The organism is Pseudomonas sp. B19(2017) (assembly GCF_002113165.1).
GTDB lineage: Bacteria > Pseudomonadota > Gammaproteobacteria > Pseudomonadales > Pseudomonadaceae > Aquipseudomonas.
Genome location: NZ_NEJR01000001.1, coordinates 281,207 through 392,465, shown reverse-complemented (window position 1 = coordinate 392,465; position 111,259 = coordinate 281,207). Strand labels below are relative to the sequence as shown.

General features: G+C 63.5%; 103 protein-coding genes and 1 other RNA gene (2 of these 104 cut by a window edge). 31 read left to right on the top strand and 73 right to left on the bottom strand.

What is annotated here, in order from left to right; translation table 11 throughout:
- Both mutM and CAF70_RS01890 read right to left on the bottom strand, forming a co-directional pair.
- A protein-coding gene (mutM, locus tag CAF70_RS01895) for a bifunctional DNA-formamidopyrimidine glycosylase/DNA-(apurinic or apyrimidinic site) lyase (RefSeq protein ID WP_085621652.1) crosses the window boundary here: on the bottom strand, positions 1–230 show its beginning. 583 nt of this gene lie to the left of the window's left edge; only the first 230 of its 813 coding nucleotides appear in the window; it begins with the start codon at positions 228–230; its stop codon lies off the left edge, out of view.
- Between the two features lie 3 nt (positions 231–233).
- Complete coding sequence (locus tag CAF70_RS01890) at positions 234–1,046, bottom strand: HDOD domain-containing protein (RefSeq protein ID WP_178076339.1); 813 nt, start codon at positions 1,044–1,046, stop codon at positions 234–236.
- Positions 1,047–1,226: 180 nt separating this feature from the next.
- Between CAF70_RS01890 and CAF70_RS01885 the strand changes: the two genes are divergently transcribed.
- On the top strand, positions 1,227–2,423 hold the full coding sequence (locus CAF70_RS01885) for a class I SAM-dependent rRNA methyltransferase (protein WP_085621650.1): 1,197 nt from the start codon (positions 1,227–1,229) through the stop codon (positions 2,421–2,423).
- Between the two features lie 140 nt (positions 2,424–2,563).
- Here the strand turns inward: CAF70_RS01885 and CAF70_RS01880 are convergent, their stop codons facing one another.
- Positions 2,564–3,220: a magnesium transporter gene (locus tag CAF70_RS01880; RefSeq protein WP_085621649.1), complete on the bottom strand. Its 657-nt coding sequence runs from the start codon at positions 3,218–3,220 to the stop codon at positions 2,564–2,566.
- 477 nt (positions 3,221–3,697) lie between these two features.
- On the opposite strand from CAF70_RS01880, the gene ilvD reads away from it, so the two are divergent.
- Positions 3,698–5,539 (top strand): dihydroxy-acid dehydratase, encoded by a 1,842-nt coding sequence (gene ilvD, locus CAF70_RS01875; protein ID WP_063912093.1) that lies wholly within the window; start codon positions 3,698–3,700, stop codon positions 5,537–5,539.
- Between the two features lie 157 nt (positions 5,540–5,696).
- Here ilvD and CAF70_RS01870 read toward each other — a convergent pair whose 3' ends face one another.
- Positions 5,697–6,752, bottom strand: a complete 1,056-nt coding sequence (locus CAF70_RS01870; RefSeq protein WP_085621648.1) for a phosphorylcholine phosphatase — start codon at positions 6,750–6,752, stop codon at positions 5,697–5,699.
- A gap of 244 nt (positions 6,753–6,996) precedes the next feature.
- Here CAF70_RS01870 and CAF70_RS01865 point away from each other — a divergent pair, with 244 nt between their 5' ends.
- On the top strand, positions 6,997–8,388 hold the full coding sequence (locus CAF70_RS01865; protein ID WP_085621647.1) for an L-cystine transporter: 1,392 nt from the start codon (positions 6,997–6,999) through the stop codon (positions 8,386–8,388).
- A 147-nt stretch (positions 8,389–8,535) separates the two neighbouring features.
- On the top strand, positions 8,536–8,742 hold the full coding sequence (locus CAF70_RS01860; RefSeq protein ID WP_085621818.1) for a hypothetical protein: 207 nt from the start codon (positions 8,536–8,538) through the stop codon (positions 8,740–8,742).
- Positions 8,743–8,786: 44 nt separating this feature from the next.
- On the opposite strand, the gene CAF70_RS01855 is transcribed toward CAF70_RS01860, so the two are convergent.
- Positions 8,787–9,302, bottom strand: a complete 516-nt coding sequence (locus CAF70_RS01855) for a dihydrofolate reductase (RefSeq protein ID WP_085621646.1) — start codon at positions 9,300–9,302, stop codon at positions 8,787–8,789.
- A gap of 54 nt (positions 9,303–9,356) precedes the next feature.
- Here CAF70_RS01855 and CAF70_RS01850 point away from each other — a divergent pair, with 54 nt between their 5' ends.
- Together CAF70_RS01850 and CAF70_RS01845 are read left to right on the top strand one after the other, a co-directional pair.
- A complete protein-coding gene (locus CAF70_RS01850; RefSeq protein ID WP_085621645.1) occupies positions 9,357–10,748 on the top strand; it encodes a DUF2868 domain-containing protein in 1,392 nt (463 codons plus the stop codon).
- The gene (locus CAF70_RS01845) at positions 10,741–12,105 is read left to right on the top strand and encodes a GTPase/DUF3482 domain-containing protein (protein ID WP_085621644.1); all 1,365 of its coding nucleotides are present in this window, start codon (positions 10,741–10,743) and stop codon (positions 12,103–12,105) included. The genes CAF70_RS01850 and CAF70_RS01845 overlap by 8 nt, the downstream gene beginning before the upstream one ends.
- Before the next feature lie 125 nt (positions 12,106–12,230).
- Here the strand turns inward: CAF70_RS01845 and CAF70_RS01835 are convergent, their stop codons facing one another.
- From CAF70_RS01835 to CAF70_RS01805, 6 genes are all read right to left on the bottom strand, one after another.
- Complete coding sequence (locus CAF70_RS01835) at positions 12,231–12,779, bottom strand: phosphonate degradation HD-domain oxygenase (protein WP_085621817.1); 549 nt, start codon at positions 12,777–12,779, stop codon at positions 12,231–12,233.
- 114 nt (positions 12,780–12,893) lie between these two features.
- The gene (locus CAF70_RS01830) at positions 12,894–13,919 is read right to left on the bottom strand and encodes a putative 2-aminoethylphosphonate ABC transporter substrate-binding protein (protein ID WP_085621643.1); all 1,026 of its coding nucleotides are present in this window, start codon (positions 13,917–13,919) and stop codon (positions 12,894–12,896) included.
- Positions 13,920–13,937: 18 nt separating this feature from the next.
- Positions 13,938–15,662, bottom strand: a complete 1,725-nt coding sequence (locus CAF70_RS01825; RefSeq protein ID WP_085621642.1) for a putative 2-aminoethylphosphonate ABC transporter permease subunit — start codon at positions 15,660–15,662, stop codon at positions 13,938–13,940.
- A 1-nt stretch (position 15,663) separates the two neighbouring features.
- Complete coding sequence (locus CAF70_RS01820) at positions 15,664–16,722, bottom strand: putative 2-aminoethylphosphonate ABC transporter ATP-binding protein (protein WP_085621641.1); 1,059 nt, start codon at positions 16,720–16,722, stop codon at positions 15,664–15,666.
- Positions 16,723–16,941: 219 nt separating this feature from the next.
- Positions 16,942–17,811 (bottom strand): LysR family transcriptional regulator, encoded by an 870-nt coding sequence (locus tag CAF70_RS01810; RefSeq protein WP_085621639.1) that lies wholly within the window; start codon positions 17,809–17,811, stop codon positions 16,942–16,944.
- A 9-nt stretch (positions 17,812–17,820) separates the two neighbouring features.
- Positions 17,821–20,034 (bottom strand): heavy metal translocating P-type ATPase, encoded by a 2,214-nt coding sequence (locus tag CAF70_RS01805; RefSeq protein WP_085621638.1) that lies wholly within the window; start codon positions 20,032–20,034, stop codon positions 17,821–17,823.
- An 84-nt stretch (positions 20,035–20,118) separates the two neighbouring features.
- Between CAF70_RS01805 and cadR the strand changes: the two genes are divergently transcribed.
- Positions 20,119–20,562, top strand: coding sequence for a cadmium resistance transcriptional regulator CadR (cadR, locus tag CAF70_RS01800; RefSeq protein ID WP_016712550.1), 444 nt, complete (start codon positions 20,119–20,121; stop codon positions 20,560–20,562).
- A 120-nt stretch (positions 20,563–20,682) separates the two neighbouring features.
- On the opposite strand, the gene CAF70_RS01795 is transcribed toward cadR, so the two are convergent.
- The 3 genes from CAF70_RS01795 to CAF70_RS01785 are packed head-to-tail and all read right to left on the bottom strand — an operon-like array spanning position 20,683 to position 23,311.
- Positions 20,683–21,654 (bottom strand): thymidylate synthase, encoded by a 972-nt coding sequence (locus tag CAF70_RS01795; protein ID WP_085621637.1) that lies wholly within the window; start codon positions 21,652–21,654, stop codon positions 20,683–20,685.
- A gap of 51 nt (positions 21,655–21,705) precedes the next feature.
- On the bottom strand, positions 21,706–22,512 hold the full coding sequence (gene lgt / locus CAF70_RS01790) for a prolipoprotein diacylglyceryl transferase (RefSeq protein ID WP_085621636.1): 807 nt from the start codon (positions 22,510–22,512) through the stop codon (positions 21,706–21,708).
- A gap of 16 nt (positions 22,513–22,528) precedes the next feature.
- Positions 22,529–23,311 carry a sulfite exporter TauE/SafE family protein gene (locus CAF70_RS01785; RefSeq protein ID WP_063912109.1) on the bottom strand — a complete coding sequence of 261 codons (783 nt, stop codon included), beginning with the start codon at positions 23,309–23,311 and terminating at the stop codon, positions 22,529–22,531.
- A gap of 129 nt (positions 23,312–23,440) precedes the next feature.
- Here CAF70_RS01785 and CAF70_RS01780 point away from each other — a divergent pair, with 129 nt between their 5' ends.
- Positions 23,441–24,187 carry an NRDE family protein gene (locus CAF70_RS01780; RefSeq protein ID WP_085621816.1) on the top strand — a complete coding sequence of 249 codons (747 nt, stop codon included), beginning with the start codon at positions 23,441–23,443 and terminating at the stop codon, positions 24,185–24,187.
- A 116-nt stretch (positions 24,188–24,303) separates the two neighbouring features.
- On the opposite strand, the gene ptsP is transcribed toward CAF70_RS01780, so the two are convergent.
- The gene (gene ptsP / locus CAF70_RS01775; protein WP_085621635.1) at positions 24,304–26,583 is read right to left on the bottom strand and encodes a phosphoenolpyruvate--protein phosphotransferase; all 2,280 of its coding nucleotides are present in this window, start codon (positions 26,581–26,583) and stop codon (positions 24,304–24,306) included.
- A gap of 22 nt (positions 26,584–26,605) precedes the next feature.
- Positions 26,606–27,085: an RNA pyrophosphohydrolase gene (locus tag CAF70_RS01770; RefSeq protein ID WP_003249017.1), complete on the bottom strand. Its 480-nt coding sequence runs from the start codon at positions 27,083–27,085 to the stop codon at positions 26,606–26,608.
- 141 nt (positions 27,086–27,226) lie between these two features.
- On the opposite strand from CAF70_RS01770, the gene CAF70_RS01765 reads away from it, so the two are divergent.
- A complete protein-coding gene (locus tag CAF70_RS01765) occupies positions 27,227–27,883 on the top strand; it encodes an HAD family phosphatase (RefSeq protein ID WP_085621634.1) in 657 nt (218 codons plus the stop codon).
- A gap of 121 nt (positions 27,884–28,004) precedes the next feature.
- On the opposite strand, the gene CAF70_RS01760 is transcribed toward CAF70_RS01765, so the two are convergent.
- Together CAF70_RS01760 and ilvA are read right to left on the bottom strand one after the other, a co-directional pair.
- Positions 28,005–28,430 (bottom strand): DUF2269 domain-containing protein, encoded by a 426-nt coding sequence (locus CAF70_RS01760; protein WP_085621633.1) that lies wholly within the window; start codon positions 28,428–28,430, stop codon positions 28,005–28,007.
- Between the two features lie 148 nt (positions 28,431–28,578).
- Entirely contained in the window at positions 28,579–30,093 is a 1,515-nt protein-coding gene (gene ilvA / locus CAF70_RS01755) for a threonine ammonia-lyase, biosynthetic (protein WP_085621632.1), read from the bottom strand.
- Between the two features lie 133 nt (positions 30,094–30,226).
- On the opposite strand from ilvA, the gene rpiA reads away from it, so the two are divergent.
- Positions 30,227–30,901: a ribose-5-phosphate isomerase RpiA gene (gene rpiA, locus CAF70_RS01750; RefSeq protein ID WP_013974672.1), complete on the top strand. Its 675-nt coding sequence runs from the start codon at positions 30,227–30,229 to the stop codon at positions 30,899–30,901.
- A gap of 104 nt (positions 30,902–31,005) precedes the next feature.
- Here the strand turns inward: rpiA and CAF70_RS01745 are convergent, their stop codons facing one another.
- The 4 genes from CAF70_RS01745 to CAF70_RS01730 form a co-directional block, all read right to left on the bottom strand.
- Positions 31,006–31,908, bottom strand: a complete 903-nt coding sequence (locus CAF70_RS01745) for an SdiA-regulated domain-containing protein (protein ID WP_085621631.1) — start codon at positions 31,906–31,908, stop codon at positions 31,006–31,008.
- Between the two features lie 90 nt (positions 31,909–31,998).
- Positions 31,999–32,916: an SdiA-regulated domain-containing protein gene (locus CAF70_RS01740; protein ID WP_085621630.1), complete on the bottom strand. Its 918-nt coding sequence runs from the start codon at positions 32,914–32,916 to the stop codon at positions 31,999–32,001.
- 183 nt (positions 32,917–33,099) lie between these two features.
- On the bottom strand, positions 33,100–33,765 hold the full coding sequence (locus tag CAF70_RS01735; RefSeq protein ID WP_085621629.1) for a fumarylacetoacetate hydrolase family protein: 666 nt from the start codon (positions 33,763–33,765) through the stop codon (positions 33,100–33,102).
- A gap of 25 nt (positions 33,766–33,790) precedes the next feature.
- Positions 33,791–35,188, bottom strand: a complete 1,398-nt coding sequence (locus CAF70_RS01730; protein WP_085621628.1) for an FAD-binding oxidoreductase — start codon at positions 35,186–35,188, stop codon at positions 33,791–33,793.
- Positions 35,189–35,358: 170 nt separating this feature from the next.
- Here CAF70_RS01730 and serA point away from each other — a divergent pair, with 170 nt between their 5' ends.
- Positions 35,359–36,588 (top strand): phosphoglycerate dehydrogenase, encoded by a 1,230-nt coding sequence (serA, locus tag CAF70_RS01725; RefSeq protein ID WP_085621627.1) that lies wholly within the window; start codon positions 35,359–35,361, stop codon positions 36,586–36,588.
- Between the two features lie 165 nt (positions 36,589–36,753).
- Here the strand turns inward: serA and CAF70_RS01720 are convergent, their stop codons facing one another.
- Positions 36,754–37,230 carry a DUF4399 domain-containing protein gene (locus CAF70_RS01720; protein ID WP_085621626.1) on the bottom strand — a complete coding sequence of 159 codons (477 nt, stop codon included), beginning with the start codon at positions 37,228–37,230 and terminating at the stop codon, positions 36,754–36,756.
- Between the two features lie 226 nt (positions 37,231–37,456).
- Between CAF70_RS01720 and CAF70_RS01715 the strand changes: the two genes are divergently transcribed.
- Positions 37,457–37,945 (top strand): ABC transporter substrate-binding protein, encoded by a 489-nt coding sequence (locus CAF70_RS01715; protein WP_085621625.1) that lies wholly within the window; start codon positions 37,457–37,459, stop codon positions 37,943–37,945.
- Between the two features lie 103 nt (positions 37,946–38,048).
- Here the strand turns inward: CAF70_RS01715 and CAF70_RS01710 are convergent, their stop codons facing one another.
- Together CAF70_RS01710 and CAF70_RS01705 are read right to left on the bottom strand one after the other, a co-directional pair.
- The gene (locus tag CAF70_RS01710; RefSeq protein WP_085621624.1) at positions 38,049–38,552 is read right to left on the bottom strand and encodes a DUF523 domain-containing protein; all 504 of its coding nucleotides are present in this window, start codon (positions 38,550–38,552) and stop codon (positions 38,049–38,051) included.
- Complete coding sequence (locus CAF70_RS01705; RefSeq protein WP_085621815.1) at positions 38,539–39,171, bottom strand: 2OG-Fe(II) oxygenase; 633 nt, start codon at positions 39,169–39,171, stop codon at positions 38,539–38,541. Before CAF70_RS01705 ends, CAF70_RS01710 begins: the two co-directional genes overlap by 14 nt.
- Before the next feature lie 113 nt (positions 39,172–39,284).
- Here CAF70_RS01705 and CAF70_RS01700 point away from each other — a divergent pair, with 113 nt between their 5' ends.
- Positions 39,285–40,037 carry a DUF2059 domain-containing protein gene (locus CAF70_RS01700; protein ID WP_085621623.1) on the top strand — a complete coding sequence of 251 codons (753 nt, stop codon included), beginning with the start codon at positions 39,285–39,287 and terminating at the stop codon, positions 40,035–40,037.
- Here CAF70_RS01700 and CAF70_RS01695 read toward each other — a convergent pair whose 3' ends face one another.
- Complete coding sequence (locus CAF70_RS01695; RefSeq protein ID WP_085621622.1) at positions 40,038–40,964, bottom strand: alpha/beta hydrolase; 927 nt, start codon at positions 40,962–40,964, stop codon at positions 40,038–40,040.
- Between the two features lie 233 nt (positions 40,965–41,197).
- Here CAF70_RS01695 and CAF70_RS01690 point away from each other — a divergent pair, with 233 nt between their 5' ends.
- Complete coding sequence (locus CAF70_RS01690) at positions 41,198–41,767, top strand: DUF6436 domain-containing protein (RefSeq protein ID WP_085621621.1); 570 nt, start codon at positions 41,198–41,200, stop codon at positions 41,765–41,767.
- Here the strand turns inward: CAF70_RS01690 and CAF70_RS01685 are convergent.
- Entirely contained in the window at positions 41,746–42,312 is a 567-nt protein-coding gene (locus tag CAF70_RS01685) for a sugar O-acetyltransferase (protein ID WP_085621620.1), read from the bottom strand. The genes CAF70_RS01690 and CAF70_RS01685 overlap by 22 nt on opposite strands.
- Positions 42,313–42,398: 86 nt before the next feature.
- On the opposite strand from CAF70_RS01685, the gene CAF70_RS01680 reads away from it, so the two are divergent.
- Complete coding sequence (locus CAF70_RS01680; RefSeq protein WP_085621619.1) at positions 42,399–44,762, top strand: penicillin acylase family protein; 2,364 nt, start codon at positions 42,399–42,401, stop codon at positions 44,760–44,762.
- Positions 44,763–44,895: 133 nt separating this feature from the next.
- On the opposite strand, the gene CAF70_RS01675 is transcribed toward CAF70_RS01680, so the two are convergent.
- From CAF70_RS01675 to CAF70_RS01590, 18 genes are all read right to left on the bottom strand, one after another.
- Entirely contained in the window at positions 44,896–45,768 is an 873-nt protein-coding gene (locus CAF70_RS01675; RefSeq protein WP_085621618.1) for a transporter substrate-binding domain-containing protein, read from the bottom strand.
- Entirely contained in the window at positions 45,765–46,538 is a 774-nt protein-coding gene (locus CAF70_RS01670; RefSeq protein ID WP_085621617.1) for an amino acid ABC transporter ATP-binding protein, read from the bottom strand. The genes CAF70_RS01675 and CAF70_RS01670 overlap by 4 nt, the downstream gene beginning before the upstream one ends.
- Positions 46,535–47,194, bottom strand: coding sequence for an amino acid ABC transporter permease (locus tag CAF70_RS01665; RefSeq protein WP_085621616.1), 660 nt, complete (start codon positions 47,192–47,194; stop codon positions 46,535–46,537). Before CAF70_RS01665 ends, CAF70_RS01670 begins: the two co-directional genes overlap by 4 nt.
- Positions 47,175–47,840, bottom strand: coding sequence for an amino acid ABC transporter permease (locus CAF70_RS01660; protein ID WP_085621615.1), 666 nt, complete (start codon positions 47,838–47,840; stop codon positions 47,175–47,177). The genes CAF70_RS01665 and CAF70_RS01660 overlap by 20 nt, the downstream gene beginning before the upstream one ends.
- A gap of 278 nt (positions 47,841–48,118) precedes the next feature.
- The gene (locus tag CAF70_RS01655) at positions 48,119–48,904 is read right to left on the bottom strand and encodes a MetQ/NlpA family ABC transporter substrate-binding protein (RefSeq protein WP_085621614.1); all 786 of its coding nucleotides are present in this window, start codon (positions 48,902–48,904) and stop codon (positions 48,119–48,121) included.
- Between the two features lie 175 nt (positions 48,905–49,079).
- Positions 49,080–49,910, bottom strand: a complete 831-nt coding sequence (locus tag CAF70_RS01650) for a sigma 54-interacting transcriptional regulator (protein WP_085621613.1) — start codon at positions 49,908–49,910, stop codon at positions 49,080–49,082.
- 64 nt (positions 49,911–49,974) lie between these two features.
- Positions 49,975–50,556 (bottom strand): alpha/beta hydrolase, encoded by a 582-nt coding sequence (locus CAF70_RS01645; protein ID WP_085621612.1) that lies wholly within the window; start codon positions 50,554–50,556, stop codon positions 49,975–49,977.
- 271 nt (positions 50,557–50,827) lie between these two features.
- On the bottom strand, positions 50,828–51,229 hold the full coding sequence (locus tag CAF70_RS01640; protein ID WP_025341024.1) for a biopolymer transporter ExbD: 402 nt from the start codon (positions 51,227–51,229) through the stop codon (positions 50,828–50,830).
- Between the two features lies 1 nt (position 51,230).
- Positions 51,231–51,950, bottom strand: a complete 720-nt coding sequence (locus CAF70_RS01635) for a MotA/TolQ/ExbB proton channel family protein (RefSeq protein ID WP_085621611.1) — start codon at positions 51,948–51,950, stop codon at positions 51,231–51,233.
- Between the two features lie 30 nt (positions 51,951–51,980).
- A complete protein-coding gene (locus CAF70_RS01630) occupies positions 51,981–52,772 on the bottom strand; it encodes an energy transducer TonB (RefSeq protein WP_085621610.1) in 792 nt (263 codons plus the stop codon).
- Between the two features lie 402 nt (positions 52,773–53,174).
- Positions 53,175–54,164 carry a sulfate/molybdate ABC transporter ATP-binding protein gene (locus tag CAF70_RS01625; RefSeq protein ID WP_085621609.1) on the bottom strand — a complete coding sequence of 330 codons (990 nt, stop codon included), beginning with the start codon at positions 54,162–54,164 and terminating at the stop codon, positions 53,175–53,177.
- 3 nt (positions 54,165–54,167) lie between these two features.
- Positions 54,168–55,040, bottom strand: a complete 873-nt coding sequence (cysW, locus tag CAF70_RS01620) for a sulfate ABC transporter permease subunit CysW (protein ID WP_004575843.1) — start codon at positions 55,038–55,040, stop codon at positions 54,168–54,170.
- Between the two features lie 11 nt (positions 55,041–55,051).
- Positions 55,052–55,870, bottom strand: a complete 819-nt coding sequence (gene cysT, locus CAF70_RS01615; RefSeq protein ID WP_085621608.1) for a sulfate ABC transporter permease subunit CysT — start codon at positions 55,868–55,870, stop codon at positions 55,052–55,054.
- Between the two features lie 184 nt (positions 55,871–56,054).
- The gene (locus CAF70_RS01610; protein ID WP_085621607.1) at positions 56,055–57,062 is read right to left on the bottom strand and encodes a sulfate ABC transporter substrate-binding protein; all 1,008 of its coding nucleotides are present in this window, start codon (positions 57,060–57,062) and stop codon (positions 56,055–56,057) included.
- A 48-nt stretch (positions 57,063–57,110) separates the two neighbouring features.
- Positions 57,111–57,293 carry a sulfur starvation response protein OscA gene (gene oscA / locus CAF70_RS01605; protein ID WP_003258557.1) on the bottom strand — a complete coding sequence of 61 codons (183 nt, stop codon included), beginning with the start codon at positions 57,291–57,293 and terminating at the stop codon, positions 57,111–57,113.
- Positions 57,294–57,542: 249 nt separating this feature from the next.
- The gene (locus CAF70_RS01600; protein ID WP_085621606.1) at positions 57,543–60,596 is read right to left on the bottom strand and encodes an efflux RND transporter permease subunit; all 3,054 of its coding nucleotides are present in this window, start codon (positions 60,594–60,596) and stop codon (positions 57,543–57,545) included.
- Complete coding sequence (locus tag CAF70_RS01595; protein WP_085621605.1) at positions 60,593–61,660, bottom strand: efflux RND transporter periplasmic adaptor subunit; 1,068 nt, start codon at positions 61,658–61,660, stop codon at positions 60,593–60,595. Before CAF70_RS01595 ends, CAF70_RS01600 begins: the two co-directional genes overlap by 4 nt.
- Entirely contained in the window at positions 61,657–62,745 is a 1,089-nt protein-coding gene (locus CAF70_RS01590; protein WP_085621604.1) for an efflux RND transporter periplasmic adaptor subunit, read from the bottom strand. The genes CAF70_RS01595 and CAF70_RS01590 overlap by 4 nt, the downstream gene beginning before the upstream one ends.
- A 307-nt stretch (positions 62,746–63,052) precedes the next feature.
- Between CAF70_RS01590 and CAF70_RS01585 the strand changes: the two genes are divergently transcribed.
- The gene (locus CAF70_RS01585) at positions 63,053–63,508 is read left to right on the top strand and encodes a transposase (protein WP_085621603.1); all 456 of its coding nucleotides are present in this window, start codon (positions 63,053–63,055) and stop codon (positions 63,506–63,508) included.
- Positions 63,509–63,614: 106 nt separating this feature from the next.
- Here CAF70_RS01585 and CAF70_RS01580 read toward each other — a convergent pair whose 3' ends face one another.
- From CAF70_RS01580 to CAF70_RS01550, 7 genes are all read right to left on the bottom strand, one after another.
- Positions 63,615–64,508, bottom strand: coding sequence for an ABC transporter permease subunit (locus CAF70_RS01580; protein ID WP_085621602.1), 894 nt, complete (start codon positions 64,506–64,508; stop codon positions 63,615–63,617).
- Complete coding sequence (locus CAF70_RS01575; protein ID WP_085621601.1) at positions 64,505–65,425, bottom strand: ABC transporter permease subunit; 921 nt, start codon at positions 65,423–65,425, stop codon at positions 64,505–64,507. Before CAF70_RS01575 ends, CAF70_RS01580 begins: the two co-directional genes overlap by 4 nt.
- The gene (locus CAF70_RS01570; protein ID WP_085621600.1) at positions 65,422–66,564 is read right to left on the bottom strand and encodes an ABC transporter ATP-binding protein; all 1,143 of its coding nucleotides are present in this window, start codon (positions 66,562–66,564) and stop codon (positions 65,422–65,424) included. Before CAF70_RS01570 ends, CAF70_RS01575 begins: the two co-directional genes overlap by 4 nt.
- A 71-nt stretch (positions 66,565–66,635) precedes the next feature.
- Positions 66,636–67,730: a polyamine ABC transporter substrate-binding protein gene (locus CAF70_RS01565; protein ID WP_085621814.1), complete on the bottom strand. Its 1,095-nt coding sequence runs from the start codon at positions 67,728–67,730 to the stop codon at positions 66,636–66,638.
- A gap of 158 nt (positions 67,731–67,888) precedes the next feature.
- Positions 67,889–68,986: a polyamine ABC transporter substrate-binding protein gene (locus CAF70_RS01560; RefSeq protein ID WP_085621599.1), complete on the bottom strand. Its 1,098-nt coding sequence runs from the start codon at positions 68,984–68,986 to the stop codon at positions 67,889–67,891.
- Between the two features lie 170 nt (positions 68,987–69,156).
- Entirely contained in the window at positions 69,157–70,518 is a 1,362-nt protein-coding gene (locus tag CAF70_RS01555) for an aspartate aminotransferase family protein (RefSeq protein ID WP_085621598.1), read from the bottom strand.
- 46 nt (positions 70,519–70,564) lie between these two features.
- Complete coding sequence (locus CAF70_RS01550; RefSeq protein WP_013974708.1) at positions 70,565–71,923, bottom strand: glutamine synthetase family protein; 1,359 nt, start codon at positions 71,921–71,923, stop codon at positions 70,565–70,567.
- Between the two features lie 574 nt (positions 71,924–72,497).
- Here CAF70_RS01550 and CAF70_RS01540 point away from each other — a divergent pair.
- Complete coding sequence (locus CAF70_RS01540; RefSeq protein ID WP_085621596.1) at positions 72,498–73,874, top strand: glutamine synthetase family protein; 1,377 nt, start codon at positions 72,498–72,500, stop codon at positions 73,872–73,874.
- Positions 73,875–74,024: 150 nt separating this feature from the next.
- Here the strand turns inward: CAF70_RS01540 and argA are convergent, their stop codons facing one another.
- Entirely contained in the window at positions 74,025–75,323 is a 1,299-nt protein-coding gene (gene argA, locus CAF70_RS01535; RefSeq protein WP_013974710.1) for an amino-acid N-acetyltransferase, read from the bottom strand.
- A 124-nt stretch (positions 75,324–75,447) separates the two neighbouring features.
- On the bottom strand, positions 75,448–76,590 hold the full coding sequence (argE, locus tag CAF70_RS01530; protein ID WP_085621595.1) for an acetylornithine deacetylase: 1,143 nt from the start codon (positions 76,588–76,590) through the stop codon (positions 75,448–75,450).
- 231 nt (positions 76,591–76,821) lie between these two features.
- Between argE and CAF70_RS01525 the strand changes: the two genes are divergently transcribed.
- The gene (locus CAF70_RS01525) at positions 76,822–78,189 is read left to right on the top strand and encodes a CYTH domain-containing protein (RefSeq protein ID WP_085621594.1); all 1,368 of its coding nucleotides are present in this window, start codon (positions 76,822–76,824) and stop codon (positions 78,187–78,189) included.
- A 116-nt stretch (positions 78,190–78,305) separates the two neighbouring features.
- Here CAF70_RS01525 and CAF70_RS01520 read toward each other — a convergent pair whose 3' ends face one another.
- A complete protein-coding gene (locus tag CAF70_RS01520; protein ID WP_085621593.1) occupies positions 78,306–78,776 on the bottom strand; it encodes an Lrp/AsnC family transcriptional regulator in 471 nt (156 codons plus the stop codon).
- Between the two features lie 126 nt (positions 78,777–78,902).
- On the opposite strand from CAF70_RS01520, the gene CAF70_RS01515 reads away from it, so the two are divergent.
- The 3 genes from CAF70_RS01515 to CAF70_RS01505 all read left to right on the top strand — a co-directional run bounded on the left by CAF70_RS01515 (position 78,903) and on the right by CAF70_RS01505 (position 81,487).
- The gene (locus CAF70_RS01515) at positions 78,903–79,208 is read left to right on the top strand and encodes a hypothetical protein (protein WP_085621592.1); all 306 of its coding nucleotides are present in this window, start codon (positions 78,903–78,905) and stop codon (positions 79,206–79,208) included.
- A 189-nt stretch (positions 79,209–79,397) separates the two neighbouring features.
- Positions 79,398–81,083 (top strand): GspE/PulE family protein, encoded by a 1,686-nt coding sequence (locus tag CAF70_RS01510; protein ID WP_085621591.1) that lies wholly within the window; start codon positions 79,398–79,400, stop codon positions 81,081–81,083.
- Between the two features lie 89 nt (positions 81,084–81,172).
- On the top strand, positions 81,173–81,487 hold the full coding sequence (locus CAF70_RS01505) for a DUF2388 domain-containing protein (RefSeq protein WP_085621590.1): 315 nt from the start codon (positions 81,173–81,175) through the stop codon (positions 81,485–81,487).
- Between the two features lie 126 nt (positions 81,488–81,613).
- Here CAF70_RS01505 and gcvP read toward each other — a convergent pair whose 3' ends face one another.
- From gcvP to CAF70_RS01455, 10 genes are all read right to left on the bottom strand, one after another.
- Positions 81,614–84,487 carry an aminomethyl-transferring glycine dehydrogenase gene (gene gcvP / locus CAF70_RS01500; RefSeq protein WP_085621589.1) on the bottom strand — a complete coding sequence of 958 codons (2,874 nt, stop codon included), beginning with the start codon at positions 84,485–84,487 and terminating at the stop codon, positions 81,614–81,616.
- Positions 84,488–84,664: 177 nt separating this feature from the next.
- A complete protein-coding gene (gene gcvH / locus CAF70_RS01495; protein WP_085621588.1) occupies positions 84,665–85,048 on the bottom strand; it encodes a glycine cleavage system protein GcvH in 384 nt (127 codons plus the stop codon).
- A gap of 51 nt (positions 85,049–85,099) precedes the next feature.
- Positions 85,100–86,182: a glycine cleavage system aminomethyltransferase GcvT gene (gene gcvT, locus CAF70_RS01490; protein ID WP_085621587.1), complete on the bottom strand. Its 1,083-nt coding sequence runs from the start codon at positions 86,180–86,182 to the stop codon at positions 85,100–85,102.
- A 125-nt stretch (positions 86,183–86,307) separates the two neighbouring features.
- Positions 86,308–87,930: an iron ABC transporter permease gene (locus CAF70_RS01485; RefSeq protein WP_085621586.1), complete on the bottom strand. Its 1,623-nt coding sequence runs from the start codon at positions 87,928–87,930 to the stop codon at positions 86,308–86,310.
- Positions 87,931–88,092: 162 nt separating this feature from the next.
- Positions 88,093–89,094: an extracellular solute-binding protein gene (locus CAF70_RS01480; RefSeq protein ID WP_015272231.1), complete on the bottom strand. Its 1,002-nt coding sequence runs from the start codon at positions 89,092–89,094 to the stop codon at positions 88,093–88,095.
- A gap of 211 nt (positions 89,095–89,305) precedes the next feature.
- Complete coding sequence (locus CAF70_RS01475; protein ID WP_178076336.1) at positions 89,306–90,523, bottom strand: 2-octaprenyl-3-methyl-6-methoxy-1,4-benzoquinol hydroxylase; 1,218 nt, start codon at positions 90,521–90,523, stop codon at positions 89,306–89,308.
- A 9-nt stretch (positions 90,524–90,532) separates the two neighbouring features.
- Positions 90,533–91,015, bottom strand: coding sequence for a DUF4442 domain-containing protein (locus CAF70_RS01470; RefSeq protein WP_085621584.1), 483 nt, complete (start codon positions 91,013–91,015; stop codon positions 90,533–90,535).
- Entirely contained in the window at positions 91,012–92,211 is a 1,200-nt protein-coding gene (ubiH, locus tag CAF70_RS01465; protein WP_085621583.1) for a 2-octaprenyl-6-methoxyphenyl hydroxylase, read from the bottom strand. The genes CAF70_RS01470 and ubiH overlap by 4 nt, the downstream gene beginning before the upstream one ends.
- A complete protein-coding gene (pepP, locus tag CAF70_RS01460; RefSeq protein WP_025341052.1) occupies positions 92,208–93,542 on the bottom strand; it encodes a Xaa-Pro aminopeptidase in 1,335 nt (444 codons plus the stop codon). Before pepP ends, ubiH begins: the two co-directional genes overlap by 4 nt.
- 21 nt (positions 93,543–93,563) lie before the next feature.
- The gene (locus tag CAF70_RS01455; protein ID WP_085621582.1) at positions 93,564–94,118 is read right to left on the bottom strand and encodes a YecA family protein; all 555 of its coding nucleotides are present in this window, start codon (positions 94,116–94,118) and stop codon (positions 93,564–93,566) included.
- 181 nt (positions 94,119–94,299) lie between these two features.
- Between CAF70_RS01455 and CAF70_RS01450 the strand changes: the two genes are divergently transcribed.
- From CAF70_RS01450 to CAF70_RS01435, 4 genes are all read left to right on the top strand, one after another.
- Positions 94,300–94,482 carry a TIGR02449 family protein gene (locus tag CAF70_RS01450; protein WP_029886233.1) on the top strand — a complete coding sequence of 61 codons (183 nt, stop codon included), beginning with the start codon at positions 94,300–94,302 and terminating at the stop codon, positions 94,480–94,482.
- Positions 94,479–94,799, top strand: coding sequence for a cell division protein ZapA (locus CAF70_RS01445; RefSeq protein WP_003259368.1), 321 nt, complete (start codon positions 94,479–94,481; stop codon positions 94,797–94,799). Before CAF70_RS01450 ends, CAF70_RS01445 begins: the two co-directional genes overlap by 4 nt.
- Before the next feature lie 17 nt (positions 94,800–94,816).
- Positions 94,817–94,996, top strand: a non-coding RNA gene (gene ssrS / locus CAF70_RS01440) — 6S RNA.
- Positions 94,997–95,080: 84 nt separating this feature from the next.
- Positions 95,081–95,689 carry a 5-formyltetrahydrofolate cyclo-ligase gene (locus CAF70_RS01435; protein WP_085621581.1) on the top strand — a complete coding sequence of 203 codons (609 nt, stop codon included), beginning with the start codon at positions 95,081–95,083 and terminating at the stop codon, positions 95,687–95,689.
- 19 nt (positions 95,690–95,708) lie between these two features.
- On the opposite strand, the gene CAF70_RS27615 is transcribed toward CAF70_RS01435, so the two are convergent.
- Positions 95,709–95,861 (bottom strand): hypothetical protein, encoded by a 153-nt coding sequence (locus CAF70_RS27615; RefSeq protein ID WP_170033651.1) that lies wholly within the window; start codon positions 95,859–95,861, stop codon positions 95,709–95,711.
- A gap of 179 nt (positions 95,862–96,040) precedes the next feature.
- On the opposite strand from CAF70_RS27615, the gene CAF70_RS01430 reads away from it, so the two are divergent.
- From CAF70_RS01430 to CAF70_RS01415, 4 genes are all read left to right on the top strand, one after another.
- The gene (locus CAF70_RS01430) at positions 96,041–96,490 is read left to right on the top strand and encodes an EVE domain-containing protein (protein WP_085621580.1); all 450 of its coding nucleotides are present in this window, start codon (positions 96,041–96,043) and stop codon (positions 96,488–96,490) included.
- A gap of 227 nt (positions 96,491–96,717) precedes the next feature.
- Positions 96,718–97,677: an HlyD family secretion protein gene (locus tag CAF70_RS01425; protein ID WP_085621579.1), complete on the top strand. Its 960-nt coding sequence runs from the start codon at positions 96,718–96,720 to the stop codon at positions 97,675–97,677.
- Entirely contained in the window at positions 97,674–100,394 is a 2,721-nt protein-coding gene (gene rbbA / locus CAF70_RS01420) for a ribosome-associated ATPase/putative transporter RbbA (protein ID WP_085621578.1), read from the top strand. The genes CAF70_RS01425 and rbbA overlap by 4 nt, the downstream gene beginning before the upstream one ends.
- 1 nt (position 100,395) lies before the next feature.
- A complete protein-coding gene (locus CAF70_RS01415; protein ID WP_085621577.1) occupies positions 100,396–101,508 on the top strand; it encodes an ABC transporter permease in 1,113 nt (370 codons plus the stop codon).
- 198 nt (positions 101,509–101,706) lie between these two features.
- Here the strand turns inward: CAF70_RS01415 and CAF70_RS01405 are convergent, their stop codons facing one another.
- Positions 101,707–102,111 (bottom strand): flagellar basal body-associated protein FliL, encoded by a 405-nt coding sequence (locus tag CAF70_RS01405; RefSeq protein ID WP_025341058.1) that lies wholly within the window; start codon positions 102,109–102,111, stop codon positions 101,707–101,709.
- Positions 102,112–102,280: 169 nt separating this feature from the next.
- Between CAF70_RS01405 and CAF70_RS01400 the strand changes: the two genes are divergently transcribed.
- Positions 102,281–103,258, top strand: coding sequence for an NADPH:quinone oxidoreductase family protein (locus CAF70_RS01400; RefSeq protein WP_085621576.1), 978 nt, complete (start codon positions 102,281–102,283; stop codon positions 103,256–103,258).
- Between the two features lie 120 nt (positions 103,259–103,378).
- On the opposite strand, the gene CAF70_RS01395 is transcribed toward CAF70_RS01400, so the two are convergent.
- The 5 genes from CAF70_RS01395 to trxA all read right to left on the bottom strand — a co-directional run bounded on the left by CAF70_RS01395 (position 103,379) and on the right by trxA (position 108,873).
- The gene (locus CAF70_RS01395) at positions 103,379–104,029 is read right to left on the bottom strand and encodes a gamma-glutamylcyclotransferase (protein ID WP_085621575.1); all 651 of its coding nucleotides are present in this window, start codon (positions 104,027–104,029) and stop codon (positions 103,379–103,381) included.
- A 246-nt stretch (positions 104,030–104,275) separates the two neighbouring features.
- Positions 104,276–105,244 carry a CDP-6-deoxy-delta-3,4-glucoseen reductase gene (locus CAF70_RS01390; protein ID WP_085621574.1) on the bottom strand — a complete coding sequence of 323 codons (969 nt, stop codon included), beginning with the start codon at positions 105,242–105,244 and terminating at the stop codon, positions 104,276–104,278.
- Positions 105,244–106,710 (bottom strand): 4-hydroxy-3-polyprenylbenzoate decarboxylase, encoded by a 1,467-nt coding sequence (gene ubiD / locus CAF70_RS01385; protein ID WP_085621573.1) that lies wholly within the window; start codon positions 106,708–106,710, stop codon positions 105,244–105,246. The genes CAF70_RS01390 and ubiD overlap by 1 nt, the downstream gene beginning before the upstream one ends.
- Before the next feature lie 203 nt (positions 106,711–106,913).
- Positions 106,914–108,173, bottom strand: coding sequence for a transcription termination factor Rho (gene rho, locus CAF70_RS01380; protein WP_003253661.1), 1,260 nt, complete (start codon positions 108,171–108,173; stop codon positions 106,914–106,916).
- A gap of 373 nt (positions 108,174–108,546) precedes the next feature.
- Entirely contained in the window at positions 108,547–108,873 is a 327-nt protein-coding gene (gene trxA / locus CAF70_RS01375; RefSeq protein ID WP_012274768.1) for a thioredoxin TrxA, read from the bottom strand.
- A gap of 255 nt (positions 108,874–109,128) precedes the next feature.
- Here trxA and ppx point away from each other — a divergent pair, with 255 nt between their 5' ends.
- Complete coding sequence (ppx, locus tag CAF70_RS01370) at positions 109,129–110,631, top strand: exopolyphosphatase (RefSeq protein WP_085621572.1); 1,503 nt, start codon at positions 109,129–109,131, stop codon at positions 110,629–110,631.
- On the opposite strand, the gene ppk1 is transcribed toward ppx, so the two are convergent.
- Positions 110,618–111,259 carry the final stretch of a polyphosphate kinase 1 gene (gene ppk1, locus CAF70_RS01365; protein ID WP_085621571.1) on the bottom strand. Its footprint extends 1,602 nt past the window's final position, so only the last 642 of its 2,244 coding nucleotides appear in the window; its start codon lies off the right edge, out of view; it ends in the stop codon at positions 110,618–110,620. The two genes, ppx and ppk1, sit on opposite strands and share 14 nt — an antisense overlap.

The following is a 111,259-nucleotide window of genomic DNA, read 5'->3' as shown; positions in this document are numbered from 1 at the left end:
CCCGACATGCCCAGGTGACTGATCAGGGTACCGACCTCGGCGTTGATCAACAGGTACTTGGCACGCCGCTCGACACTGACGATGCGCTGCCCTGACAGGCGCACATCCAGGTCTTCCGGAACCGGCCAGCGCAGGCGCCGGTCACGCACCACCACCCGGCTGACACGCTGGCCTTCCAGATGAGGCGCAATACCGCGCCGGGTGGTTTCTACTTCTGGCAATTCCGGCATGTATCAGTGCCCGCCCAACTCGCGAATGTTCTGCTTGAGGTTTTCGAAATCGTATTCCGACAAACCAATGTAATCGAGCACCAGCGGGCCGACCACATTCCATTCGTGGTCCACGGCCTGGTTGCCCAGTACCCGGTAGGAGGCGCAGATGTGCTCGGCCATTTTCAGTACCGCCAGCAGGTTTTTCAGCTGGGTATTGCGCGAGCTCTCGTCGCGGAACACCGCCAGGGCATTGTGGTGGTTGGCGATGGCCGCGCTCAGGTGCTCCGGCAAGCGCCAGGACTTGGCGGTGAAATAGCCGACTACCGAATGGTTGGTGTTGAACGCGTGGTTTTCGGTGTCGACCACGCGGGTCTCCTCGTCGGCCTTGGCATAGGCCTCCTCCAGCACCTCCATGTAATCGGGGAAGCGCTTGAGCATCAGCGGCACGCCACAGTCATGGAACAGGCCCAGGGTATAGGCTTCGTCCGCCGGCTGGATGCCGGTGCGCTTGGCCAGGGTCAGGCAGGTCATAGCCACGTCCTGGGCAGTGTCCCAGAAGCGGTTGAGGGTAACGATGGTTTCGTCGGTCATCTCGCCCTTGATCGACTGGGCGTTGATCAGGTTGATGATCGAACGGCTGCCCAGCAGGTTCACCGCGCGCTGGATCGAGCCGATCTTGTTGGAAAGGCCGAAATGCGGGGAGTTGACCAGCTTGAGCAAGGCGCCCGAGAGGCCCGGGTCCTGCGAAATCAGCTTGGCGATGGTTTCCAGGTCCGGGTCTGGCATGTACTGCTCGAACTGCAGATCGACCATGATCTGCGGTTGCGGCGGAATGGTGATGCCTTGCAAGGCTTGCTGGATCTGTTCGGCGCTGAGTTCTTGGGACATACGTACACACTCGTTTGGGACCGGCGATTCTAACCCTCCAGGTGCTCGCCGTCACAGGCCTGCACCTCTAAAGGCGAAAGCACAGCAGACACGTTATAATCCCGCTCTTTTTCCCGGAGCGACGTCATGTCCCTGCCAAGCCTTCGCCTCAAAGCCAATGCCGACCGCCGCCTGCGCGCCGGCCACCTGTGGGTCTACAGCAACGAAGTCGACGTCACCGCGACCCCGCTGCAAGGCTTCCAGGCCGGCCAGCAGGCCGTTCTCGAGGCGGCCAACGGCAAGCCACTGGGTATCGTTGCACTGAGCCCGAACAACCTGATCTGCGCCCGCCTGCTCTCGCGCGACGCCAAGCTGCCGCTGGACAAGTCGCTGCTGGTGCACCGCCTGAACGTTGCCCTGTCGCTGCGTCAGCGCCTGTTCGACCAACCGTGCTACCGCCTGGTCTATGGCGACTCCGACCTGCTGCCAGGCCTGGTGGTCGATCGTTTCTTCGACATCCTCGTGGTGCAATTGGCCTCGGCCACCATGGAAGCACACAAGGACGACGTGATTGCAGCCCTGGTACAGGTGCTCAAGCCAAGCGGCATTCTGTTCAAGAACGACTCCTCTGCACGTGATGCCGAAGGCCTGCAGCGCTATGTCGAGACCGTGTACGGCGAAGTGCCGGACTGGGTGCCGCTGGAAGAGAACGGCGTCAGGTTCGAAGCCCCGGTACGCGAAGGCCAGAAGACCGGCTGGTTCTACGACCACCGCATGAACCGTGCACGCCTGGCACCGTACGTGAAAGGCAAGCGCGTGCTCGACCTGTTCAGCTATATCGGTGGCTGGGGTGTGCAGGCCGGTGCCTTCGGCGCCAGCGAAGTGTTCTGCGTCGACGCCTCGGGCTTTGCCCTGGACGGCGTGGAGCGTAATGCGGCCCTGAACGGCATCAGCGAGAAGCTGACCTGCATCGAAGGCGATGTGTTCGAGGCCCTGCGCGAACTCAAGGCCGCCGAAGAGCGCTTCGACGTGATCATTGCCGACCCACCCGCCTTCATCAAGCGCAAGAAAGACCTGAAAAACGGCGAAGCGGCCTACCGCCGCCTGAACGAGCAGGCCATGCGCATGCTGACCAAGGACGGCATCCTGGTCAGTGCCTCGTGCTCCATGCACCTGCCCGAGGACGACCTGCACAACATCCTGCTCACCAGCGCCCGCCATCTGGACCGCAACCTGCAGTTGCTCGAACGCGGCGGCCAAGGCCCGGACCACCCGGTGCACCCGGCCATCGCCGAAACCCGCTACATCAAGAGCATCACCTGCCGGTTGCTGCCAAACAGCTGACCGATATCCAGACGGCCTGCACCGGCCCCATCGCCGGCAAGCCAGCTCCCACAGGATCACCACAGCCCTCGAGACCTGTGCAGTACCTGTGGGAGCTGGCTTGCCGGCGATGAGGCCAGTGAAACCGGCACGAGACAGCGTCAGATCCCCAACACCTGCGTCGCAATACCAAAATACACGAGCACCCCAGCCGCATCGGCTATCGATGTGATCAGCGGCCCGCTTGCCGTGGCCGGGTCAAGCTTGAAACGGCTAAGCAGGAACGGCAGGCTCATGCCGATCAGGCTGCCCACCAGCACGATCACCACCATGCTGCTGGCTACGATCACGGCAATTTGCGGCCCGCCCCGCAGCACACCCAAAGATGCCACTGCAACGGCCATGGTTGCGCCCAACGCCAGCGCCACGCCACATTCACGCCCCAGCATGCGCCACCAATCGCGCATGACCACCTCGCCTGTGGCCAACCCTCGAACCATCAGCGTTGCCGACTGGGCACCGGCGTTACCGCCGCTGTCCACCAGCAACGGCAGGAAAAACACCAGCGCAATGTGTGCGGCGATGGTTTCTTCGAAGGCTGCAATACCCGCTCCGGAAAACAGGTTGCCAAACACCAGTAACACCAGCCACAACACGCGTTTGCGGTAAAGCAGCCCCAGGGTTGCATCGCGCAGGTTGCCAACGTGACTGGTGATCGAAGCGCCTCTGTGGAAGTCCTCGGTGGCCTCGCGCCGTTGCGCCTCGAGGGCTGCATGGGCGTCTGGCTGAAGGACGCTTTTATCAGTTTGATGTTGCATGAAGTTCTCCAGGCGCCGGACCGGGCGCCCACAGACCTCAGCCTCGCGGACTCAAGCCTTCGGCAGCCCTGGCGGCGGCGCGCTCAGTGCCAGATAGCAGGTTCGTGTGGAACCGGTAACTGGGAAGGTCCATTGAGGGATATCTCGTGAAACCGCACATGCGGCGGCGGGATAATAGAGGCTCTCTATGTGCCGGTCAGCCCCTTCACTGGCGATTCAGAAGCGTCCTACAAGCAACCGGTCATAAAGCCAAAACCACCGCCCAGACACATCGCCATTCCCTCGCAGCGCCAGCGGTGTAGAATCGGCCTATTCATCGCCAGTCATCCCCGGCGGGTTTATGAGCTCTGCCCAAGCACGCGGCGATCCCGCGCGGTCTTCGGCCCCATCCGTGCCAGTGGCAACCGGCCTGCGGTACAAAGGACAAGAAAGCTCACTCCCCTTTTTGTGACCTGATTAAGCCGCCAGGAGTGTTTCATGCCTGATTATCGTTCCAAGACTTCCACCCAAGGCCGCAACATGGCCGGTGCCCGTGCCCTGTGGCGTGCCACCGGGATGAAGGACGAGGACTTCAAGAAACCGATCATCGCCATCGCCAACTCGTTCACCCAGTTCGTCCCGGGCCACGTGCACCTGAAGGACCTGGGCCAGCTGGTCGCCCGCGAAATCGAACGCGCCGGTGGCGTGGCCAAGGAATTCAACACCATCGCGGTCGATGACGGCATCGCCATGGGCCACGACGGCATGCTGTACTCGCTGCCAAGCCGCGAGATCATCGCCGACGCCGTGGAGTACATGGTCAACGCCCACTGCGCCGACGCCATCGTGTGCATCTCCAACTGCGACAAGATCACCCCTGGCATGCTGATGGCCGCCCTGCGCCTGAACATCCCGGTAATCTTCGTGTCCGGCGGCCCGATGGAAGCCGGCAAGACCAAGCTGGCCAGCCACGGCCTGGACCTGGTCGACGCCATGGTCATTGCCGCCGACTCCTCGGCGTCCGACGAAAAAGTCGCCGAATACGAGCGCAGCGCCTGCCCGACCTGCGGTTCGTGCTCCGGCATGTTCACCGCCAACTCGATGAACTGCCTGACCGAAGCACTGGGCCTGGCCCTGCCGGGCAACGGTTCGACCCTGGCCACCCACGCCGACCGCGAGCAGTTGTTCCTTACCGCTGGCCGCACCATCGTCGAGCTGTGCAAGCGCTACTACGGCGAAAACGACGAGTCGGTATTGCCGCGCAACATCGCCAATTTCAAGGCGTTCGAGAACGCCATGATGCTAGACATCGCCATGGGCGGCTCGACCAACACCATCCTGCACCTGCTGGCCGCCGCCCAGGAAGCCGAGGTGGCATTCGACCTGCGCGACATCGACCGCCTGTCGCGCAAGGTGCCGCAGCTGTGCAAGGTTGCGCCGAACATCCAGAAGTATCATATGGAAGACGTGCACCGTGCCGGCGGCATCTTCAGCATCCTCGGTTCGCTGGCCCGTGGCGGCCTGCTGCACACCGACCTGCCGACCGTACACAGCCGCAGCATGGAAGAAGCCATCGCCAAGTGGGACATCACCCAGACCGATGACGAAGCCGTACATACCTTCTTCAAGGCCGGCCCTGCCGGCATCCCGACCCAGACCGCGTTCAGCCAGTCTACCCGCTGGCCGAGCCTGGACCTGGACCGCGCCGAAGGCTGCATCCGCAGTGTCGAGCACGCCTACTCGCAAGAAGGCGGCCTGGCCGTGCTGTACGGCAACATCGCACTGGATGGCTGCGTGGTGAAAACCGCCGGTGTCGACGAGTCGATCCTGGTGTTCGAAGGCACCGCGAAGATCTTCGAGAGCCAGGACAGCGCCGTACGCGGCATCCTCGCCGACGAAGTGAAGGCCGGCGACATCGTGATCATCCGCTACGAAGGCCCGAAAGGTGGCCCGGGCATGCAGGAAATGCTCTACCCGACCTCGTACCTGAAGTCCAAGGGCCTGGGCAAGGCCTGCGCCCTGCTCACCGACGGTCGCTTCTCGGGCGGTACCTCGGGCCTGTCCATCGGCCACGCCTCGCCGGAAGCCGCTGCTGGCGGCGCCATCGGCCTGGTGCGCGACGGCGACAAGGTGCTGATCGACATTCCGAATCGTTCGATCAACCTGCAGGTCAGCGACGCAGAGCTGGCCGAGCGCCGTGTCGAGCAGGACAAGAAGGGCTGGAAGCCAGCTGAAGTACGCCCACGCAAGGTGACCACCGCGCTGAAGGCCTATGCCCTGCTGGCGACCAGTGCCGACAAGGGCGCCGTGCGTAACAAGGCGATGCTGGAAGGGCTGTGAGGCTCTTGTAGTGTGAAAGAAGAACCGGCGCCTTGAGCGCCGGTTTTTTTATGCCTGTATCGGCCTCTTCGCGGGCGCGCCCGCTCCCACAGGTACGGCGCGAATCCCTGTGGGAGCGGGCGTACCCGCGAAGAGGCCAGCACAGGCGCCACAAGGCTTACTGGATTTGCTCCGGCGTCACGATCACCCAGTTCTTGTCCGCCGTCACCGGCAACCCTTCCTTGGCCTGCGCCGCCGCGTTTTTGGCAATCATCCCGTTCAGCTGGTCCATGTATTTGGCCTTGCGGTTTATCCACAGGTGGATGCCGCCCTTGCCCACATCCACGCCATGGAACTGCATGTAGCCATCGCTGGTCGGCGTATCGCCCCCTACCAATACCGGCTTCTTCCACTCATCGATATAGGTCAGGATCGCCGCCTGCTTGCCCGCCATCCAGGTGGCCGGGGTCCACAGGTAAGGGGTCAGCTCCAGCCCCAGGTTGGCCTTGGCATCATAGTGCCCGGCGCTGATCTGCTTGCGCGCGGTGGTCAGCTGGCCGCTGGCGCGGTCCTTCAGCAACAGGCTCACGCCAATCACGTTCTGCGGCTTCACGTTGTAACCGTACTTGGGGTCCGAGGCGACCATGCGCACCAGTTCCTCGGATGCGGCAGAAATCACGTAGACCTCGATGCCGTTCTCCATCAGCTTGTTGTACAGCTCCGTCTGGCCCTTGAAGACCTTCGGCGGCTGCACCTCGATGGCCTTGACCTGGTCACCTTCGTAGTAAGTGCTGGGGATCGGCTTGCCCGAAGCCATCATCTCATCCACCTGCACCTTCAGCTCTTGCAGCGTGAAGCCCGAAAATACCTGGGCTACCCATGGGTAGCAGACCATGTCGTCGACTTCACACAGCCGGTAGTAGTAGCTGAACAGGCTTTCCTTGTGCTCGGCGGTATCCTTGAACGGCATCAGCTTCAGCGACGGGTCGAGCTTGTCGCGGCTCAGCAGGCCCTTGTTTTCCATGAACGGCAGCAAGGCCTCTTCAAGGTCGTAACGGTAGCTGGTGTTGTCCATGTCGAACACCGCGTAGTTGCCCTTGTTGGCATTGGCGGCAATCAGGGTGTCGAGTTGCTTGGCGGCCTCGGCCGGCCAGTGCTTGAGCTCGGTGGCGAAGGTTTCGATACTGAACAGCAGGGACAGGGCGACAGCGACAGCTTTCGGAGCAGATTTCATGTACGAATCTCCTGAAATGACCGGGAAACGCTAGTGCAACGAGCGTTGCCGACGGCCTTTCATAACGACCCTCATGCAGCAGTAAACGTCGCGTTCATTGCAATCCGCGACATGTCGTTATTCCATAAGCGACTATGCACATTCCATTTGGGTATAAATTCGTTTGTTTTCAGCCTGTTAGCATTTCCGTTCGCAATCGCTCACAGAGGCGATGCCTCTTCTGCTTTTTTCTGCTGGAGCTTCAATGAACCTGCCGCTGTCCCTTAACCTGCTGGCGTTCCTGGCCCTGTTGCTGGGCCTGGCACAAACCCGCCGCACCGACTGGAGCCTGGCCAAGAAGGTGTTGCTGGGCCTGGTGCTGGGCGTTGTCTTCGGCCTGGTCCTGCACACGATCTATGGCGCTGGCCACCCCGTGCTCAAGGCCACCATCGCCTGGCTCGACCTGGTCGGCAACGGTTACGTCGGCCTGTTGCAGATGATCGTCATGCCGCTGATCTTCGCCTCGATCCTCAGTGCCGTGGCACGCCTGCACAATGCCTCGTCGCTGGGCCGCATCAGCGTGCTGAGCATCGGCACCCTGCTGCTGACCACCGCCATTGCCGCGTTGATCGGCATCGTCCTGACCAACCTGTTCGGCCTCAGCGCCGAAGGCCTGGTGGCTGGCGCCCAGGAAAGCGCACGCATGCAGGTTATCCACAGCGACTACGCCGGCAAGGTCGCCGACCTCAACATCCCGCAGCTGCTGCTGTCGTTCATCCCCAGCAACCCGGTGGGTGACCTGGCACGGGCCAAGCCGACCTCGATCATCAGCGTGGTGATCTTTGCCGTGTTCCTTGGCCTGGCCGCGCTGCAGCTGATCAAGGACGATGCCGAGAAAGGCGAGCGCGCGCTGTCGGCCATCGACACCCTGCAAGCCTGGGTGATGCGCCTGGTGCGGGTGGTGATGAAGCTGACCCCGTATGGCGTGCTGGCGCTGATGACCAAGGTAGTGGCCAGCTCGAACATGGAAGATATCCTCAAGCTGGGCAGCTTCGTGGTGGTGTCGTACCTGGGCCTGGCGCTGATGTTCGTGGTGCACGGCGTGATCCTTGCCGCTACCGGCGTGAGCCCGCTGCGTTTCTTCCGCAAGGTGTGGCCGGTGCTGACCTTCGCCTTCACCAGCCGCTCCAGCGCCGCCAGCATTCCGCTGAACATCGAAGCGCAAACCCGCCGCCTGGGGGTACCGCAGTCGATTGCCAGCTTCAGCGCATCGTTCGGTACCACCATCGGCCAGAACGGATGCGCCGGCCTTTATCCAGCCATGTTGGCGGTGATGGTGGCGCCGGCGGTGGGCATCGATACCTTCGACCCGCTGTGGATCGCCACCCTGGTGGCCATCGTCACCCTGAGTTCGGCAGGGGTTGCCGGGGTCGGCGGCGGTGCCACCTTCGCCGCGCTGATCGTGCTGCCGGCCATGGGCTTGCCGGTGGAGCTGGTGGCGTTGCTGATTTCGGTGGAGCCGCTGATCGACATGGGCCGTACGGCGCTGAACGTGAACGGCTCGATGACGGCGGGGGTGGTGACCAGCCAGCTGCTGAAAGAGACCGACAAACAAGTGCTGGCTGGCGATGAACATGCCGAGCTGAGCCATACCTGATCGGAAAGGGGGGCGCTATGCGGCCCCCCAATATCCAGTAACGCAATGGCATGGGAAGCAAGCAATAGCTGGCTATTGGCGTTGCTATACTGCTAGCCGGGCTAGCGAATACGCCGATGGAAAGGAATCACCATGCAGCAGTACGACATGACCCAGGCAGAAGCCGAAAAGATCCGAGTCGAGGTTGCCAAGATCCGCGTCGAAGTGGATAAGTTGATGGCCGAGACACGCAAGCTGAATGCTGAAGCCGGCAAAATGACCCGCGAAACCTTCTGGTACCCGGTGGCCATCGCCGTCGGTTTCGTCACCACGGTGGCTACTGTCACCGCATTGATCATCAAGCTGCTCACCTGAGCGCCGGACCGGTCGGAAAGGGCTGCAAGGCAGCCCCGGCAATCTCAAGCCCTGTCCCAGACCTCGAAGTGATACCCAGGCTTGCCTTCCTCAGCCTGTGCCTCGCTCGACACCAGCTTCCACTGCCCCCGATCGAACTCCGGGAACCACGCATCCCCCTCCGGCGACAACTCGACCCGCGTCAGGTACATGCGGCTGACCAGCCCTTTCTCCAGCGCCTGCCCATACAGCTGCGCCCCGCCGATCAGCATCAGCTCATCGACGCCGTGCTCACGCGCCCACTGCTCGGCCCGCACCAGCGCCTCTTCCAGCGAGCCAAACACCTCGGCCCCCGCCAGTTCCAGCCCTGCCTGCCGGCTGACCACGATATTCAACCGCCCAGGCAGCGGCCTGCCCAGCGAGTCCCAGGTCTTGCGCCCCATGATGATCGGCTTGCCCAGGGTAGTGGCCTTGAAGTACTTGAAGTCCCCCGGCAGATGCCAGGGCATGGAATTGTCGATGCCGATCACGCGGTTCTCGGCGTGAGCCGCGATCAGGCTGAGGGGGAGTGTTGTATTCATGCCAGCGAGGATAGCATCGGGCGTGTGGGTTATGCTTCTGCCCTGACCTGTGCAATGGAAGACCTTGTGACCGCACCGACTTCACTGGACAAGCGCTGGCTCACCGAAGCGGTACGCCTGCGCGAGGAACATGCCGGCCCCCTGGAGGATCAGGAAGCCAACCGCCGCGCTCGCAAGGCAGGCGGTGACCTGGCGGCCCGCATCGAAACCCGTGCCCTGTTCCTGGCCGAACGCGACGGTATCAGCACAGCCCTGCGCCACTGGAAGCAGGGCGCACGCCTGGCGCTGCTGGCCTTGCTGCTGCTGGCCGTGCTCAGCGGTGCCGGGCTGGCACTGGCCGCCTTGGGCGACGGACAACGCCCGGTGAATGTGTTTTGGGCCCTGGGCAGCCTGCTCGGGCTGAACCTGCTGATGCTGCTGGGCTGGGCCATCGGCTTTGCCCTGAGCGGCGAGCATGGCGCGGGGCTGGGCCGCCTGTGGTTGTGGCTGAGCGAACGCTTTGCCCGTGATGCCAAGGCCGCGCACCTGGCGCCGGCGCTGCTGGTGCTGCTGCAACGCCAGCGCCTCAACCGCTGGTTGCTCGGCCTGCTGGTGCATGGCCTGTGGCTGCTGGCGATGATCACCGCGCTGGGCATGCTACTGGCCTTGCTGGCGACCCGGCGCTATGGCTTTGTCTGGGAAACCACCCTGCTCGCCGCCGACCCGTTCATCCACCTGACCCGGGCCTTGGGCGCGCTGCCCTCGCTACTGGGCTTCACGGTACCCGACGAGGCCATGATCCGCGCCAGCGGCGTCAGCCAGCCGGCCCTGGACCTGGCACGCCAGGCCTGGGCCAGCTGGCTGCTTGGCGTGGTGCTGGTGTACGGCCTGCTGCCGCGCCTGCTGTTGGCCGGGCTGTGCTTGTGGCGCTGGCGCCAGGGCCACCAACGCCTGGCGCTGGACCTCAGCCTGCCCGGCTATGCGCAACTGCGCGAAGCGCTGATGCCGCGCAGCGAACGCATCGGCGTGCAGGATGCCGCGCCCGAAGCCTTGCCACAGTTTGCCGCTGGCCAGCTGGAAAGCGGCAGCAGCGGTGCCCTGCTGGTCGGCCTGGAGCTGGACGACCAGCATCCCTGGCCACCCGCCCTGCCGAAAAGCGTGACCAGTGCCGGCGTGCTCGACAGCCGCGAATCGCGCAACCGCCTGCTCGAACAGCTCAGCCGCTTCCCCCCCGCACGCCTGGCCATCGCCTGCGACCCGCGCCGCTCGCCCGACCGCGGCAGCCTGGCGCTGCTCGCCGAACTGGCACGCAACGCCGGTGCGACCCGCATCTGGCTGCTGCAGGCCGCACCAGGCGAGGCCCTGGACGCCCAACGCCTGGGCGACTGGCACGAAGCCCTCGACCGCCTTGGCCTGGTGCATGCCGATACCTCGCCGCTGACCTGGCTGGAGCATGGCCATGACTGAGCCACTGAAACTGGCCGTGGTCGGCCACACCAACGTCGGCAAGACTTCGCTGCTGCGCACCTTGACCCGCGACGTAGGCTTTGGCGAAGTTTCCCACCGCCCCAGCACCACCCGTCATGTGGAAGGTGCGCGGCTGTCGGTGGACGGTGAACCCTTGCTCGAGCTGTACGACACTCCGGGCCTGGAAGACGCCATCGCCCTGCTCGACTACCTCGAACGCCTGGAACGCCCGGGCGAGCGCCTGGACGGCCCGGCCCGCCTCGAGCGCTTTCTGCAAGGCAGCGAGGCACGCCAGCGTTTCGAGCAGGAGGCCAAAGTGCTGCGCCAGTTGCTGGCCAGCAATGCCGGCTTGTATGTGATCGACGCCCGCGAACCGGTGCTGGCCAAATACCGCGACGAACTGGAAGTGCTGGCCAGCTGCGGCAAGCCGCTGCTGCCGGTGCTCAATTTCGTCGCCAGCCATCAGCACCGCGAACCGCAATGGCGTGAAGCCCTTGCCAGGCTTGGGCTTCACGCGTTGGTGCGGTTCGACAGCGTGGCCCCACCAGAGGATGGCGAGCGCCGTTTGTACGAAAGCCTGGCCCTGCTGCTGGAAGACGCCCGCCCGGCCCTGCAGCGGCTGATCGATGACCAGCAGGCACAGCGCCTGGCACGTCGGCATAGCGGCAAACGCCTGATTGCCGAGCTGCTGCTGGACTGCGCCGCCTGCCGGCGTAGCGTCGAGGCCGACCCGGCTGCCGAAGCCCGGGCCATCGAGGCCTTGCGCCAGGAGGTGCGCCAGCGCGAACAGCGCTGCGTCGAGGCACTGCTCAAGCTGTATGCCTTCCGCCGCGAGGACGCCCATGCCAGCGACCTGCCGCTGCTGGATGGCCGTTGGGGCGATGACCTGTTCAATCCCGAAACCCTGAAGCTGCTGGGCGTGCGCTTGGGCAGTGGTGTGGCCGCCGGTGCCGCGGCGGGTGCCGGGGTGGACCTGCTGGTCGGTGGCCTGACACTGGGGGCTGCCGCCCTGGCCGGGGCGATTGCCGGCGGCGCGCTGCAGACGGCGCGCAACTATGGTTCACGCTTGATGGGCAAGCTCAAGGGCAAGCGTGAGCTGACGGTGGACGATACGGTGTTGCGCTTGTTGGCCTTGCGTCAGCAGCAGTTGATGATGGCGCTGGAAAACCGCGGGCATGCGGCGCAGGACAGCATTCGGCTGGGGGAACTGGATGAGAAGGCCTGGCGGGAGGGCAAGTTGCCGGAGGCGCTGGTGAAGGCGCGGGCGCATCCGCAGTGGTCCACGTTGAACCCTGGGGCGAAGCTTAACCAGGCTGAGCGGCAGGAGCAGCTGGAGGCGCTGGTTTCACAGTTTTGAGTGGGCAGGCCTGGCCTCTTCGCGGGCTTGCCCGCTCCCACAGGTATCTCACATTCCTTGAGATATGCACTATTCCTGTGGGAGCGGGTTTACCCGCGAAGAGGCCGGCACAGGCAGCCCATCTCTCAAAGCAGTGCCAAAGCCCTCTGCTTCAACCCACCCAGATCAACCATCGGCACCCCAATCTCCTTGGCCATTTCATCCCACTCCCTCATCCGCAAGCTCACCTCGAACAGCGGATCCCGCTCGAACACATCCGCCTCGTCCTTGCTCATCACGCCCCCCTGATACTCCAAGGTCCGCCGGCTCGCTTCACTCAACCGCTGGTAATACCCAGGCTGGCGCAAAGTCAGGTAACGCTTGGCCTCCACGTGATACTGCACCAACCGCGCCATGCGTTCGCCGAAGCCACAGCGGCGTAAGTACTCGGCGCCGATGCGCTCATGGCTGACCACGCCATAGCCGCCCATGCTGGCGTCACCGCCGCACAGATGGCCGATGTCGTGGAAGAACGCCGCCAGCACCACTTCGTCGTCGAAGCCTTCAGCCATGGCCAGTTGCGCGGCCTGGGACATGTGTTCAAGCTGGGTGATGGCTTCGCCGATGTAGTCATCACTGCCGTGGCGTTCGTACAGCGCGAAGGTGCTGTCAATGATCTGGGCTGGGGTGGGCATCATCGTCTTCTCCTGGCTTGTTTTGGTGGTGGCTTCTTCGCAGTACAAGGCTGCTCCTACAGGTTGTCGCCACCCCGTAGGAGCAGCCTTGTGCTGCGAAGAGGCCGGTGCAGGTTACTGCTGGACCAACTTCTCCGACTTGCCGTCATAGCGCTTGCGCCATTCGGCCAGGATCTGGTCACGGTTCTTCGAGGCCCAGGCAAAGTCGTTCTTGATCAGGCGCTGTTCATAATCCGCCGGCAGTTCGGTCTGTGGCTTGGCAATGCCCGGCGCGGCCAGCACGGCGAAGTTCTCCTTGTACAGCTCCATGGCCGCCGGGCTTGCCGAGAAATCAGCCAGGCGCCTGGCCGCATCCGCATTGGGCGAACCCTTGATCACCGCCGTCGCCTCGATCTCCCAGCCCAGGCCTTCCTTCGGCAGCACGATGTCCAGCGGCGCGCCCTGGCGCTTGAGCTGCACGGCCGGGTACTCGAACGAAATACCGATCGGGAATTCACCCGCCGCGGCAAGCTTGCACGGCTTGGAACCGGAGTGAACGTACTGGCCGATATTCTGGTGCAGCGCATCCATGTACGCCCAACCCTGCGGCTCGCCAAACGTCTGCAACCAGGCACTGACATCCAGGAAGCCGGTGCCGGAGGAGGCCGGGTTCGGCATGACAATCTTGCCCTTGTACTCAGGCTTGGTCAGGTCTTGCCAGCTCACCGGCTTGCTCAGGCCCTGCTTCTCGGCCTCGATGGTATTGAAGCAAAGGGTCGCGGCCCACACGTCCATACCGACCCAGGCTGGCGGGTTGGCAGCGTCGCGGTAGTTGGCGGCAATCTTGCCCAGGTCCTTCGGTGCGTAGGCTTCGAGCATGCCGTTCTGGTCGAGGATGGCCAGGCTGGAAGCGGCCAGGCCCCACACCGCGTCGGCTTGCGGGCGGTCTTTCTCGGCCAGCAGCTTGGCGGTGATGATGCCGGTTGAGTCACGGACCCACTTGATCTCGATGTCCGGGTTGGCCTTCTCGAAGGCCTGCTTGTAGCTCTTCAGCTGCTCGGCTTCCAGGGCGGTGTAAACCGTCAGCTGGGTCCCGGCGGCCGAAGCCTGCAGGCTGAACACGGCGGAAACGGCAGCGGCAAGTGCAAGGTGCTTGTACATGGGTAGGTTCCTTACAGGTCAGACGGTCGCGGCGCGTTGGCGCCAGGCTTGGGAGCGGCGCAACAGGCCGCGTGAGGCTGCGGCCAGCAGCAGTGAAGCGCCGGCACTGGTCAGCAGGATCAAAGTGGACATCGCGGCGGCACCACCGACGTTGCCGGCATCGTCCATGTTCAGCACGGCAACGGCAGCCAGGATGGTGTCGGGGCTGTACAGGAATATCGCCGCCGACACGGTGGTCATCGCCGAGACGAACAGGTAGCGAATGATGTCCAGTAGCGCCGGCAGGCAGATCGGCACGGTCACCCGCAGAAAGTGCCTGTACAAAGGCGCCTTCAGCGACAGCGCTGCGGCCTCGAATTCGCCGTCAAGCTGGCGCAGGGCGGTGCTCGCGGTCATCTGCGCGGTGGTCAGGTAGTGGGCGATGGTGCACACCACCAGTAGCCCCATGCCGCCGTAGAACACATGCAGCGGGTTGCCGTTCAGGTTGAAGAAGAATACGTAGCCCAGGCCCAGCACCAGGCCTGGCACGGCCATGGGAATGAAGCTGAGCAGGCGCAGCGCCTGGTTGAGCAGGCGTTGGCCCTGGGTCTTCTCCATCAGGTAGGCGCCGGTGAAGATCACCATGCTGCCGATCAGCGCGGTGCCGATGGCCATGGTCACGCTGTTGCGGTAGGCCAGCCAGCCGCCACCAGCGGTGTCTTCGAACATGTAGTGACGCAGCGACAACGACAGGTTGTACGGCCAGAACGTGACCAGCGACGAGTACACCGCCATGCCGATCACCAGCAGCAACACAGCACACACCAGCAACACGATCATCAGGAAGCAGGCATCACGGCCCCGCGACGGCTTGGGCTCGAACACCTGGGCACGGCCGCTCATGGCCTCGCCCTGGCGCCGGCGCAGCCAGGCATCGACGGTAAAGCTGAGCAGCGCCGGCACCAGCAACACCATGCCGATCAACGCACCACGGCCGAACTGTTGCTGACCGACCACCGCCTTGTAGGCTTCCAGCGCCAGCACCTGATAGTCGCCGCCGACCACGACCGGCACTCCGAAATCGGTGATGGTCAGGGTGAAGACCAGGCAGAACGCCGCGAACACTGCCTGTCGCGTAGCCGGCCAGGTAATGCTGGTGAACGCCCGCCAAGGGCCGGCACCCATGCTGGACGCTGCGTCGAACAGGCGTGCATCGGCCAGCGACAGCGCCGACAGCAGGATCATCAGGGCATGCGGGAAGGTGTAGATGGCCTCGCCCAGCACAATCCCCCAGAAGCCATAGATGTTGTCGCTGAGCAACCCGCGCAGCAGCCCCTGGTTACCGAACAGGTAGACCAGGGCGATGGCCGGCAACATCGACGGCGCCAGCAGCGGCAGCAGCGAAATGCCCCGCCACAGGCCCTTGGCCGGAATCAGCGTGCGTTGCAGGGCGTAGGCGAACAGGTAGGCCAGCGGTACCACGATGGCCGCCACCGTGAAGGCCACCGACAGGCTGTTGCCCAGTAGCCAGTGGAAGTTTTCGCTGGCGAACAGCTCGCGGGCCGCCAGCAGGCCACCACCCTGGCCTGCTTCGGCACTGAAGCCGCGCCAGAAGATCGCCAGCAGCGGCATCAGCACCGCCAGCATCAGAAGGATCAGCAGCAGGCTCTTGCCGCCGACGACGAACAACCGGTCACCCAGGGCGACGCCCGCACGCGGCGCAACTTTGGGCGGGTTCAGCGGCAGGGACATTGGCGCGGCCATCTCAGGCAAACACCTGCAGGCTCTGCGGCGGCAGTGCCACCCAGATGTCCTGCGAACCCAGGCGCGGCATGGCCTCGGGGGCCAGCTCCGCCAGCAGTGCATGGCCCGGCAGGGCCTTGAGCTCGAAGCTCATGCGGCAGCGGTTACCGAGGAAGGTGATTTCGCGGACCATGGCCGGGAACAGGTTTTCTTCGTGCACCGCCGGGTTGACCGTGATCGCCTCCGGGCGGCAGAACAGCCGGCCGCTGCTGGCCCGGGCGGAACCTGGAGCCAGGCGCATATTCATACCACCGACCTGGGCATGGCTGTCACTGCTGCGCTGGAACGGCAACCAGTTGCCCTGGCCGACGAACTCGGCAACGAACGGCGTGGCCGGCTGGTCGTAGATCTGCTGCGGGGTCGCATATTGCTCCACCTGGCCGTTGTTCATCACCGCGATGCGGTCGGCCATGAGCATGGCTTCGTCCTGGTTGTGGGTGACCATCAGCGTGGTGATACCCAGCTGGCGTTGCAGCTGGCGCAGTTCGGTGCACAGGTGCTCGCGCACCCGGGCGTCCAGTGCCGACATCGGCTCGTCCAGCAGCAGCAAAGAGGGCGACGGTGCCAGTGCGCGGGCCAGGGCCACGCGTTGTTGCTGGCCACCGGAAAGCTGGCCTGGGTACTTTTTCTCGCTACCAGAAAGGCCTACCAGTTCGAGCATGTCGGCCACCCGCTGGCGGGCCTGCTCGCGGCCACTGCCGGTCAGGCCGTAGGCGATGTTGGCTTCGACGGTGAGATTGGGGAACAGTGCGTAGGACTGGAACAGGATGCCGTAGTCACGGGCCTGAGGTGGTAGCTTGGAGATATCGCGCTCGCCGATGTACAACGTACCGCGGTCCTGGCGCTCCAGGCCGGCGATGCAACGCAGCAGAGTGGTCTTGCCGCAGCCGGACGGGCCGAGCAGACACACCAGTTCGCCGGCGGCGATGTCCAGCGAGACATCGTTGAGCGCAGTGAAGGCGCCGAAGCGCTTATGGATGTTGCGCACTGTCATCTGTGCGCCGGGGGTGGTGTTGTTCATGGCAGGGCCTCATCGAAGAGATGGGGGCCATGCTAGGAAGGCTGTGCGAAGGTTGTGTGGCTTCAGGGCAAAAGTGGGTGATAGTGGTATAGGCAGATTTTGTAGTTGCCTGACAGGACCTCTTCGCGGGCATGCCCGCTCCCACAGGATCTCCACAAGATTCAAAACCTGCGCGGTACCTGTGGGAGCGGGCAAGCCCGCGAAGAAGCCAACACAAATCTATAAGTGTGAGCCGGCCACTTCCTGCGCCACCCCAAGGAACGCCGCCGGCAACCGGGCCTGACGCCTTTCCTTCAGGCAATACAGGTACTCATGCATCACCGGCGCGTTCTCCAGCGCCAGCACCCGCAACTCAGGGTTGTGCGGTACCTCGTGCCGGGCAATCACGCTGATGCCGATATTGCGCAGCACTGCCTCGCGGATCGACTCGCGGCTGCCAATCTCCAGCAATGTCCCGGCCTTCACCCCTGCCTCCTGCATCATCTGCTCGGTCAGCGTACGTGTGGTCGAGCCTCTTTCGCGCATCAGCAGGCAATGCCCGGCCACCACATCAATGGACACCGCCTGGCGGTGTGCCAACGGGTGGTTGCGATGCACCGCCACCACCAACGGGTCAGTCCCCAGCACCCGCCGCACCAGCCGCGCGTCTTCCAGCAGTTGCGACGAAGCAGCGATATCCACACGGTAGTCGTCGAGCATCTCCAGCACCTGCTGCGAGTTGCCGATTTCCACCGCGACTTCCACCTGCGGCAGCCGTTCGCGGTAGATCTTCACCAGGTCGAGAATGTAGTAAGGCGCCGTGGCCGCGATGCGCAGGCTGCCCTGCGCCTGGCTGCTGTTGCGCAGTTTGAACTCGATGTCCGCTTCCTGCTGCAACAGCGCCTTTACCATCGGCAGCAGGCGCACGCCCTCCTCGCTCAGCACCAGGCGCCGCCCGCCACGGTAGAACAACTCCACCGCGTACTGGCCTTCCAGGTTGCGGATCTGCGTGGTTACCGTGGGCTGGCTGAGCCCGAGCTTCTTCGCCGCCAGGGTGATGCTGCCCAGGCGGGCCACCATGTAAAAGGCTTTCAGCTCCGAACTCAGCATGCACGTCCTCTATTTGCGCAACAGGCGCAAGCCGTTGAACACCACCAGCAGGCTCACGCCCATGTCGGCGAACACCGCCATCCACATGGTGGCCATGCCGGCAAAGGTGATCGCCAGAAATATCGCCTTGATGCCCAACGCCAGAACGATGTTCTGCATGAGGATCGCCGCACTTTGGCGCGACAGCCTGACGAAGGCCGGGATTTTCCGCAAGTCATCGTCCATCAGCGCCACATCGGCGGTCTCTATGGCCGTGTCGGTGCCGGCTGCCGCCATGGCGAAACCGATCTCGGCGCGAGCCAGTGCCGGGGCGTCGTTGATACCGTCACCGACCATGCCCACCCGATGGCCTTGGGCGTACAGGGCTTCGATGCTCTTGAGCTTGTCGGCAGGGAGCAGGTTGCCTTCGGCGCGGTCGATACCCACCACCTTGGCGATGGCCTGGGCGGTATGCGGATTATCGCCGGTCAGCATGACCGTCTTGATGCCCAACTCGTGCAGCTCGGCGATGGCCTGGCGGCTGCTTTCCTTGACCGTGTCGGCCACGGCGAACAGCGCCAACGGGCCGGAGCGGTCGAGCAGCAGCACCACGGTCTTGCCCTGGCGCTCCAGCGCATCCAGCTGGGCCTCAAGCGCGGGCGAGCACAGCCCCAGCTCCTCGACCAGACGGTGGTTACCCAAGTGGTAAACCTCACCCGCGATGGTGCCGCGCACGCCGCGCCCGGCCAGGGCGACGAAGTCATCGACCTCGCTCAAGGTCAGGCCTTGCTCCTTGCCGAACTGGGCAATGGCGCGAGATACCGGGTGGTCCGAACGCTCGCCCAGGCTGGCGGCCAGCGCTTGCGCGCGGCCTTCGAACAGCGTCTCCAGTACCTTGGCGTCGGTTTGCACCGGCTTGCCGTGGGTAATGGTGCCGGTCTTGTCCAGGGCCAGGAAGTCCAGGTGGCGCCCACCCTCCAGGTAAACACCGCCCTTGATCAGGATGCCTTTGCGCGCCGCCGCGGCCAGGCCACTGACGATGGTCACCGGGGTCGAAATCACCAGGGCGCATGGGCAAGCCACCACCAACAGCACCAGGGCGCGATAGACCCAGTCGAACCAGGCACCAGCCATGAACAGCGGCGGTATCACTGCAACAGCCAAGGCAATGGCAAACACCACCGGGGTGTAGATGCGCGAAAACCGGTCGACGAAGCGCTGGGTCGGCGCCCGTGCGCCTTGCGCCTCCTCCACGGCCTTGATGATACGCGCCAGGGTCGATTGCCCGGCAGCGGCGGTAACGCGGAACTCCAGCGCCCCGGCCTGGTTGATGGTGCCGGCGAACAGCTTGTCACCCACAGACTTCTCTACAGGCAGGCTTTCGCCGGTGATCGGTGCCTGATCGACGCTGGATTGCCCGCTGGCCACTTCACCGTCCAGGCCAATGCGTTCGCCGGGGCGTACCCGCACCAGGGCACCAATGGCCACCTCCCGCACCTCCATTTCCCGCCATTGGCCATCGGCCTGGCGCACGGTGGCCATGTCGGGGGTGAGCTGCATCAGGCCCCCGATGGCATTCCGCGCGCGGTCCAGCGAGCGGGCTTCGATCAGTTCGGCAACGGTGAACAGCACCATCACCATGGCCGCTTCCGGCCACTGGCCGATCAGCACCGCGCCCGTCACGGCGATGCTCATCAGCGCGTTGATGTTGAGGTTGCGGTTTTTCAGGGCGATCCAGCCCTTCTTGTAGGTACCCAGGCCACAGCCGAGGATCGCTGCCAGCGCCAGCGCCGCCACCACCCACTCCGGTGCTAGCGCGGCAAAATGCACGATTTCGGCGGCGATCGCGGCAATACCTGACAGCGCCAGCGGCCACCAACGGGTCTTGACCACTTGTGCTGCGCTGGTGGCTCCGTCGTCTTCGACGCCAAGCGGCTCGGCTTTCATGCCCAGGCTGTCGATTGCCTGCTCGATTTCCGTTGTGCCCCCCAAGGTGTGACGCACGCCAAGCACACGGTTGATCAGGTTGAATTCCAGCTGCTCGATACCAGGCAGCCTGCCCAGCTTGTCCTGGATCAGGGTCTGCTCGGTAGGGCAGTCCATAGCCTCAATGCGGAAACGGCTGAACTGGGCGTGGCTGCTGGCCTTTTCGCTCAATTGCACCTTGGCAGGTGCAGCGGCGGCGCTACAGCAGCTGTGGGCGTGGTGATCGTGTTTGTGTTCGTGGCTGACAGGCTGGTTCATGGGGGCATCCTTAATTTGAGCCTGTTGCCAAGTGAACACCCTGTAGCCACTATAGGGTCAAGCTATCTGCTGGAGAATTTCGTGATGAAAATCGGAGAACTGGCCAAGGCCACCGATTGCGCGGTGGAAACCATCCGCTACTACGAGCGTGAACAGTTGCTGCCAGAGCCGGCGCGTAGCGACGGTAACTACCGGCTGTACACCCAGGCCCATGTCGAACGGCTGACCTTCATCCGCAACTGCCGCACCCTGGACATGACCCTGGATGAAATCCGCAGCCTGCTACGCCTGCGCGACAGCCCCGACGATTCGTGCGGCAGCGTCAATGCGCTGATCGACGAGCATATCGAGCATGTGCAGGCACGCATCGATGGGTTGGTGGCGCTGCAGGAACAGCTTGTGGAGCTACGGCGGCGCTGCAATGCACAGGGGGCTGAGTGCGCGATCTTGCAGCAACTGGAAACGAACGGGGCGGTATCGGTGCCAGATACCGAGCATTCGCATGTGGGGCGTAGTCACGGACATTGAGCCCCAAAAGATTCGCGGGCACGCCCGCTCCCACAGGGACCGCGCCGCACCTGAAGGCTGCGCTGTGCCTGTGGGAGCGGGCGTGCCCGCGAATAGGCCAGTTCAGGCAATAGCGATCAGTCAGACCGCCATCGGCGCTGTCATCGGCGCATGATGCTCATACCCTTCCAGCCAGAAATCACTCGGTTCGATCTTCTCCAGCCACTCCGGCTCGTACTTGCCGGTCTCGGCAAATGCCGGCACACGGTCGCTGATCACCAGCTTCGGCGCTGCCAGCGGCTCACGCTTGAGCTGCTCGTTGAGCATGTCCAGGTGGTTTTCATACACATGGGCATCGCCGATGAAGTAGGTGAACCAGCGCGGGGTGTAACCGGTCAGGCGGCCGAACAGCGACAGCAGCGCCGCACCTTCGGTGAGGTTGAACGGCGTACCCAGGCCCAGATCGTTGGAGCGGATGTACAGGGTCAGGGAAATTTCCTTCGTCTCTACATTCGGGTGGAACTGGTACAGCAGGTGGCACGGCGGCAGGGCCATTTCGTCCAACTGCGCACAGTTCCAGCCGTGGAACAGGATACGACGGCTGCCCGGATCATTGGCGATGGTGTCCAGGCACTGGCGCACCTGGTCGATGGCCTTGTACAGGATGACGAACGCCACGCCGTCCTCCTCGTCCTGGGCGATGCGGCGGAAGCCCGCCTTTTCGGCCATTTCGATGGCCGCCGGATTGCTCAGCGGGATGCGCTTGTAGCCTGGCCACTGGCGCCATTGCACGCCGTAGATCTCGCCCAGGTCGTCATGCCCCTGGCGGAACGGGTTGGCCAGCCACTGGGCGTTCTCGTTGGCGTTCTGGTCCCACACCTTGCAGCCCAGTTCGCGGAACTCACCGGCGTTCTTCACGCCACGCAGGAAACCGACCATTTCACCGATCGCCGACTTGAACGCCAGCTTGCGCGTAGTGATGGCCGGAAAGCCCTTCTGCAAGTCGAAACGCAGCATGGCGCCCGGCAGGCTGATGGTACGGATGCCGGTGCGGTTGCCCTGCAGCGTGCCGTTTTCGATGACGTCGCGGACCAGGTCCAGATACTGTTTCATGGCTTACCTGTAGCAAGAACGGCAGGAGGATCGCCCCTGCCGTGGGATTAATCAGGCGGGTTTCGCCGTGGGCTTGCGATTATAAGCCCACCAGATCAGGCCAAGGCCAGCCAGGATCATCGGGACGCACAGAATCTGACCCATGGTCAGCCAGCCCCAGGCCAGGTAGCCAAGCTGGGCATCCGGTACACGGACGAATTCGACGATGAAGCGGAAGATGCCGTAGAACAGCGCGAACATACCGGAAACCGCCATGGTCGGCCGCGGCTTGCGCGAGAACGCCCAGAGGATCAGGAACAGCGCCACACCTTCGAGTGCGAACTGGTACAGCTGCGACGGGTGACGCGGCAGTTGCGCCGGGTCGCTGAACGGCGGGAAGACCATCGCCCATGGCACGTCGGTGGCCTTGCCCCACAGCTCGGCGTTGATGAAGTTGCCGATGCGCCCGGCGCCCAGGCCGATCGGCACCAGCGGGGCGACGAAGTCCATCAGCTCGAAGAACGACTTGTTGTTGCGCTTGCCGAACCACAAGGCCGCCAGCATCACGCCGATGAAACCGCCATGGAACGACATGCCCCCCTTCCACACCTCGAAGATCAGCGTCGGATTGGCCAGGTAAGCGTGCAGGTCGTAGAACAGCACGTAGCCCAGGCGACCACCGACAATCACACCCATCGACAGCCAGAACACCAGGTCGGAGAGTTTTTCGCGTGTCCAGGTGGGATCGAAGCGGTTCAGCCGGCGCGAGGCGAGCAGCCAGGCACCGCCGATGCCGACCAGGTACATCAGGCCGTACCAATGGATTTTCAGCGGCCCGAGGGCCACCGCCACGGGGTCTATCTGCGGGTAAGGCAGCATGGAACTTCCTCTCGATTCAAATCAAAAAGCTGAGGCCGACACAGAACAGCAGGGCTGCGAACAGGCGTTTCAACAGACGTGGCGACAGCTTGTGCGCCAGGCGCGCGCCGAAGCGGGCGAAAAACATGCTGGTCACGGCAATGCCCACCAGCGCCGGCAGGTACACGTAACCCAGGCTGTGGGCCGGCAGGTGCTCTTCATGCCAGCCCAACAGCATGAAACTCAGGGCACTGGCCACGGCAATCGGCAAACCACAGGCCGAGGAGGTGGCCACTGCCTGCTGCATGGGCAGGCTGCGCCAGGTCAGGAACGGCACGGTCAGCGAGCCGCCGCCGATGCCGAAAATGGCAGAAGCCCAGCCGATCACTCCACCGGCACCGATCAGCGCTGGCTTGCCGGGGATACCACGGCTGGCCTTGGGCTTGAGGTCCAGGGCCATCTGCGCGGCGATGACCAAGGCGAACACACCGATGATCTTTTGCAGCAACGGCCCCTGTATCAGCGAGGCGGTCTTGGCGCCGACACCGGCCCCAAGGAGGATACCAAGGGTCATCCAGGCGAAGATCGGCCATTGCACCGCGCCCTTGCGCTGGTGCTCGAGCACGGCGTTTATCGAGGTGAAGACGATTGTGGCCAGCGACGTACCGACCGCCAGGTGAGTCAGCACCGAGGCATCGAAACCCTGCAAGGTAAAGCTGAACACCAGCACCGGCACGATGATGATACCGCCGCCCACGCCGAACAGCCCGGCCAGCACTCCGGCACAGGCGCCTAACAGCAGATAGAGCACGAATTCCATTCGCCATCCCCGAGAAATCAATCCGGCATGGTAACGGAAGCCGGGTTCGAGGCTCTAGTGAAGTCTGTGTCAGGATGGAACCGCCCCACAGCTATGGGTACAGTGGCGGAAAACACAGAGGCCCAACCGATGTGCCTGATCGTATTCGCCTGGCGGCCGGGGCATGCCCTGCCGCTGATCGTGGCGGCCAACCGCGACGAGTTCTATGCCCGCCCTACCCAGGCCCTGGCAGCTTGGGAAGATGCACCGGGGGTTTATGCCGGGCGCGACCTGGAAGCGCGCGGCACCTGGCTTGGCGTGGGCCCGCAGGGGCGGTTCGCGGCATTGACCAATATTCGTGACCCGGGGCAGGCACTCGGCCCGCGTTCGCGAGGCGAACTGGTGGCGGCGTACCTGCAGGGCGAGCAGGGGGTCGAGGCTTACCTGGACCAGGTGGCCAGCCGCAGCGGGCAGTATTCGGGGTTCAACCTGCTGGTGGGCGATGGGCGGCAGCTGGGTTACCTGCACGCCCGGGACGCAGCGCCGCGCTTGCTGGCAGCTGGGGTTTACGGGCTTTCCAATGCCGGGCTGGATACGCCGTGGCCGAAGCTGGTGAAGGCGCGTAGCGGGTTGGAAGGGTTACTGGAAACGCCGGAGCCTCAGCGCTTGCTGGCATTGCTGGCAGATGCCGAGCCGGCGCCGGAGGGCGAATTGCCGGAGACGGGGGTGGGGTTGGCGACCGAGAAACTGCTGTCGAGTGTGTTCATTGCCAGCCAGAACTACGGAACCCGGGCGAGTACGGTACTGATTATGGATGATCAGGGCAGAAGGCGGCTTATTGAGCGCAGTTTCGGGCCCTTTGGTGGACATCTTGGGGAGATAGAGCTTTCAGTCTGATCTTTTGATGTTGCCTGTGCTGGCCTCTTCGCGGGCTTGCCCGCTCCCACAAGTACAGCGCTGTACCTGTGGGAGCGGGCAAGCCCGCGAAGAGGCCAGTACAGGCACCCTTACCCTCACAGGGTTTTATTGGCCCCAGGCCCGATCATCCGCGCCAATCCGAGGTTCTTCAGGGCCAGTTGCAGCGAGCTGTGGATAACCTGCGGGTTGTCATGGCTCAAGGCCTCGGTCAGCAATTCCTTGGCCTTGCCCAAGTTGATCTGGCGCAGCATCCACTTCACCTTCGGCAGGTTGGTGGCGTTCATCGACAGGCTGTCGAAGCCCATGGCCATCAACAGTATCGCCGCTGCCGGATCTCCGGCCATCTCGCCGCAGATACTCACCGGCTTGCCTTCGCCATGGGCATCGCGCACTACCGTGTTCAGCGCCTGCAGCACCGCCGGGTGCAGGTAGTCGTACAGGTCGGCGACCCGCGGGTTGTTGCGGTCCACCGCCAGCAGGTACTGGGTCAGGTCGTTGGAGCCGACCGACAGGAAGTCCACCTGCCGTGCCAGCTCCTTGGTCTGGTACACCGCCGCAGGAATTTCCACCATCACGCCAACCGGTGGCATCGGCACATCGGTACCTTCGTCACGCACCTCGCCCCAGGCACGGTGGATCAGGTGCAGTGCCTCTTCCAGCTCATGGATGCCGGAAATCATCGGCAGCAGAATACGCAGGTTGTTAAGCCCCTCGCTGGCCTTGAGCATGGCGCGAGTCTGCACCAGGAAGATTTCCGGGTGGTCGAGGGTGACGCGGATGCCGCGCCAGCCCAGGAACGGGTTTTCTTCCTTGATCGGGAAGTACGACAGCGACTTGTCACCGCCGATGTCGAGGGTCCGCATGGTCACCGGCAGCGGGTGGAAGGCCGCCAGCTGCTCACGGTAGATGGCCAGCTGCTCTTTCTCGCTGGGGAAGCGCTGGTTGATCATGAACGGCACTTCGGTGCGGTACAGCCCTACCCCTTCGGCGCCGCGCTGCTGGGCACGGGCCACGTCGGCGAGCAGGCCGGTGTTGACCCACAGCGGCATACGGTGGCCGTCCGGGGTAACGCACGGCAGCTCGCGCAGGGCATCCAGGCCCTGGGCCAGCTGGCGCTCCTCCTCGACAACGTCGCTGTACTGCTTGCGCAGCACTTCGCTGGGGTTGGTGAACACCTCGCCCTTGTAGCCGTCGACGATCATCTCGATGCCGTCGACCTTGGAATATGGCAAATCGACCAGGCCCATCACCGTGGGGATGCCCATGGCGCGGGCCAGGATAGCGACATGGGAGTTGCCCGAGCCCAGTACCGAGACCAGGCCGACCAGCTTGCCTTCCGGCACTTCGCCGAGCATCGCCGGGGTCAGCTCTTCACTGACCAGAATCGTGTTGTCGGCATACACCAGCGACTGCGCGCGGGCTTCCTGCAGGTATGCCAGCAGGCGTCGGCCAAGGTCCTTGACGTCGGAGGCACGCTCGCGAAGGTAGTCATCGTCCATCAGTTCGAAGCGGTTGACGTGCTCGCCCACCACCTGGCGCAGAGCCCCTTGGGCCCATTGGCCGGTCTTGATGACTTCGGTCACCTCACCGCCCAGGGCGGCGTCTTCGAGCATCATCAGGTACACATCGAACAGTGCACGCTCTTCCGGGCGCAACTGGGTGGCCAGCTTGGCCGACAGCTTGCGCATGTCGTCGCGCACGCCTTCGAGGGCGTTCTGGAACAGCTTCAGTTCGGCATCAATGTCATCGACGATCTTGTCCGGTACCACTTCCAGGTCAGCCGGCGGCAGCATCACCACGGCGCGCCCCACGGCGGCGCCAGGCGAGCCCGGCACGCCGACGAAGCGCGCTTCCTGGATGCCCTTGCCCTGGCGGCCCAGGCCGCGGATCGAGCCGGTCGCCTCGGCGTGGGCGATAACCCCTGCGAGCTGGGCGCTCATGGTGACCAGGAAGGCTTCTTCGCCCTCGTCGAACTGGCGGCGCTCCTTTTGCTGGATGACCAATACCCCGACCACGCGGCGGTGGTGGATGATCGGTGCACCAAGGAACGACGCAAATTTTTCTTCGCCGGTTTCGGCAAAGTAGCGGTAACGCGGGTGGTCGGCAGCGTTTTCCAGGTTGAGCGGCTCTTCCCGGGTACCGACCAGGCCGACCAGGCCTTCGTTGGGGGCCATGCTGACCTTGCCGATGGAGCGCTTGTTCAGGCCTTCGGTGGCCATCAGCACGAAGCGGTTGGTTTCCGGGTCGAGCAGGTAGACCGAGCAGACCTGGCTGCCCATGGCCTCCTTGACACGCAAGACAATGATCCCCAACGCCGACTTGAGATCTTTGGCGGAGTTTACTTCCTGGACGATCTTGCGCAGCGTATTGAGCATGGCTCGGGGTCGAACTCCGTCGTCAGTCGCGCGTCAGCAGACGCGGTGCTAGCTCTTTCAGGGCGCGTCGGTAGACCTCGCGCTTGAATGTCACAACCTGGCCCAGCGGGTACCAATAGCTGACCCAGCGCCAGCCGTCGAATTCCGGCTTGCCGGTCAGATCCATCCGTACTCGTTGTTCGTTGCTGACCAGGCGCAGCAGGAACCATTTCTGCTTCTGGCCGATGCACAGCGGCTGGCTATGCGTACGCACCAGCCGTTGGGGTAAACGATAACGCAACCAGCCACGTGTGCAGGCAAGAATTTCCACATCATCGCGTTCAAGGCCAACTTCTTCGTTCAGCTCGCGGTACAGGGCATCTTCCGGCGTCTCGTCAGGGTTTATGCCACCCTGGGGAAACTGCCAGGCATCCTGGTTGATCCGTCGAGCCCATAGCACCTGCCCGGCATCATTCGTGAGAATGATCCCGACGTTGGGGCGAAAACCATCCGGGTCGATCACGGCAGCAACCTCGCAAACGCATGTCACCGCATTGTTCCACAAAGCCTGCGAGCGCAGCAACGCGCCCGCCAAGCTTATGTGCAGCGGCGTGAAAACTCCGTATTCTGCGGGCCTACCCTGTGGCTGATGCGAGTGACCGCGATGCGCCTGGCTTTATTCGACCTGGACAATACCCTCCTCGGTGGTGACAGCGACCATGCCTGGGGTGACTACCTTTGCCAGCGCGGCATCCTTGACCCGGTTGCCTACAAGCAACGCAACGATGGCTTCTACCAGGACTACCTGAACGGCACCCTGGACCTGCAGGCCTACCTGGCCTTTTCCATGGAAATCCTTGCGGCCACACCGGTAGCCCAGCTCGACGAATGGCACCGCGATTTCATGCGCGACTGCATCGAGCCGATCATCCTGCCCAAGGCGCTGAGCTTGCTGCAGCAGCACCGCGAGGCCGGCGACCAGTTGGTGATCATCACCGCCACCAACCGCTTCGTCACCGCACCGATTGTCCGGCGCCTGGGCGTTCGCGTGTTGCTGGCGACCGAATGCGAGAAGCGTGATGGCTGCTATACCGGGCGTAGTATCGATATACCGTGTTTCCGTGAAGGCAAGGTGACGCGGCTGGAGCGCTGGATGCTGGAGAACGGCTTCGATCTTGAGGACAGCTACTTCTATAGCGACTCGATGAATGACCTGCCGTTGCTTGAGCGGGTGACGCATGCGGTGGCGGTGGACCCCGACCCGAAGCTGCGGGCCGAGGCCGAGAGGCGTGGCTGGCCGGTGGTTTCGCTGAGGGCTTGAGGTTTTCCTGTGCTGGCCTCTTCGCGGGCTTGCCCGCTCCCACAGGGCTCACCACAAGCCTTAAGGGCTACGCTGTACCTGTGGGAGCGGGCAAGCCCGCGAAGAAACCAGCACAAAGCTGTCAGACTGGCTTGGCCCCCATCAACCCAGCAATCGACAGGAAGCAAACCCCGCTGAACACCGCCAGTGCCAAGGTAAACCGCAACCCCACCACCTCGGCCTTGCGCAGCCGGTTCAACCGCACCAGCAGCCACCACACGGCAAACGCGCCCAGCGTATAGATGACACTGGAAGCCAGCACCCAGGTCTGCCCCAGCGGCCAGCCCACCAGGTGTACCAGCCACCAGCCGCTGAACGGCATGCTCACCAGGCACAGGCCCATCACCAACCAGACGAACACCAGCGGTCGACGCAACAGCTTGGCGTAGGCCTCGGTATCGCCCTGGCGGCGGGCGCGTACGGTCCAGATCGCCAGGCCCAGGGCGCCCAGCAGCAGGAGGGCGGTGGCAGCGATGTGCAGGGTCTTGAGGGTGGTCAGGTGATCCATGTCTCGGTTGTCCTTGAACAGGCCATTTCGTACAGGCTTCTTCGCGGGCTTGCCCGCTCCCACAGGGATATCACAGGCGCTGAAGCCTGCGCAGTACCTGTGGGAGCGGGCGAGCCCGCGAAAGGGCCATCAGCCCCAGCTTAGCTGCTCAGCCCAGGAACAGCTTGTAAGCCGGGTTGTCAGTCTCGTCCCAGTACGGGTAGCCGATCTTCGCCAGTGCCGCCGGCACTAGGTGGCGCTCGTCCTCCGGCACCTGCAGCCCCGCCACCACGCGCCCGTCAGCGGCGCCATGGTTGCGGTAATGGAACATCGAGATGTTCCAGCGTCCGCCCAGCTTGTTGAGGAAGTTGAACAGCGCACCCGGCCGCTCGGGGAACTCGAAGCGCAGCACCATCTCGTCACTGGCACCGGCCGAATGGCCACCGACCATGTGGCGAATATGCAGCTTGGCCAGCTCGTTGTCGGTCAGGTCGGTAACCGGGAAGCCCTGCTCGCCCAGTTGCTGCACCAGCGCCGCCCGCGGGTCGTTTTCCGGGTGGGTCTGCACGCCGACGAAGATATGCGCCTCGTCGGAGGTGTGCTTGCGGTAGTTGAACTCGGTGATCTGGCGCTTGCCGATGGCCTCGCAGAATGCCTTGAAGCTGCCCGGGCGTTCGGGGATGGTCACGGCGATGATCGCCTCGCGCTTTTCACCCAGCTCGGCACGCTCGGCCACATGGCGCAGGCGGTCGAAGTTGACGTTGGCACCCGAGTCGATGGCAACCAGCGTCTGCCCGGTCACGCCGTACAACTCGACGTACTTCTTGATGCCCGCCACGCCCAAGGCACCGGCAGGTTCGGTGATCGAGCGGGTATCGTCGTAGATATCCTTGATTGCCGCGCAAATTTCGTCGGTACTGACGGTGACCACTTCATCCACATGATGGCGGCAGATATCGAAGGTGTGCTGACCGATCTGCGCCACCGCCACACCGTCGGCGAACAGCCCGACCTGCGGCAAGACCACGCGCTCGCCAGCCGCCATGGCCGCCTGCAGGCAGTTGGAGTCGTCCGGCTCGACGCCAATCACCTTGATTTCCGGGCGCAGGTACTTCACATAGGCAGCAATGCCAGCGATCAGGCCACCGCCACCCACCGGCACGAAGATCGCGTCCAGCTGGCCAGGGTGCTGGCGCAGGATTTCCATGGCCACGGTGCCCTGCCCGGCGATGGTGTGCGGATCGTCGTAGGGGTGGACGTAGACGAAACCCTTTTCATCGACCAGTTTCAGCGAATAGGCCAGCGCCTCGGGGAACGAGTCGCCATGCAGCACCACCTTGCCGCCCCGCGAACGCACGCCTTCGACCTTGATCTCCGGGGTGGTCTTGGGCATCACGATCGTGGCCTTGATACCCATTTCGCGTGCAGCCAGGGCCAGGCCCTGGGCATGGTTGCCGGCCGAGGCGGTGACCACGCCACGGGCCAGTTCTTCCGGGCTCAGCTGGGCCAGCTTGTTGTAGGCCCCGCGTATCTTGAACGAGAACACCGGCTGCAGGTCTTCACGCTTGAGCAGAATCTGGTTGCCCAGGCGTTTGCTCAGCTGCCCGGCGCTCTGCAGCGGGGTTTCGACCGCAACGTCGTAGACGCGCGAGGTGAGGATCTTCTTGACGTACTGTTCGAGCATCGGGAAAGCATCACTGGGCCGCGGACAAGGGCTTGGAGTCTACCCCAGCGCTACGTCGGGCTACCACAGCAAAGCCGCCCGAGCCGTTATACTAGGCTCTTTTCAAAACCGCCCTGCCCCTCTCGGAGCCCGCATGACCCAGGACCAACTCAAACAGGCCGTCGCCCAGGCCGCTGTCGACTTCATTCTGCCCAAGCTGGATGAAAAGAGCGTCGTCGGCGTCGGTACCGGTTCGACCGCCAACTTCTTCATCGACGCCCTGGCTCAGCACAAGACTGCCTTCGACGGCGCGGTCGCCAGCTCCGAAGCCACCGCCCAGCGTCTGAAGGGCCATGGCATCCCGGTCTACGAGCTGAACAGCGTCAGCGAACTGGAGTTCTACGTGGACGGCGCCGACGAGAGCGACGCGCACCTGAACCTGATCAAGGGCGGCGGCGCAGCCCTGACCCGCGAGAAGATCGTCGCCGCCGTGGCCAAGACCTTCATCTGCATCGCCGACGCCAGCAAGCTGGTACCGGTGCTGGGCGCCTTCCCGCTGCCGGTCGAAGTGATCCCGATGGCCCGTAGCCACGTGGCGCGTCAGCTGGTCAAGCTGGGCGGCGACCCGGTGTACCGTGAGGGCGTGGTGACCGACAACGGCAACGTGATCCTCGATGTGCACAACCTGCAGATCACCAACCCGGTGGAGCTGGAAGCACAGATCAACGCCATCGTTGGCGTGGTGACCAACGGCCTGTTCGCGGCGCGGCCGGCGGATTTGCTGCTGCTGGGTACCTCTGAGGGCGTGAAAAGCCTGAAGGCTGAGTAACCTTCTTCGCGGGCGCGCCCGCTCCCACAGCTACTGCACAGGGTCCGAAAACTGTGGCGTACCTGTGGGAGCGGGCATGCCCGCGAATTGGCCCTCGCAGGCACTCACTCCGCTGGCTGTTTAAACACATAGAACAGGTTCGGCTCGCTGACCAGGTAGATGGTCCCCGCCTCGTCCATCGCAATCCCCTCCGCCTGCGGCACCGTCGCCTGCAACCCCTGGAACCCCTTGCGCAATGACAAGGTGCTCAGCGGTCTGCCCTCCACATCCAGCTCCAGCACCAGCCGCGACTCGTCCGACAGCGCCAGCAGATGCCCGCTACGCTCATCGAACTGCAAGCTCGACAGGTCCCGCACGAACAGCCGCGAATCGCGCTTGCGGTCCTGCACCACATGCACCGCATAGGGCTGCTCCGGTTTGTCGTGCGGGAAACCATGCACCTCGTAGATCAGCATCGGGTCACGCTCCTTGGCCACGAACAGGCGCTTGCCCGCCGAATCGTAGGCCAGCCCCTCGAAGCCCTTGTTGCCGTTCAGGCCAATGCCCAAGGTCAGCTGCTCGGCATCGCCGGCATCGAGGAACATCGTGTCGTCTTCCAGGCGCACGCGAATCAGCCGCTGCTGACGCTCGTCGGTGATCACATAGCTGTTGGGCCCGACGTACTCCACGGCTTCCGGGTCGCCGAAGCCGGTCAGCGGTACCCGGCGCAGGATGCGGCCATCCAGCGAGAGCTCGATCAGCTCCGAGCGGGCATTGGTGACGGTAAACAGGGTTTTGCGATCTGGGTCATAGGTCAGCGCCGATAGGTCGTCATCCAGCCCTTCGACCGGCTGCGCCTCCACCACTACCTGGTAACGGTCCAGGCCGATGCTCTGTTCGGCGGGTTGCCACCAGGCCTTGAGGTTGAACCAGCCACGCTCGAACAGGCGGAACTCCTGCCCGGCCAGGCCGAGCAGAAGCAGGCCGATGGCGGCCAGGACAAGGAGCAGGCGAACAGAATGACGCATGAGGGCAGACTCGACATAGGGATGGCGAATCTAACCATGAGCAACTGAAATAAAGCTTAATGCCAGCATCCGAAAAGCCGGATATTGGGCTCAGTTCTTTCTGAAGCGATAGAACAGGGCCGGCTCGCTGACCATGTACAGGTTGCCCTTGTCGTCCATGGCAACCCCTTCGGCCCGCGGTATGGTGCCCTGCAAGCCGTTGAAACCGCCCAGCAAGGTCATGAAACTGACTTGCTGGCCCTGCTCGTCCAGCTCCAGCAGCATGTTGGAATCGGCCGAAAGTACCAGCAGGTGGCCGGTACGCGGGTCGACGCTCAGCGCCGAGAGGTTGCGCAAGTCCAGTTCATCGCTGGGCAATGGCTGCTTTTCGCCCGTGAGCGGGCTGTGGCCATCGGTGTTCCAGGTGTACAGCCTGGGCGGGCGCTCCTCGCCAATGACCAGGCGCTGACGCAGTGGATCCCAGGCTACCGCCTCGAAGCCCTTGTTGCTCTTCACCGACTGGCCCAGGTCGTGGCTCTGGAAATCATCATGGTTCAACGCGGTGGTCTGCGCATCCACCTTGACCAGGGTCAGGTCGTGCAGGCGCTCGTCGGTGATTGCCAGGTAGCCGTCTTCCAGCACGGCGACGCCTTCGGGGTTGTTCCAGCCATTGAGCGGGATCTTGCGCAGTACATCGCCATCCAGGCTCAGTTCGACCAGGATCGGGTTCTTGCCCATGACCGCGAACAGGGTGCGGGTACGCGGGTTGAAAGCCACGTCCGAGGCTTCATCGTCGTCCATGCCCGGCAACGGCTTGGCATCGATATCCACCTGGTAGTCCGGCAGCCATACACTTTCGCTGCGCTCGGCGGTGCTTTCGAAGCTTTCCTTGACCCACAGCGCACCGCGGTCATCCCAGTGCATGGCCATGGCCACGCCATAGCCGATTACCGCTGCCACGGCCAGGCCGAAGGGCCAGCGCAGGAAGAAACGACGCTTGGGGGTTGCCGGGGCGCTGGGTGATGGCATGCGGGGGTCCTGAGGAGAATGGGCATAGGTTCGCGCATTATCCTGATCGGGTGTGAAAAATCGGTAAACAGGACCGGCCTCTTCGCGGGCACGCCCGCTCCCACAGGGATATCACAAGCTTCAGCCCTGTGAATAACCCTGTGGGAGCGGGCGTGCCCGCGAAGAAGGCAACCCGGTCTTGAATCAGAGCACCCGGCTTTCGAAGCGGCTCACACCCGGCAGCTCAAGCACCACTTCGTCACCGACATTGAACGGCCCTACCCCCGCCGGGGTGCCGGTGAGGATCACATCCCCCGCCTGCAGCGAGAAATGCGCGGCCATGTACTGGATCATCGGCACAATAGGGTTGAGCATCATCGCGCTGTTACCGTCCTGGCGCACTTCGCCGTTGACAGTCAGGCGCACCGGGATGTCGGTCAAGGTCTCGAAGCTGGCGGCCGACACGAACGGCGGCAGTACGCAGGCGCCATCGAAGCACTTTGCCAGTTCCCAGGGCAGGCCCTTTTCCTTCAGCTTGGCCTGCACGTCGCGCAGGGTAAGGTCCAGCGCCGGGGCATAGCCGGAAATGGCGTCCAGCACCTCTTCCTCGGTCGGATGAGTTGACAGCGGCTTGCCCAGCAACACGGCAATTTCAGCCTCATAGTGCACCGAACCGCGCTCGGTCGGGATCTTGAAGCCACCTTCGGCCGGCACCACGCAACTGCCCGGCTTGATGAACAGCAGCGGTTCGGCGGGGATCGGGTTGTCCAGTTCCTTGGCATGCTCGGCATAGTTGCGGCCGATGCACACCACCTTGCCCAGCGGGAAGTGAATGCGCGTGCCGTCTACGTACTGGTGCTGGTAACTCATGGCCGACTCCTCTGGATACTGCTTTCTATTCAGGTGCGAAGATCTTACCCGGATTCATGATGCCGTTAGGGTCGAACACGGCCTTTATTGCTTTCATGCAGGCGATTTCTTCCGGCGAGCGGCTATAGCCCAGGTAGTCGCGCTTGGTCATGCCCACACCATGCTCGGCGGAAATCGAGCCGTTGTAGCGCTCGACAATCTCGAACACCCACTTGTTGACCTTGGTGCACGAGGCGAAGAAGTCGTCCTTGCTCATGTGCTCGGGCTTGAGAATGTTCAGGTGCAGGTTGCCGTCACCGATGTGGCCGTACCACACCACTTCGTAATCCGGGTAATGCTCGGCAACGACGGCATCTATATCGCGCAGGAACGCTGGCACTTTCGATACGGTGACCGAAATGTCGTTCTTGTACGGGGTCCAGTGCGAGATGGTTTCCGACAGGTACTCGCGCAGTTTCCACAGGTTTTTCAGCTGGGTCTCGCTCTGGCTCATCACCCCGTCCAGCACCCAGCCCTGCTCGACGCAGTGTTCGAAGGTGGCCAAGGCTTCGTTTGCCACCTCTTCGGTGCTGGCCTCGAACTCCAGCAGCGCGTAGAACGGGCAGTCGCTCTCGAACGGCGCCGGCACATCGCCACGCGCCAGGATTTTGGCCAGGCCCTTGTCAGAGAAGAACTCGAACGCGGTCAGGTCCAGCTTGCCCTGGAAGGCATGCAGCACCGGCATGATCGAGTCGAAATCCGGGGTGCCTAGCACCATCGCGGTGAGGTTGCGCGGCGTACGGTCCAGACGCATGGTGGCCTCGACCACGAAGCCCAGGGTACCTTCGGCACCGATGAACAGCTGGCGCAGGTCGTAGCCGGTGGCGTTCTTGATCAGGTCTTTGTTCAGCTCCAGCAGTTCGCCCTTGCCGGTGACCACTTTCAGCCCTGCCACCCAGTTACGGGTCATGCCGTAGCGAATCACCTTGATCCCGCCGGCATTGGTGCCGATATTGCCGCCAATCTGGCTGGAACCGCTGGAGGCGAAGTCCACCGGGTAATACAGGCCCTGCTCTTCGGCATAGGCTTGCAACTGACGGGTAATCACCCCTGGCTGGCAAACCACGGTGCGGTCGAAGGCATTGAAGCCGAGTATCTGGTTCATGTAGTCGAAGGCGACCACCACTTCACCATTGGCCGCCACGGCGCCGGCGGATAGCCCGGTACGCCCACCAGACGGCACCAGTGCCACCTTGTGCGTATTGGCCCAGCGCACGATCGCTTGCACCTGCTCCACCGTCCTGGGGAAAACGATGGCGCTGGGCGCCGGTGGGTAGTGCTTGGTCCAGTCCTTGCCATAGGCTTCCAGGGAAGCTGCGTCGGTCAGGACCTTGCCAGGGTCGACAAGGGTCATCAGTTCATCAATTACAGCGGGGTGGGTCATCGCTGGAACTCTCGACTTATTCATAGTCACCCTGAGCACTCTTCACCTGTCGGGATAAGCTCAGATTGTGTCGCGTATGCTAGCATAGCCCTCCCGCTGTTCATGCTAAGGCTGCCTTTGCGCCTGGCATCACCCTCGCCATTTTTTCTCCGGGATACAGGTTTACGCAGATGAGCAAGACTTCTCTCGACAAGAGCAAGATCCGGTTCCTTCTTCTTGAAGGTGTGCACCAGAACGCGGTCGATACCCTCAAGGCCGCCGGCTACACCAACATCGAATACCTCACTGGTTCGCTGCCGGAAGCCGAGCTGAAGGAAAAGATCGCCGATGCCCACTTCATCGGCATCCGTTCGCGCACCCAGCTGACCGAAGAGATCTTCGACTGCGCCAAGAAACTGGTCGCCGTTGGCTGCTTCTGCATCGGCACCAACCAGGTCGACCTGGAAGCTGCCCGCGAACGCGGTATCGCCGTGTTCAACGCGCCGTACTCCAACACCCGTTCGGTTGCCGAACTGGTACTGGCCGAAGCCATCCTGCTGCTGCGCGGCATCCCTGAGAAGAACGCTTCCTGCCACCGTGGTGGCTGGATCAAGAGCGCGGCCAACTCGTTCGAGATCCGCGGCAAGAAACTGGGCATCGTCGGTTATGGTTCGATCGGTACCCAGCTGTCGGTGCTGGCCGAAAGCCTGGGCATGCAGGTCTACTTCTTCGACCCGCTGACCAAGCTGCCACTGGGCAACGCCGTTCAGGTCACCAGCCTGCACGAGCTGCTGGGCCTGGCCGATATCGTTTCGCTGCACGTACCTGAGCTGCCATCCACCCAGTGGATGATCGGCGAGAAGGAAATTCGTGCAATGAAAAAAGGCTCGATCCTGATCAACGCCGCACGTGGCACCGTGGTCGAACTGGACCACCTGGCCGCCGCCATCAAGGACAAGCACCTGATCGGCGCCGCCATCGACGTGTTCCCGGTCGAGCCACGCTCCAACGACGAAGAGTTCGAAAGCCCGCTGCGCGGCCTGGACAACGTGATCCTTACCCCGCACATCGGTGGCTCCACCGCCGAAGCCCAGGCCAACATCGGTCTGGAAGTAGCCGAGAAGCTGGTCAAGTACAGCGACAACGGTACCTCGGTGTCCTCGGTCAACTTCCCGGAAGTAGCCCTGCCGGCGCACCCTGGCAAGCACCGCCTGCTGCACATCCACGAAAACATCCCGGGCGTGCTCAGCGAGATCAACAAGGTCTTCGCCGAGAACGGCATCAACATCTCCGGTCAGTTCCTGCAAACCAACGATAAAGTCGGTTACGTGGTGATCGACGTGGACGCCGAGTACTCGGACCTGGCGCAAGAGAAGCTGCAACAGGTCAAGGGCACCATCCGCTCCCGCGTCCTGTTCTGAGTTCGCTGGCAGCATGAAAAAGGGAGGCCCTGGTGGCCTCCCTTTTTTTGCCTGTGAAATCGACGTCGCCTGCTTCGCGGGCTTGCCCGCTCCCACCGGTTCCCCACGAGCCTCGAAGCCAGTGGAATCCTGTGGGAGCGGGCAAGCCCGCGAAGAGCCCGACACCTATTTCACGTCGACAGTAATCTTCTGCGACACGACGCTCGGCTTGAACGGCACGTGATACTGGTCACCCAGCACCAGTTGCAGGGTGTGCTTGCCCGGGGTCAGGGTAATGCTGGTTTCGGTCTGCGCCTTGCCGAAGTGCAGCACCTGCGGGCCATCCGGCAATGCGGTGCCGGCCTGTGGCATCAGGCTGGTCGGCAGCGCCATGTCGGCTACCGGCTCTTTATCCACATCCACCAGCAGGTGGTGGTGGCCGGTGTGCGGGGTGCTGTCACCCGCAGGCTTGAGCGCCATACCTTCGATGCCGAACTTGACGGTGAAGGTCCTGTCGACCGTGGCGCCATCGGCTGGGGAAACGATGAAGACCTTGGCCTCCTTGGGCGGCTCCTGGCTTTTCAGGGCATCTGCGGCGCTGGCGAACATTGACGCTCCCATCAACAGACCAGCAACGGCAGCACGCGAAAATAGGCTGTTCATTCACTTCTCCTGTGATTCACTTATTGACCGCCGCCACTATTCCGGTGGCGGCGGTAGTTCACCTTAGTTGATATGTTCGTCCAGATGTTCACATCGTCAGGCAGAAATATTTCAATCAGGGTTAAACAATGCCGAGGCTTCAAGGTCATAGGCTGCGCTCGACCACGGCGAGGAAGAAAGCCGTGGCGAAGGTTATTCATCTGCCAAAGATATAAAGGGGCTTTTCATGCGTACGACCATTGGGGTAATGCTGGCGGTACTGATCACGCCATTGGCTCAGGCCGAGCTGATTGATGATATTGCCGACCGGGGCGAACTGCGCATTGCCGTGCAGGCCGACAACTCGCCGTACGCATTCAAGGAAAACGACCACCTGAGCGGCTTCGAGATCGACTTCGGCCAGGCGCTGGCCAAGGAACTGGACCTGCGCGCCGAATTCATCGAAGCCCCTGCCGCAGAGGTGCTGCCGGGTGTCGAAGCTGGCAAGTACGACATAGCACTGACCCCGTCGAGCAAATCGCCCAAGGGTAACGGCCCGCTCGATGTGAGTCTGCCGTTCGGCGAGAAGCAGCTGGTGATCCCGTTCCAGAAGGACAACCCGGCGTTCGAGAGCGCGGTGAACAATGCACTGCAGCGGCTCAAGGACAACGGGCGAACTGCCGAGCTTGAGCAGAAATGGTTCAAGGGTGTGCCTGAGACTGCGGCCGGGCAGTAAGTGCTTGATTGCCTGCACCGGCCTCTTCGCGGGCACGCCCGCTCCCACAGGCGGGTGCTATCCCTGTGGGAGCGGGCGTGCCCGCGAAAGGGCCGGACCAGGCTTAAGCTGAAAGCCCAGCCAGCGCCTGTTCCGCCAGGTCCAGCTCCAGCTCGCTGAACACCAGAACCCCGGCCCGCCGCAGCAATGCCGTGGTCACCCCTTCCCCCGCCACCTTCACACCACTGAACGTGCCGTCGTAGGTCAACCGGTTGCCACACGAAGGGCTACCCGCCTTCAGTACCGCCACGCGAATGCCATGCTGGCGCACCAGCTCCAGCGCCCGCTGCGCTCCGGCCAGGAACTCGGCGCTGACATCCTCGCCCGTCACCGTCAGCACCTGCGCGCCGCCGTCGAGCACCTTGGCGCCCTGCCCGCCCGGTATTTCTGCAGGCGGCCGTGGAGTCGGCAAGCCACCCGCCACTTCCGGGCACAACGGCACCACGCGCCCTTCGGCCTGCCAGCGCTGCAATAGGTCGGGGTGGCCACTGGCGCGGCCGTCATAGCGCACTGGCTGCCCCAGCAGGCAGGCGCTGACCAGCACCTTGGGCAAGTCAGAACGGGTCATTGCCACGGCGCCGGAACCAGCCGGTCAACGAAAGCCGCTCACGCCCTGCCGGCAGCACTTCATGGGGCACCTCGCCCGACAGGAACACCACCAGGCAGCCCGCTACAGGCTGCACATCATGCTCGACACCGTCCGCCAGGAACATGCGCAACTGGCCACCGTCCTGCGGCTGCCAGCCTTCATTCAGGTACAGGACTGCCGACACCATGCGCCGGTCATCGTCGCGGAAGCGGTCCAGGTGCCGGCGATAGAATGCCCCGGGCGGGTACAAGGCAAAATGGCACTCGAAGTCTTCCAGGCCAAGGAACAGGCCCTGGTTGATGGCCTGGCGCAGTTGATCCATGGCGGCCAGGTACCGGTCGCAGGCCTCGGCCTGGCCAGGGTCGATCCACTGGATCTGGTCGCCGCGGATGGCCTCGCGCACCTCCTGGGCAGCACCGCGCCCAACCCCCGCGGGGTTGAGTTCGCCTTCGGCATCACGGCGTCGGCACTCGGCCGCCAGCGCGCGCACCAGGTCGGCAGGCAGAAACAGCGCCTGCTGGGACCAGCCATGGGTGGCCAGATCGTCGACGACGGCCGCAAGCATCGGGTGTTCAGGGGAGGTGTGCATGGCGCGCATCATATCCATTCGCCATGCTGGCGCACAGCGCCACTTGGCCGAGAAGCACGCGGATATCTCGACAAACCGGCGCCAGCCCACGGACAATAGCCACCTGCCGACAGGAGTCCTGAATGCGCCGTCTGTTTTCCCTGATTCTGCTGATGATCTGCACCGTGCCTGTCTGGGCAGACAACCTGGATCAACTGTACAAGGCCGCCGGCTGGCCCGACCAGCGCGCCCATTTCAACGATGCTCTGACCGCCGCCCAGGAACGCTACCGCAACAGTTTGCCACCCGCCGTGTACCAGGCGCTGGTCAACAACAGCAACCAGCGTTTCCAGGCCCAGGCGGTGGACCGTCGCGCCCAGGCGCAGCTGCGCGCAACCTTGGCCAACCCGGCGCCGGCGCTGGCCTTCTTCCGGTCACCGCTAGGGCGTAAGGTGGTAGCTGCCGAGCTCAAGGCCACACGCAAGGATGAACTGGCCAGGCATGCCAAGGGCCTGCCGAAAATCCAGGCCAGCGACGACCGCTTGCTGATCATCGGCCACCTGGCCCAGGCCCTGCCGGCGCGCGAAGCCGGCGCCGAAGTGAGCCTGGCCATCGCTGGCGTGGCGGCCGACAGCCTCAGCTCGATGATCCCCGGCCTGTTCGGCGGCGGCCAGGCCCAGGGCCTGCTCGATGGTCAGCGCCAGCGCCTGATGAGCCAGATCGGCGAAGACCTCAACAACACGCTGCTGTATGTCTACCGCGACCTGTCCGATGCCGAGCTGGAAGAGTTCGCCACCTTTGCCGAGTCGCCAGACGGCAAGGCTTACTACCAGGCCGCCCTGGCCGCCGTTCGCGCAGGCCTGGCGGTTGGCCAGAGCAGCAGCGACCTGAAGTGATCAGCCCAGGCGCTGGTCGATGAAGTCGAAGTAGCGCTGGCGAATGCCCGGCAGCTCGTTGGCCAAGTGGTGACGGGCCTCGGGCAGCATCAGAATCTGCGGTTCGGCGAACTTGGCCTTGAGTACTTCGAGGTTATAGGGCCAGTCCACTGTGCCATCCGCCTCTCCTTGCACGATCAACGGCCGCAGCGTGCTGCGTGGCGCGGCCTCGATGCGTTTGACCCAGGCAATCAAGGCACCCACCCAGGCCGTTGGCAGGCGGCGCGGTTGCAGCGGATCGGCTTCGAGGAACGGCAGGAAGGCCGGGTCATTGCTGTTCTCGCTGAAGCGCCGCTCGATGCCATTCACGAAGTGACGCAACACGCGATAGCTCAGCTTCGACCAGCGCCAGGCACAGGGCCGCACCAGCGGCGCCAACAGGATGACCTGGCCATCGATGGGACTGCGCGCGCCCTGGTGCAGCAGGTGGTCCACAGCGATGGCGCCACCGGTGCTTTGCCCGCATAGGTGCCAGGGGCGCGGCAATTGCAGCGTGCGCGCCTGCTCGAACAATGTCTCCAGCACCTGCTGGTACAACGCGAAATCACTGATGCTGGCCCGCTCACCGCTGGACAGACCATGGCCGGGCAGGTCGCAGCTGATCACGGCGAAACCCTGTTTGAGCGCCCAATCGATTACATGCCGGTAGAGGCCCATATGGTCGTAATAACCGTGCAGCAGGAACAGCGTCGCGCTTGGCTGGTCGGGTAGCCAGGCCTGCCCTGCCAGCTCGAAGCCTGCGGCCTGGAAGCCGCCCAGCCAGCTGTGGGCCGACAGGTTCAGGCCATAGAAACGCTGGTAATCCCGCGCCTGCGCCGACAATGGCTGGCGAGCGGTCAGCGGCGCCAGGCTGGTGCGCAGGAGGTCAGGGTGAAAGGCAGCGGGCATCGGGTACATCCACAGTGAAGCAAGTATTGATCTGGGATATTCAGCTCTGGCCGACGTCGTGGCAAGCTTGCTCCCATCGTTCAACCAGCACCGATCCCTTGTAGGATCGGCCTTGTGTCGCGATAGGGCCGCAAAGCGGCCCCGGCAATATCAGCTTGATGCACAAATCCCGGGGGCGCTTCGCACCCCTATCGCGACACAAGGCCGCTCCTACAGGGGACCGCGAAGACTTCATGAAGAACCGGATCATCAAGCCACTGTACATGGCACTTGCCCTCCTGATCGGCGCCGCCATCCTCTGGCAGGCCTACACCACCTTCCAGGCCCGCTACCTGCGCCCCTTCGACAACCAGGCCACGCTGTTCGACGGCAGCCAGCTTCAACTGCCCCCCGAACTGGCCGGCCCAGGCCCGATCCGCGTGGTGCACGTCTGGGACCCGGCCTGCCCCTGCAATGTCGGCAACCAGCAGCACCTGGGGGAACTGGTCAGCCAGTTCGCCAGCCAGGAGGTAACCTTCCACGTGCTGCAAAAGCCCGGCAGCCACGGGCAGTTGCCCGCCAACCTCACCGCCCTCAAGCCACTCGCCAGTCTGCCCGGCAGCGAACACCTGCCCGCCTCCCCGGCCGTGGCCATCTGGGACCGGCAGGGCCGCCTGGCCTACTTCGGCCCCTACAGCGAAGGCACGGTGTGCAACGCCAGCAACAGCTTCATCGAGCCGATCCTCAAGGCACTACTCGACGGCCGACAGGTGAGTGCCTCCAATACCCTGGCGGTGGGCTGCTACTGCCCCTGGGCCGGCTGACGCACCCGTGCAGGGTTGCCCACTACCACCGCGCCAGCCGGCACATCACGGGTGACCACACTACCGGCCCCTACCACGGCGTTGTCGCCAATGGTCACCCCCGGCAGGATGATCGCCGCGCCGCCGATCCACACGTTGTTGCCGATGGTTACCGGCCGACCGCTCTCCAGCCCTGTGCGGCGCACCTCGGGGTCGAGCGGGTGGTCGGCGGTATAGATCTGCACGTTGGGGCCGATCTGGCAGTCGTCACCGATACGCACCGGCAGCACATCGAGGATCACGCAGTTGAAGTTCATGAAGGTGTTGCGGCCGACGCTGATGTTGTAGCCATAGTCGCAAAAGAACGGCGGGCGGATCACCGTGCCTTCGCCGACCTGGCCAAAGTGCTCTATCAGCAGCCCATGACGTGCGTCGTTGAGCAGTTCGACACTACTGTTGTAACGGTGCATCCAGTGCTTGTTGGCGATCTGCTCGGCCTGCAGCTCGGGGCAACCAGCGTGATAGAGCTGGCCTGTAAGCATTTTCTGTTTTTCGCTGAGGGACATGGAAACTCCTTTGGGGGGCTATGCTCTGATCGCGAATCCGCCGATCATCGGACCACATTTTTCGCCTGAACGCACAAGGAGCCTGCATGAAGCGCAGCCTGACCCTGTTGGCCGTGGTGGTTGCCGCGGCCGCCGGCGCCGGATACTGGTACGTGCAGGGCAAGCTGCCGCAACGCGAGGGCGAGGTCGCCATCGCCGGCCTGCAGGCGCCGGTCAGCGTGCGCTACGACGCCCGTGGCGTGCCGCACCTGCAGGCGCAGAGCGAGCCGGACCTGTACCGTGCCCTCGGTTACGTGCATGCCCAGGACCGGCTGTTCCAGATGGAGATCCTGCGCCGCCTGGCCCGGGGCGAGCTGGCCGAGGTACTGGGCGACAAGCTGCTGCCCACCGACACGCTGTTCCGCAGCCTGCGCATTCGCGAACAGGCAGCACTGATGGCCAAGCGTCAGGACCGCCAGTCACCCGCCTGGCAAGCCCTGCAGGCCTACCTCGACGGGGTGAACAGCTGGCAGGCGAGCCACCCCAAGCCCATGGAATTCGACCTGCTCGGCATCACCCCGCGCCCTTTCAGCGCCGAAGACACCCTGAGCATCGCCGGCTACCTGGCCTACAGCTTTGCCGCCGCGTTCCGGACCGAGCCCGCGCTCACCTACATCCGCGACCAGCTGGGCCCTGAGTACCTGAACATCTTCGATCTCACCTGGCAGCCCGAGGGCGCCCTGGGCACACCGTTGGCCGCTGCCGACTGGCAAAGCCTGGAGGCCTTGGCCCGCCTCAGCCATGATGCACTGGGCGATGCGGGCATCCCGCAGTTCGAGGGCAGCAACGCCTGGGCCGTGGCCGGCAGCCACACCCGCAGCGGCAGGCCGCTGCTGGCCGGCGACCCGCACATCGGTTTCGCGGTGCCGGCGGTGTGGTACGAGGCGGAGCTGTCGGCGCCCGGTTTCAACCTGTATGGCTACTTCCAGGCGCTCAACCCGTTCGCCCTGCTCGGCCACAACCGCGACTTCGGCTGGAGCCTGACCATGTTCCAGAACGACGACGTCGACCTGATTGCCGAACGCACCAACCCGGCCGACGCGAACCAGGTGATGATCGATGGCAAATGGCTGGCACTGGAAAAGACCGAGCAACAGATTACCGTCAAAGGCGAAGCACCGGTCACCCTTAGCCTGCGTCGCTCGCCCCACGGCCCGATCGTCAACGATGTGCTGGGCGCCACTGCCGGGCCTACGCCCATCGCCATGTGGTGGGCGTTTCTGGAAACCGAAAACCCGATCCTCGACGGTTTCTATCAGCTCAACCGCGCCGATACCCTGGGCAAGATGCGCGAGGCCGCCGCCAAGGTGCACGCGCCAGGGCTGAACCTGGTCTGGGCCAATGCCCGTGGCGATATCGGCTGGTGGGCGGCGGCGAAATTACCGATCCGCCCCGACGGCGTCGATCCCGCGTTCATCCTCGACGGTGCCAGTGCGCAGGCCGACAAGCTCGGTTTCTATCCTTTTAGCGTCAACCCGCAACAGGAGAACCCGCCGCGTGGCTACATTGTCTCGGCCAACTACCAGCCTCCGGCGGCGGTGCCGATACCCGGTTACTACAACCTGCCGGACCGAGGCCGTCAGCTCGACCGCCACCTGGCCAACACCGATGTGAAGTGGGATACCCAGAACAGCCAGGCGCTGCAGCTGGACACTGCCAGCGACCACGGGCCGCGCACCCTTGCACCGCTGCTGGCAACACTGCGCGCAGTGGCCGAAGGTGACGAAGAGAAGGAGCTGGTCGAACAACTGGCAGCCTGGGGCGGCGATTACCCGCTCGACTCGACCAGCGCCACGCTGTTCAACCAGTTCCTCTACGAGCTGGCGTTCGCGGCTCTGCATGACGAACTGGGCGACACCTGGTTCCCGGTGCTGATCAGCACCCGCGCCATCGACGCCGCCCTGCCGCGCCTGGCGGCAAATGCCGATTCGCCGTGGTGGAATACCCGCGGTGGCAACCAGCGTACCGACCGCACGACGGTGGTACGCACGGCCTGGCAGCAAAGCCTGAAGCACCTGCGCAACACCTTGGGCAACGACCCGGCCAGCTGGCAGTGGGGCAAGGCCCATACCCTCACCCATAACCATCCGCTGGGGGTGAAGAAGCCGCTGAACCTGCTGTTCAACGTCGGGCCTTTCGCCGCACCCGGTACTCACGAAGTGCCGAACAATCTATCGGCGAAGATCGGTCCGGCGCCATGGCCAGTAACCTATGGACCGTCGACGCGGCGGCTTATCGACTTTGCCGATGCCGGGCAGACGCTGACCAGCAACCCGGTCGGGCAGAGTGGCGTGCCGTTTGACCGGCATTACTCGGACCAGGCCGAGGGGTATGTGCAGGGGTTGTACCAGAAGGCACAGATGGGCGTGATCCCGGCGCAGAGTACCTTGCGATTGGTGCCTGGCGGGTGATCGAGGGGGCTGCTTTGCAGCCCATCGCCGGCAAGCCAGCTCCCACAAAGTCTGCGCAGGTCTTGAGCACTGTGCAGTACATGTGGGAGCTGGCTTGCCGGCGATGGGCCGCAAAGCGGCCCCAATGGCAGCGTCACCCCTGCCACTTGCCCCCTTCCACAATCACGCTTTCCGGCTTGGTGTCATCGCTCAGTTCCTTGCGCACATACTGGTCATACAGCTTCAGCAAAAACTTCTCCTCCCCCAGCTTGGCCAACTCGGCGTTCACCCAGTCACGCAGCTCGGTATTGCCCTTCTTCACCGCCGGAGCAATAGGTGCCTCGTCACCCAACAGTTCAGGCAGCACGCGGTACCCGGGGTTCTGCTTGGCCCAGCTGAACAGAATCAGGTTGTCCTGCGCATAGGCATCGCCACGCCCGGTGGCCAGCGCTTGCAGCGACTCGCTGTTCTTCTCGAACTTGAGCAGTTTCCAGTCCGGGTGGTTCTTGGTCAGCCAGATATCCGCAGTGGTACCGGTGGTGACGATGATGGTCTTGTCGGCCAGGTCGTCGAGCTTCTGCACCGGGCTGCCATCTGCGACGATGGCCTGCACCGCTACGCGCAGGTTGGGGTTGGTGAAGTCCACCGCTTCCTTGCGCTCCGGGGTCACGGTCATGTTGGCGAGGATCAGGTCGACCTTGTCGCTCTGCAGGAACGGGATACGGCTGGCCGGCTCCACAGCAACGAACTCGACCTTGTTTTCATCACCCAGCAGGTCCTTGGCCAGGCGCCGGCCGATGTCGGTATCAAAGCCCACGTAGCGGCCCTTTTCATCGACGAACCCGAACGGTGGCTTGTCGGTGAACACCCCGACAATCAGCTTGTCACGGGCCTTGATGGTTTCCAGGTAACTGGTGGCCGGCGAGGCCGCCGCGGGCTTGGGGGGTTCTTCAGCCTTGTTGCAGCCGGCCAGCAAGGCCAGGCCGAACAATGGCGCCAGCAGTTTGGTGAGGTTGGCAGTTTTCAGGACAGTTCCTTGTGCAGTGTCTTCGGCAGGCTTTCTACGAAGGAGAATTTCTCCAGGAACTGCTGCGCGCGTGCGGTCCGCGGTCGTGTGAAGAAGCTCTCGGGGTCGCCCTGTTCAAGGATCCTGCCGGCCTCCATGAACACGATGCGGTCGGCCACCGCGCGAGCGAAGGCCATTTCGTGGGTAACGATGAGCAAGGTCATGCCGTCGCGGGCCAGGCCCTGGATCACCTGCAGCACCTCCTTGACCATTTCCGGGTCGAGGGCCGCGGTAACTTCATCGAACAGCATCACCTCGGGGTTCATGCACAGCGAACGCACGATGGCGATGCGCTGTTGCTGGCCCCCGGACAATTGCCGGGGAAAGGCGTCGCGCTTGTCCAGCAGGCCCACCCGCGCCAGCAGCGCCTCGGCCTGTGCCTGCGCTTCGGCGCGCTCGCGCTTTTGCACCTTGAGCGGGCCAAGCAGCAGGTTGTCGATCACGCTCATGTGACCGAACAGGTGATAGCTCTGGAACACCATGCCGACCCGCTGGCGGATTTCGCGCCAATCGGTGCGTGGGTCGAGCAGTTCCTGCCCGGCCAGGCGCAGGTGGCCGCCGTGGGCCTGCTCCAGGCCGTTGAGGCAGCGCAGCAGCGTGCTTTTGCCACAGCCGCTGGGGCCGAGAATGACCACCACCTCGCCGGCCGCCACCTGGAGGTCGACGTCCTTGAGCACCTGGTGCTCGCCAAAGAACTTGTTGAAACCCTGGAATTCGATCAATGCGCTCATGAGTGGGCCCAGCGGCGTTCCAGCACGCGTGACGCGGCGGACAGCGGATAACAGACGATGAAGAAGAACAGGAACAAGGCACCGTAGATCAGCACCGACTCGTAAGTGCGTTCGATGATCTGCTGGCCGGCCTTGATCACCTCGACCACGCCGATCAGCACCGCCAGCGAGCTGGTCTTGATGATCCGCGTGTAGATGTTGATGGTCGGCGGGGTCATGCGCTTGAGCGCCTGTGGCAACAGCACGTAGCCATACAGCTGCCAGCCAGCCAGGCCGATCGACAGCCCCGCCTCGCGCTGGCCACGCGGCAGCGAACGTAGCGCGCCTCGCACCACCTCACCCACCTCGCTGGCGCCCCACAGGCCCAGCACCAGCACCGCGCACCAGAAGCTGGGGATGCTCAGGGCAAAAAAGATCGGCAGGCCGAAGAACACCAGATACAGCCAGACGAGCACCGGGATGGCACGGAACAGCTCCAGGTACATCAGCAAGGCGATATTCAGGGCCCGGTTGCCCAAGGTTGCCAGCACACCATAAAGCACACCGCCCAGCGTCGCGAAGAGGATACCCAGCACGGAGATGGCCAAGGTCTGCGCCGCACCGCCAGCCAGCTGCGGCAACGCCTGCAACAGCAGTTCAGACGCCGAACTGGGCATGTTGCAGCCTCCTTTCGACATGGCGCAGCAGCAATGACAGCGGCAGGAACAGCAGCACGCAGAGCAGGGTCAGCACGGTGAGCATTTCATAGGTCTTGTAGTACAGCGCGATGTAGTTCTTGGTGGTGTAGAGAATTTCCGGCACGGCCACCGCCGACACCACGGTGGTCTCCTTGAGCAGGAAGATGAAGTTGGCGAACAGCGCCGGCAGGCTGAGGATGCCGGCCTGGGGCAGTACCACGTGGCGCAGCAGCTGGCCTTCGGACAAGCCGATGGAGCGCCCGGACTCCAGCTGGGCACGGGGCACGGCCTCGACGCCGGCACGCAGCACCTCGGTGAGGTAGGCACCGCCCATGAAGGTCATGGTGATGATTGCCGCGACAAAGCCGGAAATCTTCAGGCCCAGGCTGGGCAAGGCGAAGTAGACGAAAAACAGCTGGATCAGCAGCGGTGTGTTGCGGGCCAGCTCCACATAGACTTTTACCAGGCGCCAAAGGTACGGGGTGCGCAATACCAGCAGGGTGGCATTGACCAGGGCGACCAGCAGCGAGGTGACGATGGCGATCAGGCCGACCTGCAGAGTCACGCCTACGGCCTTGAGGAAGGCGGGCAGCGTGGTGAGGATGAATGCGGTATCGAGGGTCATGGGTAACGCAGGTCTGCAGGGTGCGCGGCGGCACGACTCATATACTTTAAGGATCTAAAGGATTTTTAATAAATACCATTGTGGAATATACATATCACCGAGACGTCACGCAGAGCCCTTGTGGGAGCGGGCGCGCCCGCGAAGCAGGCGACGCGGTGGACGGCACCGGCTACGCCGGTGTTCGCGGGCGCGCCCGCTCCCACAAGGTCCTGCGCCCGGAAACGAAAACGCCGACACATGGGTGTCGGCGTTGAGTCATGCCAGGTAATGCAAGCGCATCAGAACGCCGGCAGCACCGCACCTTGGTACTTCTTGGCGATAAATTCTTTCACCTCCGGGCTGGTCAGGGCCTTGGCCAGTTTCTGGATGGCTTCGCTGTCCTTGTTGTCCGGGCGGGCAACCAGGAAGTTCACGTACGGCGAGTCGCTGCCTTCGATCACCAGCGCGTCCTTGGCCGGGTTCAGGCCGGCTTCCAGGGCGTAGTTGGTGTTGATCATGTCCAGGTCGACCTGATCCAGCACGCGCGGCAGCATGGCCGACTCAAGCTCGCGGAACTTCAGCTTCTTCGGGTTCTCGGCGATGTCCTTGGGGGTGGCCAGGGCGTTCTTCGGATCCTTCAGGGTGATCAGGCCAGCCTTCTGCAACAGCAGCAGGGCGCGGCCGCTGTTGCTGCCCTCGTTAGGGATGGCAACGGTGGCGCCTTCTTTCAGCTCGCTCAGGCTCTTGACCTTCTTCGAGTAACCACCGAAGGGTTCGACGTGCACGCCAATTACGGTGTCCAGGTGGGTGCCCTTGCCTTCGTTGAAGTTCTGCAGGTACGGCAGGGTCTGGAAGTAGTTGGCATCCAGACGCTTCTGGTCAACCTGCACGTTCGGCTGCACGTAGTCTGTGAAGACCTTGATCTGCAGGTCCACGCCTTCCTTGGCCAGGGTCGGCTTGATCAGTTCGAGGATTTCGGCGTGCGGTACCGGGGTGGCGGCAACCACCAGTTTTTCGGCGGCGGTAGCCAGGCCGGCGAACGACAGGGCAGCGGCCAGGGCAGTGGTCAGCAGGGTCTTCTTCATGGTGGTCCTTGTTCTGGTTCTGGGCCATCGACGATGGCGAATCGGGTGCCCAACCGGTTCACCAGCGGGCGTGAGGCGGACAATACCGAGATTTTTTATTCCGTAAAAATATCTTTTATTTAGCTGCTTATTCCAAAAACAAACTGCCATCAGCCACTTTGCTTATGAGCGGTGTCTAGCGCGCGGGGTTGGACAGATCCAGGTCTTCAGCCAGGATCTCTTCGCCGTCATTCACCAGCAAGGCGAAGTGGATGACATTCTCCAGTTCACGCGTGTTGCCAGGCCAGGAATGCGCCTCCAGCACCTGCTGTGCCGCCTCGCTCACCAGCGGCACAGGCCGCTGCAGGCGCACGCTATAGATACCCACGAAGTACTCGGCCAACGGCAGGATATCGCCGGGCCGCTCGCGCAGCGGCGGCAGCTCCAGCGCCCCCTCGCGCAGGTACTGGTAAAGGCGCTCGTTGAAGCGCCCCGCACGCACCACCCGCGCCAGGTCGATACTGGTGGCGGCCACCAGACGCACATCCACCGGTTGCGGCTGCTGCGCGCCCACCCGGGTTACCTCTCGGTTTTCCAGAGCGGCCAGCAACTTGCCCTGAATGGCCAGTGGCAAGTCGGCGATCTCGTCCAGGTACAACGTGCCGCCGTTGGCCGAACCGAACCAGCCGGCCCGGCTGCTGGCTGTACCACCCTGGCTGCCGGCGCTGTAGCCGAACAGCTCGGCATCGGCGTAGGTTGGGCTGATGCCCGCGCAGTTGACCGACACGAATAGCCCGCTGCGGTCGCTGGCGCGGTGGATCTGCCGGGCCAGCAGCTCCTTGCCGGTGCCGGTTTCGCCACGGATCAGCACCGGCACGGGTTGCGGCGCCAGGTGCTCCAGCTCTGCGCGCAACTGCTGCGAGCGCGGGTCGATGAACACCAGCGCCTTGGCGCGGATGCTCAGCGGGCTCTTGTCCAGCTCGGGGAAGGTCAGCAACGGCTGGCCAAAGGGGTTTTGAAAAGTCATGACGAACTCCCGCCCCAGGCCTGCAGTGGCCGGGCGTCAGGCAAACGGTAAACAGTAAGGGCGATCAAGCGCGGCGCAGCGCGCGCTGCTCGACCCGGCTTTGCAAGCGATACAGGTAGGCGAAGCCTTGCTCCCAGCGCTCATGGCCGGACTTGACGTTGATGTGCCCGGCGTTGGTCAGCAGCCCTGCTTCGGCATCCCAGGCCTGGGCCAGGTACAGCGCCCTCGGCACGCTTACGGCCGGGTCGTTGTCCGAGCTGACCACCTGGCTGGGGAACGGCAGTACTGCGGTCGGGATCGGCGCGAAGTTGCGCAGCGCCGGCGCGCAGGTCGACCGCTCCACGTCAGCGGGTGCAACCAGCAGCGCGCCACGTACTCGCCGCAGCAGGGCCGGGCTGGCTTGCGCGGCCCAATGCGCGACGGTTATGCAGCCCAGGCTATGGGCAATCAGAATCACCGGCGAGCGCTCGGCGGCAATCGCCTGCTCCAGTGCCTGCACCCAGTCCCGGCGTTGCGGGGTCAGCCAGTCGTGCTGCTCGACCCGGGCACTGTTGGGCAGGGTGCGCTGCCAGTGACTTTGCCAATGATTGTCTGGCGATCCTTGCCAGCCCGGCACAATCAGGTAACGGATCGACTCGTTGCGCATGGGGACGCCTCCAGTGAGTTTGCGTGCTTGGAGACAAGTATAGGGAGAGAGTTATATCAGTAAAGGAATAAGAAGCTATTTATTAATAACCGAAATGATGACCCCTGTGGGAGCGGGCAAGCCCGCGAATCAGGCGCCGCGGTGGATGGCACGGGCTTCGCCCGTGTTCGCGGGCACGCCCGCTCCCACAGGGATCTGAGGGCAAAAAAAAGGGCCATCCCCTGCCAAGAGATATGGCCCCTAAGCACTTGCCTGAAGAAAGTTGACGAGATCAGCGCGCGGTGATCACCGCCAGCTTGCTGATCCCCGCACGTTCGATAGCCGCCATGGCCCGCGCCACTTCGCCGTAGTTCACGCCGTCATCGGCCTGCAGCTGTACACGCACGTCCACATCTTTGTCCTTGGCAGCCTTGAGGCTGGTTTCCAGCAGGTCGGGCTGGATCTCGTCCTTATTGATGAACAACTTGCCATCACCATCGATGCTGACCACCAGCGGGTCTTTCTGCTCCACCGGGGCCACGGCCTCTGTCTTGGGCAGGTTGATGGGGATGGCATTGGTCAGCAGCGGTGCGGTGACGATGAACACCACCAGCAGCACCAGCATGACGTCCACCAACGGCGTGACGTTGATTTCACTGAGGACTTCGTCGCTGTCCTGGGTCGAAAAGGCCATGTCAGGACGCCTCCTTCACCGGCTGGGTGAAACCGGCCTGGGGCCTGTGCACGGCCGGGTGCACCAGCACGCGGAAGGCACTCTTCTGCGCCAGGCTGTAAAAGTCGTGGGCGAAGTCATCGAGGTCGGCGGCCGTCAGCTTGAGGCGGCGCAGGAAGTAGTTGTAGACCAGCACCGCCGGCACCGCGACGGCGATACCCACGCCGGTGGCCACCAGTGCCGAGCCAATCGGCCCGGCCACGGTTTCCAGGCTTGCGGAGCCGGCCGCACTGATGCCCTTGAGCGCTTCCATGATGCCCCAGACGGTGCCGAACAGGCCGATGAAGGGCGAGGTACTGCCGATACTGGCGACCACTGCCAAACCGGTTTCCAGCGAGCGGCGTTCGCGCACGATCTGCTGGCGCAGGGCGCGTTCCAGGCGGTCCTGGTGATTGATGGCGTGGCTCAGGTCATTGGCCTGGCCATCACCTACGGCGATGGCGGCATACCCGGCCTGGGCAACACGGGCGGCCGGGCCAGGCAGTTCGTGGCTGGGCTCGGCAGCCGAGTCCAGGCTCGAAGCGGCCCAGAATTGCTGGTGGAAACGCTTGTCCTGGTGCTTCAGCCGCACGAACTGCACGACCTTGACCAGGGCCAGGCCCCAAGTGACGACAGAAAAACCGACCAGCAGCCAGATGACTGCGCTTTCAACGGATTCGAGAGGGGATGCCAGCAGGCTCATGATGATGTCTTCCTGTGTTCTGCGAAAAAGTTAGCGAAGCTTGAAATCGATCGGCACGCTGACCCAGCCGGCCTGGGCCACGTCGCCCTGCTTGGCGGGCACGAAGCTCCAGCGCTTGACTGCGGCCAGTGCGGCGGCGTCGAGGGCATCGCGGCCGCTGCTCTTCTGGATCTGGATCTGCCCGGGCTTACCGCTGGGCAGCACCTCGACGCGCAGCAGCACGGTGCCTTCCCAACCGCGGCGCTGGGCCATCTGTGGATACTCCGGCGCCGGGTTCTTCAGGTACGCCGCGTTGGCCGATGGCGGGGTGACCGGGGCCGGCGCGGGCGGTGCTGGCGGAGCCGGGGCGGCCACCGGGGCTGGCGGCGGCGCCTCGACCGGCTTGGGCTGGGGTTTGGGCTGTTGCTTGACCACCGGCTTGGGCACGGGTTTGGGCTTGGGTTTGGGCTTGGCAGCCAGTTCGTCGACCACGGGCGGTGGTGGTGGCTGAACCACCGGCGGTGCCGGGGCTGGAGGCGGTGGCTCGACCACAGGCGGTGCCGGCGCGGCGAATTCGATGGTCATCGGCGGTACTTGCGGTGGCACCACCGGCAGCTCGGGCGTTGGCGCCTGGCTGACCCAGTACGCTGCAGCGCCATGCAGGGCCAGCACCAGCAGGCCCAACACCAGCTTGTCGCGGCCCTTGAGCCCGCTGACGGGCGTGCGTTGCAGGCGCAGCTGGCCAAGCGGGAGGCGAAGCGTGCGTCCAAGGTCGACCAGGTCGCCCGGGGCCGGGCGCCATGGCTGGTCGTAGGCCCTGACGGCCGACTGGACATTACCCATTGATCAAACTCCTGGGGTTCCGATTCAGGTGTGTGGCTGAATCATCGGTGCCAGAGGCTTATCCCATAAAGTAATGTTTAAAATTATGGTTAGAACTTAAATGAATATGCTTTAGGTGGGATTGTGGCAAAGCCGCGGAATTCGCGGGCTGCCGAAAGACCAGTTCAAGGCGATGCATTGCGGGCATGCAAAATATTCGCTTACGGCATGAAATTGCCGCGAGGGCTGCGCCCTCGATTCGCAGCACAAGGCTGCTCCTACAGGGACCGCGCTAGTTCAGGCAATGCGCGGTTCTTGTAGGAGCGGCCTTGTGTCGCGATGGGCTGCAAAGCAGCCCCGATAATCTCCCAGGCATAAAAAAGCCCGGGACCAACCCCGGGCTCTTTCATCATCAAAGGCGACTCAGATATCCGCCACCCTCTGCCAAACCTTCGGCCGGAAGAACAACGTCTCCCCCCGCGCCAACCCGGTCAGGCTGTCATGGTCCTTGACCACCTCGGCCTCGATCAGCTCGCTCTGCCCTTCCACCTTCAAGGTCACCCGCGTGGTCGCGCCCAACGGCCGGATGTCCCGCACCTCGGCCGCATGGTGCCCTTCGGTCTCATGCCGCGACAGCGACACTTCGTGCGGGCGGAACAGCACATGATGCCCTTCGCTCAGGGCCAGGCGGTTGGAGTCACCGAGGAAGTGGTAGACGAAATCGTTGGCAGGGTGCTCGTATACCTCACCAGGCGAGCCGATCTGCTCGATCACGCCCTTGTTCATCACCACGATGCGGTCAGCCACCTCCATGGCCTCTTCCTGGTCGTGTGTGACGAACACCGACGTCAGGTTGATGTCCTCGTGCAGGCGCGCCAGCCAGCGGCGCAGCTCCTTGCGCACCTTGGCATCCAGCGCACCGAACGGCTCGTCCAGCAGCAGCACCTTGGGCTCTACCGCCAGGGCGCGGGCCAGGGCGATACGCTGGCGCTGGCCGCCGGACAACTGCTCGGGGTAGCGGTCGGACAGCCAGTCCAGCTGCACCATGTTCAGCAGCTCATGCACCTTCTCGGCAATCTTGCTCTCGCTCGGCCGCTCGCCCTTGGGCTTCATGCGCAGGCCGAAGGCAACGTTGTCGAACACACTCATGTGGCGGAACAAGGCGTAGTGCTGGAACACGAAACCGACGTTGCGGTCGCGCACGTCATGGCCCGACACGTCCTCGCCATGGAACACGATATTGCCCTGGTCCGGGGTTTCCAGGCCGGCGATGATGCGCAGCAGGGTGGTCTTGCCGCAGCCGGACGGGCCGAGCAGGGCCACCAGCTCGCCGCTGTTGATGTCCAGGTTGATGTTGTCCAGGGCCTGGAAGCTGTTGAAGCGCTTGCTGACGTTACGAACTTCGATCGACATGAATCATTCCTCCGCGGCGCTGTGGCGCAGGCGGTTAATACGGTTCTCGCTCCACTGCTTGAGCAGCAGGATGAAGAGCGCCAGGATCAGCAGCAGGCTGGCCACGCTGAAGGCCGCGACGTGGTTGTACTCGTTGTAGAGGATCTCCACGTGCAGCGGCAAGGTGTTGGTCACGCCGCGAATGTGGCCCGACACCACCGACACCGCGCCAAACTCACCCATGGCCCGCGCGGTGCACAGCACCACGCCGTAGATCAGGCCCCATTTGATGTTCGGCAGGGTCACGTGCCAGAACATCTGCCAGCCATTGGCGCCGAGCAGGCGCGCGGCCTCCTCTTCCTGTGTGCCCTGCTCCTGCATCAGCGGGATCAGCTCACGGGCCACGAACGGCACGGTGACGAAGATGGTGGCCAGGACGATGCCCGGCAGGGCGAACACGATCTGGATATCGTGGTCCTGCAGCCACGGCCCGAACAGGCCTTGCGCGCCGAACATCAGCACGTAGACCAGGCCTGCGATCACCGGTGAGACCGAGAACGGCAAGTCGATCAGGGTGACCAGGATGCTCTTGCCACGGAAGGTGTACTTGCTCACGCACCAGGCAGCGCTGACGCCGAACACCAGGTTCAGCGGCACCGAGATGACCACGGCGAGCAGGGTCAGCTTCAGGGCCGACAACGCGTCAGGCTCGAAGATCGCCTCGAAGAAGGTGCCAAAGCCGTTCTTCAGCGCCTGCGACACCACGATTACCAGCGGCAGCAGCAGGAACAGCGCGAACACCAGCCAGCCAAGGCCGATCAGGATGCGCCGCGAAGTCGCGCTGCCACGGCGGGCGGCGTTGGCGGCGGCACTTGCACTCAGGGATGAACTGGACATGCCGGCCTCCTTCAAGGGGTTTCGATACGACGCTGCAGCAGGTTGATCAGCAGCAGCAGGATGAAGGAAACCACCAGCATCAATACGCCGATGGTGGTCGCGCCGGTGTAATCGTACTGGTCGAGCTTGACCATGATAAGCAGTGGCAGGATCTCGGTCTTCATCGGCATGTTGCCGGCTATGAATATCACCGAACCATACTCGCCCACGCCGCGGGCGAAGGCCAGGGCAAAGCCTGTCAGCCAGGCCGGCAGCAGCGCTGGCGCCAGCACGTGGCGGAACACCTGCAGCGGCTTGGCGCCCAGGCAGGCGGCGGCCTCCTCCACTTCACGCGGAATGTCGGCCAGTACCGGCTGCACCGTACGCACCACGAACGGCAGGGTGACGAAGGTCAACGCCAAGGTGATGCCCAGCGGGGTGTAGGCGATCTTGAAGCCCAGGTCGGTGGCGAACTGGCCAACCCAGCCCGAAGGCGCATACAGGGCGGTGAGGGCGATACCGGCCACGGCCGTGGGCAGGGCGAACGGCAAGTCGATCATCGCATCGATGATTTTGCGCCCCGGGAAGGTGTAGCGCACCAGCACCCAGGCCAGCAGGGTGCCGATCACACCGTTGATGATGGCGGCGAACAGGGCAGTGCCGAAACTCAGCTTGAGCGCGGCGATCACCCGCGGCGCACTGATGACGTTCCAGATCTGCTCCCAGGTAAGCTGCGCGGCATGCACGAACATGGCGGCCAGCGGTATCAGCACGATCAGGCTGAGGTACACCAAGGTGTAGCCCAGCGTCAGCCCGAAGCCGGGTATGACGGGGGAAATGCGGCGTGACATAAATATCCCTGGTTGAACGCACTTGGCCCGGGGACGATCCCGGGCCGGTGCTAGCTTCTGAATCCTGGGGCTGCTGCGCAGCCCATTCGCGGCACAAGGCCGCTCCTACATGGATCGCGATTTCCTGTAGGAGCAGCCTTGCGCTGCGAATGGGCCGCAGAGCGGCCCCGCTTTTCCCTGGCGCTTACTGTGCCTGATAGATCTGGTCGAACACACCGCCATCATTGAAGAATTTCGGTTGTGCAGTCTTCCAGCCACCAAAGTCCTTGTCGATAGTCACCAGGTCAAGTTTCGGGAACTGCTTGCCGAACTCGGCTGCGACCTTCTCGTCACGCGGGCGGTAGAAGTTCTCGGCGGCAATCTTCTGCCCGGCCGGGCTGTACAGATGCTTGAGGTACTCGTTGGCAATCTCGGTATTGCCCTTCTTCTCGGCGTTCTTGTCAACCACCGCCACTGGCGGTTCGGCCAGGATCGACAGCGAAGGCACGACGATCTCGAACTTGTCGGCACCACCGTCTTCCTTCAGTGCCAGGAAGGCTTCGTTTTCCCAGGCCAGCAGTACATCGCCCTGGCCGTTGTTGACGAAGGTAATGGTCGAGCCACGGGCGCCGGTGTCCAGCACCGGCACGTGCTTGAACAGCTCCTGAACGTAAGCCTTGGCTTTCTCTTCGCTACCGCCGGTCTTCAGGCCATAGGCCCAGGCAGCCAGGAAGTTCCAGCGGGCGCCGCCGGAGGTTTTCGGGTTGGGGGTGATGACCGACACGTCCTTCTTGATCAGGTCGCCCCAGTCCTTGATACCTTTCGGGTTGCCCTTGCGCACCAGGAACACGATGGTCGAGGTGTACGGGGTGCTGGCATCCGGCAGACGAGTCTGCCAGTTGTCCGGCAGGGTCTTGCCGAGCTTGGCGACTTCGTCGATATCGCCGGCCAGGGCCAGGGTCACCACGTCGGCACGCAGGCCGTCGATCACCGCACGGGCCTGCTTGCCCGAACCGCCGTGGGATTGCTGGATCTTCACCTTGTCGCCCGGGTGGGCCTGCTGCCAGTGCTTGATGAACTCGGCATTGTACTGCTGGTACAGCTCGCGGGTCGGGTCGTAGGACACGTTCAACAGTTCGTAGTCCTTGGCGATGGCGGAACCGGCAAAAACAGCACTGGCCAGGGCGGCGAGCGCATAACGGCGGATGGACATGGTGAAGCTCCCGATTGGCATTTTTCTAGTTTTGGATGGGTGGTGCGATCAGCCGGTCTTGTTGCCGGGCTGTTGCAGGCGGAACTTCTCCTTGCGCTCGATCTGTACAACCTGAGCGTTGTGCACGGTGATCTCCACCGCACCGAATCGCAGGTCGCGCAGAGCGCTCTGGATTTCCCGCAGAATGGTGGCTTCGTCCTGGCCGTCGATGCTACGCAGAGATGCACTCATGCTCGTTCTCCTTGGAGTGAGGGTGCCGGGCTGAGGTTTGAAGGGGATTTGCGCCTGGCTTGAGGGCAATAGTAGTGAGGCGGGGTTATTCTTAAAAATACTGTTTAAGAATGTTTATATAACCAAAAGCGAAAGGCAATTTTGAAGGCGACGGAAGGCCCTGTGGGAGCGGGTTCACCCGCGAATGCGGCGGTGGCTCCACCATCGCATTCGCGGGTAAACCCGCTCCCACAGGGTCCGTGCAGGGCTTCAGTTGTGTTTCTGTGGCTCGCGGATCTTGTACCAGGCCACATACAACGCCGGCAGGAACAGCAGCGTCAGCAAGGTCGCCACGATGATCCCGCCAATCATGGCGTAGGCCATCGGCCCCCAGAACACCTCGCGGGCAATCGGGATCATGCCCAGGCTCGCCGCCGCCGCAGTCAGCAGAATCGGCCGGCGCCGGTGGTTGGTGGCCTCCACCACCGCATCCCACGGCGACAAGCCCTGGGCTTCGAACTCGTCGATCTGGGTCACCAGGATCACCGAGTTACGAATGATGATGCCCGCCAGCGCGAGAATGCCGAGAATCGCCACGAAGCCCATGGGCGTACCGGTGGGCACCAGCGCGATGATCACGCCAATCAGCCCCAACGGCGCCACGCTGACCACCAGGAACAGCTTCTGCACGCTGTGCAGCTGGATCATCAGGAACGTCGCCATCAGGAACAGCATCAGCGGGATGACCTTGCGGATCGGCCCCTGGGCCTTGGCGCTCTCCTCCACCGTACCGCCGGTGGCCACTTCGTAACCCACCGGCAGCTTGCTGGCGAACTCGTCGATCTGCGGCTTCAGCTGGGCCACCAGGTCGGTAGGCTGGATATCGCCGTTGACCGAGGCCTTGATGGTAATGGTCGGCTTGCGGTCACGGCGCCATACCAGCGGCTGCTCCAGTTCGTAGCGCACGGTGGCGAACGACAGCAGCGGGATAGCGGTGCCGTTGGGCGTGAGAATTTGCAGGTTCTGCAGGGTATCGGGTGAACCCCGCTCACTGTCCTCGGCACGGGCGACCACGTCGACCAGATAGATGTTGTCGTTGACCTGGGTGATATCCACCCCGCTGACGATGCTGTTCATCACATTGGCCACGTCTTCCGACGACAGCCCCAGCTGGCGCGCCTTGTCCTGGGCGATGTCCACGCGCAGTACCTTACCCGGCTCGTTCCAGTCGTAGATCATCTCGCCGATGTGCTCGTTCTGGTCGAGCAAGGTGGCCAGTTCGATGGCGTGCTTGCGCACCTCGTCGATATTGGCGCCACTGACCCGGTACTGGATCGGCCGGCCCACCGGCGGGCCCATCTCCAGCGATTGCACGTTGACACCGATGCCGACGAACTCTTCATGCAAAATCTTCTGCAACCGCGCCATCATGCCCTGGCGCTCTTCGAAGCCCTTGCTGACGATCACCAACTGCGCGTAGTACGGGTTCTGCAACTGCTGGTCGAGTGGCAGGTAGAAGCGAATGGCGCCCTGGCCGATGTAGGTGCTCCAGCTCACCAGGTCCGGGTCATCCTTGATCCGCGCCTCGAAACGGTCGACCACCTTGCGGGTTTCCTCGATCGAGGCGTTCTGCGGCAGGTTGAGGTCGACGAGGATTTCCGGGCGATCCGAGGACGGGAAGAACTGGTTCTGCACGAAGCGCTCGCAGAAGATCGCCAGGGCAAACAGCAGCACGGTACCAATGATGGTCAGCCAACGGTTGCGCATGCACCACAGCAAACCATGCTCGAACGCCCGGCCGACGCGCCCAGGCTCGGCTTCATGGGCCTTGAGCTTGGCGCTGCTGAGAATGTGCACCCCCAGCACCGGGGCGAAGAATACAGCCACCACCCACGACACCATCAGTGCCACCGCGATCACCGCAAACAGCGTGTAGGTGTACTCACCCGCAGAACTGGCGTTGAGGCCGATGGGCACGAAGCCGGCAACCGTCACCAAGGTACCGGTCAGCATGGGGAACGCCGTCGAGGTGTAGGCGAACGTGGCCGCCTGCTCCTTGGTCTCGCCCATTTCCAGGCGCGTGACCATCACCTCTACAGTGATCATCGCGTCATCCACCAGCAAGCCGAGGGCGATGATCAGCGCCCCCAGCGAAATCCGCTGCATGGTGATGCCGCTGTACTCCATGAACACGAACACCATCGCCAACACCAATGGAATCGAGCAGGCCACCACCAGGCCGGCGCGCATGCCAAGGCTGACGAAGCTCACTGCCAGCACGATCACTACCGCTTCGAACAGCGCGCTGGTGAAGCCGCCGACTGCCTGCTTGACCACCACAGCCTGGTCCGACACGGTGTGGACCCCGACACCTATCGGCAGGTCTTCGACCACCCGGTCCATGCGCTTTTTCAGCGCCGCGCCGAATACCTGCATGTTGCCGCCGGCCTTCATGCCGATGGCCAGGCCGATGGCGGTCTGGCCGTTGTAGCGGAACATCGGTGATGGCGGGTCGACGTAGCCGCGCTCGATGTCGGCGATGTCGGCCAGGCGGAAGAAGCGGTCGTTGATCTTCAGGTTGACGGTTTGCAGGTCCTTTTCCGAGGTGAACTGCCCGGAGGTACGCACCGAGATACGCTCAGGCCCTGCCTCGATCACCCCGGCAGGGGTCACGGCGTTTTGCGATTGCAGGGCCTGCATGACCTGGCGCTGGTCGATGCCAAGGGCTGCCAGCTTGCGGGTGGAGAAGTTCAGGTACAGCACTTCGTCCTGGGTGCCAAGCAGCTCGATCTTGCCGATGTTGGGTACATCGCGCACTTCGGCCCGCGCCTGTTCCACGTAGTCGCGCAGCTGACGCAGGGTCAGCCCGTCGGCAGTGAAGGCATAGATTGAACCGAAAACATCGCCGAATTCATCGTTGAACCCGGGCCCCTGGATGCCCGCCGGGAATTCACCGCGAATGTCCTGGATCTTCTTGCGCACCTGGTACCAGATTTCCGGGATGTCCTTGGCCTTGGTGGTGTCGCGCAGGTACACGTAGACCGTGGATTCACCAGGGCGGGTGTAGCTTTTGGTGTAGTCGAGCGAGTCGAGCTCCTCGAGCTTCTTCTCGATGCGGTCGGTGACCTGGTACAGGGTTTCGTCCTGGGTCGCGCCGGGCCAGCGGGTCTGGATGACCATGGTCTTGATGGTGAACGACGGGTCTTCTTCACGGCCCAGGTTGAAGTAGGAGAAGATCCCCATCAGCAGAGCAACGAACATCAGGTACCAGACGAACGATTGATGCTTGAGTGCCCAGTCGGACAGGTTGAAGCTTCCTTTCATTGCGCATCCTCGTCGAAGGTGACCTTCTGGCCAGGCTTGAGGCTGTTGACGCCGGCGGTGACCACACGCTCGCCGGGCTGCACACCCGAGGTCAGGACGATGCTCTCGGCGGTGCGGTCGATCAGGGCCACGTCACGGGTGGCCACGGTTTTCTGTTGTGTATCGATCACCCACACCTGGGTCTTGCCGTCACGCTCGAGCAAGGCGCTCGAGGGCAGTTCGCTGCGCGGCGTCACTGCCGAGCTCAAGGTCACGCTGATGGCAGTGCCCAGATGGAAGGCCGCCGGTGTGCTGGCCAGGGTCAGGCGGGCACGGCGGGTGCGGGTGGTGGCATCGGCCTGGGGCTCCAGTTCGCGCAGGCTGGCAGTGGTGTTGATGGTCGGGTCGAGTTGCGAGGCAACGGTGAAGGTCAGGCCTTTGCTCAGCTGCTCGGCCAGGCCGATCGGCAGATCGATCACCGCTTCCTTCACATCCGGCCGAGCCAGGGTTACCACGGCCTGGCCGGCGGTAACGGTTTGCCCGGCTTCGGCCTTCCAGTCGGTAATCACTGCGGCGTGGTCGGAACGCAGGGTGCTGTAGTCGAGCTGGTCACGCGCCTGGCTGAGCGCAGAGCGCGCCTGTTCCAGCGCGGCGCTGGTGGTTTTCAGGTTGGTCTGGGCGATATCCAGCTGCGCTTGGGCGCCTACGCCACGGTCGTACAGCTGTTGCTGGCGACGGGCATCGGCCTGGGCGTTGATCCACTGCGCCTGCACCTTGGCCAGGTCGCCTTCGGCGGCGCGCAGCTGGTTCTGCTGGTCGGTCGGGTCGAGGGTGGCCAAGGTATCGCCCGGTTTCACCTGAGCACCCACATTCAGCCAGCGCCTGGCGATACGCCCGGAAACGCGGAAGCCCAGCGTGCTTTCGAAGCGCGCCTGGATACTGCCGGCGAAACGCCCCAGTTGCGATTGCACCTGGGGCTCGACCTTCACCGACAGCACCGGCCGAACCGGCTCAGGCACTTCGTCTTCGCCACCGCAGCCACCCAGCAGCACGCCGGCTGACAACATCAGCAGCAGGCGCTTCATAGCTCACCTCCTTGGGCCTTGGCATCGATCTTGTGTACCTGCATGCCGGGGTGCAGCAATTGCCCGCCATTCACCACCACGGTCTCGCCGCCCTTGAGGCCGTCGGCGACCACGATACGGCCGGTGAGATAGCGACTGACTTCCACCTTGCGCAGCTCGACCTTGTCGCCCTCGCCCACTACCCAGACGGCGGGCTCATGCAAGGCCTTGGTCAAGGCCGACCATGGCAGCTCGATACTGGGTCGCCCCTGGGCATTGGTGGTGGCGGTTACCGGCGCGCCCAGTTGCATGCCCGGCGGTACATTCTTGAGCCCTACCTTGACCTGCACCGTGCCGCTCTGCGCCGACACGGTAGGCGTGATTTCGCGTACGAAGCCATGAGCCTGGACCTTAGGGTCGTCCAGCAGGCTGACGATCACCCCGGCATCACTGGGCGGAGCCACCAGCAGCGATTCGTAGACGTTGAACACGGCGTCACGATCGCCATCGGTGGCCAGGCTGAAGATCGGCATGGTCGCCTGCACCACCTGGCCGACCTCGGCCTGGCGCTCGGTGATGACCCCATCAGCCTCGGAGACCAGCGCGGTGTAGCTGAGTTGTTCGTTGGCGTCGGCCAGCTGTGCCTGAGCCGCCTTCAACGCGCTCTGGTTGCTGCGCAAGGCGGCTTCGGCGGCGTCGTATTCGCTTTGGCTGGTGTAGCCTTTGGGCAACAGCTTTTGCTGGCGAACGAAGGCGGCGCTGGTCTGGGTGACTCGCGCTTGTGCGGCGAACACCTCGGCCTTGGCCGAGTCAACGTTGTTCTGCAGGTCTTTCGGGTCCAGGCGCGCCAGCACCTGGTTGGCCTTGACGTGATCGCCGACGTCGACGCTACGCGAAATGATCTTGCCACCCACGCGGAACGACAGGTCGGTCTGCACCCGCGCCTGCACGTCGCCGGTCAGGGTGACCCTGGCGGCGAAGTCGGTCGGCTGTACCTGTTGCACGCCTACGCGTGGCAGTGTTTCGGTGGTTTCTTCCTTGCTACAGCCTGACAGCAGGGTACCCAGCCCCAGGCAAATGACCAACAGCGGACGCATAAACGTCATGCAGGCTCCTTGCTTGCGCGCAAATGATTCGTGGGATGCGACTGTCAGCGTAGTTCAGGGTTGGACAAACGGCACTGACGGGAATCAAGCTGGCATTTTCGGCGCCTGTGCGGGCCTCTTCGCGGGCACGCCCGCTCCCACAGGGATATCGCAGGCCTTGTGACTTGCGCTGTACCTGTGGGAGCGGGCGAGCCCGCGAAGAGGCCGGCACATCAGTTTCTGCCATATTCAGAAACCATCAGCCACTCGGCAACCCCGCTTCAGCCGCTACCTTTCAAAGGGAGGTTCAACTTCAAGGAAGATCACAATGCCGTTAGCCGAATCCCGCCTGCTACGTCGTGGGCGCTTCTCCGAGCCAGGCAGGCTCTACATGCTGACCACCAAAACACACCTGCGGCTGCCACTGTTCCATGACTTCGACAATGCTCGCCTGGTGGTCAGACACTTGCGGGTCTCAGATGACATTCAGGACTGCCGGTCATTGGCCTGGGTAGTGATGCCAGACCATCTGCATTGGCTGATCGAGCTGAAAGAAGTGACACTGGGAACACTGATGCGCAAATTCAAATCACGCACAGCCATTGCATTGCGCAAGGCAGGTGTCAGGCACAAACCGATATGGCAACCGGGTTACCACGATCATGCGCTGCGGCGGGAGGAGAGTGTGGTGCATGTAGCCCGGTACATTGTTGCCAATCCCTTGAGGGCAGGATTGGTCAGGAGTGTCAGGGACTACCCACACTGGGATGCGGTATGGCTTTGAATCGGTGTTGGGGCCTTCGCGGGCTTGCCCGCTCCCACAGGGATTATCACAAGCCTGAAGGTTGTGAAGTCCCTGTGGGAGCGGGCGTGCCCGCGAAAGGGCCGGATCAGGCCGAAGCCGTAACCTGCACCGGGCGCTTGACCTGCGGCTGCGAGGCATTGGCCGCAGCACCCTCTTCGATCGCCTGCTGAATTGCCTTGCGACGACGCTCTTCGGCCTGGCGGCTGAAGTACCAGACAAAGAAGGTCACCAGCGACACCGACAGCAGGATCAGGCTGGCCACGGCGTTGATCTCCGGTTTCACACCCAGGCGCACCGCCGAGAATACTTCCATCGGCAAGGTGGTCGAGCCCGGGCCAGACACGAAGCTGGCCAGCACCAGGTCATCCAGCGACAGCGCGAACGACATCATGCCGCCCGCTGCCAGCGATGGCGCGATCATCGGGATGGTGATCAGGAAGAACACCTTCCACGGCTTGGCCCCCAGGTCCATCGCCGCCTCTTCGATCGACAGATCCAGCTCACGCAGGCGTGCCGACACCACCACCGCCACATACGCCGCACAGAACGTGGTGTGGGCGATCCAGATGGTGACGATGCCACGCTCCTGCGGCCAGCCGATCATCTGCGCCATGGCCACGAACAGCAGCAACAGCGACAGACCGGTGATCACTTCCGGCATTACCAGTGGCGCGGTGACCAGGCCACCGAACAGCGTGCGGCCCTTGAAGCGGGTAACCCGGGTCAGTACGAACGCCGCCAGGGTACCCAGCGCCACAGCTGCCACCGCCGTGTAGCAGGCGATTTCCAGCGAGCGCATCACCGACCCCATCAGCTGGGTGTTGTCGAGCAGGCCGACGTACCACTTGATCGACCAGCCACCCCATACCGTCACCAGCTTGGAGGCGTTGAACGAGTAGATCACCAGAATCAGCATCGGCAGGTAGATGAACAGCAAGCCGAGCACCAGCATCAGCTTGGAGAAACTGAAGCGCTTCATGCCCTGCCCTCCATTTCTTTGGCCTGGCTGCGGTTGAACAGCAGGATCGGCACGATCAGGATCGCCAGCATCACCACCGCCAGGGCAGATGCCACCGGCCAGTCACGGTTGTTGAAGAATTCCTGCCACAGCACCTTGCCGATCATCAGGGTTTCCGGGCCGCCCAGCAGCTCAGGGATCACGAACTCGCCAACCACCGGGATGAACACCAGCATGCAGCCGGCGATGATGCCGTTCTTCGACAGTGGCACGGTGATCTTCCAGAAGCTGTTGAAGGTGCTCGAACCCAGGTCCGAAGCGGCCTCGAGCAGGCTCGCGTCGTGCTTAACCAGGTTGGCGAACAGCGGCAGGATCATGAACGGCAGGTACGAATAGACCACGCCGATGTACACCGCCAGGTTGGTGTTGAGGATTTGCAGCGGCTGGTCGATCAACCCGATCCACAGCAGGAAGCCGTTGAGCAGGCCGTTGTTGCTGAGAATCCCCATCCAGGCATAGACGCGGATCAGGATCGCGGTCCAGGTCGGCATCATGATCAGCAACAGCAGGACCGTCTGCGTCTCCTTCTTGGCGTTGGCAATGGCATAGGCCATCGGGTAGCCGATCAGCAGGCACAGCAAGGTGCTGAAGAAGGCCATCTTCAGCGAGCCCAGGTAGGCCGAAATATACAGTTCATCCTCGGTCAACAGGCCGTAGTTGGCCAGGTTGAGCACCAGCTGGATCTTGTCTTCGACGTAGCTGTAGATCTCGGTATACGGCGGGATCGCCACGTCGGCTTCGGCGAAGCTGATCTTCAACACGATGAAGAACGGCAGCATGAAGAACAGGAACAGCCAGATGAACGGCACGCCGATCACCAAGTGCCGCCCCTCCGGGGTAATGCGCTGGAAGGCTCGCTTGAGCTTGCGCAGTTTCATGACCGCAGTACCACGCCGCTGTCGTCTTCCCACCACACGTACACTTCGTCGCCCCAGGTCGGGCGGGTGCCCTGGCGCTCGGCGTTGGCGACGAACGACTGCACGACCTTGCCGCTCGGCAGCTCGACATAGAACACCGAGTGGCCACCCAGGTAGGCAATGTCGTGAACCTTGCCGCGCGACCAGTTGTGCTCGCAGGTCGGTTGCTGGGGGGTGACCAGCATCTTTTCCGGGCGCAGGGCGTAGGTGATGTGCTTGTCTTCCACCGAGGTGGTGATGCCGTGGCCGACGTAGATCTTGCGCTCCAGCTCCGGGCTGGCAATGATCGCGTGGCCTTCGGCGTCGTCGACCACTTCACCTTCGAACAGGTTGACGTTACCGATGAACTCGCACACCAGGCGGCTGGTAGGCGTCTCGTAGATGTCCACCGGCGAACCGATCTGGGCGATCCAGCCCAGGTGCATGATGGCGATGCGCTGGGCCATGGTCATGGCCTCTTCCTGGTCATGGGTCACCATCACGCAGGTCACGCCCACGCGCTCGATGATCTCCACCAGTTCCAGCTGCATCTGCGAACGCAGTTTCTTGTCCAGCGCGCCCATCGGCTCGTCGAGCAGCAGCAGCTTGGGGCGCTTGGCCAGCGAGCGGGCCAGGGCCACGCGCTGGCGCTGGCCACCGGACAGCTGGTGCGGCTTGCGCTTGGCGTACTGGGTCATGTGCACCAGCTTGAGCATCTCGGCCACGCGGGCGTCGATCTCGGCCTTGGGCATCTTGTCCTGCTGCAGGCCGAAGGCAATGTTCTGCGCCACGGTCATGTGCGGGAACAGCGCGTAGGACTGGAACATCATGTTGATCGGCCGCTCGTAGGGCGGCATGTCGGTGATGTCGACGCCATCGAGGAGGATCCGCCCTTCGGTCGGACGCTCGAAGCCGGCCAGCATGCGCAGCAAGGTGGACTTGCCGGAACCGGAGCCACCCAGCAGGGCGAAGATCTCGCCCTTGCGGATTTCCAGGGACACATCGTCCACGGCTACCGTTTCGTCGAACTTTTTCGTGACCCGGTCGATCTTGACCAGCACCTGCTTGGGTTGCTGGCCACCCTCGAGGGCTTTTTTATAGGCACCGGAGGCAACTGCCATGAGTGAAACTCCCAACAAGATTTTTGTGCCCGCGAGCCCTGTTCTACAGGGGCCTCCACGGGCCTGGATTTTTACTTGCCCGACTTGACCTTGGTCCAGCTACGGGTCATCAGCCGTTGCACCTTGGGTGGCAACTCTGAATTTACGAACATCTTGTTCAGCACTTCCTGCGGTGGGTAAACCGCGGCGTCAGTCCTCACGGCCTGGTCCATCAGGTCGCCAGCCTTGGGGTTCGGGTTGGCGTAACCGACGTAATCACTGACCTGGGCGATAACCTCAGGCTTCAGCAAATAGTTGATGAAGGCATGCGCCTCTTTGACGTTTTTGGCGTCCTTGGGGATCGCCAGCACGTCGAACCAGAGGTTGCCGCCTTCCTTGGGAATGGCATAGGCCAGGTTCACGCCCTTCTTCGCCTCTTCGGCGCGGGTCTTGGCCTGGAACACATCACCCGAAAAACCTGCCGCGACGCAGATGTCGCCGTTGGCCAGGTCGGTGATGTACTTGGACGAGTGGAAGTAGGTCACGTACGGGCGCACCGCCAGCAGTTTCTTCTCGGCGGCCTGGTAGTCCTTGGCGTTGGTGCTATTGGGGTCCAGCCCCATGTAGTTGAGCACCGCCGGCAGCATTTCGTCCGCCGAGTCGAGGAAGGCCACGCCGCACTTGGCGAGCTTCTTCATGTTTTCGGGCTCGAACAGCACTGCCCAGGAGTCGATGGTGTCCACGCCCAGCGCAGCCTTCACCTTGTCGACGTTGTAACCGATGCCGTTGGTGCCCCACAGGTAAGGCACGGCGTACTGGTTGCCCGGGTCGTTCCTTTCCAGGCGCTTCATCAGCGCCGGGTCCAGGTTGGAATAATTGGGCAGCAGGTTCTTGTCGAGCTTCTGGAACGCGCCCGCCTTGATCTGCTTGCCGAGGAAATGGTTGGAGGGCACTACCACGTCATAGCCGGTATTGCCGGCCAGCAGCTTGCCTTCCAGGGTTTCGTTTGAGTCGAACACGTCTTGCACGGGCTTGATGCCCGTGGCTTTCTCGAAGTCCGCGAGTGTGGTCGGGCCGACATAGTCGGACCAGTTGTAGAAGTGCACCGTAGGCGCCGCTTGGACGCTGCATGCCAGCGTCAGGCCCGCTCCAGCCATCAAGGCTTTGCGGAATACAGAAATGGACAAGTGGGTGGTCCTCACAATCAGTGCCTGGGTAGCGACCATGCTGCCGCACACGCAAAACCGGCGCGCAACTTACCTTCGCAGCTTCGATGCCGCAATCATCAATTGCCTTTCACTGGCTCTGGGCCGGGGTCCCCCGGCCCAGAGGTGCCGCATCGGGGTTATTTGCCCGACTTGATCTTGGTCCAGCTGCGGGTGATGTCACGCTGGGCCTTCGCTTCAGGTGCAGCGATGGCGTACAGCTGTTTCTTCACTTCGGCTGGTGGGTAGATGCTTGGGTCGCTGGTGATTTCCTTGTCCACGAACTGGGTGGCGGCAGCGTTGCCGTTCGGGAAGCGCACGGCGTTGGTGATTTCAGCCATGATTTCCGGCTGCATCAGGAAGTTCATGAACTGGTAGGCAGCGTCTTTGTGCTCGGCATCCTTGGGGATAGCGACCATGTCGTAGAAGGTACCGGCACCTTCCTTCGGAATGACGTAGTCCACTTTGACCTTGTCGCCAGCTTCGTGGGCACGGGCCTTGGACTGCTCCAGGTCACCCGAGTAACCGACGGCTACGCAGATGTTGCCGTTGGCCATGTCGCCGATGTACTTGGACGAGTGGAAGTAGGTGATCGAAGGACGGATCTTGAGGAACAGGTCCTCGGCGGCCTTCAGGTCTTCCTTCTTGGTGCTGTCGGTCGGCTTGCCGAGGTAGTGCAACGCAGCCGGGAGCATTTCGGTCGGGGCGTCGAGGAAGCTCACGCCGCAGCTCTTGAGCTTGGCGATGTTCTCAGGCTTGAACACCACGTCCCACGAGTCGATCTTGTCCACGCCCAGCGCGGCCTTGACCTTCTCCGGGTTGTAGCCGATGCCGATCGAGCCCCACATGTACGGGAAGGCGTGCTTGTTGTCCTTGTCGCTGGCATCGCCAACGGCCTTGAGCAGGTCAGGGTCGAGGTTCTTCCAGTTCGGCAGCTTGGAGCGGTCCAGCTCCTCGTACACGCCAGCCTTGATCTGCTTGGCCAGGAAGTTGTTGGACGGCACCACGATGTCGTAGCCGGACTTGCCGGCCAGCAGCTTGGCTTCGAGGGTTTCGTTGCTGTCGAACACGTCGTACTTGACCTTGATACCGGTCTGCTTTTCGAACTTGGCAATGGTGTCCGGAGCGATGTAGTCCGACCAGTTGTAGACGTTCAACACCTTGTCTTCAGCCTGAACAGCGGTAGCCATGGCGCCCATCAGGGCGGCGGCCAGCAACGTCTTGCCCATTTTATTCATGCGTATTGCTCCAGAATTTTTTATTTAGCCATCTGTTCAGCAGCCAGGACCTACGGTGCAGAGCGCGCGGCGACTGAAACAGTCGCTAGTCTGGCAAGTTACAAGGCTCTGTTTCAAGGAAAGCAGGGCCTTGTAACGACTTAATGTCACATCGCTAGCCTAGCAAACTGTCAGCGGATCGCTTCGAGCGTCAGATCAAGGCATTTACGTGCCTTTTCCACCAGTTCGTCGATCTCCGCGTGGCTGATCACCAGCGGTGGCGCGATGATCATGGTGTCTCCCACCGCGCGCATGATCAGGCCATTGTCGAAGCAGAAGGTGCGGCAGATCATGCCCACGCCCTTGCCTTCGTAACGGCTGCGGGTGGCCTTGTCCTTGACCAGCTCGATCGCGCCGAGCAGGCCCAGGCCGCGTACCTCGCCCACCAGCGGGTGGTCCTGCAGTTCACGCAAACGCTTTTGCAAATACGGTGCCGCTTCGGTGCGCGCCTTCTCGACGATTTTCTCGTCGCGCAGGATGCGCAGGTTTTCCAGGCCCACCGCCGCCGCTACCGGGTGGCCGGAGTAGGTGAAGCCGTGGTTGAAGTCGCCGCCTTGGCTGAGTACCTGGGCCACGGTGTCACGCACGATCACACCGCCCATAGGGATGTAACCGGAAGTCAGGCCCTTGGCGATGGTCATCAGGTCGGGCTTGAGGTCGTAGTAGTCGGAACCGAACCACTCGCCGGTGCGGCCGAAGCCGCAGATCACTTCGTCGGCGACGAACAGGATGTCGTACCTGGCGAGAATCTCCTTCACCTTCGGCCAGTAGGTTTCCGGCGGGATGATCACGCCGCCGGCACCCTGGATCGGCTCGGCGATGAAAGCGGCAACATTGTCTTCGCCGACTTCGAGGATTTTCTGCTCCAGCTGCTCGGCCGCCCACACCCCGAACTCATCCGGGGTCATATCGCCGCCTTCGCCGAACCAGTACGGCTGTGGGATATGCACGATGCCCGGGATAGGCAGGCCGCCTTGCTCGTGCATGCCGCTCATGCCGCCCAGGCTGGCACCAGCCACGGTGGAGCCGTGGTAGCCGTTGATGCGGCCGATGATGGTCTGCTTCTGCGGTTTGCCTTTCAGCGCCCAGTAGTGGCGGACCATGCGCAGCACGGTGTCGTTGCCCTCGGAGCCGGAGCCGGTGAAGAACACATGGGTCATGCCTTGCGGCGCCACGTCGGAGATCGCCTTGGCCAGCTCCAGCGCAGGCGGGTGGGCAGTCTGGAAGAACAGGTTGTAATACGGCAGCTCGCGCATCTGCTTTTCTGCCGCCTGCACCAGTTCCTCACGGCCGTAGCCTACTGCCACGCACCACAGGCCAGCCATGCCGTCGAGAATCTTGTGCCCCTCGCTATCCCACAAATGCACACCCTGGGCCTTGGTGATGATGCGCGGCCCCTTTTCCTTCAGCTGCTTGTAATCACTGAAGGGCGCGAGGTGATGCTCCCCGCTCAGGGTTTGCCATTCACGGGTTTGCGGGTTGTTGACGCTCATGTGCTTCTCCGTTGTTCGACAGCCGCGTCCTGCGGCACCAGATTTATCAGACAGCAAACAGCAGGAACTCACGCTCCCAGGAACTGATGACTCGCTTGAAGTTCTCGTGCTCGGCGCGCTTGGTGGCGACGTAGCCGGTAATGAACTTCTTGCCCAGGTACTGCACCAGTGCACGGCTGTTTTCCATGCGTTCCAAGGCATCTTCGATGGTCAGTGGCAGGCGCAGGTTGCGGCGTTCGTAGCCACGGCCCTGCACCGGCGCGCTGGCATCGATGCCTTCGACCATGCCGATGTAGCCACACAGCAGGCTGGCGGCAATGGCCAGGTAAGGGTTGGCGTCGGCGCCTGGCAGGCGGTTCTCGACCCGGCGGCTTTGCGGGCCGGCGTCCGGCACGCGCAGGCCGACGGTACGGTTTTCCTCGCCCCACTCCACGTTCACCGGCGCCGAGGTGTCGGGCAGGAAGCGGCGGAACGAGTTGACGTTGGGGGCAAACAGCGGCAGCGCCTCGGGGATGAACTTCTGCAGGCCACCGATGTGGTGCAGGAACAGTTCGCTCATGCTGCCGTCGTCGTTGCTGAAGATGTTCTTGCCGGTAGCCACGTCGACCACGCTCTGGTGCAGATGCATGGCACTGCCTGGCTCGCCGGTCATGGGCTTGGCCATGAAGGTGGCGGCCACGTTGTGCTTGAGCGCGGCCTCGCGCATGGTGCGCTTGAACACCAGGATCTGGTCGGCCAGGTGCAGGGCATTGCCATGACGGAAATTGATCTCCATCTGCGCCGTGCCGTCTTCATGGATAAGCGTGTCGAGGTCCAGCTGCTGCAGTTCGCACCAGTCGTAAACGTCTTCGAACAGCGGGTCGAATTCGTTGGCGGCTTCGATCGAGAACGACTGGCGGCCGGTTTCCGGGCGGCCCGAGCGGCCTACCGGGGGCTGCAGCGGGAAGTCAGGGTCTTCGCTGCGCTTGGTCAGGTAAAACTCCATCTCTGGCGCGACAATCGGCTGCCAGCCCTTGTCAGCGTAGAGCTTGAGCACTTTCTTCAAGACGTTGCGCGGCGACAGTTCGACCGGGTTGCCCTTCTTGTCGTAGGTGTCGTGGATCACCTGGGCGGTCGGCTCGATGGCCCATGGCACGAGGAACACGGCGTTCTCGTCGGGGCGGCAGATCATGTCGATGTCCGCGGGGTCCAGCAGTTCGTAATAGATGTCGTCGTCGACGTAATCGCCGGTCACGGTCTGCAGCAGCACGCTCTCGGGCAAGCGCATGCCTTTTTCGGCGATGAACTTGTTGGTAGGCGAAATTTTGCCGCGAGTGATGCCGGTCAGGTCACTGATCATGCATTCGACTTCGGTGATCTTGTGCTCTTTCAACCAATCGGTGAGCTGGTCGAGGTTGTTACTCATAAATACCTCAGGAGGTAAGGTGGTCCGCGCACTGATTCTGGATGGAGTACATTGCTAAAGCAAAAACCCCCGCGCAGAGCCACAGTGGATACACTGAAAACAGGTGCGTCCGTAATGAGTTCGAAAGGCAGGAAGACGAAACGAAGGGCGGCAAGCCGCTACGAGGGCAGGTCCGGGCGCGCCAAACGTCAATTATTGCGGCCAGGGAGGCAACGCCATCGACGAAGCTTGCAAAAATGACGGATGTACCCGATGGCACTGCGCAGGCAGTGCTTTCAGGTCGCGGCAAGCGGACCATGTGACCCTCGTATTATTGTGTTCTGGGTTGAGACCGAGCTTAGCCTTGTTCATTTTTTTACACAACACCTCCGTAAAAAATAAAACACGGCTCGTCGGAGATAGCCCTTCGTGCGGTAAATAGCGGATAATGGCTTGCCCCGATATGCAGCAAATCTGCCGTCGATGAGCCATTTCAGGGCATCATGGGGTTGGCTTGACATCAGTTTGTCTTTTCGATTGACTGGTCTTGCAAGCCCCCCTTGATTGATATTTTTAACAACAAAGGTGTTGCATCATGTCGGTACCCCCGCGTGCCGTTCAGCTTAACGAAGCGAACGCGTTCCTTAAGGAACATCCTGAGGTTCTCTACGTTGACCTTCTGATTGCAGATATGAATGGTGTGGTGCGTGGCAAGCGCATAGAGCGCACCAGCCTCCACAAGGTTTACGAGAAAGGCATCAACCTGCCGGCCTCCCTCTTCGCCCTGGACATCAACGGTTCCACCGTCGAAAGCACCGGGCTGGGCCTGGACATCGGCGATGCTGACCGCATCTGCTATCCAATCCCTGACACACTCTGTAATGAGCCGTGGCAAAAGCGCCCCACCGCCCAGCTGCTGATGACCATGCACGAGCTCGAAGGCGAACCGTTCTTCGCCGACCCGCGTGAAGTACTGCGCCAGGTCGTGAGCAAGTTCACCGAAATGGGCCTGACCATCTGCGCCGCATTCGAGCTGGAGTTCTACCTGATCGACCAGGAGAACGTGAACGGCCGCCCGCAGCCGCCACGCTCGCCCATTTCCGGCAAACGCCCGCAGTCGACCCAGGTGTACCTGATCGACGACCTCGACGAATATGCCGACTGCCTGCAGGACATCCTCGAAGGCGCGAAAGAGCAAGGTATCCCGGCCGACGCCATCGTCAAGGAAAGCGCCCCGGCGCAGTTCGAAGTCAACCTGCACCACGTGGCCGACCCGCTCAAGGCCTGCGACTACGCGGTACTGCTCAAGCGGTTGATCAAGAACATCGCCTACGACCATGAAATGGACACCACCTTCATGGCCAAGCCCTACCCGGGCCAGGCAGGCAACGGCCTGCATGTACACATTTCCGTGCTGGACAAAGATGGCAACAACATCTTCACCAGCGAGGATCCCGAGCAGAACGCCGCGCTACGTCACGCTGTCGGCGGTGTGCTCGAGACCCTGCCCGCTTCGATGGCGTTCCTTTGCCCGAACGTCAACTCGTACCGCCGCTTCGGTGCGCAGTTCTATGTACCGAACGCGCCTAGCTGGGGCCTGGACAACCGCACCGTGGCCCTGCGCGTGCCGACCGGTTCGCCGGACGCCGTGCGTATCGAGCATCGCGTGGCCGGTGCCGACGCCAACCCGTACCTGATGATGGCCGCCGTGCTGGCCGGCGTACACCATGGCCTGACCAACAAGGTCGAGCCGGGTGCGCCGATCGAAGGCAACTCGTACGAGCAGCTGGAGCAGAGCCTGCCGAACAACCTGCGCGATGCCCTGCGCGAGCTGGACGACAGCGAGATCCTGAACAAGTACATCGATCCGAAGTACATCGACATCTTCGTCGCGTGCAAGGAGAGCGAGCTGGAGGAGTTCGAGCACTCGATCTCCGACCTCGAGTACAACTGGTACCTGCATACCGTGTAAACGAAAACGCCGCCCACAGGGCGGCGTTCTTGTTTGAGATCGGTGTCGCCTGCTTCGCGGGCTTGCCCGCTCCCACAGGTACACCACAGGTTTCAGGCCTTGTGAGTACCCTGTGGGAGCGGGCGAGCCCGCGAAGAGGCCGGTACAGGCTTACAAGGGCTTCTCGAAGATTTTCGAGTTGCGCTGGTAGTTGTACAGCGAAGCCCGCGCCGCCGGCAGCCGCTCCACCCCACTCGGCGCAAACCCGCGTTCGCGGAACCAGTGCGCGGTTCGCGTCGTCAGCACGAACAAGGTGTTCAGCCCCAACTGCCGCGCCCGGCTCTCGATACGTTCCAGCAGTTCGTCGCCACGCCCGCCATGGCGGTACTCCGGGTTCACCGCCAGGCACGCCAGTTCGCCGGCGTCGGAGTCGGCAATCGGGTACAACGCCGCACAGGCGATGATCATGCCTTCGCGCTCGACCACGCTGAATTGCTCGATCTCCCGCTCCAGCACCTCGCGCGAGCGACGTACCAGGATGCCCTGCTCTTCCAGCGGGCTGATCAGCTCCAGCAAACCGCCCACATCCTCGATGGTTGCCTCGCGCACCACTTCGAACTGCTCCTGCGACACCAACGTGCCACCACCACCACGGGTGAACAGCTCGGTCAGCAAGGCGCCGTCCTCGGCATAGCTGACGATATGGCTGCGCGCCACACCGCCTTTGCAGGCTTCGGCCGCGGCATCCAGCAATTCGCCCTGGTAATCACTGCCCAGACGCTGCAAATGCGGAGCAACCTGCTGCGGGCGCAGCTCACGCACCAGCTTGCCATCGGCATCCAGCAGGCCCGGCTCGGCACCGAACAGCAGCAGCTTGTCGGCACCCAGTTCGATGGCGGCGCGGGTGGCCACGTCTTCGCAGGCCAGGTTGAAAATTTCCCCCGTGGGCGAGTAGCCCAGCGGCGACAACAGCACGATGGAGCGCTCGTCGAGCAGGCGGCTGATCCCCTTGCGGTCGACCCGGCGCACTTCGCCGGTGTGGTGGTAGTCCACACCTTCGAGCACGCCGATCGGCCGCGCAGTGACCAGGTTGCCGGACGCCACGCGCAGGCGCGAGCCCTGCATCGGCGAAGCGGCGATGTCCATCGACAGGCGCGCCTCGATGGCCAGGCGCAGGGCGCCCACAGCATCGATCACGCAGTCCAGGGTGGCGGCGTCGGTAATGCGCAGGCCACGGTGGTAGTGCGGGGTCAGGCCCCGATCCGCCAGGCGGCTTTCGATCTGCGGGCGCGAGCCATGTACCAGCACCAGGCGCACGCCCAGGCTGTGAAGCAGCACCAGGTCGTGGACGATGTTGCCGAAATTAGGGTGTTCCACCCCATCGCCAGGGAGCATGACCACGAAGGTGCAGTCGCGATGGGCATTGATGTACGGGGAGGCATGACGCAGCCAGTTGACGTAGTCGGGCATGACAGGGCCTGTGGATAAGTGGACGGAGAACGGCGATACAGGGGGCGTTCAGGATCATCGTCGGAACAGGCTTGCGGTCACGCGCGGTCTCCTCTAGGCAGGAACGAATCAGTCCGGTTGACGTTTAGTCCAGGCAATAGTGCCGGATCAGGTCACGCAATAGACGCACGGTAGGCTCGATTCGTGACATTTCAAGGTACTCGCCCGGCTGGTGGGCACAAGCGATGTCGCCGGGGCCCAGCACGATGGTCTGGCAACCCAGCTGCTGAAGATAAGGCGCTTCGGTGCCGAACGCCACCGCTTCGGCGCGATGGCCGGTCAGGCGCTCCGCCACTTGCACCAGCTCGGTGTCGGCGGCCTGCTCGAATGGCGGCACCTCCGGGAACAAAGGCGCATAGTCGATGCGCACCTCGAAGCGCTCTGCCACCGGTACCAGCCTGGCGCGGATGGCCGCACGCAGTTGCTCCACATCCATGCCTGGCAGCGGGCGCAGGTCGAACTCCAGGGCACACTGGCCGCAGATACGGTTGGGGTTGTCGCCGCCATGGATGCAGCCGAAGTTCATGGTCGGGGTGGGTACGGTGAATTGCGGGTTGCGGTAGGCCTGCTGCCATTGCTGGCGCAAACCCATCAACTCGCTCATTACTGCGTGCATGGCCTCCATGGCGCTGCGGCCCAGGCTTGGGTCCGAAGAGTGGCCGCTGCGCCCGAGGATGTCGATGCGGTCCATGAGGATGCCCTTGTGCATGCGGATCGGCCGCAGCCCGGTGGGTTCGCCGATCACCGCCGCACGGCCGAGCGGCTGGCCGGCCTCGGCCAGCGCACGGGCGCCGGACATGGAGCTTTCTTCGTCACAGGTGGCAAGGATCAGCAGCGGCTGTTTGAAGTCGTGCTCCAGCAATGGGATGACCGCTTCGATGACCAGGGCGAAGAAGCCCTTCATGTCGCAGCTGCCCAGACCGACCCAGCGGCCATCGGTTTCGGTCAGCTTCAGCGGGTCACTGGCCCACAGCTGTTCATCATAAGGTACGGTGTCGCTGTGCCCCGCCAGCACCAGGCCACCCGGGCCAGTGCCACGGCTGGCCAGCAGGTTGAACTTGCCGGGGCTGACCTGCTGGATGTCGCACTTGAAACCCAGGTCGCCCAGCCAGCCGGCCAGCAGGTCGATGACCTGGCGATTGGACTGGTCCAGCGCAGGCTGGGTGCAACTGACCGAGGGCGCGGCGATCAGGGCGGCGAACTGGTCTTTCAGCGTCGGCAACGGCATGCGCGTACTCCTCGGAAGCGTTGCCCATCATAGCAATGCCAATCGTTCGCGGGGCAACCGTGTGGGCTTCTTCGCGGGCTTGCCCGCTCCCACAGGGGTTGCACCGCCCTTGAAAGCGATGCTGTACCTGTGGGAGCGGGCAAGCCCGCGAAGAAGCCCACCACGATCCAACAGACGAGAGCCGACTCCTGTAGACTGCTGGGCAACCACGCCCCCTCCTTCGAGCCTGTGATGCACAAAGAAACCGAACTCAAGCTCCGCGCCAGCCGCGAGACCCTTGCCGCCCTGCGCGAGCACCCTCTGCTGAAGAAGCGCAACAAGTCCGGCTGGCAGACCCGCGAACTGCTCAACCAGTACTTCGACACCCCCGAGCGCGAGCTCTCCGCTGCCCGCGTCGCCCTGCGCCTGCGCCGCGATGGCGAAGCCGTCATCCAGACTCTCAAGTGCCGCGGCACCAGCGTGGCCGGCCTGTCCGAGCGCAACGAGCACGAATGGCAGCTGGACAAGGTCAAGCTCGACCTGAAGAAGCTCGACGACAGCTGCTGGCCCGCGCAACTGGCCAGCCTGGACAAAAAGACCATCAAGCCGCTGTTCACCACCGACTTCAGCCGTGAATACGCCGAAATCGCCTGGGGCCGTGGCAAGAGCAAGGTAGTGATCGAGGCCGCACTGGACCAGGGCTTCGTGATCGCCGGCAAGCGCAAGGAAGAAATCTGCGAGCTGGAACTGGAACTGCGTGAAGGCGAGCCACAGGCGCTGCTGGAACTGGCCGCCGAGCTGGCCGCCAGCCTGCCGCTGATGCCATGCGACATCAGCAAGGCCGAGCGTGGCTACCGCCTGCTGGAGCCGGACAGCTACGAGCTGAGCCTGCCGCACACCGAGCTGGAGGCCGAAATGGCCGTGGACGACGCCTACGCCGCACTGGCCTGGCAACTGCTGGGCAGCAGCCAGCGCCTGGCGGAGCAATATCGCCACAACGGCCACTGGCGCCTGTTGCAGGACTGGGTCGAGTGCCTGACCGAGCTGCGTGCCGTTACCGCCAGCCTGGGCCAGGCCGCGCCGCGCGCCACCACCCGCGACCTGCGCAGCAGCCTCGACGCCCTGCTCGAAGACTGGCGCCCGCTGGTGCAGGCCGGCAATGACGACGAGGATATCCGTCGCGCCGCCCCCGAGCAGTTCGCCGAAGAGCTGGAAGACGTGCGGTGGGGCCAGTTCTCGCTGGAAACCTCGCGCTGGCTGCTGGCCCGCGCCTGGACCGTGGAGCGCAAAGGCCGCGGCGAGCGCCAGGGCAAGGCGCAGCTGGCAAGCTGGCTGGCACACCTGCTGGGCGAAGAAGGCCGAGCGTTGAAGCTGCCGCTGTACACCCAGCGTCCGGAAGACCTGGCTGAGCAACTGCCGCGTATCGAACAGCTGCTGGCCTGGCTGCACCATGCTCGTCAGGTGCTGGAGGCTCCGCAGATGGACCGCCTGTATGGCGACCTGAAGAAGCTGCATGAGCTGGCTGAACAGCCGATCAGCGATGAAGTGCTGGAAGCGCGTATCGAACAGGCCCGGGCGGTAGATCAGAGCCGCGGCTGGAAGCACCTGCTCAAGGCTTGATACCGCGTAGCCTGCTTCGCGGGCTTGCCCGCTCCCACAGGGAACTGCACAAGGCCTGGGCCTGCACAGCACCTGTGGGAGCGGGCGAGTCGGGGCGCCGAACCGCCGCGAATGCCTCAGCGCGACAGTGGCAGGCTGGTGGTGGACTTGATCTCCGACAGCGCCACGATCGAGTTAACTTCCTGAATTCCTGGCACGTTCGACAGCTTTTCGAAGAAGAACCGTTCATAAGCCTCGATATCCGGGGTGACAATGCGCAGCAGAAAGTCCACCGACCCCATCAGCACATAACACTCGAGCACCTCCGGAAACCCGCGGATCGCGTCGGTGAACTCGGCGAAGTTGGAGCGCCCGTGGGCGTTCAGTTTCACCTCGGCGAAAATCTGCGTGTTCAGGCCGACCTTCTTGCGGTCCAGCAGGGTTACCTGCCCGCGAATCACTCCCTCCTCCTTCAACCGCTGGATACGCCGCCAACACGGTGATTGCGACAGCCCCACGCGTTCGGCGATCTGCGCGCTGGACAGCGAAGCGTCCTCCTGCAGCAGTTCGAGGATACGGCGGTCATAGGCGTCCAGCTCGCTGTGCATCAAAAATTCTCCTGAATAGCACTTAATGAATAGAACAATTCGCCAATGCAGCGAAATGCTCAAATCATAGCGAAAAAATACCGCTGCCAACGTGCAAGAATTTCTCCCACATTCGCGGAGACCAGCATGAACGCACAGCCCCGTACCGACGCCTGGGCCGCCAGCAGCGCCCACAGCACCGTGCACTATCGCCTGCAGGCCGAGGCCGAGCCTGACAGCCTGTGCCGAGTGCTCAACCTGTTTGCCCTGCAGTTCCTGACCCCGCACAGCGTGCAGGTCAGCCAGCAGGATGACTGGCTGGAAATCGAGGTCGGCATCGGCGGCCTGAGCTGGCACCGGGCCGAAGTGATTGCGCAGAAACTGCGTAACCTGGTGTGTGTGGGTGAGGTGAGTCTGAGCAACCTGCAGCGGGTGGAGCTGGCGGTGGTCTGAGCCATCCGCTTTGGCCCCTTCGCGGGCTCGCCCGCTCCCACAGGTACACCACAAGGCTGAGGTCGGTGATAATCCTGTGGGAAGAAGCCAGCACAGGCACTGCAAGATCCCGAAACCCTTCATCCCCATCAACCCAGCCCCGCCCGTCTAGCCTTGATCAGCATCCCCTATCAGGCACGGACGCCAACCATGCATACCCCTGACAACCCGGCACTCGACCTCAAGCGCGTGCTCCAGGCCCTGCTCGCCGACCTGCGCCTGCATGCCAACGACACCCTGCAAGTACTCGAACATGCCGCTACCTGCCCCACCCTCCACCCACTGGAACAGATCGACGCCTGTGGCCTCGAAGACCGTCAGAACCCCGGCCACCGCCTCGACCTGGACCACCTCTGCCATTGGCTGGCCAACAAGGTCGGCCAGCCCTACCTGCGCATCGACCCGCTGCAACTGGACCTGCCCCAGGTCAGCGGCCTGATATCCCCGGCTTTCGCCCAGCGCCATGGCATCCTCATCGTCGCCGCCGACACCGGCAGCGTCACCGTCGCCAGCGCCCAGCCCTACCAGGACGACTGGCAGGCCGATCTCACCCGCAGCCTGGGCCGGCCGATCCACCGTGTGCTGGCCAGCCCCCAGCAGATCCGCCAGGCAGGGCAGTCATTCCAGCGCCTGGCCCAATCGGTAAAAAGCGCGCAATACCAGCAGTCAGCCAGCCTGGGCGAACTCGAACAGTTGCTGGAGCTGGGCAAGCGCCAGGCCGAGGCCAGCGCGGACGACGCGCACATCGTGCATATCGTCGACTGGTTGCTGCAGTACGCAATCGAGCAACGCGCCAGCGATATCCACCTGGAACCACGCCGCGAGCAGGGCCAGCTGCGCTACCGCATCGACGGCCTGCTGCACAGCGTCTATGCCTTCCCCGCCGGGGTTGCCCTGGCGCTGGTCAGCCGCCTGAAACACCTGGGGCGCATGGACGTCGCGGAAAAGCGCCGGCCGCAGGATGGCCGGCTGCAAAGCCGCCTGCCTGGCGGCGGCGAGGTGGAACTGCGGCTGTCGACCCTGCCGACCCCGTTCGGCGAAAAACTGGTACTGCGCCTGTTCGACCCGCAACAGTTGCAAGAAGGCTTCGACCGGCTCGGCCTGGACGGGCTTCAACTGGAACAGTGGAAAGGCTTGCTGCGCCAGCGTCAGGGCATCATTCTGGTCACTGGCCCCACCGGTTCCGGCAAGACCAGCACGCTGTACGCCAGCCTCAAGCTGCTGGCCACACCGCAGGTCAACCTGTGCACCATCGAAGACCCGATCGAGCGCCTGGAACCGGCCTTCAACCAACTGCAGGTGCAGCCCGCCCTGGACCTGGGTTTCGCCAACGGTGTGCGGGCCATGCTACGCCAGGACCCGGACATCATCATGATCGGCGAAATCCGCGACCGCGAAACTGCCCTGGTGGCGGTGCAAGCGGCCCTGACCGGGCACTTGGTGCTGTCCACCCTGCATACCAACGATGCCTGTGGTGCGATCACTCGCCTGCAGGAACTGGGGGTGGCCGACTACCTGATCAAGGCGACGCTGGTCGGGGTCATGGCCCAGCGGTTGGTGCGCACACTGTGCGCAGATTGCCGGGGAAATGCAGCGCTGCCCGGTGGCCAGCCGTGCCGCACCTGTCGTGGCACCGGGTTTCACGGGCGCACAGGGTTGTTCGAACTGCTGGTGCCCAGCGACAGCCTGCGCGCCCAGATAGGTCCAGGCAGCGACTTGGCCAGTTTGCGACGTCAGGCCGTAGCGGATGGGCTGCTTGATCTACGCCGCAGCGGAGAGGCAAAAGTGGCCCGTGGGCAAACCCGCCAAGAGGAAGTACTGCGGGCCTGTTCCTGAGCAAAAATCCCTTGTATTCAAGGAACTTGCAGCCCTGTAGCAGGATCAAACCGCGCATCTTCAACCCTCACCCTTCGAGGTGTTTCAACATGCGTTTCAAAACCGCCATCGCTGCCGCTGCCTTGCTCTCGCTGCCTATTGGCTCGGCCATGGCCGATACCTTCTGGCGTAACGTGATGACTACCGGTGCTACCACGGCATCGAGCTACCTGACTTCCGGGGATCACAAGCTGGTGATGGCGGCGCAGGACGACGCCGGTAGCTTCGTGGCCAGCGAAGGCGCGATCCGCGGGCCGTTCCTTGAAGCGGCGATTCGCCAGGCCCGCGCGGAAAACCCGGGGCTGCAGGCTTCCGACATGGACCTGGCCAATGCCATCCTGGCCAAAAATGCGGTAACCGAGTAACCGCAGCGGGGGCCTCGCCCCCGATCGCCGGCAAGCCAGCTCCCACAGGATTGCGTCGCCCTCCAAGCTGTGCAATACCTGTGGGAGCTGGCTTGCCGGCGATGAAGCCAACACCAATCTTCAGCCCTACCGATACGCCTCCACCGGCACACAAGCACAGAACAGATTCCTGTCCCCATACACGTTGTCGACCCGGTTCACCGCTGGCCAGTACTTGTGCTGGCGCACGTGAGCACTGGGCGCCACCGCCTGCTCCAGGCTGTAGGGCCTGTCCCACACAGCCAGCACATCGGCCAGGGTATGCGGCGCATGCTTGAGCGGGTTGTTCTCCGCCGGCCAGTTGCCCTCCTGCACTTCGCCGATTTCCGCCCGAATCGCCAGCATTGCCTCGACGAAGCGGTCCAGTTCGGCCTTCGACTCACTCTCGGTCGGCTCGACCATCAGCGTGCCCGGCACCGGGAACGACATCGTAGGCGCGTGGAAGCCATAGTCCATCAGGCGCTTGGCCACATCCTCTTCGCTGATGCCAGTCAGCGCCTTCAGCGGCCGCAGGTCGAGGATGCACTCATGCGCCACGCGCTGGTTGCGCCCGCGGTACAGCACCGGGAAAGCGCCAGCCAGCTGGCTGGCCAGGTAATTGGCCGAGAGGATCGCCACCTCGCTGGCATCGGCCAGTTGCGGCCCCATCATGGCGATGTACATCCAGCTGATCGGCAAGATGCTCGCACTGCCCCAGGGCGCGGCGCTGACCGCGCTGTTGTTCGGGTCCAGGCCGGGCACCGGCACCACCGGGTGGCTGGCGACGAACGGCTTGAGGTGCGCGCGAATGCCAATCGGGCCCATGCCCGGGCCGCCTCCGCCATGGGGGATGCAGAAGGTCTTGTGCAGGTTCATGTGCGAAACGTCGGCGCCGATATCCGCCGGACGCGCCAGCCCCACCTGGGCATTGAGGTTGGCACCGTCCATGTACACCTGGCCACCGTGCTGATGAACCACCTCGCAGATTTCGCGAATGCCCTCTTCGTATACGCCGTGGGTCGAAGGGTAAGTGATCATCAGGCACGACAAACGGTCCCCGGCCGCGTGGGCCTTGGCCTTGAGGTCGGCCAAGTCGACGTTGCCATCAGCGTCGCAATCGACAATCACCACCTCCATGCCGGCCATTTGCGCCGATGCCGGGTTGGTGCCGTGGGCCGACGACGGGATCAGGCACAGCGTGCGATGCGGCTGGTGTCGGCTGCGGTGGTAGCGGGTAATGGCCATCAGGCCGGCGTACTCGCCCTGGGCGCCGGAGTTGGGCTGCATGCAGATGGCATCGAAGCCGGTAATGGCGCACAGCCAGCCTTCCAGTTCGTCGATCATCGCTTTGTAGCCGGTGGCCTGCGCCGCCGGGGCAAACGGGTGCAGCTGGGCAAAGCCAGGCCAGGTGATGGGGATCATCTCGCTGGTGGCATTGAGTTTCATGGTGCACGAACCCAACGGGATCATCGACTGGTTCAGCGCCAGGTCCTTGTTCTCGAGCTGCTTGAGGTAACGCAGCATCTCGGTTTCGCTGTGGTGCAGGTTGAACACCGGGTGGGCGAGGAACGGCGTGCGCCGCACCAGGCTGGCGGGGATGCCTTCGGGCAGAGCCTGCTGGTCGAGTGTGGCTATGTCCAGGCCGTGGTCCACCCCCAGGAAGATATCGAACAGGCGCAGCACCGTCTGCTCCGTACAGGTCTCATCCAGGCTCACACCCAGGTGCCCGCGGCCGAGGATACGCAGGTTGATCTGCGCGGCTTCGGCACTTTCGATAATAGCCGCCTGGGTGCCACCGACATCCAGAGTCAGGGTGTCGAAGAAATGCTGGTTGAGGCGCTTGATACCCTTGGCTTCGAGGCCGGCGGCCAAGATGAAGGTCAGCCGGTGCACACGCTGGGCAATGCGCTGCAGGCCTTCCGGGCCGTGGTACACCGCGTAGAAGCCGGCAATGTTGGCCAGCAGAACCTGGGCCGTGCAGATGTTGGAGTTGGCCTTCTCGCGGCGGATATGCTGCTCGCGGGTTTGCAGCGCCATGCGCAGCGCGGTGTTGCCACGCGCATCGCGCGACACGCCGATGATGCGCCCCGGCATGGCTCGCTTGTAGTCATCCCTGCAGGCGAAATAGGCAGCGTGGGGGCCGCCATAGCCCATCGGTACGCCAAAGCGCTGGGTCGAGCCCAGCACCACATCGGCGCCCAGCTCCCCGGGCGGTACCAGCACCACCAGGCTGAGCAGGTCGGCGGCCACACAGGCCAGGGCATGCTGGCTGTGCAGATGGTCGATCAGCGGGCGCAGGTCGCGCACCTCGCCGTGAGTATCCGGGTACTGCAGCAAGGCCCCGAACACAGCGTGCCTGCCAAGGTTATCCACAGAATCGACGATCAGCTCGAAGCCGAAGCCCTCGGCACGGGTCTTGAGTACCGACAGGGTCTGCGGGTGACAGTTCTGGTCGGCGAAAAAGGCATTGCTCTTGTTGCGCGCCACCCGCTTGGCCAGGGCCATGGCCTCGGCGGCGGCGGTGGCTTCGTCGAGCAGCGAGGCATTGGCCAGGGCCAGCCCGGTGAGGTCGATGACCATTTGCTGGAAGTTCAGCAGCGCCTCCAGCCGACCTTGGGCAATCTCGGGCTGATAGGGCGTATAGGCGGTATACCAGCCCGGGTTCTCAAGCACGTTGCGCAGGATGACCGTGGGGGTGATGGTGCCGTGGTAGCCCATGCCGATCAGGCTAGTCCAGACCTGATTCTGCCCGGCGTACCCGGCGAGCTTGGCCAGGGCGGCCTGTTCGCCCAGCGCCGGAGGCAGGTCGAGGGGGCGATTGAGGCGAATGTCTGGCGGTACGGTCTGCTCGATCAGCTCACTGCGGCTGGCGGCACCCAGCGCGTTGAGCATGGCCTGCTGCTCCGTGGCATCCGGGCCCAGGTGGCGACGCAGGAACGGGTTGAGCTCTTGCAGTTGATGCAGGGATGGCGACTGGGACATGACGACGCTCTCTTCCTAGGCCAGCTCTCATGGAGACTTACAAGTCTAGGAAGGGATTGCCGATTTTGCGGGGAAAGTTGCTTGCAGGCCCGGCCTCTTCGCGGCTAAAGCCGCTCCCACAGGGACCGCACAGGTATCTGTGGGAGCGGCTTTAGCCGCGAAGAAGGCGACGCGGTCTTACTCGCCGATCGCGGCCGCGTAACCAGCAGCATCCAGCAGCTTGTCCAGCTCGGCCGGGTTGCTTGGCTTGAGCTTGAAGATCCACGACTCGTAAGGCTCTTCGTTGAGCAGCTCAGGGCTGTCTGCCAGTTCTTCGTTGACCGCGATCACTTCGCCGGCGACCGGGGCATAGATGTCCGAAGCGGCCTTGACCGACTCGACCACACCGGCAGCGTCGCCAGCGGCAAACACCTTGCCGACTTCGGCCAGCTCGACGAACACCACGTCACCCAGGGCTTTCTGGGCGTGGTCACTGATACCCACGGTCACGCTGCCGTCGGCTTCCAGGCGAGCCCACTCGTGGCTTTCGGCAAAACGCAGGTCGGCGGGGATATTGCTCATGTCTTGAATTCCTCGATTGGCTCAGCGGTACGCCCGCCGGTTAAAAATTGTTCAGATCAGGATCTTGCCGTGGCGCACGAAGGTCGGTTTGACCACCCGCACCGGATACCACTTGCCGCGGATTTCCACCTCGGCCCGGTCGCCGGTGGCCATGGGCACGCGTGCAAGGGCAATGGACTTGCTCAGCGTAGGCGAGAAACTACCACTGGTGATCTCTCCTTCGCCAATCCCGGCTACACGCACTACCTGATGGGCACGCAGCACGCCGCGCTCTTCCAGCACCAGGCCGACCAGTTTTTCCTGCACGCCGTTCTCGATTTCCGCCAGCAAGCCGGTGCGGCCGATGAAGTTGCGCTCGGCTGGCTCCCAGGCAATGCTCCAGCCCAGATTGGAGGTGAGCGGTGTGTGTGTTTCGTCGATGTCCTGGCCGTACAGGTTCATGCCGGCTTCCAGGCGCAGGGTGTCGCGGGCGCCAAGGCCACTTGGGGCAATACCGGCGCCGACCAGGTCGTTGAAGAAGGCCACGGCCTGCTCGCCAGGAAGAATGATCTCCAGGCCGTCTTCACCGGTATAACCGGTGCGGGCAATGAACCAGTCGCCTTCGGCAATGCCCTCGAACGGGCGCAGCTCGCGAATCAGCGCGGCGCGTGCGGGGCTGAGCAAGGCGGCCACCTTCTCGCGTGCATGCGGGCCCTGGATGGCGAGGATGGCCAGGTCCGGGCGGGCCCGGAAGTCCACGGCAAAACCGGCACGCTGTGCTGCCAGCCAATCGAGTACCCTGGCCCGGGTGGCGGCGTTGGTGACCAGGCGGTAGCCGGTTTCGGTGCGGTAGACGATCAGGTCGTCGATGACCGTGCCCTGCTCCTGAAGCAACGGGCTATACAGCGCCTTGCCGATATCGTCGAGACGGGCCACATCGTTGGCCAGCAAGCGCTGCAACCAGGCAGTGGCGTCGCTACCCTCGACATCGATCACGGTCATGTGGGACACATCGAACACCCCGCAATCGCTGCGCACCTGATGGTGCTCCTCGACCTGCGAGCCATAGTGCAGGGGCATGTCCCAGCCACCGAAATCGACCGTCTTGGCGCCCAGCGCCAGGTGCAGGTCATACAAAAGCGTGCGCTGTCCCATGGGTTTCTCCTTCCGGGCGTGGCGAAGCGGCGGCGGTCGATGACGTTGGGTCGTCAGCTCTTCTTGTGCAGGACCCGCCGCGCGAGTGCCGCGCATTGTAGCCGCAAGGGCGCGGGCTGACACCCTCAGTGACTGTGACCGGGTCGACGGGCCGAACGGCGGATCAGGCCGATGACCGGCAGCAGCCCCACCAGCACCAAGGTCAGTGCCGGCAGCGAAGCACGCGCCCACTCACCCTCGCTGGTCATCTCGAACACCCGCACCGCAAGGGTGTCCCAGCCGAACGGGCGCATCAGCAAGGTGGCCGGCATTTCCTTGAGCACATCGACAAACACCAGCAAGGCGGCGCTGAGCGCGCCAGGCACCAGCAGCGGCAGATACACCTTGAAAAACAATCCAGCGCCACCGACGCCAAGGCTGCGGGATGCCTCAGGCAGTGACGGGCGGATACGCTCCAGGCTGCTCTCCAGCGGCCCGTAGGCCACCGCGATGAAGCGCACCAGGTAGGCCAGCAGCAACGCGCCCAGGCTGCCCAGCAGCAGTGGCTTGCCGGCCCCGCCCAACCAGCTCGACAATGGGATGACCAGGTGGTTGTCGAGGTAACTGAAGGCCAGCATGATCGACACCGCCAGCACCGAGCCGGGCAAGGCGTAGCCCAGGTTGGCCAGGCCTACCCCGGCGCGGATACCGCCCGTCGGTGCCTGGCGCCGGGCAAACGCCAGCAGCAACGCCACGCACACCGTGACCAGTGCCGCCATGCCACCCAGGTACAGGGTGTGCAGCACCAGGCCGACATAGCGCTCGTCCAGGTCATGCCGCCCGCGCTGCCAGAACCACGCCAGCAGTTGCAGCAGCGGGATGACGAAGGCGCAGGCGAACACCAGCAGGCACCAGCCACTGGCCAGCAACGCCTTGAACCCGTGCAGGTGGTACAGCGCCTGCCCGCGCGGCCGCTCGTTGCCGCTGCGGCTGGCACCCCGGGCCCGGCGCTCGCCATACAGCACCAGCATCACCGCCAGTAGCAACAGGCTGGCCAGCTGGGCCGCACTGGACAGGCTGAAGAAGCCGTACCAGGTCTTGTAGATCGCCGTGGTGAAGGTGTCGAAGTTGAATACCGCCACCGCGCCGAAGTCGGCCAGGGTTTCCATCAGGGCCAAGGCAATACCGGCGCCGATCGCCGGCCGTGCCATGGGCAGGGCCACGCGCCAGAACGCTTGCAGCGGGGACAGCCCCAGCACTCGTGCAGCCTCCATCAGGCCCTTGCCCTGGGCCAGGAATGCGGTACGCGCCAGCAGGTAGACATAGGGGTAGAACACCAGCACCAGGACGACAATCACCCCGCCAGTGGAACGCACCCGCGGCAGGCGCATCGGCCCGAGCACCTCGCGCAGGGCGCTCTGTACAGGGCCGGCGAAGTCCAGCAGGCCGACGAAGACGAACGCCAGTACGTAGGCCGGGATGGCGAACGGCAGCATTAGCGCCCAGTCCAGCCAGCGCCGGCCGGGGAACTCGCAGAGGCTGGTCAGCCAGGCCAGGCTGACGCCGAGCACGGTGACGCCGATGCCCACACCCACCACTAGCGTCAGGGTATTGCCCAACAGGCGAGTCATCTGGGTGTCGAGCAGGTGCGACCAGATCTGCAGGTCGATGGTTTGCCAGGACAACAGCAGAACGCTCAGGGGCAGGAGCACCAGGGCGGCGACCAGGGTGACCGGGAGGTACCAGCGGCGTTGGGGGGTGTGGGGCAAGTTGAATGTCTCGATGGCTGATTTGCGACCGCTTTGCGGTCGTTCGCGGGCACGCCCGCTCCCACAGGAATTGCACAGGATTCAAGCATTGTGCGGTCCCTGTGGGAGCGGGCATGCCCGCGAAGAGGCCCTGAAAGGCCCCGGAAGGATAAAGCCTGGCGCTTAGTTCCAGCCAGCCCGATCCATCAAGCGAATCGCTTCAGCCTGGCGCTTGCCTGCGATTTCCACCGGAATGCTGTCAGCCTTGAAGCTGCCCCACGCCGCCACTTCTTCCGATGGCTTGACCTTCGGGTTGGCCGGGAACTCCTGATTGATGTCGGCAAACAGCTTCTGCGCCTCTTCGCCAGTCATCCATTCCACCAGCTTTTTCGCCGCTTCCGGGTGCGGTGCATGCTTGGTCAGGCCGATACCCGACAGGTTCACGTGCACGCCTCGATCACCTTGGTTGGGCCAGAAGATCTTCACCGGCAGCTTCGGGTTCTGGTTGTGCAGGCGGCCGTAATAGTAGGTGTTGACCACGCCCACGTCGCATTGGCCGGCCTCGATGGCCTGGATCACTGCGTTGTCGTCGGAGAACACATCGGTGGACAGGTTGTTGACCCAGCCTTTGACGATTTGCTCGGTCTTCGCCTCGCCGTGGGTCTCGATCAGGGTGGCGGTCAGCGACTGGTTGTACACCTTTTTCGCCGTGCGCAGGCACAGGCGACCTTCCCACTGCTTGTCGGCCAGGGCTTCGTAGGTGCTCAGTTCCTGCGGCTTGACCCGCTCGGTGGAGTAGATGATGGTGCGGGCGCGCAGGCTCAGGCCGGTCCAGTCGTGGGACGAGGCGCGGTACTGCGGCGGGATGTTCTGGTCGATGATGTCGGACTTGATCGGCTGCAGGATGCCCATCTGCTCGGCCTGCCACAGGTTGCCGGCATCGACGGTCAGCAGCAGGTCGGCCACGCCATTTTCGCCCTCGGCCTTGATGCGCTGCATCAGCGGGGCTTCCTTGTCGGTGATGAACTTGATCTTGACCCCGGTCTTTGCGGTATAGGCATCGAACACCGGCTTGATCAGCTCATCGATGCGCGAGGAGTACACCACCACTTCGTCTGCCGCCTGGGCGGTGCCGCCGAACAAGGTCAGGGCCAGGGCGGCCAGTAGGGGCTTGCGTGGCAACATGGAAAGCACTCCTCGGATCGTATGAGAGGCGCAAATGGTAGTGAATCCCATTTTCCGACTCATCTACATAGCCGTTACCGGATGTTGCAGAGGGATAACAGTTGCAAGGTTCCTGTGGGAGCGGGCAAGCCCGCGAACACCGGCAAAGCCGGTGCCATACACCCCGTTGCCTGCTTCGCGGGCATGCCCGCTCCCACAGATTCCAGCAATCTCAAGCCTTGGCCAGATCCGGCAGGTCACCGCTCAAACCCAGCGCCTGGCGCACGAACAGCGCCTTGGCCTCCGGCATCTGCTCCACCAGCTTCAACCCGCTGTTGCGCAACCAACGCAGCGGCAACGGGTTGGCCTGGAACAACCGCTCGAACCCTTCCATTGCCGCCATCAGCGCCAGGTTGTGCGGCATGCGCCGCCGCTCGTAACGGCTCAGCACCTTCACATCCGCCAGCCGCTCGCCACGCTCGCAGGCATTGACCAGTACCTCGGCCAGCACCGCAGCATCGAGGAAGCCCAGGTTGACGCCCTGCCCGGCCAACGGGTGAATGGTGTGCGCGGCATCACCGATCAACGCCAGGCCCTCGTCCACATAGCGCTTGGCGTGGCGCTGGCGCAGCGGTACACACAGCCGCGGGTCGGCCTGCAGCACATCACCCAGGCGCCCCTCGAAAGCACGTTCCAGGGCCTTCAGGAAGGCCGTTTCATCCAATGCCATCAACTGCTCGGCATGCTCCGGGGTAGTCGACCACACGATCGAGCACCAGTCCTGCTGGCCATCACGCGTCAGCGGCAGAAACGCCAATGGCCCTTCATCGGTGAAGCGCTGCCAGGCCGTGGCCTGGTGGCCGACACTGCAACGCACGCTGGTGACGATGGCATGGTGCAGATAATCCCACTCGCGGGTTTCGCAACCGGCCAGGCGCCGCACCGCCGAGTTGGCGCCATCGGCAGCAATCACCAGCGGCGCACGCAGTTGCCGGCCATCTGCCAGGGTCAGCAGCCATTCGTCGCCAGAGCGACGTAGCTGCTCCAGCCGCGCATTGGCCAACAGGCCGATGTCGCTGTCATGCAGGCGTTCCAGCAGGCCGTCCTGCACCACCCGGTTCTCGACGATATGGCCGAGCGTCTGGGCATGCACGCTGGCAGCCGAAAAGTGAATCTGCCCGGTGCCGCTGCCATCCCACACATGCATGTCCGAGTAGGGCGTGGCACGCCGCTGGGCAATGCCGTCCCAAGCGCCAAGGCGCTCGAGAATACGCTGGCTGGCCGCCGACAGCGCGCTGACGCGCGGCTCGAACGGGGCCTGGGCATCGAACGGCTTGACCGTCAGCGGGCCACCGTCGAGCAAGAGGATTTGCAGGCCACTGTGGCGCAATGCCAGGGCCAGGGCGCTGCCGACCATACCGGCACCGACAATCAACAGATCTGCGCGCATTTCCATGCCTTACGCCAGCCTCGCTTGCGGCTTGAGCCGCACGTATAGGGTTTTATCGACCCGCGCCACCAGCTCGCCGGCGCCGTCGCGGATATCGACCTGCAAACGTGGCAGGCACTTCTTGCCGGTGGCGGTCTGCTGGCGGATTTCCTCCAGCAGCGCGTCATCGACGTGGAGTTCGGCATACACCGGACCTTTGCCCGGGGCAATGAAATCGATGCTGGCGGCCTTGTCCCAGACGATGTAGTCACCCCCCAGCTGTTCGATCAGCAACAGCATGTAAAACGGGTCGACCATCGAATACAGGCTGCCGCCGAACTGAGTACCGACATAGTTGCGGTTCCAGCGGGTCAGCTTCATCGCCACCTTGACGCTGCGCAGGTCCGGGCTGATGTGCTGCACACGGATCCCGGCGCCCAGGTAAGGGGGGTAGAGGTTCAGCAGCCAGCGCAGCATGCGCGCCCGGCGCGCCAGCTTACGAGGGTTGCTCATGCCTGGCCCCGCGGATCGGGGCGAGTGCCCAGGCCCATGGCCTGGCGGGCGAACCAGCTTTTGGCCGGCGGCAGCAGGTCGAGCCCGAGCAGGCCGAGGTTACGCCCGGCGGCCAGCAACGGCTGGTTGCTGCCGAACAGGCGCGTGACCTGGTCGGAAAAGCCGATGGTCATGGCCTGGTCCAGGCGCTGGCGCTGGTGGTAGGCCTGCAGGGTGGTCAGGTCGCCAGGCTGCTGCGGGCCGGCCAGCAGCGCCTCGGCTAGCGCCTGCACGTCACGCAGCGACAGGTTGAAACCCTGGCCAGCAATCGGGTGCAGGCTGTGCGCGGCGTTGCCCAGCACCACCAGATGCGGTCGCACCTGCTCCTGGGCCTCGATCAGCGACAATGGATAGAGGTGCCGCGCGCCAACCTGGCGCAAGGCGCCCAGTCGATAGCCGAACACGCCCTGCAGCTCGCGCAAAAAACTGCGCTCATCGATGTCGGCAAGGCGCCGCGCGTCCATGCCCTGGCGGGTCCAGACCAGCGCACAGCGGTTATCCGGCAGCGGCAACAGGGCCATGGGGCCTTCTTCGGTGAAGCGCTCGAAGGCCTGACCACCGTGGGCCTGGCCCGGGGTGATATTGGCGATCAGCGCGCTCTGTTGGTAAGGCGTGTGGCGTACATGGATGCCCAGCTGTTCGCGCAGACCGGAGCGGCCACCGTCAGCCAGTACCGCCAGGTCGCATTCCAGCTGGGTGTCGTCGTTCAGTCGCAAGCGGTAGCCGCCTTCGATGGCCTGCATCGCGGTCACTTCCGCCGGGCAGCGCCAACTCACCACCTCGCTGTCCAGCCCTTGCCACAGGCACTGCCCCAACCAGGCGTTTTCCACTACGTAGCCAAGCGCCGGCACGCCCTCTTCCAGGGCATCAAGGCGGGTGGCGCCGAAGCGGCCGCGGTCGGACACGTGAATCTGCCGGATCGGCTCGGCGCGATGGCTGATGGCCTGCCACAGGCCCAGCTGCTGGTAGATCTGCCGGGTACCGAACGACAGCGCCGACGAACGCGCATCGTAGCTGGGCTGAAAGCTGTCACCCGGGGCGAACGGCTCGATCAGCAGAATTTTCCAGCCGCGCGCCTTGGCCCCGGCCTGCAGGGCCAGCGCCAGGCTTGCGCCCACCAGGCCGCCACCGATGATCGCCAGGTTGACCCGATTCATGCCGCATCCTTGCGCGCGGCCTGCATCAGCGCCTCGATCTCGGCGACCGTACGCGGCACGCCCGAAGTCAGGATTTCACAGCCTTGCCTGGTCACAACCACGTCATCCTCGATCCTTACTCCAATGCCGCGCCATTTCTTCGCCACGGCCTGATTGTCGGCGCCTATGTAGATGCCTGGCTCAACGGTCAGCGCCATGCCCGGTTCAAGCACCCGCCATTCGCCGCCCACCTTGTACTCGCCGACATCGTGCACATCCATGCCCAGCCAGTGCCCGGCGCGGTGCATGTAGAAGGCTCGATAGGCCTCACTGTCGATCAGCGCCTGCACCTCGCCAGTCAGCAGGCCCAGTTCCACCAGGCCCTCGGTGATGACCCGCACGGTCGCCTCGTGGGCGTGGTTCCAGTGCTTGCCGGGGGCGATTTCGGCAAACGCCGCGGCCTGGGCCTTGAGCACCAGCTCGTAGATGGCCTTCTGCTCGGGCGAAAAGCGCCCGCTGACCGGGAAGGTACGGGTGATGTCGCTGGCGTAGCAGTCGATTTCGCAGCCGGCATCGATCAGCACCAGGTCGCCATCCTTAAGCGGGGCGTCGTTCTGCTGATAGTGCAGGATGCAGCCATTGCGCCCCGCCGCGACGATAGAACCGTAGGCCGGCATCTTCGCCCCGCCCTTGCGGAACTCGTAGTCCAGCTCGGCTTCCAGGCTGTATTCGTGCAACCCGGCCCGGCAGGCCTGCATGGCCCGCACGTGGGCCCGCGCCGAGATATCGGCGGCAGCGCGCATCACCTTCACTTCCGCCGCCGATTTATACAGGCGCATGTCGTGCAGCAGATGATCCAGCGCAACGAACTCGTTCGGCGGCTGGGCACCCAGGCGGGCCTTGGAGCGGATCACGTTGATCCAGTCCATCAGCCGGCGGTCGAACTCGGGGTTGCTGCCCATGGCGCTGTACACCCGCTCACGGCCTTCGATCAGGCCCGGCAGGATCTCGTCGATGTCGGTGATGGGGAAGGCATCGTCGGCGCCGAAATCGCGTACCGCACCTTCCTGCCCGGCGCGCAGGCCATCCCACAGCTCGCGCTCGGGGTTGCGTTCACGGCAGAACAGCACGTATTCGCCATGCTCGCGCCCCGGGATCAGTGCAATCACCGCCTCCGGCTCGGGGAAGCCGCTGAGGTACTGGAAGTCGCTGTCCTGGCGGTACACGTGCTCGACGTCGCGGTTGCGGATGGCAACCGCGGCAGCGGGCAGGATGGCGATGCTGTTGGGGACCATCTGCGCCATCAGCGCCTTGCGCCGACGGGCATACTCGGCCTTGGGAATGTGGCTCATGGGCAGACTACCCCCGGTTGATCAGTGCAGCGATGGCTTGGGTGCGGGGGCAGCCGGCCTGGCCAGCTCGGAGAACAGCAGCAGGGGTGCCACGCGCAGGTATTCCATGACTTCCATGTAGTCGCTCTCGCCATCCTCGGACTCTTCAAGGGCCTCCTGAACCTGGGAAATGGCCACCAGGTCCTGCAGCACTTCCTTGGCTTCGTCGGACAGGTCCTTGCCACCGGCATTCAGGCCGAAACCGGTAATGAAGCCTTGGCACCACTGGCCCAGCGCGGTGGCGCGGTCGCTCAGGGCGGCATCGTCGGAAGGCAGCAACAGGACGATCGCCATGTCGTCGCTGGAGAGCTCGCCCTTGACCATTTCCTGCAGGCCGACCAGGGCGTTGCGCACGCTGTCACCGGGCTCGGTTTCCAGCAGCTGGGCGGCATCGGCCAGCCAGCCGTCGGCGTCGAAGCCGGCACCGGCGCAGCTGCGCCCGATCAGCAGGCCGTGCAGTTCGGCCGGGGTGACAGGATGGCCATTGCTGGACAGCAGCATGGCGAAGGCGATGTAGGGCGATTGGGTATTGGGCATGGGCAACTAGGCGCCAGACGGCGCAATGACTAGAATGGAGACCTTGTATCCTAGCACCGGCAGGCGCGCCAAGACCATCGGCACTGGCCGTCGCCGCCCAGGGAGAGGCATCATCGCCAGGTGACTGAACGACGGAGCGAATCGAGTGCAACCCACGCAAGAGAACGACCTGCAGGCACTGATGAGCCGATTCGAGCTGCTGATCGAACGTGTCGAGCAACTAAAACGGCAAAATGCACTCCTAGTAGCTCAGGAAAAATCCTGGCGCGAAGAGCGCGCCCACCTCATCGAAAAGAACGAGATCGCCAAGCGCAAGGTCGAGTCGATGATCTTACGCCTCAAGGCTCTGGAGCAAGACTCATGAGTTCAAGCAATAGCGTCACCGTGCAGATCCTCGACAAGGAATATTCGATCATCTGCCCGCCGGAAGAGCGCAACAACCTGGTCAGCGCCGCGCGCTACCTGGACGGCAAGATGCGCGAGATCCGCAGCAGCGGCAAGGTGATCGGCGCCGACCGCATCGCGGTCATGGCCGCGTTGAACATCACCCACGAAATGCTGCACCGCCAGGAAGACCGCAACGATGCCCCGGCAGGCGGCACCACCCGCGAACAGGTGCGCGACCTGCTGGAACGGGTCGATCAGGCACTGTCCGACGACGCGGATACCAAAATCGGCTGAGATTGGTATACTGGCGCCACTCCCTGGGGGATGCGCCAGTCGGTTATGTCCCTGAGCCGATACGCACAACCACGGGGGTTGCACGCTGGGGCCGGTGTGCATGTCCGCCCGACGGAAAGCCTTAACGCCCCCTGCAATCTCCACCTTGAACTTTCGGGTTCAAGGGCTACACCGATAGCGGTCTTGTCGGGGAGCCTGAATTCTCTTGCCCGCCCGTTCCGGCGGGCAATTCGTTATGGCCGACCTTCCATGGTGGCCTGCACCTCCGGGATGTCCGTGCCATGACCGACACTGCACCGCTCACCCGCCCCCAGCTTCGTCGCCTGCTCCGCAATGCCCGCCGCGCTCTCACCCCGGCCCAGCAACGCCAGGCCGCTCTTGGCCTGTACCGCCAGCTGGCACAGCACCCGCTGTTCCGCCGCGCCCGGCACATTGCCCTGTACCTGCCCAACGACGGTGAAATCGACCCTTACCTGCTACTGCGCGAAGCCCAGCGCCGCGGCAAGCACACCTACCTGCCGGTGCTGCACGCCTGGCCGCGGACGCGCATGGTGTTCCAGCGCTTCGAGCAGGGCGAGAAGCTCAAGCCTAACCGCTTTCGCATTCCAGAGCCGGTCACCGAGCGCAAGCGCCAGCGCCCGATCTGGTCGCTGGACCTGATCCTGCTACCGTTGGTCGGTTTCGACGAAGTGGGCGGGCGCCTGGGGATGGGGGGTGGTTTCTATGATCGCAGCCTGGCCTACCAGGCACGTCGGCAAACCTGGAAAAAGCCGTTGTTGCTGGGCCTGGCGCATGAATGCCAGAAGGTCGAACGGCTGGCGCAGGCCAGCTGGGATGTACCGTTGCAGGGGACGGTCTCGGACCGTGGCTGGTACCTGGCCCCGCGTTGAGCGGCGCCAGCGAGGGGCATCAACGTTGCGGCTGGCTGGCGTCGACCGGCATCTGATAGGCGTTGTCCAGCTTGCGCTCCCAGAACCCTTGCGCATAACCGGTAGTGACCACACCCAGGCCGAAAATGAACACCAGGACCCACAGCAGATCCGGCTTGTTACGTTGATTCATCGAAGATTGCCCCCCCGGCAAACTGTTCAGGCTCGGCGAATTTTCTGGGAATCGCCGGAGCATCGCGCTTTAAACGGGGCGCATTTTCCGACAACCTGCGTCTGCAAGCAAACCTTGACGTCAACCGGCTGTCGGTTTCGTGCAACAGGTTATTTCAAACCTTTTCAGGAGCAGCACCCATGGCCTACTGGCTGATGAAATCCGAGCCCGACGAGCTCTCCATCGAAGCCCTTGGCCGCCTTGGCGAAGCGCGCTGGGACGGCGTGCGCAACTACCAGGCGCGCAATTTCCTGCGGGCCATGAGCGTTGGTGACGAGTTCTTCTTCTACCACTCCAGCTGCCCCCAGCCGGGCATTGCCGGCATCGCCAGGATCACCCGCGCAGCCTACCCGGACCCGACCGCGCTGGACCCGCAAAGCCACTACTACGATGCCAAGGCCACGCCTGACAAGAACCCGTGGAGCGCGGTGGATGTGGCCCATGTACAAACCCTGCCACGGGTGCTGGAGCTGGGCTGGCTGAAACAGCAGGCCGGCCTGGCCGAACTGCCGCTGGTGCAAAAGGGCAGCCGCCTGTCGGTGATGCCGGTGACGCCAGAGCAATGGGCGGTGATTGTCGCTTTGCGTTGAAACTGCGGCTAAGGTCATAAACCAAAGGGGCCGCTCTGCGGCCCATCGCCGGCAAGCCAGCTCCCACCCCGACCGCATAGACCTCAAGCCATGCGCTGCCCCTGTGGGAGCTGGCTTGCCGGCGATGGGCTGCGAAGCAGACCCAGTCATGGATTTGACTGATATCAACACGCCGCGCGTGGCCACAGGCCATGATGCAGTGTGCATGACCGCAAGGATGCAGAACGATGAACCGATACGCCCCCAGAATCTTCGCCACCGCGCTGATCGCCCTGCTCGCAGCAGCCGGTGGGCTGGGATACTGGAAGTCGCTCCACGACCAGTTGCCCGAAGGCCTGAGCATGGGCAACGGCCGCCTCGAAGCCACCGAAGTGCAGATCGCCAGCAAGATCCCCGGGCGCCTGGCCGAAGTGCTGGTCGACGAAGGTGACAAGGTCACTCGCGGCCAGCTGTTGGCGCGCATCGACACCCGCACCCTGGAAGCCCAACGCAGCCAGGCCGAAGCCGAAGTGCTGCGCGCCCGGGAAAACTACGCCGCCGCCCAGGCCAGCGTGCAGCTGCGCCAGAGCGAACTGCTGCTGGCCAGCCAGGAGCTCAAGCGTGTGCGCGAGATATTCCAGCGCAAGTACGCCAGCCAGCAATTGCTCGACCAGCAGCAGGCGCGCTTCGACACGGCCAACGCCGCCGTGGTCGCCGCCCGCGCGCAACTGGCGGCGATCAAGGCCGCCATTGGCGCCGCCGAGGCCCAGGTGGCGCAGCTCACCAGCGAAATCGACGACAGCAGCCTGCGCGCACCGATCGACGGCATCATCCAGCTGCGCCTGGCCGAACCCGGTGAAGTGCTGGGTGCCGGCGGCCGCGTACTGATGCTGATCGACCCCAGCGACCAGTACATGAACCTCTACCTGCCGGCCTCCACCAGCGGCCGGCTGACCGTCGGCGACCAGGCGCGTATCGTGCTCGACGCCCTGCCCGAGCAGGCGCTGCCGGCGAAAGTGACCTTTGTCGCGGCCAAGGCCCAGTTCACCCCCAAGCAGGTGGAAACCCGCGACGAGCGGCAGAAGCTGGTGTTCCGCGTCAAGCTGCGCCTGAGCGACCCGGGCGCCGTGCCACAAGCCAAGCCAGGCATGCCAGGCGCCGGCTATGTACGCACGGCTGAAGTGGACTGGCCGGCCAACCTGCAATGAACGCCCCGGCCTTGCTGGCCGAGGGCATCAGCCATCGCTATGGCGACCTGGTGGCCCTGCATCCCCTTGGCTTCAGCCTGCCTGCGGGCACCCGCTGCGCGCTGATCGGCCCTGACGGGGCTGGCAAATCGACCCTGCTGGGGCTGATCGCCGGCGTCAAGCGCCTGCAACAGGGCGAACTGCAGGTGCTGGGCGGCTCGATCCGCCAGCGGCGCCATCGTGCGGCGCTGTACCCGAAAGTGGCGTTCATGCCGCAGGGGCTGGGTAACAACCTGTATCCGGAACTGTCGATCCGCGAAAACATCCGTTTTTTCGCCACCCTGTTCGGCCTCGGCCGCCGCGAATGCGAACAGCGCATGGCAAACCTGCTGCAGGCCACCGACCTGCAGCGCTTCGCCGAGCGCCCGGCGGGCAAGCTGTCGGGCGGCATGAAGCAGAAGCTGGGCCTGTGCTGCGCGCTGATCCACGAACCGGACCTGTTGATCCTCGACGAACCGACGACGGGTGTCGACCCGCTGTCACGGCGGCGCTTCTGGGAGCTGGTCGAACAGGTGCGCGCGCAACGCCCGCAACTGACCCTGCTGGTGGCCACCGCCTACATGGAGGAAGCCGAACAGTTCGAGCATTGCCTGATGCTCGACGGCGGCCGCCTGCTTGCCGCAGGCCCCAGCCATGAACTGGCCGCAGTCACCCCCGGCGGCAAGCTGGACGACGCCTTCATCCACTATCAGGGCGCGGGCAAGGCCCAGCATCAACCGCTGACCATTCCGCCGCGCCCTGCCACGGACGGCCCGGTCGCCATCGAGGCGCACGACCTGACCCTGCGCTTTGGCGATTTCACTGCCGTGAACAAGGTCAGTTTCGCGATTGACCGCGGGGAGATCTTCGGCTTCCTCGGCTCCAACGGCTGCGGCAAGACCACCACCATGAAAGTGCTCACCGGCCTGATGCCGGCCAGCGAGGGCAGTGCCAGCCTGCTCGGCCGCCCGGTGGATGCCAGCGACCTGGCCACGCGCAAGCGGGTCGGTTTCATGTCGCAGAGTTTTTCGCTGTATGGCGAGCTCAACACACGGCAGAACCTGGCCCTGCATGCCCGCCTGTTCGACCTGCCCAAGGCAGAGAGCGCCAAGCGTATCGACGAGCTTATCGAGCGCTTCGACCTGAGCGCCATCGCCGACCAGCCGTCCGGCGCCCTGCCCCTCGGCCTGCGCCAACGCCTGTCGCTGGCGGTAGCGGTGCTGCACCGTCCGGAAGTGCTGATCCTCGACGAACCCACCTCCGGTGTCGACCCGGCTGCCCGCGACGACTTCTGGCGCCTGCTGGTAGAGCTGTCACGCGAGCAGGGCGTGACCATTTTCCTTTCCACCCACTTCATGAACGAAGCCCAGCGCTGCGACCGCATCTCGTTGATGCATGCCGGCCGGGTACTGGCCTGCGACACACCGGATGCCCTGCAACGCCAGTTCCAGGGCAACACCCTGGAAGACGCGTTCGTTCGCTGCCTGGAACAAGCCCAGGAACTGGCGCCACCCGCCACCGACAACGCCGTGCTGGAGCAGGCCGCCACGCCGGTGCCGGCGCTGCGCCAGGGCTTCAGCCTGCGTCGCCTGCTGGCGGTGGCCAGCCGTGAGGGCAAGGAGCTGCTGCGCGACAAGGTGCGCCTGGCCTTCGCCCTGCTGGGGGCGATGTTCATGATGGTGATCTTCGGCTATGGCATTTCCCTGGATGTGGAAAACCTCGCCTTCGCCGTGCACGACCAGGACCAGAGCCCGCAAAGCCGGGCCTACCTCGAAGCTTTCCGTAGTTCACGCTATTTCGCCGAACAGGCGCCCATCCGCGATACCCGCGAAATGCACCAGCGCCTGCAGCGCTCGGAAATCAAACTGGCGCTGGAAATTCCGCCCGGGTTTGGCCGCGACCTGTACGCCGGGCGCCAACCGGTAGTGGCCGCCTGGCTCGACGGCGGCATGCCATTCCGCGCGGAAACCAGCCGCAATTACGTGGAAGCCGTGCACCAGGCCAACCTTGAGCATCTGGCCAAGGCCAGCCCACAGCCGCAGCCGCGTCAGGACCTGGTGCGCCTGGAAACCCGTTTTCGCTACAACCAGGATGTGGTCAGCGTGAACGCCATCGGCCCGGGGGTGATGGCGCTGATCCTGGCGTTCATCCCGGCGATGCTCACCGCGCTGGGTATCGTCCGCGAGAAAGAGCTCGGCTCCATCACCAACTTCTACGCCACCCCCCTCACCCGCCTGGAGTTCCTGCTCGGCAAGCAGATGCCCTACCTGGCCGTGAGCCTGGTCAACCTGGCGCTGCTGGTGGCGATGAACCGCTGGCTGTTCGCCGTACCGCTCAAGGGCAGCGTGCTGGCCCTGGCCTGCGGCGGCGTTGCCTACCTGCTGGCGACCACCAGCCTGGGCCTGCTGATTTCGGCCTTCACCCGCACGCAGATCGCCGCCATCCTCGGCACCATGATCATCACCAGCCTGCCGACCATCCAGTTTTCCGGGCTGATCGTGCCACGCTCGTCGCTGGACGGCGCGGCAGCGGTGATGGGCCAGCTGTTCCCGGCGGGCTATTTCCTCGACATCGCGGTCGGCACCTTCACCAAGGCACTGGGCCTGCGCGAACTGTGGCCGCAGTGCCTGATCCTGCTGGGCTTCTTCACCGTATTCACCGGCCTCAGCCTGGCCATGCTGAAGAAGCAGGAGGCCTGACATGTCGCACTTCAGCCACACCCTGCGCCTGGGCCTCAAGGAACTGACCAGCCTGCGCCATGACAGCGTGTTGCTGCTGTTCCTGCTGTACGCCTTCAGCGTGGCCATCTACATGCCGGCAGCCGGTTCGGTGATCGGCGTGCACAATGCCAGCGTCGCAGTGGTCGACGAAGACCACAGCCTGCTGTCCCGCAAGCTCAGCGAAGCCTTGCAACCGCCCGAGTTCCAGCCCGCCGTGCCGCTGGCCCCGGAGCGCCTGGACCAGGCCATGGACAGCGGCCAGTACACCTTCGTCATCAATGTGCCGGTGAACTTCCAGAGCGACCTGCTGGCAGGGCGCTCGCCGGAGCTGCAGATCAACGTCGATGCCACCGCCATGAGCCAGGCGTTCATGGGCGCCGGCTATATCGGCCGCATCTTCGAACGCGAGCTGCTCGACTACGGCCAGCGGGCGGACGCCCAGAGCCCGATCGCGATCAATGCCAAGGCCCTGTTCAACCCCAATCTGGAGGGTGGCTGGTTCCTGGCGGTGATCCAGATCGTCAACAACATCACCATCCTGGCGATCATCCTCACCGGCACCGCGCTGCTGCGCGAGCGCGAACATGGCACCCTCGACCACCTGCTGGTGCTACCGCTGACCGCCCTGGAAATCATGCTGGCGAAAATCGCCAGCAATGCGCTGGTGGTGGTGATCTGCACCTGGATTTCGCTGGTGGTGGTGGTCAAGGGCGCGCTGGGCGTGCCGTTGGCCGGCTCGATGGGGCTGTTCCTGGCTGTCACCGCGCTGTACCTGTTTGCCAGTACCGCACTGGGCATCTTCCTCGCCACCTTGGCGCGCTCGACGCCGCAGTTCGGCCTGCTGGCGATACCGGTGATCATCCCGATGCTGTTGCTGTCCGGCGGCAGCACGCCGCTGGACAGCATGCCGCAGTGGCTGCAGTGGGTGATGCAGGGGTCGCCGTCGACGCACTTTGTCAGCCTTGGTGCCGCAATCCTGTTCCGTGATGCCGGGTGGACGGTGGTGTGGCCGGACATCCTGGTGCTGGCCGTGATCGGCCTGGTGTTCTTCGGCGTGGCGCTGGCACGGTTTCGCCGAAGCCTGGCGTCCTGAGCAAAACTCAAGACCACCTGCCCGGTTCAAATTTAAGAGTCTGCGCGATCCCTGTGGGAGCGGGCACGCCCGCGAACACCGGCGAAGCCGGTGCCATTCACCGCGGCGCCTGCTTCGCGGGCTCGCCCGCTCCCACAGGTCCCTGCCAGGCCATTGAAAGTAGTTTCAACCCGAAGTGCGTCAACTCGAACCAGTGGGTCACTGCACAATCAGGTTGTTGAACAGCAAGTCTTCAACGATCGGCTTGCCCTCTTCGGCTTCCATCACCTGCTGCACCTGTTTCAGCGCTTCCTGGCGAAGATGTTCCTTGGCCTCGACATTGCTCATGCTGTCCACCGACTGCTGGGTGAACAGCGCCACCAGCTGGTTGCGGATCAGCGGCTCGTGGTGCTTCACCGCCTTCGCGGCTTCGTCGCCGGTTACGCGCAGGGCCACGTCGGCCTTGTACACGCGCAGCCGCGGGCTGCCGTCGAGGGCGTAGTTGCCGACAAAGGGCGGGCTCAAGCTGATGTAGGCGACTTTAGGCGCCCCTTCCTTGGCTTCCTCGGCCATGGCCGCAGCCGGCAGCAGTAGCGCCAGCACCATCAAGATCCACGCTTTCACGAATTCGCTCCTCAATACAGTTGGCGCCAGCTTACCCAGCATGCCGCTCAAACCCAAGCACAGGCTTGTGCCGCCACTTATGCCTGCACATCAGGGCGGGCCATGCTCGTTGACCGGACCGGCGCCCCTCCTACACTTATCGGCCACTACCCGCAAAGGAATAGCCCCGATGAAAGCTGTGTTGTGCAAAACCCTGGGCCCGGCGCGCGACCTGGTGCTGGAAGAGGTGGCCAGCCCGGTGCCAAAGAAAAACGAAATCCTGCTGGATGTGCAGGCCGCCGGGGTCAACTTCCCCGACACCCTGATCATCGAAGGCAAGTACCAGTTCCAGCCACCGTTGCCATTCTCCCCCGGCGGCGAGGCGGCCGGCGTGGTGGCCGCAGTCGGTGAAAAGGCCGGCACGTTCAAGGTCGGCGACCGGGTCATGGCGCTGACCGGCTGGGGTGCGTTCGCCGAGCAGGTGGCGGTGCCGTTCTACAATGTGCTGCCGATCCCCGCGAGCATGGACTTCACCACCGCAGCGGCGTTCGGCATGACCTACGGCACCTCCATGCACGCCCTGCGCCAGCGCGGCCAGTTGCAGGCGGGCGAAACCCTGCTGGTGCTGGGCGCGTCCGGCGGAGTGGGCCTGGCGGCGGTGGAGATCGGCAAGGCCATGGGCGCGCGGGTGATCGCGGCCGCCAGCAGTGCGGAAAAACTGGCCGTGGCCAAGGCAGCCGGGGCGGATGAACTGATCGACTACAGCCAGGCCAGCCTGCGTGACGAGATCAAGCGCCTGACCGGCGGCCAGGGGGTGGATGTGATCTACGACCCGGTGGGCGGCGAGCTGTTCGAGCAGGCAGTGCGCGGGCTGGCCTGGAATGGCCGGTTGCTGGTGGTGGGCTTTGCCAGCGGAACCATCCCGCAGCTGGCGGCCAACCTGGTGTTGCTCAAGGGCGCGGCGGTGCTCGGGGTGTTCTGGGGGGCATTTGCCCAGCGCCAGCCGGAGGACAATGCGGCCAACTTCCGGCAGCTGTTTGCCTGGCATGCCGAAGGCAAGTTGAAGCCGCTGGTGTCACAGACTTATCCACTGGCTGAGGCGGGGGCAGCCATTGAGAGGCTGGGGCAGCGACAGGCTGTGGGCAAGTTGGTGGTGCTGGCCAGGTAAGGCTTCAGGGGTTTATCGGCTGTTCCGGCCTCTTCGCGGGCACGCCCGCTCCCACAGGAATACCATGCCGCTCGAGGCTGTGGGAGCGGGCGTGCCCGCGAAGAGGCCGGTGCAGGCAAATCAAACTTCGCGCAGGTTATGGCAACGCCTGAACCGCGCCTCCAGATTACGATCGGGCATCTGGTGGCTGCGCAGGGCATTCAAGGTCTGTTCGACATAATCACGCGTGGTGCCATAACGCCCCTTGGCACTGGCCAGGATCTGGCTGAGCAGGGTGTCCGGCAAGTTCCCGGCGTAGCACGGCAAATGCCGCTCAAGCACAAAGCCCAAGGCCTGCACCTTGCTGCCATCACCCAGCCGGCAACTGAGCCAGTGCGGCCGGTACGCCGGGTATGGCATCTCGCGCTGCCACAGGGCCATCAGCGAATCGTCCAGGGTGCTTTCATCCAGCCGGTAGGCAAAACCACTGCAGGAGCCACCACGGTCCAGGCCAAATACCAGGCCGGGGGTTTCCGGGGTGCCGCGGTGTTCGTGCGACCACAGGTACAAGCCACGGTGGTAACCATGTACACGCGCCCGTTGGCGTTCCACCGAGTTGCACTCCGGCCGCCAGATCAACGAACCATACGCGAACAACCAAACCGGCCCACCCCGATGGCGAGACATGGTTGTCTTCATGGAATTGAACAACTGTTCGCGAGTATGTTGCTGACCGAAGTCGAGTGTCGGTGGATATGAAACTTCCCAGGACATGCTTTCAAGTGCCGACATAAGCTGCCGCCATTATCCCTGTGAACTACGGATGTAGCGAAATTCGATTACGATGTGGCCCCAAGCCTCTGTACCAAGGGCGCTTGCAGTAACCATAGGACAGAAGCACAGGAATACTCAAGCCCTCGGGCCAGAGTTTCATCCGTGCTCCCGACGACTGGGAAGTACTGTTTCGGCAACTGTGAAAGTTATTGGCCAAGGCGGTAACAATTACCGCCTTATATCCCTGCTTTCCAACTTCGGTTATTAGCCGCGTGGCGCGTAGGCAAACACATCGGCGCGCATGCGATGTGCATCCATGCCGGCTTCGACCAAGGCGTCGAGAGTGGCATAGATCATGTTGGGCGAACCGCTGGCATATACATGCACGCTGTTGAGGTCGGCAATGTCCTCGCAGACCGCCTCATGCAGCATGCCGCAACGGCCTTCCCAACCGCACAGGTCGCTGACCACCTGGTGCAGGAACAGGTTGGGCAGGCGCTGCCATTCGTCCCAGTGCTCAATCTGGTAGAAGTCCTCGGGCCGGCGCACGCCCCAGTACAGGTGTACCGGATGCTTGAAGCCCTGGGCCCGGCAATGCTCGACCAGGCTGTGCATCTGGCCCATACCCGTGCCGGCAGCGATCAGCACCAGCGGCCCGTCGGGCAACTCGGCCAGGTGGGTGTCACCGAACGGCATTTCGATGCGGGCCAGGCCGTCGCGCTTGAGCTGCTGGACAAGCTGCAGCGCACTGGGCTCGCGCGCCAGCACATGCAGCTCCAGCTCGCGCCCGGCATGGGGCGCGGATGCCAGCGAGAATGCCGCCTGCTTGCCGCCCTCGCGCTCGATCATCAGGTACTGCCCGGCGTGGTAACGCGGCGGCTTGCCGGCCGGTGCGCGCAAGCGCACGCGCCAGACGTCGCCACCGACCTCGACGCACTCACTGACACTGCACGCCAGTTTGCGCACCGGCAGCTCGCCCAGGGCGAGCACACCATCCCAGAGCAACACGCAGTCCTCCAGCGGTTCGGCAATGCAGGTGAATAGCTCGCCATGGTCGCGGACTTCGCCGTCCTGGCGTACCCGGCCTTCGACCAACAACGCGGCGCAGACATGGCAATTGCCATTGCGGCAGCTGTTCGGGCAGTCATAGCCCAGCCGCCGCGCTCCATCCAGGATCCGTTCCCCGGGTTCGAGCGCCAGCACCGCCCCGGACGGCTGCAACGTTACCTGCATCAATCTATTCCCAACTGATCCCACAGCTCATCGATACGGCGGGTGACGGCTTCGTCCTTGACGATGACCCGTCCCCATTCCCGTGTAGTCTCGCCCGGCCACTTGTTCGTGGCGTCCAGGCCCATCTTCGACCCCAGCCCGGATACCGGCGACGCGAAGTCCAGGTAGTCGATCGGGGTGTTGTCGATCATCACCGTATCACGCTTGGGATCCATGCGCGTGGTGATGGCCCAGATCACATCGTTCCAGTCACGGGCATTGATATCGTCATCGGTGACAATAACGAACTTGGTGTACATGAACTGTCGCAGGAACGACCACACACCCAGCATCACGCGCTTGGCGTGGCCCGGGTACTGCTTTTTCATGGTCACCACCGCCATGCGGTACGAGCAACCTTCTGGCGGCAGGTAGAAATCGACGATTTCCGGGAACTGCTTCTGCAGGATCGGTACGAACACTTCGTTCAGCGCCACGCCGAGGATCGCGGGCTCGTCTGGCGGTCGGCCGGTGTAGGTGCTGTGGTAGATCGGTTTTTGCCGGTGGGTGATGCGCTCGACGGTGAACACCGGGAAGCTGTCCACTTCGTTGTAGTAACCGGTATGGTCGCCGTATGGGCCTTCGGGGGCCATTTCGCCCGGGTGGATCACACCTTCCAGAATGATTTCGGCGGTGGCCGGTACCTGCAGGTTGCTGCCCCGGCACTTGACCAGTTCGGTGCGGTTGCCGCGCAGCAGGCCGGCGAAGGCGTACTCGGAGAGGGTATCCGGCACCGGGGTCACGGCGCCGAGGATGGTGGCAGGGTCAGCGCCCAGGGCCACGGCGACCGGGAACGGCTGGCCAGGGTTCTTCTCGCACCACTCGCGGTAGTCCAGGGCGCCACCACGGTGGCTGAGCCAGCGCATGATGACCTTGTTGCGGCCGATCACCTGCTGGCGGTAGATACCCAGGTTCTGGCGGTCCTTGTTCGGGCCGCGGGTAACGGTGAGCCCCCAGGTGATCAGCGGCGCCACGTCGCCCGGCCAGCAGTGCTGGATCGGCAGGGCGCCGAGGTCGACATCGTCACCCTCGACCACCACTTCCTGGCACACCGCGTCCTTGACCACTTTCGGCGCCATAGACACGACTTTCTTGAAGATCGGCAGCTTGGACCAGGCATCCTTCAAGCCCTTCGGCGGCTCGGGCTCCTTGAGGAAGGCCAGCAGCTTGCCGATTTCCCGCAGTTCATCGACCGACTCGGCGCCCATGCCCATGGCCACGCGCTCCGGGGTGCCGAACAGGTTGCCCAGCACCGGGATGTCGAAGCCGGTGGGGTTTTCGAACAGCAATGCCGGGCCCTTGGCACGCAGGGTGCGGTCGCAGACCTCGGTCATTTCCAGGACGGGGGAGATCGGAACCTGGATGCGCTTGAGCTCGCCGCGCTGTTCCAGGCCACGGATGAAGTCGCGCAAGTCGCGATACTGCATGCAGAAGCCTCGTGTTGGCCGTATCGGTCGGGGGTGCAGAGTGTAGCGCCGTTCGGGCTTTGTTTGGGGCGAAAATGCATTGGGGCCGCTTCGCGCCCCTTCGCGGGCACGCCCGCTCCCACAAGGATCACACTGAACCTGTGGGAGCGGGCGTGCCCGCGAAGGGGCGCGAAGCGGCCCCAATCAATTCCGGCCTGAAACGCTTACTTGCGCTTCATCGACAGGAAGAACTCGTCGTTGGTCTTGGTCTGCTTGAGCTTGTCGACCAGGAACTCGATGGCGGCGATTTCGTCCATCGGGTGCAGCAGCTTGCGCAGGATCCACATACGCTGCAGTTCGTCGTCGGCGGTCAGCAGCTCTTCGCGGCGGGTACCGGAACGATTGATGTTGATGGCCGGGAACACTCGTTTCTCGGCGATGCGGCGGTCCAGCGGCAGCTCCATGTTGCCGGTGCCCTTGAACTCTTCGTAGATCACTTCGTCCATCTTCGAGCCGGTTTCGACCAGCGCGGTGGCGATGATGGTCAGCGAACCGCCTTCCTCGATGTTACGCGCTGCACCGAAGAAGCGCTTCGGCTTCTCCAGGGCGTGGGCGTCGACACCACCGGTCAGTACCTTGCCGGAGCTCGGGATCACGGTGTTGTAGGCACGCGCCAGACGGGTGATGGAATCCAGCAGGATAACCACGTCCTTCTTGTGCTCGACCAGGCGCTTGGCCTTCTCGATCACCATCTCGGCAACCTGCACGTGGCGGGTTGGTGGCTCGTCGAAGGTAGAGGCAACCACTTCGCCGCGCACGGTGCGCTGCATTTCGGTCACTTCTTCCGGGCGCTCGTCGATCAGCAGGACGATCAGGTGGCACTCGGGGTTGTTACGGGTGATGTTGGCCGCGATGTTCTGCAGCATGATCGTCTTACCGGCTTTCGGCGGAGCGACGATCAGGCCACGCTGGCCTTTGCCGATCGGGGCGCACAGGTCGATCACGCGGCCGGTCAGGTCTTCGGTGGAGCCGTTGCCGGCTTCCATCTTCAGGCGCTTGTTCGGGAACAGCGGCGTCAGGTTTTCGAACAGGATCTTGTTCTTCGCGTTTTCCGGGCGGTCGAAGTTGATGGTGTCGACCTTCAGCAGGGCGAAGTAACGCTCCCCTTCCTTCGGCGGGCGGATCTTGCCGACGATGGTGTCGCCGGTACGCAGGTTGAAGCGGCGGATCTGGCTGGGCGAGACGTAGATATCGTCAGGGCCGGCCAGGTAGGACGCATCAGCCGAGCGCAGGAAACCGAAACCATCCTGGAGAATCTCCAGCACGCCGTCACCCGAGATCTCTTCGCCGCTTTTCGCGTGCTTCTTCAGCAGGGCGAAAATCACGTCCTGTTTGCGCGAACGGGCCATGTTTTCGATGCCCATCTGTTCGGCCATTTCCAAAAGATCGGTAATCGGCTTTTGCTTGAGTTCAGTCAGGTTCATAAGGGGAATGACGTAATCATGTAAGAAGGGAGAATTAAGCTTCTGGCTTAATGAGGCCGCGCCGCTAGATGGCGACAGGATCGCGTACTGATTCGAATTAGGGATGCTTCGGCGACGGCGTGTAGAGGGCACTGGAAAAGCAGTGCGAGGCCGAATGTAACACTTGCTTTTTTCGACGTCTAGTGGTTTTGCCCTGCCATTTTCAGATGCAACACACCTGTCTGTAGGAGCAGCCTTGTGCTGCGAAGAGGCCATCAGCCGCAGCGACAACGTCAGTCTTACCGGCCCTTTCGCAGCACAAGGCTGCTCCTGCATGGGCAAGACTGCCTTTGCAGAGGCAAAAAAAGCCCCGCATCTGCGGGGCTTTTTCATATCACAGGTGGGCGTCGAGGAACGCGGCCAGCTGCGATTTGGACAGGGCGCCGACCTTGGTGGCTTCGACGTTGCCGTTCTTGAACAGCATCAGCGTCGGGATACCACGCACGCCGTGCTTGGCCGGGGTTTCCTGGTTCTCGTCGATGTTCAGCTTGGCGACGGTCAGTTTGCCCTCGTAGGTAGCAGCGATGTCGTCCAGAACCGGAGCGATCATCTTGCATGGGCCGCACCATTCAGCCCAGTAGTCGACCAGCACCGGGCCTTGAGCCTGCAGTACGTCGGCTTCGAAGCTGGCGTCGGTGACGTGTTTGATTTTGTCGCTCATGGAAATCTCCAAGGTCGTAAGCAATAAAAACGTTGCCCATCATAGCCGCACCCGTCTCCTACAGGAAGCCGCGGACGATTGAGTGTAACTATAGTTGTGCAAGACGCCACGAATCGAAACCGTCATACAAGTGTCATAGCATCGAATGGCACATTGCCTTGTATCAAGGCCAGCACAACGGCTGAGTGTCACGCGTTGGCGATAGCCTGCTATCGTGGCACGATTGCCAGGTTAACGACCGAGAACAACCAGATCATGCCGCATACCATCGCGAAGAACCTGTCCCTGATCGCCGCCATCGACCTTGGCTCCAACAGCTTTCACATGGTCGTGGCCAAGGCCCACCATACCGAAATCCGCATTCTCGAGCGGCTCGGCGAGAAGGTTCAGTTGGCCGCCGGCATCGACGAAGAGCGCCTGCTCAGCGAAGAAGCCATGGAACGAGGCCTGGACTGCCTCAAGCGCTTTTCCCAGTTGATCAACGGCATGCCGGCAGGCTCGGTGCGCATCGTCGGCACCAACGCCTTGCGCGAAGCGCGCAACCGCAACGAATTCATCCAGCGCGCCGAAGCCATCCTCGGCCACCCGGTCGAGGTTATCTCCGGCCGTGAAGAAGCGCGCCTGATCTACCTGGGCGTATCACACACCCTGGCCGACACCCCCGGCAAGCGGCTGGTGGCCGACATTGGCGGCGGCAGCACCGAATTCATCATCGGCCAGCGCTTCGAGCCGCTGCTGCGCGAAAGCCTGCAGATGGGCTGCGTCAGCTTCACCCAGCGCTACTTCCGCGACGGCAAGATCACCCCGGCCCGTTACGCCCAGGCCTATACCGCCGCACGCCTGGAACTGATGAGCATCGAGAATGCCCTGCACCGCCTGACCTGGGACGAAGCCATCGGCTCGTCCGGTACCATTCGTGCCATCGGTGCCGCGATCAAGGCCGGCGGCCTGGGCAATGGCGAGGTCAACGCCGAGGGGCTGGCCTGGGTCAAGCGCAAACTGTTCAAGCTGGGTGAAGTCGACAAGATCGACTTCGAAGGCGTCAAGCCGGATCGCCGCGCCATCTTCCCGGCCGGTCTGGCGATTCTCGAAGCGATCTTCGATGCCCTGGAGCTGCAGCGCATGGACCACTGCGATGGAGCCCTGCGTGAAGGCGTGCTGTTCGACCTGCTCGGCCGCCACCACCACGAAGACGTGCGCGAACGCACCCTGAACTCGCTGATGGAACGCTACCACGTGGACCAGGGCCAGGCCGCACGGGTCGAGCGCAAAGCCTTGCACGCCTTCGACCAGGTGGCCGACGCCTGGGACCTGAAAGACGGGAACTGGCGCGATCTGCTGGGCTGGGCGGCGAAAGTGCACGAAATCGGCCTGGATATCGCCCACTACCACTACCACAAACACGGCGCCTACCTGATCGAGCATTCCGACCTGTCGGGCTTTTCCCGCGAGGACCAACAGATGATGGCCTTGCTGGTGCGCGGCCACCGCCGCAACATCCCCAAGGACAAGATCGCCGAACTGGGCGAGGAAGGGGTCAAGCTGCTGCGCCTGTGCGTGCTGCTGCGCTTCGCCATCCTGTTCCACCACATCCGTGGCAACCAGCAGATGCCGAAGGTCGAGCTCAAGGCTGCCGACAGCAGCCTGGATGTGGCCTTCCCTGAGGGCTGGCTGGAACAGAACCAGCTGACCCAGGCCGACTTCGCCAACGAGGCGGAGTGGCTGGCCCGGGTCGGCTTCGTCCTCAGCGTACGTTGAGGACCGGGTTGCTCAGGCGCTCCAGCAGGGTCGCCTGGGCACTGCGCGGGTTCTGGTTACCGGTCGGCGTGCTGCGCACATAGCGCCCGTCCGGCTGCAGGGTCCAGGCGTGGGTATTGTCGGTCAGGTAGCCTTCCAGCTCCTTCTTCACCCGCAGCAACAGCTTCTTGCCTTCCACCGGGAAGCAGGTCTCGACGCGCTTGTCGAGGTTGCGCTCCATCCAGTCGGCGCTGGACAGGTAGATCTGCTCTTCGCCGCCATTGAGGAAGTAGAACACCCGCGTGTGTTCGAGGAAGCGGCCGATGATCGAGCGCACCTGGATGTTGTGCGAAACCCCTGGAATGCCTGGGCGCAGGCAGCACATGCCACGCACCACCAGATCGATTTTCACACCTGACTGGCTGGCCTTGTACAGCGCCTTGATGACCTTGGCATCGGTCAGCGAGTTGAACTTGGCAATGATATGCGCCGGCTTGCCTTCGAGGGCGAACTGGGTTTCCCGCGCAATCATGTCGAGCATGCCCTTCTTCAGGGTGAACGGCGCGTGCAGCAGCTTCTTCATGCGCAGGGTCTTGCCCATGCCGATCAACTGGCTGAACAGCTTGCCCACATCCTCGGTGAGAGCGTC

What these genes read in the sequence shown, in the direction of transcription:
- CAF70_RS01885 (WP_085621650.1), top strand. Translation starts at nt 1,227, where the DNA reads ATGTCCCTGCCAAGCCTTCGCCTCAAAGCCAATGCCGACCGCCGCCTG.
- CAF70_RS01880 (WP_085621649.1), bottom strand. Translation starts at nt 3,220, where the DNA reads ATGCAACATCAAACTGATAAAAGCGTCCTTCAGCCAGACGCCCATGCA.
- ilvD (WP_063912093.1), top strand. Translation starts at nt 3,698, where the DNA reads ATGCCTGATTATCGTTCCAAGACTTCCACCCAAGGCCGCAACATGGCC.
- CAF70_RS01870 (WP_085621648.1), bottom strand. Translation starts at nt 6,752, where the DNA reads ATGAAATCTGCTCCGAAAGCTGTCGCTGTCGCCCTGTCCCTGCTGTTC.
- CAF70_RS01865 (WP_085621647.1), top strand. Translation starts at nt 6,997, where the DNA reads ATGAACCTGCCGCTGTCCCTTAACCTGCTGGCGTTCCTGGCCCTGTTG.
- CAF70_RS01860 (WP_085621818.1), top strand. Translation starts at nt 8,536, where the DNA reads ATGACCCAGGCAGAAGCCGAAAAGATCCGAGTCGAGGTTGCCAAGATC.
- CAF70_RS01855 (WP_085621646.1), bottom strand. Translation starts at nt 9,302, where the DNA reads ATGAATACAACACTCCCCCTCAGCCTGATCGCGGCTCACGCCGAGAAC.
- CAF70_RS01850 (WP_085621645.1), top strand. Translation starts at nt 9,357, where the DNA reads ATGGAAGACCTTGTGACCGCACCGACTTCACTGGACAAGCGCTGGCTC.
- CAF70_RS01845 (WP_085621644.1), top strand. Translation starts at nt 10,741, where the DNA reads ATGACTGAGCCACTGAAACTGGCCGTGGTCGGCCACACCAACGTCGGC.
- CAF70_RS01835 (WP_085621817.1), bottom strand. Translation starts at nt 12,779, where the DNA reads ATGCCCACCCCAGCCCAGATCATTGACAGCACCTTCGCGCTGTACGAA.
- CAF70_RS01830 (WP_085621643.1), bottom strand. Translation starts at nt 13,919, where the DNA reads ATGTACAAGCACCTTGCACTTGCCGCTGCCGTTTCCGCCGTGTTCAGC.
- CAF70_RS01825 (WP_085621642.1), bottom strand. Translation starts at nt 15,662, where the DNA reads ATGGCCGCGCCAATGTCCCTGCCGCTGAACCCGCCCAAAGTTGCGCCG.
- CAF70_RS01820 (WP_085621641.1), bottom strand. Translation starts at nt 16,722, where the DNA reads ATGAACAACACCACCCCCGGCGCACAGATGACAGTGCGCAACATCCAT.
- CAF70_RS01810 (WP_085621639.1), bottom strand. Translation starts at nt 17,811, where the DNA reads ATGCTGAGTTCGGAGCTGAAAGCCTTTTACATGGTGGCCCGCCTGGGC.
- CAF70_RS01805 (WP_085621638.1), bottom strand. Translation starts at nt 20,034, where the DNA reads ATGAACCAGCCTGTCAGCCACGAACACAAACACGATCACCACGCCCAC.
- cadR (WP_016712550.1), top strand. Translation starts at nt 20,119, where the DNA reads ATGAAAATCGGAGAACTGGCCAAGGCCACCGATTGCGCGGTGGAAACC.
- CAF70_RS01795 (WP_085621637.1), bottom strand. Translation starts at nt 21,654, where the DNA reads ATGAAACAGTATCTGGACCTGGTCCGCGACGTCATCGAAAACGGCACG.
- lgt (WP_085621636.1), bottom strand. Translation starts at nt 22,512, where the DNA reads ATGCTGCCTTACCCGCAGATAGACCCCGTGGCGGTGGCCCTCGGGCCG.
- CAF70_RS01785 (WP_063912109.1), bottom strand. Translation starts at nt 23,311, where the DNA reads ATGGAATTCGTGCTCTATCTGCTGTTAGGCGCCTGTGCCGGAGTGCTG.
- CAF70_RS01780 (WP_085621816.1), top strand. Translation starts at nt 23,441, where the DNA reads ATGTGCCTGATCGTATTCGCCTGGCGGCCGGGGCATGCCCTGCCGCTG.
- ptsP (WP_085621635.1), bottom strand. Translation starts at nt 26,583, where the DNA reads ATGCTCAATACGCTGCGCAAGATCGTCCAGGAAGTAAACTCCGCCAAA.
- CAF70_RS01765 (WP_085621634.1), top strand. Translation starts at nt 27,227, where the DNA reads ATGCGCCTGGCTTTATTCGACCTGGACAATACCCTCCTCGGTGGTGAC.
- CAF70_RS01760 (WP_085621633.1), bottom strand. Translation starts at nt 28,430, where the DNA reads ATGGATCACCTGACCACCCTCAAGACCCTGCACATCGCTGCCACCGCC.
- ilvA (WP_085621632.1), bottom strand. Translation starts at nt 30,093, where the DNA reads ATGCTCGAACAGTACGTCAAGAAGATCCTCACCTCGCGCGTCTACGAC.
- rpiA (WP_013974672.1), top strand. Translation starts at nt 30,227, where the DNA reads ATGACCCAGGACCAACTCAAACAGGCCGTCGCCCAGGCCGCTGTCGAC.
- CAF70_RS01745 (WP_085621631.1), bottom strand. Translation starts at nt 31,908, where the DNA reads ATGCGTCATTCTGTTCGCCTGCTCCTTGTCCTGGCCGCCATCGGCCTG.
- CAF70_RS01740 (WP_085621630.1), bottom strand. Translation starts at nt 32,916, where the DNA reads ATGCCATCACCCAGCGCCCCGGCAACCCCCAAGCGTCGTTTCTTCCTG.
- CAF70_RS01735 (WP_085621629.1), bottom strand. Translation starts at nt 33,765, where the DNA reads ATGAGTTACCAGCACCAGTACGTAGACGGCACGCGCATTCACTTCCCG.
- CAF70_RS01730 (WP_085621628.1), bottom strand. Translation starts at nt 35,188, where the DNA reads ATGACCCACCCCGCTGTAATTGATGAACTGATGACCCTTGTCGACCCT.
- serA (WP_085621627.1), top strand. Translation starts at nt 35,359, where the DNA reads ATGAGCAAGACTTCTCTCGACAAGAGCAAGATCCGGTTCCTTCTTCTT.
- CAF70_RS01720 (WP_085621626.1), bottom strand. Translation starts at nt 37,230, where the DNA reads ATGAACAGCCTATTTTCGCGTGCTGCCGTTGCTGGTCTGTTGATGGGA.
- CAF70_RS01715 (WP_085621625.1), top strand. Translation starts at nt 37,457, where the DNA reads ATGCGTACGACCATTGGGGTAATGCTGGCGGTACTGATCACGCCATTG.
- CAF70_RS01710 (WP_085621624.1), bottom strand. Translation starts at nt 38,552, where the DNA reads ATGACCCGTTCTGACTTGCCCAAGGTGCTGGTCAGCGCCTGCCTGCTG.
- CAF70_RS01705 (WP_085621815.1), bottom strand. Translation starts at nt 39,171, where the DNA reads ATGCGCGCCATGCACACCTCCCCTGAACACCCGATGCTTGCGGCCGTC.
- CAF70_RS01700 (WP_085621623.1), top strand. Translation starts at nt 39,285, where the DNA reads ATGCGCCGTCTGTTTTCCCTGATTCTGCTGATGATCTGCACCGTGCCT.
- CAF70_RS01695 (WP_085621622.1), bottom strand. Translation starts at nt 40,964, where the DNA reads ATGCCCGCTGCCTTTCACCCTGACCTCCTGCGCACCAGCCTGGCGCCG.
- CAF70_RS01690 (WP_085621621.1), top strand. Translation starts at nt 41,198, where the DNA reads ATGAAGAACCGGATCATCAAGCCACTGTACATGGCACTTGCCCTCCTG.
- CAF70_RS01685 (WP_085621620.1), bottom strand. Translation starts at nt 42,312, where the DNA reads ATGTCCCTCAGCGAAAAACAGAAAATGCTTACAGGCCAGCTCTATCAC.
- CAF70_RS01680 (WP_085621619.1), top strand. Translation starts at nt 42,399, where the DNA reads ATGAAGCGCAGCCTGACCCTGTTGGCCGTGGTGGTTGCCGCGGCCGCC.
- CAF70_RS01670 (WP_085621617.1), bottom strand. Translation starts at nt 46,538, where the DNA reads ATGAGCGCATTGATCGAATTCCAGGGTTTCAACAAGTTCTTTGGCGAG.
- CAF70_RS01665 (WP_085621616.1), bottom strand. Translation starts at nt 47,194, where the DNA reads ATGCCCAGTTCGGCGTCTGAACTGCTGTTGCAGGCGTTGCCGCAGCTG.
- CAF70_RS01660 (WP_085621615.1), bottom strand. Translation starts at nt 47,840, where the DNA reads ATGACCCTCGATACCGCATTCATCCTCACCACGCTGCCCGCCTTCCTC.
- CAF70_RS01655 (WP_085621614.1), bottom strand. Translation starts at nt 48,904, where the DNA reads ATGAAGAAGACCCTGCTGACCACTGCCCTGGCCGCTGCCCTGTCGTTC.
- CAF70_RS01650 (WP_085621613.1), bottom strand. Translation starts at nt 49,910, where the DNA reads ATGACTTTTCAAAACCCCTTTGGCCAGCCGTTGCTGACCTTCCCCGAG.
- CAF70_RS01645 (WP_085621612.1), bottom strand. Translation starts at nt 50,556, where the DNA reads ATGCGCAACGAGTCGATCCGTTACCTGATTGTGCCGGGCTGGCAAGGA.
- CAF70_RS01640 (WP_025341024.1), bottom strand. Translation starts at nt 51,229, where the DNA reads ATGGCCTTTTCGACCCAGGACAGCGACGAAGTCCTCAGTGAAATCAAC.
- CAF70_RS01635 (WP_085621611.1), bottom strand. Translation starts at nt 51,950, where the DNA reads ATGAGCCTGCTGGCATCCCCTCTCGAATCCGTTGAAAGCGCAGTCATC.
- CAF70_RS01630 (WP_085621610.1), bottom strand. Translation starts at nt 52,772, where the DNA reads ATGGGTAATGTCCAGTCGGCCGTCAGGGCCTACGACCAGCCATGGCGC.
- CAF70_RS01625 (WP_085621609.1), bottom strand. Translation starts at nt 54,164, where the DNA reads ATGTCGATCGAAGTTCGTAACGTCAGCAAGCGCTTCAACAGCTTCCAG.
- cysW (WP_004575843.1), bottom strand. Translation starts at nt 55,040, where the DNA reads ATGTCCAGTTCATCCCTGAGTGCAAGTGCCGCCGCCAACGCCGCCCGC.
- cysT (WP_085621608.1), bottom strand. Translation starts at nt 55,870, where the DNA reads ATGTCACGCCGCATTTCCCCCGTCATACCCGGCTTCGGGCTGACGCTG.
- CAF70_RS01610 (WP_085621607.1), bottom strand. Translation starts at nt 57,062, where the DNA reads ATGTCCATCCGCCGTTATGCGCTCGCCGCCCTGGCCAGTGCTGTTTTT.
- oscA (WP_003258557.1), bottom strand. Translation starts at nt 57,293, where the DNA reads ATGAGTGCATCTCTGCGTAGCATCGACGGCCAGGACGAAGCCACCATT.
- CAF70_RS01600 (WP_085621606.1), bottom strand. Translation starts at nt 60,596, where the DNA reads ATGAAAGGAAGCTTCAACCTGTCCGACTGGGCACTCAAGCATCAATCG.
- CAF70_RS01595 (WP_085621605.1), bottom strand. Translation starts at nt 61,660, where the DNA reads ATGAAGCGCCTGCTGCTGATGTTGTCAGCCGGCGTGCTGCTGGGTGGC.
- CAF70_RS01590 (WP_085621604.1), bottom strand. Translation starts at nt 62,745, where the DNA reads ATGACGTTTATGCGTCCGCTGTTGGTCATTTGCCTGGGGCTGGGTACC.
- CAF70_RS01585 (WP_085621603.1), top strand. Translation starts at nt 63,053, where the DNA reads ATGCCGTTAGCCGAATCCCGCCTGCTACGTCGTGGGCGCTTCTCCGAG.
- CAF70_RS01580 (WP_085621602.1), bottom strand. Translation starts at nt 64,508, where the DNA reads ATGAAGCGCTTCAGTTTCTCCAAGCTGATGCTGGTGCTCGGCTTGCTG.
- CAF70_RS01575 (WP_085621601.1), bottom strand. Translation starts at nt 65,425, where the DNA reads ATGAAACTGCGCAAGCTCAAGCGAGCCTTCCAGCGCATTACCCCGGAG.
- CAF70_RS01570 (WP_085621600.1), bottom strand. Translation starts at nt 66,564, where the DNA reads ATGGCAGTTGCCTCCGGTGCCTATAAAAAAGCCCTCGAGGGTGGCCAG.
- CAF70_RS01560 (WP_085621599.1), bottom strand. Translation starts at nt 68,986, where the DNA reads ATGAATAAAATGGGCAAGACGTTGCTGGCCGCCGCCCTGATGGGCGCC.
- CAF70_RS01555 (WP_085621598.1), bottom strand. Translation starts at nt 70,518, where the DNA reads ATGAGCGTCAACAACCCGCAAACCCGTGAATGGCAAACCCTGAGCGGG.
- CAF70_RS01550 (WP_013974708.1), bottom strand. Translation starts at nt 71,923, where the DNA reads ATGAGTAACAACCTCGACCAGCTCACCGATTGGTTGAAAGAGCACAAG.
- CAF70_RS01540 (WP_085621596.1), top strand. Translation starts at nt 72,498, where the DNA reads ATGTCGGTACCCCCGCGTGCCGTTCAGCTTAACGAAGCGAACGCGTTC.
- argA (WP_013974710.1), bottom strand. Translation starts at nt 75,323, where the DNA reads ATGCCCGACTACGTCAACTGGCTGCGTCATGCCTCCCCGTACATCAAT.
- argE (WP_085621595.1), bottom strand. Translation starts at nt 76,590, where the DNA reads ATGCCGTTGCCGACGCTGAAAGACCAGTTCGCCGCCCTGATCGCCGCG.
- CAF70_RS01525 (WP_085621594.1), top strand. Translation starts at nt 76,822, where the DNA reads ATGCACAAAGAAACCGAACTCAAGCTCCGCGCCAGCCGCGAGACCCTT.
- CAF70_RS01520 (WP_085621593.1), bottom strand. Translation starts at nt 78,776, where the DNA reads ATGCACAGCGAGCTGGACGCCTATGACCGCCGTATCCTCGAACTGCTG.
- CAF70_RS01515 (WP_085621592.1), top strand. Translation starts at nt 78,903, where the DNA reads ATGAACGCACAGCCCCGTACCGACGCCTGGGCCGCCAGCAGCGCCCAC.
- CAF70_RS01510 (WP_085621591.1), top strand. Translation starts at nt 79,398, where the DNA reads ATGCATACCCCTGACAACCCGGCACTCGACCTCAAGCGCGTGCTCCAG.
- CAF70_RS01505 (WP_085621590.1), top strand. Translation starts at nt 81,173, where the DNA reads ATGCGTTTCAAAACCGCCATCGCTGCCGCTGCCTTGCTCTCGCTGCCT.
- gcvP (WP_085621589.1), bottom strand. Translation starts at nt 84,487, where the DNA reads ATGTCCCAGTCGCCATCCCTGCATCAACTGCAAGAGCTCAACCCGTTC.
- gcvH (WP_085621588.1), bottom strand. Translation starts at nt 85,048, where the DNA reads ATGAGCAATATCCCCGCCGACCTGCGTTTTGCCGAAAGCCACGAGTGG.
- gcvT (WP_085621587.1), bottom strand. Translation starts at nt 86,182, where the DNA reads ATGGGACAGCGCACGCTTTTGTATGACCTGCACCTGGCGCTGGGCGCC.
- CAF70_RS01480 (WP_015272231.1), bottom strand. Translation starts at nt 89,094, where the DNA reads ATGTTGCCACGCAAGCCCCTACTGGCCGCCCTGGCCCTGACCTTGTTC.
- CAF70_RS01475 (WP_178076336.1), bottom strand. Translation starts at nt 90,523, where the DNA reads ATGCGCGCAGATCTGTTGATTGTCGGTGCCGGTATGGTCGGCAGCGCC.
- CAF70_RS01470 (WP_085621584.1), bottom strand. Translation starts at nt 91,015, where the DNA reads ATGAGCAACCCTCGTAAGCTGGCGCGCCGGGCGCGCATGCTGCGCTGG.
- ubiH (WP_085621583.1), bottom strand. Translation starts at nt 92,211, where the DNA reads ATGAATCGGGTCAACCTGGCGATCATCGGTGGCGGCCTGGTGGGCGCA.
- pepP (WP_025341052.1), bottom strand. Translation starts at nt 93,542, where the DNA reads ATGAGCCACATTCCCAAGGCCGAGTATGCCCGTCGGCGCAAGGCGCTG.
- CAF70_RS01455 (WP_085621582.1), bottom strand. Translation starts at nt 94,118, where the DNA reads ATGCCCAATACCCAATCGCCCTACATCGCCTTCGCCATGCTGCTGTCC.
- CAF70_RS01450 (WP_029886233.1), top strand. Translation starts at nt 94,300, where the DNA reads ATGAGCCGATTCGAGCTGCTGATCGAACGTGTCGAGCAACTAAAACGG.
- CAF70_RS01445 (WP_003259368.1), top strand. Translation starts at nt 94,479, where the DNA reads ATGAGTTCAAGCAATAGCGTCACCGTGCAGATCCTCGACAAGGAATAT.
- CAF70_RS01435 (WP_085621581.1), top strand. Translation starts at nt 95,081, where the DNA reads ATGACCGACACTGCACCGCTCACCCGCCCCCAGCTTCGTCGCCTGCTC.
- CAF70_RS27615 (WP_170033651.1), bottom strand. Translation starts at nt 95,861, where the DNA reads ATGAATCAACGTAACAAGCCGGATCTGCTGTGGGTCCTGGTGTTCATT.
- CAF70_RS01430 (WP_085621580.1), top strand. Translation starts at nt 96,041, where the DNA reads ATGGCCTACTGGCTGATGAAATCCGAGCCCGACGAGCTCTCCATCGAA.
- CAF70_RS01425 (WP_085621579.1), top strand. Translation starts at nt 96,718, where the DNA reads ATGAACCGATACGCCCCCAGAATCTTCGCCACCGCGCTGATCGCCCTG.
- rbbA (WP_085621578.1), top strand. Translation starts at nt 97,674, where the DNA reads ATGAACGCCCCGGCCTTGCTGGCCGAGGGCATCAGCCATCGCTATGGC.
- CAF70_RS01415 (WP_085621577.1), top strand. Translation starts at nt 100,396, where the DNA reads ATGTCGCACTTCAGCCACACCCTGCGCCTGGGCCTCAAGGAACTGACC.
- CAF70_RS01400 (WP_085621576.1), top strand. Translation starts at nt 102,281, where the DNA reads ATGAAAGCTGTGTTGTGCAAAACCCTGGGCCCGGCGCGCGACCTGGTG.
- CAF70_RS01395 (WP_085621575.1), bottom strand. Translation starts at nt 104,029, where the DNA reads ATGTCGGCACTTGAAAGCATGTCCTGGGAAGTTTCATATCCACCGACA.
- CAF70_RS01390 (WP_085621574.1), bottom strand. Translation starts at nt 105,244, where the DNA reads ATGCAGGTAACGTTGCAGCCGTCCGGGGCGGTGCTGGCGCTCGAACCC.
- ubiD (WP_085621573.1), bottom strand. Translation starts at nt 106,710, where the DNA reads ATGCAGTATCGCGACTTGCGCGACTTCATCCGTGGCCTGGAACAGCGC.
- rho (WP_003253661.1), bottom strand. Translation starts at nt 108,173, where the DNA reads ATGAACCTGACTGAACTCAAGCAAAAGCCGATTACCGATCTTTTGGAA.
- trxA (WP_012274768.1), bottom strand. Translation starts at nt 108,873, where the DNA reads ATGAGCGACAAAATCAAACACGTCACCGACGCCAGCTTCGAAGCCGAC.
- ppx (WP_085621572.1), top strand. Translation starts at nt 109,129, where the DNA reads ATGCCGCATACCATCGCGAAGAACCTGTCCCTGATCGCCGCCATCGAC.